Source organism: Saccharothrix coeruleofusca, from assembly GCF_017876325.1.
Classification (GTDB): domain Bacteria; phylum Actinomycetota; class Actinomycetes; order Mycobacteriales; family Pseudonocardiaceae; genus Actinosynnema; species Actinosynnema coeruleofuscum.
Genome location: NZ_JAGINV010000001.1, coordinates 565,065 through 677,611, shown reverse-complemented (window position 1 = coordinate 677,611; position 112,547 = coordinate 565,065). Strand labels below are relative to the sequence as shown.

The window sequence follows — 112,547 nt, the reverse complement described above, 5'->3', positions numbered from 1 at the left end:
GTCAGCAGGTCCGCGCCCCGGTCGTGCAGCCTGCGCACCACGTCGCGCTCGGACACGATGCCCGCGATCCCGTCCTGACCCAGCACGACCAGCGCCCCGACGTTGTGCTCGGCCAGCGCCGCGACCAGTTCGGCCACCGTCGCGTCGGCCCCGACCGTCGCGACGGCCGTGCCCTTGGTGCGCAACACGTCCGTGATCCTCATGTGGTGCCTCCCGATCTCCGGCCAGATCCGGCGGTACCCGACCACGCTAGTTCTCGGCGGCCCCTGCGCGGGAGGAGCCTGACCCGATGAGAGCAGCCCGCCCGACGAGGTCGGACGGGCTGCTCGGGGTGCCGCGCTCAGCCGCCGGTGCGGCGGAACACGCGCTTGCCGACGAAGTTCGACTGGTGCGGAACGCCCAGCGCCTTCTGCACACCGGCGTTCTTCTTGCCGTGACCGCGGCGTTCGCGGCGGTTGGGAACGACCTCGGGCTCCTGCTGGTCGTTGGCTTCGGGGGTGTTCTGGTCGGTCATCGGTGCCTCCTGGTGCTCTTCGACGGGTGCTCTTCAGCGGGGGTGCTCTTCAGCGGGGTGCGCTTCAGCGACGCCGCATGGCGTACTGGCGCGGGTTGACCACGACGCGCCCGCCGCCGAAGCGCGGCTGGACGGCGCCCGGCTTCCCGGCGCGGCGCTCGCGCCGGTTGCCGGGCTGGGGCTCGGACGGGTCGGAAAAGGGCGTGCGCATACGACCGCCTCCTCGTGTTCGAGGCGTGCAAAGGAGTGCGACCCGCGTGAGGGGTCGTCGACAGTGCCCGCGAGGGCATCCGGGAGAAGGCGCGCGGCTCAGCGAGGCCGTCGGCGCGGTGGAGGAAGAAGTCCTCAGTTGAAGAACATGGCCGAGACGTTAGCGTGCGCCCCGGTCGTTGCCAACTGATTTATCGAGGCCCTCGTCCGGGCCGGTGCGGCGCCGCTCGTGATCGACCGGCTGGACGTGGAGGCTCACCCGGAAGGCTGGTTTCAGCTCTCGATGACCTTGCCGTCGACCACCAGCGGCGGGTCGGCGCGGTCGGTGAAGAACCGCTGCGCGAACGCCCCCACCGCCCTGGTGGCGACCGCGTCGAAGCCGCCGCCGATGACCCCGCCCACGATCGGCACGCCCTTGGCCAGGGTGACCGTCGCCCGCGCGGTGCCGTGCTTGGCCAGCAGGGTGAACCCGACCCGCCGGTTGATCTCCCGGATCAGCTGCGCGGGGATGCGCTCGACCAGCCGCATGGTCAGCTTGGCGCCCACCTTCACCCCCGCCTTCTTCACCAGCTCGGCACCCGCGTTGCCCAGCAGGCACACCAGGATCGCCAGCTGCACCTCCTCGCTGTCCAGGTCGTAGCCCTGCACGGCGGCGATGGAGGCGATCAGGTGGGTCTGCACCAGGTAGGACGCGGTGATGTTGGCGGGCAGCGTCACCGGGAGGGTGACCAGGCCACCCAGGTTGGTGACGAAGCCCTGCGCGCCCGCCGCCGCCACGTGGTTGCGGATGAGCAGCTTGATCGCCTGCTCGCGGGTGCCCCCCTTGTCCACGGCGTCCTCGGCGGAGCGCCGCGCGCCCTTGAACGGTCCGAAACCGTCGATGCCGAGCCGGAGCAACTGGTCCACCATGCCCTGCTGGGCCTTGGCAAGGGTGCCGGGTTCCTCGACCATGCCCCGAGGTTACGCGGCGCGCGGGCGGGTAGCCGAGAGCTCATGGACATGTCCACTTTGGCGGGGCTGATCCGGGAACGCGGCCCGTTCGCGTCGCTGTACCTGGACGCCTCGCACGACACCGAGGACGCGGCCAAGGCGCTGGAGCTGCGCTGGCGCGGGCTGCGCGAAGACCTCCAGCGGCAGGGCGCGGACGCGGACACCCTGGCCGCCATCGACGAGCGGGTCACCCGACCGGCGGTCGGCAAGGCGGGCCGGGCGGTCATCGCCGCGCACGGCCGGGTGCTGCTGGACCTGGTGCTGCCCCGTCCGCCCGCCGCCGACAGCGCCCGCTGGTCGAACTTGCCGCACGTGCTGCCGCTGGCCAACTCGACCACCACCAACGTGCCGCACGTGGTGGTGCTGGTCGACCGCGCGGGCGCCGACCTGCACGGCTACAGCGGCCAGCGGCACGTGGAGCAGGAGGTGCAGGGCGCGCGGCACCCGCTGAACAAGGTCGGCGGGGGCGGCTACTCGCACCGCCGCCTGCAGAACAACGTCGAGGAGACCGCCCGGCGCAACGCGGCGCTGGTGGCCGAGGCGGCCGACGCGCTGGTGGGCGAGCTGAACGCCCGCCTGCTCGTGCTCGGCGGCGAGGTGCAGGCGCGCACCGGGGTCAAGGACCAGCTCAGCACCCGCTGCCGCGACGTGCTGATCGAGGTCGACAGCGGCGGCCTGGCCGCGGGCTCGGACGACGAGGCGTTCGACAGCGCCGTGCGCTCCCTGGTCGCCCAGTACCAGGCCGACCTGGAGAACGACGTGGTCGAGGAGTTCACCACCGAGCGGGACCGGCCGCGAGGTCGCGCGGTGCAGGGCCTGGAGCCGGTGGTGGCGGCGCTGCGCGAGGCCAACGTGGCCGCGCTGCTGGTGGCCGACCCCGCGCTGGGCGACCGCACGGTGTGGACCGGCGACGAGCCCGCCCAGCTGGCGCTGGCCGAGTCCGACCTGCGGGCGATGGGCGTGGAGCACGCGGGCGAGCACCGCGCCGACGAGGCGCTGCCCACCGCGGCCGCCGCGATCGGGGCCCAGGTGCTGGTCGTCGACGACACCCAGCTGGCCGAGGGTGTGGGGGCGCTGCTGCGGCACACGTAAGCGGCTCGCGTGAACGCCCCCGGACGCGCGAAGGGCCCGGCACGACGGCCGGGCCCCGCACGACGCGCGATCAGACGCCCGTCGCCGAGTTGGCCAGCACGACGTTCTCGGCGTCCTTGTTCTCCAGCTCGATGACCCTCTTGTTGCGCCGGTTGCGCTTCTCCAGGTAGGTCGCCAGCCAGGTCAGCAGCAGGCACATCGCGATGTAGATGCCCGCCACCACGATCGTCAGCGGCACCAGCGGCCTGCCGAACTGGGCCTGCGAGCCCAGGTAGCGGGCGTAGTAGAGCAGCTCCTCGTAGGTGATGATGAAGCCCAGCGCGGTGTCCTTGAGCAGCACCACGAGCTGGCTGATGATCGTCGGCAGCATCGCCCGCAGCGCCTGCGGCAGCAGCACCAGGACCATCACCTGCGTCTTGCGCATCCCCAGCGCGTAGGCCGCCTCGGCCTGGCCGCGCGGCAGCGACTTCACGCCCGCGCGGAAGATCTCCGCCAGCACCGAGCCGTTGTAGAGCATCAGCGCCAGCACCACAGCGGCGAACGGCGACATCTTGATGCCGACCGTCGGCAGGCCGTAGTAGAACAGGAACATCATGATCAGCAGCGGGATGGCGCGGAAGAACTCCACCACCACGTTGGAGGGTGCCCGCCAGAACGCGTGCTCGGAGAGCCTGCCCGCGGCGAACACCGCGCCGAACAGCAGGGCCAGCACCGCGCCCAGCGCGAACGCCCGCAGCGTGGCGCCGATCTTCTCCAGCAGCTGGATCTGGATCGTCTCGTACTGCAGCCACTCCCACATGCGCGGCTCGAACTGGCCGCTGTCGTAGAAGCGGTAGCCCACGTAGGCCAGCAGGGCGACGACGGCGGCGATGCCGACCACCGCGGCGATGCCGTGCCGGACCCGCGCCTTGGGACCGGGGACGTCGAACAGGACCGAGCTCATCGGGCCACGCTCCAGCGCTTCTCCAGGCCGCGCTGCACCAGCGTCAGCGGGATCACCAGCACCACGAAGAACACCGCCACCCAGGACAGGCCCGCCAGCATGTTGGCGCCCTCCTCGGACAGCCGGTAGGAGATCGCGCCCGCCTCGCCGACCGAGAAGCCCGCCGCCACGGTGGTGTTCTTCAGCAGCGCGATCAGCGTGCTCACCAGCGGCGGCACCACCGAGCGCATGGCCTGCGGCAGCACCACGTTGGCCAGCATCTGGCCGAAGGTCAGCCCCAGCGCGCGGGAGGCCTCGGCCTGGCCCACGGGCACCGTGTTGATGCCCGAGCGGACCACCTCGCAGATGAACGCCGAGGTGTAGAGGGTGAGCGCGGTCACCGCGCCCATGAACGGGTCCAGCTCCAGGATCTTCAGCAGCGGGTAGGCGAACGCGAAGAAGAAGAACACCAGGGTCAGCGGCGTGTTGCGCAGCAGCGTGACGTAGGTGGTGGCCGCCGCGCGCAGCACCGGGACCGGGCTGACCCGCAGCATGGCCAGGACCGTGCCCAGCACCAACGACCCGACCGCGGACAGCAGGAAGAGCTGGATCGTGGTGAGGAAGGCGCTCAGGAACAGGTCGGAGTAGTTGGTAAGGACGCTCATCGGGGTTCCTCGCCGGTGGTTTTCACGGAAGTGGCCGGTGACCCGCCGCGACGCGCGCGGATCACCGGCCACCGCTCACGGCATCAGTAGCGCTCGATCACCGGCTTCTGGGCGGACGAACCCGACTTGCCCAGGGTGGCGTCGTAGATCTCCTGCCACTTGCCGCCGCTGATGGCCTCGTCGAGGATGTCGTTGACCTTGTCGCGCAGCGCCTTGTCGTCCTTGGGCAGGCCGATGCCGTAGGGCTCGACCGAGAACGGCTTCTCGACGACCCTGAACTTGTCCGACTCCAGCGCGGCGTAGCCCTTGAGGATCGCGTCGTCGGTGGTCACCGCGTCCACGGCGCCCTCGGCGAGCTTGGCCACGCACTGCGAGTAGTTCTGGAACTCGATGATGTTCTCGGGCTCGGTGAGGTTCTCGTCCTTGATCCGCTTGATCGGCGTGGAGCCGGTGGCCGAGCAGACCTTCTTGCCCTTGAGGGTGTCCTTGCCGGTGATCGAGGTGTCGTCCTTGCGGACGAGCAGGTCCTGGCCCGCGGTGTAGTACGGGCCCGCGAAGCCGACCTTCTCCTTGCGGCCCGCGTTGATCGTGTAGGTGCCGACGTAGTAGTCCACGTCACCGTTGATCAGCGCCTGCTCGCGACCGGCGGAGGCGATGGCCTTGTACTCGATCTTGTCCTCGCCGAAGCCCAGCTTGGCCGCGACCAGGCGGGCGATCTCGACGTCGAAGCCGCTGTACTTGTTGGTCGTGGCGTCCTTGATGCCCAGGCCGGGCTGGTCCTCCTTGACGCCGATGACGACCTTGCCCCGGCTCTTCATCTTCTCGAACGTCGGCGAGCCGTCGACCTTCACGTCGGTCGCGACCGCCTGGCTGGGCACGGAGCCGGAGTCGCTGGGGCTCCCCTCCTTGCCGCAAGCGGTCAGGGCGAGGCCGCCTGCCAGCAGCGCCACCGCAAGGGTGCGAACCCTCATCGTCCTTCTCCTGCTCTCGTGGGGTCGAGCGGCGCCAGGCTCAGCGCCGCGTTCCGGGGACTTCAGTGGGTCAGGATCTTGCCAAGGAAGTCCTTCGCGCGGTTGGACTTCGGCGCGGAGAAGAAATCTTCCGGCGTCGAGTCCTCGACGACCTCGCCGTCGGCCATGAAGATCACGCGGTCGGCGGCCTTGCGGGCGAAGCCCATCTCGTGGGTCACCACGAGCATGGTCATGCCCTCCTTGGCCAGCGTGGTCATGACGTCGAGCACCTCCTGGACCATCTCCGGGTCCAGCGCGGAGGTCGGCTCGTCGAACAACATCACCTTGGGCCGCATCGCCAGCGCGCGGGCGATGGCCGCGCGCTGCTGCTGTCCGCCGGACAGCTGCGCCGGGAACTTCTCCGCCTGGTTCGCGATGCCGACCCGCTCCAGCAGCTCCATGGCGGTGCGGCGGGCCTCCGCCGCGGGCGTCTTGCGCACCTTCAGCGGGGCGAGCATCACGTTGTCGACGATGCTCTTGTGCGCGAACAGGTTGAACGACTGGAAGACCATGCCCACGTCGGCGCGCAGCCGGGCCAGCTCCTTGCCCTCGGCGGGCAGCGGCTGGCCGTCGACCTCGATGGTGCCCTGGTCGATGGGCTCCAAGCGGTTGATCGTGCGGCACAGCGTGGACTTGCCGGAGCCCGAGGGGCCCAGCACCACGACGACCTGGCCCTTCGGCACCTCCAGGTTGACGCCCTTGAGGACGTGCAGAGGACCGAAGAACTTGTCCACGCCCGTCATCCGGATCATCGGCGGAGCAGGGGTGGGGCCGGTCATCCGTTCCTCCAGAGGGGTTCTCGTGCGATGGCGGAAACCTAGGTGTGGAGCACCACACCAGTCCAGGCGGTTGAGCAAGACTTAGGGTCTCAACTCTGTCACAGGCTGACGACACTTGTTTCGGGAGGGACCGCGGTGCGGGTGCTGCTCGTCGAGGACGACGACCGCGTAGCGGAAGCGCTGGTCCCAGCGCTGACGCGACGCGGTTTCACGGTGGACCGGCAGGCCACCGGCAGGGGGACGCTGGACCGGTTGGCCGGGGTCGACGTGGTGCTGCTCGACCTGGGCCTGCCCGATGTGGACGGTGTGACCCTCTGTCGCAACATCCGTGCCGCCAGTGACGTGGCCATCATCGTGGTCTCCGCGCGCGGGGAGATCGACGACCGCATCCTCGGCCTGCACGCGGGCGCCGACGACTACCTGGTCAAACCGTACGACGTGGGTGAGCTGGTGGCCCGCGTGCACGCGGTGCGCCGCCGCCGCGGCGACCCGGTGGGGGCGGGTGGCACGGGCACCGAGGTGTTCGAGGCGGGCGACGTCCGGGTCGACCTGGGGCGGCACGAGGTGACCGTGGCGGGCGAGGTCGTGGCGCTGTCGCGCAAGGAGTTCCAGGTCCTCGCTCTGGTCATGGCCGCGGGCGGGGCGGTGTGCACCCGCGAGCGCATCCTGGCCGAGGTCTGGGGGCGCACCTGGGCGGGCGCGAACCGCACCCTGGACGTGCACGTGGCCACCCTGCGCACCAAGCTGGGCAGGCCCTCGCTGCTGGAGACGGTGCGCGGCGTCGGCTACCGGTTGGGCGCGGTCTAGGTGCGCTCGCGGCTGCTCGGGATCGTGCTGGCGCTGGTGGTCCTGGTGCTGGTGGGGATGGGGGTGCCGCTGGGGCGCGGGGTGGCCGCCACCGAGCAGCAGGAGATGTTCCTCGACCGGCTGACCGACACCAGCCGGTTCGCCTCGGTGGCCCAGCAGCCGATCATCCACGGCAGGCCGGACCTGCTGGAGCCCTCGCTGGAGCGCTACGAGCAGCTCTACGGCATCCAGGTCGGCCTGCTCGGACCGGACGGGCGGGTGCTGGTCGGCTCCTCCGAGCTGGACCTGTCCCCGGCGCCGGTGCGCGACGCGGTGGACCAGGCGCTGGCCGGGCGGCTGCCCGCGACGCCGGAGCTGTTCATGCCGTGGGAGGACGCCCTGCTGGTGCTGGCCGAGCCGGTGCTGGTCGACGGCGAGGTGCGCGGCGCCGTGGTGACCCTCTCCCCCACCGCCAAGACCAGGGCGGAAGTGGCCCTGTGGTGGCTGGTGATCACCCTGGGCGGGCTGTTCGCGCTGGTGCTGGCGGTGTTCGCGGCGCTGCCGCTGGTCCGCTGGACGCTGCGGCCGGTGCGCAGGCTCGACGACGCCACCGGGGCGCTGCTGGCCGCGGTGCAGTCCGGCCGCGCCGTGGAGCCGGTCGGCTCCTCCGACGGGCCGCCGGAGCTGCGCCAGCTGAGCCGGTCGTTCGACCAGATGGCCGCCAACGTCGGCGACGTGCTGGCCGCCCAGCGCGCGTTCGTGGCCGACGCCTCGCACCAGCTGCGCAACCCGCTGACCGCGCTCAAGCTCCGGTTGTCCAACCTGGAGGGGCACGTCTCCGGCGAGGCCAGGGAGCACCAGCTGGCCGCGCTGGCCGAGGCCGACCGGCTCAACCGCATCCTGGACGAGCTGCTGTCCATGGCGCGGGCGGAGTCCTCGTCGGTGGACCCGGTGCCGGTGGACCTGGACCGGGCGGTGGCCGGGCGGCTGTCGGCCTGGACCCCGGCCGCCGCCTCCCGCGACGTGCACCTGGTGCTCGACGGCGAGCCCGGCGGCCAGGTGCTGGCCCCGCCCAGGGGCGTCGAGGCGGTGCTGGACGCGCTGCTGGACAACGCGCTGAAGTTCACCGCCGAGGGGTCGCTGGTGCGCGTGGACGTGCGCAGGCTCGACGGGGTGGTGCGGCTGTCGGTGCGCGACGGCGGGCCGGGGCTGGCCGAGGACGAGCTGGAGCGGGCCACCGACCGGTTCTGGCGCAGCCCGCTGCACCAGAACGTGCCCGGCTCCGGGCTGGGGCTGTCGATCGTGCGGCGGATCGTGGAGCGGGTGGGCGGCGCGGTGCGGCTGGAGCTGCCCGAGGGCGGCGGGCTGCGGGTGGTGGTCGAGTTCCCCGCGCTCTGAGCGGAGGCGGTCAGACCTTCACGTCGCGGTAGTAGCGCACCGCGCCGGGGTGCAGCTCGACCGGGGTGGTCTCGATCGCCGAGCGGACCTCTATCGAACGGGCCACCGGGTTGGCCGCCACCAGCGCGGGCTGGGCCCGGAACAGCCCCCTGAGCAGCGCTTCCGCCACCTCGGCGGACATCTGGTCGGTGACCAGCAGGAAGTTGCGCACCACCAGCGTGGTGATCGGCCCACCGGGCAGCTGGTAGGCCGACGCGGGCAGGGTGGCCGAGCCGTAGATGGGGTAGCGGTCGCGCAGGTCGGGCAGCACGTCGCCGAGGTCGAGCATCCGCACCGGCACGGTCTCGGCCAGCTCGGTCACCGCGTGCGTGGGCACGCCCCCGGACCAGAAGAACGCGTCCAGCTCGCCCCGCCGCATCGCCTCGGCCGAGTCGTTGGGGTCCAGGTGCCGCGCCTGGAGGTCCCCGGTGGACAGGCCCGCGCTCTCCAGCAGGCGCTGCGCGATGAGGATCACACCGGAGTCCACCGCGCCGATCGAGACGCGCTTGCCCCGCAGGTCGGCCAGCTTGGTGGCCTGCACGTCGTCGCGCACGATCAGCTGCAGGTAGTCGTCATGCATCCTGGCCAGCGCGTACAGCCGGTGGCCGGGCCCGCTGCGGGCCAGCTCGTCGTCGGCGGCGTCGGCGGCGGAGAAGCCCACCTGGGCCTGCCCGGTGCGCAGCCGGGTCAGGTTGTCCACCGACCCGCGCGTCTCCGCCACCTGCGGGCGCTCGACGCCGGGATCGGCCGCCCACGCCTCCGCCAGAGCGGTGCTGAGCTGGTGGTACACCCCGCCGCGCACGCCCGCCGCCACGGTGAGCTTGACGTGGTCGAAGTCGTCCCCGCACGCGGTCAGCGACAGCGCGGCCACGGCCAGCGCGGCGCCGAGGGCGTGGACTCGCAGCAGCGTTCCCGACACCCGCGCATCGTCGCACGTCCAGCCTCTACCCTGGACCCGACGGAAGGATTAGGTGCAGTGACCCGCAGTTACCAGATCCGCACGTTCGGCTGCCAGATGAACGTGCACGACTCCGAGCGCCTGGCAGGAATGCTGGAGGACGCGGGCTACACGCCTGCCGACGGCGACACCGCCCCGGACGTGGTGGTGTTCAACACCTGCGCCGTCCGGGAGAACGCGGACAACAAGCTCTACGGCACGCTCGGCCACCTCGCGCCCGCCAAGGCCGCCAACCCGGACATGCAGATCGCCGTGGGCGGCTGCCTGGCGCAGAAGGACCAGGGCGAGATCGTCAAGCGCGCCCCGTGGGTGGACGTGGTGTTCGGCACCCACAACATCGGGTCGCTGCCGGTGCTGCTGGAACGCGCCCGGCACAACCGCGAGGCCCAGGTCGAGATCCTCGACGCGCTGGAGACCTTCCCGTCCACGCTGCCCGCGCGCCGCGACTCGGCCCACTCCGGCTGGGTGTCGGTGTCCGTCGGCTGCAACAACACCTGCACCTTCTGCATCGTGCCGTCGCTGCGCGGCAAGGAGAAGGACCGCCGCCCCGGCGAGGTGCTGGCCGAGGTCAAGGCGCTGGTGGCCGAGGGCGTGCTGGAGGTGACGCTGCTCGGGCAGAACGTCAACTCCTACGGCGTCGAGTTCGGCGACCGGCACGCCTTCGGCAAGCTGCTGCGCGCCTGCGGCGACATCGAGGGCCTGGAGCGGGTGCGCTTCACCTCGCCGCACCCCAAGGACTTCACCGACGACGTGATCGCCGCCATGGCCGAGACCCCGAACGTGTGCCACCAGCTGCACATGCCGCTGCAGTCGGGCTCCGACCGCGTGCTCAAGGCCATGCGCCGCTCGTACCGGTCGGCCAAGTTCCTGTCCATCCTGGACGACGTGCGCGCGGCCATGCCCGACGCGGCCATCACCACCGACATCATCGTCGGCTTCCCCGGCGAGACCGAGGAGGACTTCCAGGCCACCCTGGACGTGGTGCGGCAGGCCCGGTTCTCCAGCGCCTTCACCTTCCAGTACTCCAAGCGGCCGGGCACGCCCGCCGCCGAGCTGCCCGACCAGCTGCCCAAGCAGGTCGTGCAGGAGCGCTACGACCGGCTCGTCGCGCTGCAGAACGAGCTGTCGTGGGAGCAGAACAAGGCACTGGTCGGCCGCACCGTCGAGGTGCTGGTGGCCAGCGGCGAGGGCCGCAAGGACGCCGAGACGCACCGGCTGTCCGGCCGCGCCCGCGACGGCAGGCTGGTGCACTTCACCCCCGGTGACGCGGCCGTCCGGCCGGGTGACGTGGTGGAGACCGTGATCACCTACGCCGCGCCGCACAACCTGATCGCGGACGGCCCGCTGCTCAGCCACCGCCGCACCAAGGCGGGCGACCGGGCGGAAGCGGGCATCCGGCCGAAGACGCCCGGTGTCTCCCTGGGCCTGCCCGCGTTCGGCGCCCCCGCCCCGCAGCCGGCCGCCGTGGGCGGGTGCTCGGTCGGATGAGCGGCGACAACGACGACCTGGCGGGCCTGCGGCGGGAGATCGACCAGGTCGGCCGCGCGGCGGCCAAGCGCATCGACCCCGGCGCGGGCGCGATGGTGATCGCGGTGGCGGTGCTGGCGGTGCTGCTGTCGCTGGTGCTGCCCTGGGTGGGCCCGAGCACGGGCCTGGAGGTGCTGCTGGGCGACTCGCCCGTGCTGCCGAGGGTGTTCTCCTGGGTGGCCCTGGTCGGCGGCGTGCTGTGCTCCGCGCTGGCACTGGCGCTGCGGCGGTGGGCGCTGGCCTGGGTGTGCGCCCTGCTGTGCTTCGCCGGATCGGTCGCGGGCGTGCTGTCGATCTGGACCACCCAGACCACCACCGGCCACCACCCCGGCCCAGGTCCCGGCCTCGGCCTGGTCCTCGCCGTGGTCGCGGTGGTCGTCCTCCTGACCAAGTGGCTCCGCATAGCCATGAGCCGGATCTGACTGCCGCGCCGGTGGCGTCGCAGCCACCCGATCGCACGAACTGAGCGTTCGGACACCGCGAACCGAGCGTTCGGGAGCCAGTGCGGGGGAAGGGGCGTGCGCGGTGGTCGCGCACGCCCCTTCCCCGTTCCGGTGACTAGCGGCTGGCGACTGCCTGCTCCGCCGCGGCCAGCCACTCGCGCCACTGCTTGGCCTGCGCCTCGGCCTGCTCGGCTCGGCGCTTGTCGCCCGCCGCGCGAGCCTTGGCCGCCTGGGACTCGAACTGCTCGACCCGCTCCCGGAACTGCGCCACGCGGGCCTCGGCCTCCGGGTCGGACCGGCGCCACTGGGCGTCGACCGCGCCGCGGACCCTCTCCTCCACCGCGCGCAGCTTGCCCTCCAGCTCGCGGACCCGCTCCCTGGGGACCTTGCCGATGGCGTCCCACCGCTCCTGGATGCGGTACAGCTGCTGCCTGGCCGCCTCCAGGTCGTGCGACGGGTCGATCTGCTCGGCCTCGACCAGCAGCTCCTCCTTCAGCTTCGCGTTGGCGGCGAACTCCGCGTCACGCTCGCTGAAGGCCTCGGAGCGCCGGGCGAAGAACGCGTCCTGCGCGGCGCGGAAGCGCTGCCACAGGGCGTCGTCGGCCTCCTTGGGCGCGCGGCCCGCGGCCTTCCACTCGACCATCAGCTCCTTGTAGCGACCGGCCGTGGGGCCCCAGTCGTCGGAGTCGACGAGCTTCTCGGCCTCCTCGACCAGCTCCTGCTTGCGCTGCTTGGCCACCCCGCGCTGGCGGTCCAGGTCGGCGAAGTGCGACCCGCGCCGCCGGTTGAACGCGTCACGCGCCTTGGAGAACCGCCGCCACAGCTGCTCGTCGGTCTTGCGGTCGACGCCCCGGATGGTCTTCCACTCGTCCAGGATCGCCCGCAGCCGGTCGCCCGCGACCTTCCACTGGGTCGACTCGTTGGCCAGCGCCTCGGCCTCCTCGACCAGCTCCAGCTTGCGCGCGCCCGCCGCGGCCCTGGCCTCCTCCTTGGCGACCTTGGCCTGCTCCAGCGCCTCCTGGGCCTTGGCCAGGACGTGCTCGACCCTGGCGGCCAGCGCGGCGAGGTCGCCCACCACCGCGGCGTCGGCCAGGCTCTCCTGGATGTGCTTGGCGCTGGTCAGCGCGTGCTTGGGGTCACCGGCCCCGGAGGACAGCCGCGTGGCCAGCAGCTCGACCTCGGTGCGGATGTCGTCGAACCGGCGGGCGAAGTGCGCCAACCCCTCGACCGGCTCGCCCGCCTGCCAGGAGCCGACGACGCGCTCGCCGTCCGCGGTCTTGACGTAGACGGTGCCCTCCTCGTCCACGCGCCCCCAGCGCTCCGGGTGGTCCGACGCCGCGGGCACCGGCGGAGGCACCGAGGCTTGCGCTCCGGCTTGCGCTCCGGCCTGCGTCCCGGCCTGCGTCTCCTCGACCACCGCCCCCGCACCACTGTCGCCAGTGGTTCCCGGTGTCGTCTCGTGCTCCGTCATCGCCGGCTTCCTCCTCGCCTGCCCGCTTCATGGTGCCCGTGCCGACCACGGGCGCCCCGCCAGTGGCGGGGCCCAGCACCCGAGTACCGCGACCTTCGACCGGTCCCCAGTACCCCGCGCGCATTCAAACAGGTCAGGGCTCGAGCCGGTACTGGTGGTGGGAGATGAGTAACGTCCAGTCCATGATCTCCCGCGTCGCGGTCGTGCCGCACCCGCCCCTGCTGGTGCCCGAACTGGTCGCGGGAGCGGTCGCGGAGACCGAGCCGGTGCGGGCCGCCTGCCTGGCCGCGGCGGCGGACCTGGCCGCGTGCGCGGACGAGTGGGTGGCGGTCGGCGTGGCGCCGGGAGCGCCGCGCGAACTGTCCGACGTGGCCGGGACCTTCCGCGGTTTCGGGGTGGACGTGCCGGTGGCGCTGTCGGACGCGCCGTCCCGCGTGGTGGCGGACCTGCCGCTGCCCGCCCTGGTCGCGGGCTGGCTGCGGGAGCGGGTCGGGGCGCGTCGGGTGCGGGTGCACTTGGTGCCGCCGGACCTGCCGACCGCGCGGTGCGTGGCGCTGGGCGAGCGGTTGACCGCCTCGGGTGACGCCCTGCTGGTGCTGGGCGACGGCTCGCACCGGCACGGCGAGCTGGCGGTGGGACGAGCCGACGACCGGGCCGGTCCGTTCGACGATGCGGTCCACCGCGCGCTGGCGGCGGCGGACACCGCGGCGCTGCGCGCGGTCGACCCGGCGCTGGCGGCCGAGCTGGGCGCGCGGGGCCGGGCGGCCTGGCAGGTGCTGGCGGGCGTGCGGGGACCGTGGCGGTGCGCCAGGTCGCGGTTCCTGGCCCCGTTCGGCGTCGGCTACCACGTCGCCGTCTGGGAAACTGGGGCGTGACCGTTCCCGTCGCCGTCGTCGGCCCCACCGCGACCGGCAAGTCCGACCTGGCCGTGGAGCTGGCCCTGCGCCTTGGCGGGGAGGTGGTCAACGCCGACGCGATGCAGCTCTACCGGGGCATGGACATCGGCACGGCGAAGGTCACCGAGCGGGAGCGCCGAGGCGTGCCGCACCACCTGCTCGACGTGCTGGAGGTGACCGAGACCGCCTCGGTGGCCGCCTACCAGCGGCACGCCCGCGCGGTGGTCGAGCGGCTGCTCGACCAGGGCCGCACCCCCGTCCTGGTCGGCGGCTCCGGGCTGTACGTGCAGGCCGTGCTGGACGACCTGGTCTTCCCCGGCACCGACGAGGCCATCCGCGCCCGGCTGGAGGACGAGCTGGCCGTCGTGGGCGCCCCCGCGCTGCACCAGCGGCTGGCCGGGCTCGACCCGGCCGCGGCGCTGGCCATCCTGCCCAGCAACGGCAGGCGCGTGGTGCGGGCGCTGGAGGTCATCGAGCTGACCGGGCGGCCGTTCTCCGCGACCATGCCCAAGCCCGGTCCGGCCCGCTACGGCGCGGTGCTGGTCGGCCTGGACCGCGCGGTGTCCGAGCTGGACGAGCGGGTCGACCTGCGGGTGGACCGGATGTTCGAGGCGGGCCTGGTGGACGAGGTCCGCGCGCTGGAGGCGCGTGGCCTGCGCGAGGGCCGCACCGCGTCGCGGGCGCTGGGCTACCAGCAGGTGCTGGCCGCCTTCGACGGCGAGCTCACCCTGGCGGACGCGGCGGCGGAGACCGCGCGGGCGACCCGGCGGTTCGTCCGGCGGCAGCGCTCGTGGTTCCGCCGCGACCAGCGGGTGACCTGGTTCGACGCGGGTCGCGACGGCCTGGTCGGCGACGTGCTGGCGCTGCTGGGCAAGTAGCCTGGTGGGCATGGGCGTGGAGTTCCTCAAGGGCCACGGCACCGAGAACGACTTCGTGGTGCTGCCCGATCCCGACGGCGTGCTGGACCTGACCGAGGCGCGGGTGCGGGCGCTGTGCGACCGCAGGCGCGGCCTGGGCGCCGACGGCGTGCTGCGGGTCGTGCGGCCGGACATGGGGCCGTGGTTCATGGACTACCGCAACGCCGACGGCTCCATCGTCGAGATGTGCGGCAACGGCGTGCGCGTGTTCGCCCGCTACCTGGTCGAGGCCGGGTTGGTCCCGACCGGCGAGTTCGAGATCGGCACCCGCGCGGGCAGGCGGCAGGTCGTGGCGCACGAGGACGGCACGGTCACCGTCGACATGGGACCGGCCCGCGTCACCGGCGCGTCCACGGCCTCGGTGCGCGGCGCGGCGTTCACCGGTTTCGCGGTGGACGTGGGCAACCCGCACCTGGCGTGCGTCACCGACACGCCCGTGGCGGAGCTGGACCTGGACGACGCGCCGGGCCACGACCCGGCGGTGTTCCCGCGCGGGGTGAACGTGGAGTTCGTCAACGTCCTGGGCGACGGCGCGCTGCGGATGCGCGTGCACGAGCGCGGCGTGGGCGAGACGCGCTCCTGCGGCACGGGCACGGTCGCGGCGGTCGCGGCGTGGCTGCACGGGACGGGGCAGCGCACCGGCAAGGCCACTGTGGACGTCCTGGGTGGACAGCTCTCGGTGGTCGTCGAGGAGGAGACCGCCACCCTGACCGGCCCGGCCGTGCTGCTGGCCCGCGGCGAGCTGGACCAGTCCTGGTGGGACAGCCTGACCTGACCCTCCGAACGCCCCGTCGGCAAGTACCACCCGACGGGCCTCGAAGGGCCGGTGACCACTACCCGAAGTGCCCGAACGCTCGGTTCGCGGTGCCTGAACGCCCGGTTCGCGGTGTCCGGACGCGCGACTCACGCGTTCAGAGGTCGCAGACCTCCAGCCTGCCCAGGCGGGCCCCGGCCACCACCTCCGGTTGCGAGGTGGGCGCGGTGCAGCAGACCAGGCGCGAGCCGAGCACGGCGACGGCGAAGCAGGTCTGGGTGGTCTCGACCCGCTGGACGACCTCGCCCGCCACCACCCGCACCGCGCACGGCTGCAGCGCGGCGGCGACCCAGACGCCGCCCTCGGCGTCCACCGCGATCCCGTCCGGGGCGACGGAGTGCTCGCGCAGGGCCGCCCAGGGCCGCCGGTTGGTCAGCGCGCCGTCCTCCGCCACGTCGAACGCGGTGAGCCCGAACGCCAGCGTCTCGGCGACCACGAGGGTGCCGTCGGGCAGGAACGCCATCCCGTTGGGGAACTTCAGGTCGTCGGCGGCCACCTCGGCGGTCCCGTCCGGCCGCACGAGCGCCAGCGGTGTCCCCGGCGGCACCCACTCCGGGTCCAGCAGCGCCTCCTCGCCGCCCTGCGCGATCGCCGCGTGCAGGTCGAAGCCGAAGTTGCCGACGTAGGCGCGCCCCCGGTCGTCGACCAGCATGTCGTTGGCGTGGAAGGTGGCGATACCGCTCAGGTCGGCGTGCGGCGCCAGCGTGCCGTCCGGCTCCAGCCTGAGCACGGCCCGGTCGCGCATGGAGACCACGAGCAGCCGCCCGTCGGGCAGCCAGCCCAGGCCGGACGGCTGCTCGGGCACCTCGCAGACGACCTCCTGCTCACCGGTGGCCAGGTCGAGCGCGCGCACCTGGTGGTCGTAGAAGTCGGAGTAGAACAACCTGCCGTCGGGGCCGTGGCGTGGCCCCTCGCCGAACCGGAGATCGTCGCGCAGCACGGTGGTGTCAGCCATGCCCCTCGACCGTAGTGATCGACGGCACATCGCGCATACGCCGCAGGGGTGAGCCGAGCACCCAGAGGACACCGCTGCTGAGCCCCGCGGCGGCGACCCACAGCGCGCCGCGCACGCCCAGCGATTCGGCCAGCAGGCCCCCGGTCAGGGCACCCAGCGGCATGGCGCCCCAGACGATGCAGCGCACGCTGGCGTTCATCCGACCCAGCAGGTGGTCCGGGCACAGCGCCTGGCGCAGGCTGACCTGGGCGACGTTGTAGAGCACGGTGCCCACCGAGGTCACGAGCAGGCCCACCACCAGCAGTGACAGCTTCCACCCCGGTTCGGCCAGCGGCACCAGCAGCCACGCGGGCTGGGTGCACAGCATGGACACCCAGATCAGCCGCACCTGGCCGATCCGCACGAACCAGCCGGAGGTGGCCCCGGCCAGCGCCCCGCCCGCCCCGCCCACGGCCAGCAGCAGGCCCACCGCGCCCTCGGGCAGCGCCAGGTCGCGGACCATGAACAGCACGCTGACCGCGCTGTACGCGCCGTGGAAGAAGTTGCACGTGGCCGTGCACAGGACGGTGGGCAGCACCAGCCGGTGCCGCAGCACGAACCGCAGGCCCTCGCCGATCTCGGTCCACAGCCTGCGCCCGCTGCGCTCGGGAACCCGCTCCTGCGGATCGACCGCGCGCAGCAGCAGCGCCGAGGAAGCGTACGCGGCCACCACGCCGAGCACGGCGTTCGCGCTGCCCGCGGCCTGCGCCAGGACACCGCTGCCCGGCCTGCCCAGCAGACGAGCCACCTGCTGCACCGAGGTGAGCCTGCCGTTGGCGGCGGGCAGCTCCGCGCGCGGCACCAGCGCGGGCAGGAAGGACTGGGACGCCACGTCGAAGAACACCGTCAGCACGCCCGCGCCCAGCGCCACCAGCACCAGGTGGGTGAAGGTGAGCGCGTCCAGCCACCACGCCACCGGCACGGTGAGCAGCAGCGCCGCCCGCGCGGTCGTCGTCCAGGCCATCAGGGGGCGCTTGCGGACCCGGTCCACCAGCGCCCCGGCCGGTAACCCGACCACCAGGAACGCGGCCGTGCCCGCCGCGGCGAGCAGGCCCATCCGGGCGGGTGAGGCGGCCAGCGCGGTGGCCGCCACCAGCGGCAGCGCCACGTCCTGGACCGCGCTGCCGAACTGGTTGGCCGCGTCGCCCGCCCAGAACAGCCGGAAGGCGCGGTGTGACCGCTGGGACATCCCCGAAGTGTCCGAGGGTGATGGGGGGTGTCGACCGCATCGGGGTCGTGTCGCGGGAACTTAATCGGCCCGCTCGAGCGTTGTTCCTCGTGCAGGCCGCCGACCCACCGGGGGATTAACCACTCGGTCGCAGAGGCGGGACGTGGGACGATGAAGGGCAAATGACGGAAAACACGTACAGCACCAACGACTGGCTCGACCACGACGCCGAGCTGTCCACCGGCGAGCTGGCCCTCGCCGACCGCGCGGCGCTGCGGCGCGTCGCCGGGTTGTCCACCGAGCTCCAGGACGTCACCGAGGTCGAGTACCGGAAGCTCCGCCTGGAGCGGGTGGTGCTGGTCGGCGTGTGGACCGAGGGCACGGCGGCCGACTCGGAGGCCTCGCTGGCCGAACTGGCCCTGCTGGCCGAGACCGCGGGCTCCGAGGTCCTCGAAGGGCTCGTGCAGCGGCGCGACCGGCCCGACCCGGCCACCTACATCGGCTCCGGCAAGGTCGGCGAGCTGCGCGACATCGTGATCTCGACCGGCGCGGACACCGTGATCGCCGACGGCGAGCTCTCCCCCGGCCAGCTGCGGCAGCTGGAGGAGAAGCTCAAGGTCAAGGTGATCGACCGGACCGCGCTGATCCTGGACATCTTCGCCCAGCACGCCAGCTCCAAGGAGGGCAAGGCCCAGGTCGAGCTGGCCCAGCTGCAGTACCTGATGCCGCGGCTGCGCGGCTGGGGCGAGTCGCTGTCCCGGCAGGCCGGTGGCCGGGCGGGCGGCGGCAACGGCGGCGTGGGTCTGCGCGGCCCCGGTGAGACGAAGCTGGAGACCGACCGCAGGCGCATCCGCGCGCGCATCGCGAAGCTGCGCCGGGAGATCGCCGCGATGGGCGTCATCCGGGAGACCAAGCGCGGTCGCCGGGTCGCCAACGCGGTGCCCAGCGTGGCCATCGCGGGCTACACCAACGCGGGCAAGTCCAGCCTGCTCAACGCGCTGACCGGCGCGGGCGTGCTGGTGGAGGACGCGCTGTTCGCCACCCTCGACCCGACGACCCGGCGCACGACCACCCCGGACGGCCTGCCCTACACGCTGACCGACACGGTCGGCTTCGTCCGGCACCTGCCGCACCAGCTGGTCGAGGCGTTCCGGTCCACCCTGGAGGAGGTCGCCGACGCGGACCTGCTGGTCCACGTGGTGGACGGCTCCGACGGGATGCCCGAGAAGCAGGTCACGGCGGTGCGCGAGGTGATCGCGGAGATCAGCGAGCGCCGCGACGAGCCGATGCCGCAGGAGCTGCTGGTGGTGAACAAGGTCGACGCGGTGGGCGAGCTGACGCTGGCCCGGCTGCGCCACCTGTTCCCGACCGCGCAGTTCGTGTCCGCGCACAGCGGCGAGGGCATCGCCGAGCTGCGCGAGCGCATCGCGGGCATGATCCCCCGGCCGCAGGTCGTGGTGGACGCGCTGGTGCCCTACGCCCGCGGCGAGCTGGTGGCGCGAGTGCACCGCGAGGGCGAGGTGCTCAAGGAGCGCCACACCGAGGAGGGCACCGAGCTCAGCGCCCGCGTCCGCCCGGACCTGGCGGGCGCGCTGGAGCGGTACGCGGTGAACGGAAGCCGCGCCTGAGCGTGCGCGCCCTGCTGGTCACCACGGCCCTGGTCCTGACGGCGGGCTCCGCTGCGGCGGAGCCCGCCGTCGTCGACGTGTGCCGGGTGACCGGCAGCAGCCTGGCCGAGCTGTCCGGCTTGGCGTCCAACGGCGCCGAGTGGTTCGCGGTGAACGACAGCGACGACGGGCGGGTGGAGATCCGGGTGCTGTCGCGGACATGCGCGGTCACCCGCACGATCACCGCGCCCGCCAACCCGTTCGACGTCGAGGACCTGGCGCTGACCCCGGACGGCACGCTGTGGCTGGCCGACACCGGCGACAACGGCAGGACGCGGGACACCGTGGCGCTGCACGCCGTGTCGCCCGGCGGCGCGGCGAAGCTGTACCGGTTGACCTACCCGGACGGCAGGCACGACGCGGAAGCCGTGCTCTTCGACGGCCGCGGGGTGCCGCACGTGGTGACGAAGGAGACCATCGGCCGCGCACTGGTCTACCGGCCGACCGGCGAGCTGTCCGAGACCGCGCCGACACCGATGGAGCAGGTCGCCGCGGTGTCCCTGGACACCACCGACACCCCCGGCGGCCCGCTCCAGAGCACGGTGGTGACCCGCCTGGTGACCGGGGGCGCGGTGTCCGCGGACGGCCGGGTCGCCGCGCTGCGGACCTACACCGACGCCTACCTCTACCAGGTGCCGGACGGGGACCTGGTGGCGGCGCTGGAGGGCGACCCGGTGCGCGTGCCACTGCCGAACGAGCCGCAGGGCGAGGCCATCGCGTTCGAGCCGGACGGCACGCTGCTGTCCGCCTCGGAGTTCGGCGACGCGGGCAGCAGCTCGGTGATCCGGGCGGTCGCGGGCGCCGCTGGGCTGGCCGCGTCGTCGGGAGCGACGACCGCGGAGCCGACCACAGAGCCGAGCGCGGAGCCGACCGCGACGCAGCAGTCCGCGCCCGCGGACACCACCGCGAGCCCGTCACCGCCCCTGTCCGACGGACCTCCGGCCTGGCTGGTGGTGGGCGGCGGAGCCTTCGCGCTGGCGCTGGTCGCGGCCCTCGTGCGGCGGTCGCGCCGGTCGCGCTGACCAGCCGCCCCGGACCTGGTCAGAGCCTGCGCAGCACCGCGACGACCTTGCCCAGGATGGACGCCTCGTCGCCGAGGATCGGCTGGTAGGCGGGGTTGTGCGGCATCAGCCACACGTGGTCGTCCTTGCGCTTGAACGTCTTGACCGTCGCCTCGCCGTCGATCATCGCGGCCACCACGTCGCCGTTGTCGGCGGTGGGCTGCTGCCGCACCACGACCCAGTCACCGTCGGTGATCGCGGCGTCCACCATGGAGTCGCCGACCACCTTGAGCAGGAAGACCTCGCCCTCGCCGACCAGGTCGCGCGGCAGCGGGAACACGTCCTCGATGGCCTCCTCGGCCAGGATCGGCCCACCGGCGGCGATCCGGCCCAGCATCGGCACGTAGGCCGGGGTGGGCTTGGCGGCCGGGTCGAGGCCCGAGACGATCTCGGTGGGCAGCACGCCCACCGCGCGCGGCCGGTTCGGGTCGCGCCGCAGGAAGCCCTTGCGCTCCAGGGCGCGCAGCTGGTGCGCGACGGAGGAGGTGGAGGTCAGCCCGACCGCCTCGCCGATCTCCCGGACGCTGGGCGGGTAGCCGAAGCGGTCCAGCCAGTCCCGGATCACGTCGAGCACCTTGCGCTGGCGCAGGGTCAGCCCGGCGTTGCCCGCGATCTCCGCGGGCGCGGAGGCGGCCTCCGGCGCGGGAGGCGCGGCGGCGGGCGCAGCGGAGGGCACATCGGCGATGCGCAGGTCGTCGTTGGTCTTGCGTGCCACGGTGCTTCCTCCTCACCGGTCCCGATCGCCCAGGCCGGCTCTCCGTCGATCTTCAACTGCCGAAGGTAGTCGCAGTCGGTGTCCATATCAAACACCTGTTCGAAGTAAACACCGGCGTGTCGCTCCACTTTCGCGCGGGGAGGTGGTAGACATTCGCACAGCAGTTCGATCGAACTCCTGTTCGATCATGACCCGTTGACCTGCGGTGGAGGGAACGTCATGGCAGTGGTCATCGGCACGCGGGACGGTTTCGCACTGGTCGACGGCGCGGGCGCCGACGACGTCGCGCTGGGCCGGGGGCCGCACCCCGGCCCGCGGGTGCTGCGCCGGTTCGACGTCGCCGACCACCGCCGACCAGCGGGCAGGCGGCGGCCCGTCGCGGTGACCACGGTCCCGGAAGTCGCGGCGTGCGAGGTGCGCCCCCGACAGCACCCCGCGCTGCGCCTGCTGGCCTCCGCGCTGGCGACCGCGGCGGTGGCGGTGGGCCTGGCGGCGCTCTACCTGCACGCCTCGGGCGGGACGAGCGTGCCCGAGCGCGTCGACACCGCGCACGTCCAGGTCGGCGAGACGCTGCGGGACGTGGCCCGTCGCGCCGCGCCGAACAGCGACCCGGACGCCGTGGTGGCCCGCATCCGCGAGCTGAACGGGCTGACCGACACCGCGGTCGTCCCCGGCCAGTCCCTCCTCGTCCCCGACGGCAACACCGCCGACTGACAACACCGACCGACACCGCCGACTGCCGACAGCACCCGCGAGCCGAGGTCGCCGAGTGGTGGGGTGGCGGCGGCGACAGTAGCCTCTCCCGGACCGCGCGGCACGGCTCACCACCGCCGTCGCGCCGCGCCCCGCCCGCTCGGCCGGGTCGCCCGCGCGACACGCCGTTCAAGATTTGCGCGCGGTAGGCATCCGGCATAGGTTGACCCCCACATCTAGTGGTTACACCGTCGAGTTGGCCCACAGATTGGGGATTTCCCCGTCAGGTGGGTTGACGCGATGAGTGCTGCGCCGGGGAGGGGTGAGCAGGCGTGCGGTGTCCTTTTTGCCGGAATTCGGACTCGCGTGTGGTCGACTCGCGCGAAGTCGACGAGGGCCAGGTGATCCGCCGCAGGCGGTCCTGCTCCAACTGCGGCAGGCGGTTCACCACGGTCGAGGAAGCGGTGCTGGCGGTGGTCAAGCGCTCCGGCGTCACCGAGCCCTTCAGCCGCGACAAGGTCGTCAACGGCGTGCGCCGCGCGTGCCAGGGCAGGCCGGTCGACGAGGACGCCTTCCAGCAGCTGGCCCAGCGCGTCGAGGAGTCCATCCGGTCGACCGGCTGCGCCGAGATCCCCAGCCACGAGGTGGGACTGGCGATCCTCGGGCCGCTGCGCGAGCTCGACGAGGTGGCCTACCTGCGCTTCGCCAGCGTGTACCGGTCCTTCTCCTCGGTCGAGGACTTCGAGAAGGAGATCGCCGACCTGCGCTCCGCGCAGACCCGCGACTAGGGACCAGCAGATTTCCGCGACCGCCTCGGACGGGGACCCGGACGTGGTCGTGCCACAACATCCAGACATCAGGGAGAGGGACCGGTTCATGACGGAGACCGTTGGCGGCTCCAGCAAGAAGACGGCGGCTGCCCGCGACGGTGCGGGGGACAAGCGGACTGGCCTGGTGGTCGAGCGCGTCTACACCACCGAGGGCAAGCACCCCTACGACGAGGTGACCTGGGAGCGCCGCGACGTCGTGATGACGAACTGGCGCGACGGCTCGGTCAACTTCGAGCAGCGGGGCGTCGAGTTCCCCGACTTCTGGTCGGTCAACGCGACGAACATCGTCACCAGCAAGTACTTCCGCGGCGCGGTGGGCACCCCGCAGCGCGAGCACAGCCTGCGCCAGCTGATCGACCGGGTGGTGCGCACCTACGTCGAGGCGGGCGTCAAGCACGGCTACTTCGCCACCGAGGCCGACTCCGTCGTCTTCGAGCACGAGCTGACCTGGATGCTGCTGCACCAGGTGTTCAGCTTCAACTCCCCGGTCTGGTTCAACGTCGGCACCAGCTCCCCGCAGCAGGTCAGCGCCTGCTTCATCCTGTCGGTCGACGACACGATGGAATCGATCCTGAACTGGTACCGGGAGGAGGGCCTGATCTTCAAGGGCGGCTCCGGCGCGGGTCTGAACCTCTCCCGCATCCGCTCCTCCAAGGAGCTGCTGTCCTCCGGTGGCACCGCCTCCGGCCCGGTGTCGTTCATGCGCGGCGCGGACGCCTCCGCGGGCACCATCAAGTCCGGCGGCGCGACCCGCCGCGCGGCCAAGATGGTCGTGCTGGACGTGGACCACCCCGACATCGAGGAGTTCATCGAGACCAAGGCGCGCGAGGAGGACAAGGTCCGCGCGCTGCGCGACGCCGGGTTCGACATGGACCTGGGCGGCAAGGACATCGTGTCCGTGCAGTACCAGAACGCGAACAACTCGGTGCGCGTGTCGGACGAGTTCATGCACGCCTACGAGAACGGCGCCCAGTTCGGCCTGCGCGCCCGGCAGACCGGCGAGGTCATCGAGCAGGTCGACGCCAGGGAACTGTTCCGCAAGCTGGCCAAGGCTGCGTGGGAGTGCGCCGACCCCGGCATCCAGTACGACGGCACCATCAACGACTGGCACACCACGCCGGAGTCGGGCCGGATCACCGCGTCCAACCCGTGCTCGGAGTACATGCACCTGGACAACTCCAGCTGCAACCTGGCGTCGCTGAACCTGATGAAGTTCCTCTCTGACGACGGCACCTTCAACGCGGAGCTGTTCGCCAAGTCGGTCGAGCTGGTCATCACCGCGATGGAGATCTCGATCAGCTTCGCGGACTTCCCGACCGAGCCGATCGCGGAGACCACCCGCAAGTTCCGCCAGCTGGGCATCGGCTACGCCAACCTGGGCGCGCTGCTGATGGCCACCGGCCACGCCTACGACTCCGAGGGCGGTCGGGCGCTGGCCGCGGCGATCACCTCGCTGATGCAGGCGGTGGCCTACCGGCGCTCCGCCGAGCTGGCGGGCGTGGTCGGCCCGTACGAGGGCTACGCCCGCAACGCCGAGGCGCACCAGCGGGTCATCCGCAAGCACTCGGCCGCGAACGACCTGCTGCGCACCTACCACGCCAACGACGCCGCGGTGGTCAAGCTGGCCACCAGGGAGTGGCAGGAGTGCCAGCGCGTCGGCGCGGTCAACGGCTGGCGCAACGCGCAGGCCAGCGTGCTCGCCCCCACCGGCACCATCGGCCTGATGATGGACTGCGACACCACCGGCATCGAGCCGGACCTGGCGCTGGTGAAGTTCAAGAAGCTGGTCGGCGGCGGCTCCATGCAGATCGTCAACCAGACCGTGCCGCGCGCGCTCAAGGCCCTGGGCTACCAGCAGGAGCAGATCGAGGCCATCGTCGAGTACATCTCCGAGCACGGCCACGTGGTCGACGCGCCGGGGCTGCGCCCCGAGCACTACGAGGTGTTCGACTGCGCGATGGGCGAGCGCTCGATCGCGCCGATGGGCCACGTGCGGATGATGGCGGCGGTGCAGCCGTTCCTGTCCGGCGCGATCTCCAAGACGGTCAACATGCCGGAGACGGCGACCGTCGAGGAGGTCGAGGAGATCTACTACCAGGGCTGGAAGCTGGGCCTGAAGGCGCTGGCGATCTACCGCGACAACTGCAAGGTCGGCCAGCCGCTGTCGGCGGGCAAGGGCGCCAAGGCGTCGGCCTCGGCGGAGACCAAGCCCGAGACGGTGGTCGAGTACCGCCCGGTACGCAAGCGCCTGCCGAAGAAGCGCCCCTCGCAGACCGTGTCGTTCACGGTCGGCGGCGCCGAGGGCTACCTGCACGCGGGCTCCTACCCCGACGACGGCCTCGGCGAGATCTTCGTCAAGCTGGGCAAGCAGGGCTCGACCCTGGCCGGTGTCATGGACGCCTTCTCGATGTCGATCTCGGTGGGCCTGCAGTACGGCATCCCGCTGGAGTTCTACGTCTCGAAGTTCCAGAACCTGCGCTTCGAGCCCGCGGGCATGACCGACGACCCGGACGTGCGGATCGCCACCAGCGTGCTGGACTACCTGTTCCGCAGGCTGGCCCTGGACTACCTGCCGTTCGAGAAGCGGGCCCAGCTGGGCATCTTCACCGCCGACGAGCGCACCGCCCAGGTGGCCGACAACTACGGCGGCGGCGACGTGGACCTGGAGGGCCTGCGCACCTCGGTGGAGGCGACGCCGGAGAAGGCCGTCGAGAAGTCCGCGAAGTCGGCGGCCGAGGACAAGCCCAAGCCGCAGGACGTCAAGGTGGGCAGCTCCACCGAGCTGCTGGAACTGCACCTGGGCACGACCGCCGACGCGCCGCTGTGCATGACCTGCGGCACCAAGATGCGGCCCGCAGGCTCCTGCTACCTGTGCGAGGGCTGCGGCTCGACCTCCGGTTGCAGCTGACCCTGAGCGCTTTTAGCAGGTGAATCACCTGGCCAGAGCCGGGGCAACGGGTTGCCCCGGCTCTGGCACGCCCCTGGGAGGACGGCATGTCCGCTGTTCACTACGACAGCTACACCGAGGCTCGCGCACATCTGAAGGACTTGCTGGACGCCGCGGAGAAGGGGCGAGTCGCCACGGTTCGACGTGGCTCAGCTACGACAGCCGTCGTGGATGTCAAGCGGTTGCGCCACCTCCTCACATCGATCGTTCCGTCGCGCGCCCAGGTCGTCCCGGAGGCAGGCGGCTGGTCGGTGTTCATCCCAGGGCTGCCAGTGGCGGCTGATGGCGCGTCGTTCGACGAAGCGATCACCGAGATGACCGACGCTCTGCGCGAGTACGCACAAGACTGGCAGCAACGCCTGCTCGACGCTCCGAACCACCGTGACAACTGGGGATTGGTGCAGCTGATCAGCTTCAGCGACGACGAGCGGCTACGCGACTGGCTTGTCGGTGCCGCGCGGTGACTTCCCGGCCGGGGCCGAACCGGACCCTCTCACGGGACACCTGAGCCGCCTGCGGCAGCCCTGCCCGCCGACCTCGTGGACGTGCTGATCACGCGCGTCGGCCTCGACGGGTCCGAGGTGGCCGTGATGAGCAGGGACGAGGCGATCGATCACAGCTCAGTGCGCGGGTAGGACCGCGGTCCGACTCCCGAATTCGGATCGTGGTCCGATCCCACGGGGAGCGGACCACCGGAAGATCCTCGGCGTGCTGATCCGAACGCTCGTCCTGCCCGGCGTCGCCGCCCTCTTCGGGCTGTCCGCGCCCGACGCAGCGCCCACCCCAGCGGCCATCGACGCCGTGGTCCAGCAGTACCGCGACGCGACCGGGCTGCCCGGCGCGGCGGTGGCCGTGACGCGGGGGACCGAGGTGGTGCGCGCGGCCGGGTACGGCCACACCCCGGCGGGTGACCCGGTCACCGAGCACACCGCGATGGCGGTGGCCTCGGTGAGCAAGTCGTTCACCGCGCTCGCTGTGGTGCAACTGGTCGAGGCCGGCCGGGTGGACCTCGACGACCCGGTGCGCGAGCACCTGCCGGAGTTCACCATGGCCGACCCGCGCGCCGACCGGATCACCGTGCGCCAACTGCTCGACCAGACCTCCGGGATGTCCGACACGACCTTCCCGGCCTTCAGCAGGCCGCAGCCGGACTCGCTGGCCGAGGCGGTGGCGGGGATGCGCGCGGCCCGCCTGGCCGCCGACCCCGGCGCCCGGCACGAGTACCACAACCCGAACTACCAGGTGGCCGCCCGGCTGGTCGAAGTGGTCAGCGGCCTGCCGTTCGACGACTACCTGCGGCGGCACGTCTTCGGCCCGCTCGGCATGGTCGACAGCCGCACCGCCGACACCGAGCGCGACCTGCCGCCGAGCGCGCGGGGCCACCTCGTGGTGCTCGGCGTGCCGATCGCGGTGCCGGAGCCGCCCGCCTTCGGCAACGGCTCCGGCGGGGTGCTCAGCTCGGCGCACGACATGGCCGCGTGGCTGATCGCGCAGAACAACTCCGGCCGCGGCCCGAACGGTGGGCAGGTCGCCTCCGCGTCGAGCATCGCCCGGACGCACACCCCCTCGGCCAACTCGGGCTCCTACGCCCTGGGGTGGTCGGTCGGGACGACCGCGTCCGGAGCGCCCGTCATCGAGCACAGCGGTGACCTGTTCACCTCCACCGCCCACCAGGCGCTGCTGCCAGGGTCGGGCTACGGGGTCGCGGTCATGGCCAACACCGGGCTGGCCCACGGCGACGCCCAGGCCATCGCCGAACGGCTCATCGCGCTGCTGGAGAACACCGCTGTGCCGCCGCCGAGTTCGCCCCTCCTCCTCGTCGACGCGGTGTTGCTGGTGCTCACCCTCGGAACCGTCGTGCTCGCCGTACGCGGCGTGCTGCGTTCCCGCCGCTGGGCCGCCGCTCGGACTTCGCCCCTGCGCACCGCGGTCCGCTTGCTCCCGCTTCTGATCGCGCCGGTGCTGTGCGCGACGATCGACCAGGTGGTCGGCTTCCTCTACCGGGGGCGTGACGTCGCCTGGGTGCAGGTGGTCTACCTCTACCCGACGTTCATGGTGCTGCTCGTCACCGCCACGTGCGGGTGCGTCGCGGTGTCCTTGGCACGACTCGTGCGCTTGCGGTGGGCTCAGGAACGGCGGAAGAGCTTGTTGCCCAACCACACGATCGGGTCGTAGCGCCGGTCGGCCACCCGCTCCTTCATCGGGATCAGCGCGTTGTCGGTGATCTTGATGTGCTCGGGGCAGACCTCCGTGCAGCACTTGGTGATGTTGCACAGGCCAAGGCCGTGCGCGGACTGGGCCGCGCCCACCCGGTCCCCCTCGTCCAGCGGGTGCATCTCCAGCTCCGCCACGCGCATCAGGAACCGCGGCCCGGCGAACGCCTCCTTGTTCTCCTCGTGGTCGCGGATCACGTGGCAGGTGTTCTGGCACAGGAAGCACTCGATGCACTTGCGGAACTCCTGCGACCGCTCGACGTCCACCTGAGACATCCGGTACTCCCCCGGCGGCACGCCCTCGGGCGGCTGGAACGCCGGGATCTCCCGCGCCTTGGTGTAGTTGTACGACACGTCGGTCACCAGATCGCGGATCACCGGGAAGGTGCGCATCGGCGTCACCGTGACCGTCTCGTCCTCCGCGAACACCGACATCCGCGTCATGCACAGCAGCCGGGGCCTGCCGTTGACCTCCGCCGAGCAGGAGCCGCACTTGCCCGCCTTGCAGTTCCACCGCACCGCCAGGTCCGCGGCCTGGGTGGCCTGCAGGCGGTGGATCACGTCGAGCACCACCTCGCCCTCGTTGACCTCGACGGTGAAGTCCTCCAGCCCGCCGCCGGAGGAGTCGCCGCGCCACACCCGGAAGTGCCCCCGGTACCCCATGTCAGCCCTCCAGCTCGTCCGCGGTCAGGTACTTCTGCAGCTCGCCGAACTCGAACAGCTCCAGCAGGTCCGGGCGGATGGGCCGCTGCGGCTCCTCGACGACCTCGACGCCGTCCCCGGCGGCCCGGCACACCAGCAGCTTGCGCCGCCACTCGGCCTCCATGCGGGGGTAGTCGTCGCGGGTGTGCCCGCCTCGGCTCTCGGTGCGCAGCAGCGCCGCGCGCGCGACGCACTCGCTGACCAGCAGCATGTTCCGCAGGTCCAGCGCGAGGTGCCAGCCGGGGTTGAACTGGCGGTGCCCCTCCACGGTCAGCGCCGCCGCGCGCCGCTTGAGGTCCTCCAGCCGCTTGACCGCCTGGTCCATCTCGTCGGCCTTGCGGATGATGCCCACGAGGTCGTTCATCACCTGCTGCAACTCCATGTGCAGCGTGTACGGGTTCTCCCCGCCTTCGCGCTCGAACGGCGCGAGCGCCACGCGCTCGGCCCGCGCGACCGCCTCGGCCGAGCAGGCGGGCCGCGTCGCCAGGCCCGCCACGTAGTCCGCCGCGCCCGTCCCGGCGCGGCGGCCGAACACCAGCAGGTCCGACAGCGAGTTGCCGCCCAGCCGGTTGGAGCCGTGCATCCCGCCGGAGACCTCGCCCGCCGCGAACAGCCCCGGCACCGACGACGCGCCGGTGTCCGGGTCGACCCGCACCCCGCCCATCACGTAGTGGCAGGTCGGCCCGACCTCCATCGGCTGGGCGGTGATGTCGACGTCGGCCAGTTCCTTGAACTGGTGGTGCATCGACGGCAGTCTGCGTCGGATCTCCTCGGCGGGCAGCCTGCTCGACACGTCCAGGAACACGCCGCCGTGCTCGGACCCGCGCCCCGCCTTGACCTCGGAGTTGATCGCGCGGGCCACCTCGTCGCGCGGCAGCAGCTCCGGGGGTCTGCGGTTGTTGTCGGGGTCGGTGTACCAGCGGTCGGCCTCGGCCTCGTTGTCGGCGTACTTGTCCTTGAACACCTCGGGGATGTAGTCGAACATGAACCGCTTGCCCTCGGAGTTGCGCAGCACCCCGCCGTCGCCGCGCACCGACTCGGTGACCAGGATGCCCTTCACGCTGGGCGGCCAGACCATGCCGGTGGGGTGGAACTGGACGAACTCCATGTTGATCAGCGACGCGCCCGCCCGCAGCGCCAGCGCGTGCCCGTCGCCGGTGTACTCCCAGGAGTTCGAGGTCACCTTGAACGACTTGCCGATGCCTCCGGTGGCCAGCACCACGGCGGGCGCCTCGAACAGGGCGAACCGGCCGGTCTCGCGCCAGTAGCCGAACGCCCCGGCCACCGCGCCGCCGTCGAGCACCAGGTCGGTGACGGTGAACTCCTGGAACACCCGCAGCCGGGACTCGTAGTCGCCGCTGCGCGCGTGGTCCTCCTGCTGCAGGGACACGACCTTCTGCTGGAGGCTGCGGATCAGCTCCAGCCCGGTGCGGTCGCCGACGTGGGCCAGCCGTGGGTACTCGTGACCACCGAAGTTGCGCTGGCTGATCCGGCCGTCCTCGGTGCGGTCGAACAGCGCGCCGTAGGTCTCCAGCTCCCACACCCGCTGCGGCGCCTCCTTGGCGTGCAGCTCGGCCATCCGCCAGTCGTTGAGGAACTTGCCGCCGCGCATGGTGTCGCGGAAGTGCACCTGCCAGTTGTCCTTGGGGTTGGCGTTGCCCATGGCCGCGGCGATGCCGCCCTCGGCCATCACCGTGTGCGCCTTGCCGAACAGCGACTTGCACAGCACCGCCGTGCGCATCCCGTGCTCCCTGGCCTCGATCGCGGCGCGCAGGCCCGCGCCGCCCGCGCCGATCACGAGGACGTCGAACGAATGCCGTTCCAGCTCGGGCAAGACCCGCTCCTTAGTCGATGAACCGGAGGTCCCCGATGACCCCGGCGGAGACCAGTGCCACGTACAGGTCCGTCACGCACACGAAGATCAGCGAGGCCCACGCCAGCTGCATGTGCCGGGCGTTGAGCTTGGAGATCCGGGTCCACATCCAGTAGCGGACCGGGTGCCGGGAGAAGTGCTTGAGCCTGCCCCCGGCGATGTGCCTGCACGAGTGGCACGACAGCGTGTACGCGCCCAGCAGCGCCACGTTGACCAGCAGCACGACGTTGCCCAGCCCGAAGCCGGCGGTCAGCGCGTAGAAGGCGTCGTAGGTGTTGATCAGCAGCAGGATCGAGGCCGCGTAGAAGAAGTAGCGGTGCAGGTTCTGCGCGATCAGCGGGAAGCGGGTCTCGCCGGTGTAGCGGGCGTGCGGCTCGGCCACCGCGCACGCGGGCGGGGACAGCCACGCCGCCCGGTAGTAGGCCTTGCGGTAGTAGTAGCAGGTCACCCGGAAGCCGAGCAGGAACGGCAGGATCACCACCGGCGGGGTGAGCACCCCCGGCAGCGCGGGCAGCGGCCTGCCGAAGTGCGCCGCCCCCGGCAGGCACTCCTGGCTCAGGCAGGGCGAGTACATGGGCGTGAGGTAGCGGTGCTCGTCCACCCAGTAGTAGTCACCCATGAAGGTGCGCACGGCCGCGTAGACCGAGATCAGCAGCAGTCCCGTGAACGTCGCCAGCGGCGGCAGCCACCAGCGGTCGGTGCGCAGCGTGCGGTGGGCGATCTGGGCCCTCATGCCTCACCTCGGGTTCCACGTCGTCGTGGCGGATGCGCGGGGAAAACCGAACCGGCCCCCGCGCGGTGCGCGGGGGCCGGTCGTGGTCGGTCAGGTGCGGTGGCGGTAGCCGCCGAGACCTTCGTCGTCGGCGTCCTGCCAGAACGAGGCGTCGTAGGGCGTGTCGGGCACGACCACCACCTCCCGCTCCACCCGCGGCGCCTGCCGGGGCCTGGGCGGACCGTCCAGTTCGACGAGCTCGCTCGCGTCGATGTCCATCCGCTCCACGTCGTTGGCGAGCCGCAGCACCGCGGGCACGTCCCCGTAGCGGGTGCGCAGCGAGCCGACGCACTGGCGGAGCTGGCCGAGCGCACGCCTGAGCTCCACGATCTCGGAGGACGTCATGGCAGCACCTCCCTGGGTTCCGTCAGCCGACTCTGCCCGCTCGCGGCCGCTGTGACAAGGACCACACGGCGTGTGTTCGCGTTCCAGACACTGAATCGTTTTTGTGATCCTGAGGGGTCATCACTTACTGTGTGGGCAGTCACGTCCGTACGTGCGACGTCAGCGCTGCCGTCCACTTGGGCCATCACAGCCCGTGATCACCACCGGAGACAGCCGCCATGAGCGACCTGCACCCCGTCGTCGCAGAGGTGACGGCACGCATCGCCGCCCGCAGTGCCGCAAGCCGGACCGCCTACCTCGACCGCGTGAACGCCGCCGCCCAAGAGGGCCCCGTGCGCGGTGACCTGGCGTGCAGCAACCTCGCCCACGGCTTCGCGGGCATCACCGGCGGTGACAAGGCCGCGCTGCGGGCGCTGCGCAGGCCCAACGTCGCGATCGTGTCCGCCTACAACGACATGCTCTCGGCGCACCAGCCGATGCACGAGTACCCGGCGTGGATCAAGGCGGCCGCGCGGGAAGCGGGCGGGATCAGCCAGTTCGCGGGCGGCGTCCCCGCCATGTGCGACGGCATCACCCAGGGCCGCGCGGGCATGGAGCTGTCGCTGTTCAGCCGCGACGTGATCGCGATGTCCACCGCCATCGCGCTGTCCCACGACATGTTCGACGCCGCGCTGCTGCTGGGCGTGTGCGACAAGATCGTGCCGGGCCTGCTCATCGGCGCGCTGTCCTTCGGCCACCTGCCCGCCATCCTGGTGCCCGCGGGCCCGATGAGCTCGGGCCTGCCGAACTCGGAGAAGGCCCGCGTGCGGCAGCTGTTCGCCGAGGGCAAGGCCACCCGCGAAGACCTGCTGGAAGCCGAGGCCGCCTCCTACCACAGCCCCGGCACCTGCACGTTCTACGGCACCGCCAACTCCAACCAGCTCGTGGTGGAGGTGATGGGCCTGCACCTGCCCGGCGCGAGCTTCGTGCCGCCGGGCACCCCGCTGCGCAAGGCGCTGACCGAGGAGGCCGCGCGCCGGGCCGTCGCCATCAGCCGCGGCGAGCAGTTCACCCCCATCGGCCACGTGGTCGACGAGAAGGCCGTGGTCAACGGCGTGATCGCGCTGCTGGCCACCGGCGGGTCCACCAACCACACCATGCACCTGGTGGCCGTCGCCTCGGCCGCGGGCATCGAGCTGAGCTGGGACGACTTCGCCGACCTGTCCTCGGTGGTGCCGCTGCTGGCCCGCGTCTACCCCAACGGCGGCGCGGACATCAACCACTTCCAGGCCGCGGGCGGCGTGCAGTTCCTGGTCGGCACGCTGCTGGACGCCGGGCTGCTGCACCGCGACGTGCGCACCGTGGCGGGCGACGGCCTCGACCGCTACCGCCAGGAGCCGGTGCTCGTCGACGGCGAGCTGACCTGGCGCGACGGCCCGGCGGTGAGCCTGGACACCGAGGTGCTGCGGCCCGTGGGCACCCCCTTCGCCGCCGACGGCGGCCTGCGCATGATCTCGGGCAACCTGGGCCGCGCGGTGATCAAGGTTTCGGCGGTCAAGCCGGAGCACCGCGTCGTGGAGGCGCCCGCGCGGGTGTTCACCTCGCAGGAGGCGTTCAGCGCGGCGTTCAAGGCGGGCGAGCTGGAGCGCGACGTGGTGGTCGTGGTGCGCAACCAGGGCCCGCAGGCCAACGGGATGCCCGAGCTGCACAAGCTCATCCCGGCGCTGGGCGTGCTCATGGACCGCGGCTTCCGGGTGGCGCTGGTGACCGACGGCCGGATGTCCGGCGCGTCGGGCAAGGTCCCGGCCGCCATCCAGCTCACCCCCGAGGCGGCCGTGGGCGGCCCGCTGGCCCGCGTGCGCGACGGCGACGTGCTGCGCGTGGACGCCGAGACGGGGACGCTGGAGGCGCTGGTGGACCCGGCGGAGCTGGCCGCGCGCGACCTGGTGGACTTCCCGCCGGACGCGCAGGCGTGGTCCGGCACCGGGCGTGAGCTGTTCGCCGCGCTGCGCCGGTCGGTCGGCCCCGCCGACCGGGGCGCCAGCGTGTTCGGCCCGATCGCCGCCTCGCACTTCGCGGGGCAGAGGAACCAGGAGGTGAGCCGGTGACCACCAGCGCGGATCTGCTGGCGCTGTCCCCCGTCATCCCGGTCGTCGTCGTGGACGACGCCGCCCACGCCGTGCCGCTGGCGCGGGCGCTGCTGCGCGGGGGCATCGGCGTCATCGAGCTGACCCTGCGCACGCCCGCCGCGCTCGCCGCGATCGAGCGGGTGGCCGCCGAGGTGCCCGAGATCGTCATCGGCGCGGGCACGGTGACCGCGCCCGAGCACGCCGAGCAGGCCGCCAAGGCGGGTGCCGCGTTCCTGGTCACCCCCGGCTCGACCGACCGGGTGCTCGACGCCGCGGAGGACACCGGGCTGCCGTTCCTGCCCGGCGCGGCGACCGTGTCCGAGGCGATGCGGCTGGCCGAGCGCGGCCTGACCGCGCTGAAGTTCTTCCCGGCCGAGGCCGCGGGCGGCGTGGACTACCTCAAGTCCATCGGCGGCCCGCTGCCCGGTCTGCGGTTCTGCCCGACCGGCGGGATCACCGCCGAGTCGGCCCCGCGCTACCTGGCGCTGCCCAACGTGGGCTGCGTCGGCGGCTCGTGGCTGACGCCGAAGGACGCGCTGGCGGCGGGCGACTTCGACCGCGTCGAGGCGCTGGCCCGCGCCGCCGCGGCCCTGTAGCCCGCGCCGCGGCGCTCGCGGGTCACGCGTTCGGGCAGCGTTCGCCGAGTCGGGTGGTAGATAACGACCCACTGGCGGGCGCCGGGTAGTACTTGCAGGTGTGATGGGGGCGGCCGGGGAAGCCGGCCGCCCCCTTTCGCTCACGACACGGAGAGCTGGAACCAGCCCGCCCAGCCGCTGGCGGCGTTCCACCACGTGCTGTAGACGCGGTTGTCCGTGCCCACCGTGAACAGGTCCAGGTGGTCCGGTCTGCGGGTGATCGCGGCGACGTGCCCGCCCGCGCGGCCCACGCCGCCGGAGACCTGGAACCAGCCCGCCCAGCCGCTGGCGGCGTCCCACCACGTGCTGTAGACGCGGTTGTCCGTGCCGAGGGTGAACAGGTCCAGGTGGTCGGGGTTGCGCGCCACCGCGCTCACCGAGGACCCCGGCGAGGCCACACCGCCGGACACGTGGAACCAGTCGGCCCACCCGCTGGCGGCGTCCCACCACGCGGACATCACCCGGCCGTTGGACGCCGTGGTGAACAGGTCCAGGTGGTTCGGGTTGCGCGCCACCACGGTCACCGCCGAGTCCGGGCGACAGGTCAGGGTGCCGAGCCGGAACCAGCCCGCCCACCCCGTCGCGGCGTCCCACCAGGTGCTGTAGACGCGGTTGTCCGTGCCGACGGTGAACAGGTCCAGGTGGTTGGGGTTGCGCGCGATGGCGGTGACCGGCGCGCCCGCCGCTGCCACGCCGCCGGACACGTGGAACCAGCCCGCCCACCCGGTCGCGGCGTCCCACCACGTCGACATGGTGCGGCCGTCCGAGGCGGTGGTGAACAGGTCCAGGTGGTTGGGGTTGCGCGCCACCACCGTCACCGTGGAACCGGGCCTGCACACCAGGCCGCCCACCTGGAACCACCCCGACCAGCCCGACGCGGCGTCCCACCAGGCGCTCCACACCCGGTTGTCGGTGCCGACGGTGAACAGGTCCAGGTGGTCGGGGTTGCGCGCGATGGAGGTCACCGGCGCACCCGCCCCACCCGGCGAGGCGAGGCCCCCGGAGACGTGGAACCAGCCCGCCCAGCCCGTGCCGGGGCTCCACCAGTCGCTCATCGTGCGGCCGTCGTCCGCCACCGCGAACACGTCCAGGTGCTCGGGGAAGCGCGCCACCACGCTGATCGGCGTCCGGGCCCGCGCGGACAACGTGGTCAGCGGACCGATCCGGTTCCAGATCACCTGGCGGCAGACCCGGCAGAACGGCACGCCCAGGTCCCGCATCTTGCAGCCGTGCTCCGGCCGGTACGCGCCGCAGTGGTAGTAGTGCGCCCCCTCGAACGCGCCCACCGTGCCCGCGGGCACCGGGCTCGGCCGGGTGTCCACCTTGGAGCAGTCCGGGTTGGACATCGTGGGGATCGCGGTGGCGGCGTTGACCGCCCAGCGCCACTTCAGCGTGGCGCGGTCGCGGTTGATCGTGACGTTGGGCTCGGACGGTTCGGTGGCCGGGTGGTGGTCGTGCCCGGTCTCGTTGCCGCCCGCGTAGTAGGCGTACTCGTCGGCCAGGCCGAACGCGGTGTGCCCGGCCTCGTGGATGGCGATCTCGGTGGCGCCGCCCGCCAGCGAGTACGTGCCCACCGAGCCGCCCGCGCCGCCGTAGACCGTCGAGTTGACCACCACCAGCACCAGGCTGAACTCCGGCACCTGCGCGGTCGCCACCTGCAGCGCCGTGGTCTGGTTGACCAGCAGCAGCCTGCGGATGCCGTTGCCGCCGAAGGTGGCGTCGAAGTAGGTGCGCACGCTCGCGCCCGTGCCGCCCGCCGAGGCCGGGTCGTCGGCGCCGGAGTCGGTGGAGCGGACGTTGACCCGGAAGACGTTGATCGCCGGGCTGAGGTCCCCGAACGGCGGGGTGCCCAGCAGCGCGGTGACGAACGAGGCCGCGGCGGTGTTGAAGGCGCCCTGCTGCGCGGCGGTGAAGCCCTCGGCGAGCAGCACGATGTTGAACGCCCGGTTGCGCGGGGCCGAGCCGAAGATCTGCGTGGTGCCGATGACCGCGCCGTCGGAGGTGGTCATCGCCCCTCCAGCGGGAAGCTGGCCAGCTCGGTCACCGACTGGACACCCACGTCGCCCGCCGGGACGCGCAGGACCGTGACGTGGTCGGCGACCTCGTCCACCGGCACGACCACCGTGAAGGCACCCTGGGCCCTGGGCAGGTCGGTGCGGGTGATCGGCTCGCCGGGGTGCTCGGGGAACACCTCGGCGCTGGCGGACAGACCCACCCGGATCGGGACGCGGCTGAGCGCGTTGCCCTCGGCGTCGCGGACCTCGACGTGGTCGCCCGGCGTGGCCTCGCGGGGCAGGTCGAAGCCGGTCACGGCCAGGTCGACGGGCTGTTGCAGGACCAGGCGGACCTGGTCGTCCTCGTAGGTGAAGACCAGCCGGACCGATCTCGGTCCGGGGGGCGGTGTGGGTTGGCTCATGGTGTGCGACTCCTGGAGTAGGCGGCGTACGCCCCTCAGGAGTGACTCGGGTCACGCCAGATACCGCAGTGCGCCCGGAATCCGGTCAACCACCGGAACGGTCGCTACACGGAGGGGTGGTCTCCCGCGCGACGGCCGTCGTGGATCATGGTCGGGCAGTGGTCCGGTGCCGCACGGGAGGGGAGCGATGGAAGCACGGCGCACGACGGTGACCCAGTCGAAGCAGACCACCACCCTGGTGTGGGTCGGCTTCCCGGTGCTGGGTGCTTTCCTGCTGTGGCTGGTCGTGCTGGTGGCGGACTGGGTGGCAGCCCTGCCGTGGGCGCCGATGCGCGGGCCCTTCCAGCTGGTCGCCTCGATCCCCGAACCGCACGCCACGGTCGGCGCGCTGGTGGTGGGGGCGCTGGGCGGCCTGGTGCTCTCCGTCCTCGCCGCGCTCGAACGGCTCGCCGTCGAGGTGGCCGACGACCGCGTGGTGTTCACCAGGGGGAACGGCACCACCCGCGAGTTCGACCGGACGCGGATCGCGGGCGTGTTCCTCGACGGCCGCAAGCTCGTCCTGCTCGGGCTCGACGGCGGCGAGCTGACCAGGGAGGACGCGGAGCTGGACGCCGACGAGCTGGCGGACGCCTTCCAGTCCCACGGCTACCCGTGGCTGCCCGACGGCGACCCGCACCGCGACGAGTACCGGCGCTGGGTCGAGGGCGTGCCCGGCCTGCCGCCGGGCGCGGACGCCCTGCTCCGGGTGCGCGCCGAAGCGCTGCGCAAGCGCGACGCGGAGGACGCGGCCCAGCTGCGCGAGGAGCTGGGCAGGCTCGGAGTCGTGGTGCGCGAGGACCGCAAGCGCCAGTTCTGGCGGTTGCGCGAGCACTGACCGCGAGCACTGACCGCGAGCACGGGCGAGGTCAGTCCGGCAGCAGGCCGTCCAACTCGTCGGCCTCCTCGCCCGCCCGGCGCAGCTCCTCGCGGACCACGCGGTAGGCCATGCCCTCGGCGTAGCCCTTGCGGGCCAGCGCGGCGACCAAGCGGCGGATCTTGGTCGTGTCGTCCACCCCGCCGAGGGTCCGCAGCTTCTTGCGCACCAGCTCGCGCGCCCGCTCCTGCTCGGCCTCGTCGTCCACCGCCGCCACGGCCTCGGCCGCGACCTCGTCCGCCACGCCCTTGCGGCGCAGCTCCAGGGCCAGCGCCCGCCTGCCCAGGCCCTGGTGCGTGTGCCGCGACCTGACCCACACCTCGGCGAACGCCGCGTCGTCGATCAGGCCCGCACGGTCGAACTTGGCCAGCACCAGCTCCGCGGTGGACTCGCTGATGCCCTTGCGCAGCAGGGCGTCCCGCAGCTCCACCCTGGTGCGCGCCCTGGCTGTGAGCAGCGCGTAGCACAGGTCGGTCGCCCTGCGCTGCTCCTTGACCGGGTCGACCTCGACCTCGGCTGCGATCTCGGGGTCGCGGGGTGCCCCGCGACCCCGACCGCCTCGTCCCGCCACCGCGGGCTAGAAGTCGACCGGAGCGGGCGCGGTGTCGTCGGCGTCGAGGGTCGCCCCGATGCCGAGCTTGTCCTTGATCCGCTTCTCGATCTCGTTGGCCACGTCCGGGTTCTCGCGCAGGAACTTGCGCGCGTTCTCCTTGCCCTGGCCGAGCTGGTCGCCCTCGTAGGTGTACCAGGCGCCGGACTTGCGCAGGATGCCCTGGTCGACGCCCATGTCGATGAGCGAGCCCTCGCGGCTGATGCCCACGCCGTAGAGGATGTCGAACTCGGCCTGCTTGAACGGCGGGGCCACCTTGTTCTTGACGACCTTGACCCTGGTGCGGTTGCCGACCGGCTCGCCGCCGTCCTTCAGGGTCTCGATGCGCCGCACGTCCAGCCGGACCGAGGCGTAGAACTTCAGCGCCTTGCCGCCCGTCGTGGTCTCCGGCGAGCCGAACATCACGCCGATCTTCTCGCGCAGCTGGTTGATGAAGATCGCCGTGGTGTTGGACGCGTTGAGCGCGCCGGTGATCTTGCGCAGCGCCTGGCTCATCAGGCGCGCCTGGAGGCCGACGTGGTTGTCGCCCATCTCGCCCTCGATCTCGGCGCGCGGCACCAGCGCCGCCACCGAGTCCACGACCAGGATGTCCAGCGCGCCGGAGCGGACCAGCATGTCCGCGATCTCCAGCGCCTGCTCGCCGGTGTCGGGCTGGGAGACCAGCAGGGCGTCGGTGTCCACGCCCAGCTTGCGGGCGTAGTCCGGGTCCAGCGCGTGCTCGGCGTCGATGAACGCCGCGATGCCGCCGTTGCGCTGGGCGTTGGCGACCGCGTGCAGGGCCACCGTCGTCTTGCCGGAGGACTCCGGGCCGTAGATCTCGACCACGCGGCCGCGCGGGAGGCCGCCGATGCCCAGCGCCACGTCGAGCGCGATGGCGCCGGTGGGGATCACCTCGATCGGGGCGCGGCCCTCCTCGCCGAGCCGCATGACCGAGCCCTTGCCGAACTGCTTGTCGATCTGGGCCAGGGCCAGTTCGAGGGCCTTGTCCCGGTCGGGTGCCTGGGGTGCCATCTTCGAGTCCACCTCGGTTTGTCTCTGGGTCGCTGTGGTGTCGGGGCCGACGGTACGGGCGGGGTACGACAATTTCCGGCGGCGACCCGGTGACCAGCGGGCTGTTCTCACCCGGTGGTGGTCAACGAGTGTAGCCGAACAGGTGTTCGATCGCGTCTTCGACACGTCTGCCCTCACCGGCGGTGTTCGGGCACCTCGAACGCGTCGCAGACCGCGAGCCAGACCTCCTTGGCGGGCACACCTGCTTCCAGCGCTTCGTCGGCAGTGCGCCCGCCGAGCGCCGACATCACGTGGTCCCTTGCCACCATCTCCGCCCTGACCTGGCCGAACTCGTTCGCCATCAGCTTGCGGAACACCGTGTTGCGCATCGGACCCAGGCTAGCGCGCGCGGGCGGCCTTCCAGACCGGGCTGTCGACGTAGTGGTTGTCGAAGCGGTCCTGGGAGGCGGCGATCTCCTCGGCGTTCGCCTGACCGCGTTGCACCCGATCGAGAAGGCGGTAGTAGTCGAACCGCCCCATCCCCGGCGTGAACACGAACAGCACGTCGGCGTCCGCGCCGCCCGCCGCGCCGAAGGCGTGCGGCACCCCCGGCGGCACGACCAGGAAGTCGCCCCGCTCCAGCACCACCACCTCCTGCCCCAGCAGCACCTCCAGCGAGCCGTCGAGCACGAAGAACAACTCCGAGGCGCGGGTGTGGAAGTGCGGCGGCGCGCCGTCGGCCCCCTGGCGGAAGGTGGACCGGTTGCAAGTCAGGCCGTCGAGGTCGGCCAGCAGGGTCACCACGGCGGCGGGGTCGGCGTCGAGCGCTTCAGCGGCCGCGGCGCGGACCAGGAGGGTGTTGTCCATGCGCTTCACGATCGTCGTCCGGCCGGGCCCGAACAACGACGAAGATCGAATGGAACGATAACCTGGGCGTTATGGAACGGCGCGACCTGGAGGTCTTCCTCACCCTGGCCGAGGAGCTGCACTTCAGCCGCACCGCCGAGCGGCTGCGGGTCTCCCAGGCCAGGGTCAGCCAGACGGTCAAGCGGCTGGAGCGGCGGATCGGCGCCCCGCTGTTCGAGCGGACCAGCCGGCGGGTCGCGCTGACCCCCATCGGGCAGCGGCTGCGCGACGACCTCGCGCCCGCCTACCGGCAGATCGTGGCGGGCGTCGCGCGGGCGGTGGCCGCGGCGCGGGGCACCGGCGGGCTGCGCGTCGGCTTCCAGGCACCGGCCGTCGCGGACCTGGTCGCGGACGTGATCGACCGGTTCCGCGCCGAGCACCCCGGCGAGGTGCTGATCCGGGAGGCGGACTTCGCCGACCCGCTCGCGCTGCTGCGCGCGGACGAGGTGGACGCGCTGGTGGCCCTGTTCCCGGTCGACGAACCCGACCTGACCACCGGGCCGGTCCTGTGGCGGGAGCCGCTGGTGCTGGCCGTGGCCGCGACCCACCCGTTCGCCAAGCTGGCCTCGGTGTCCCTGGAGGACCTGGCGCGCGCGCCGGTGTTCCGCGCCGCCTTCTGGCTGGATCGCACGCCCGGCGGCCTGCCGGTCCGGGCGGCCAGGTCGCCCGCGACGTTCCAGGAGCTGCTGACCGCCATCGCGGCCGACGAGGGCGTGTGCCCGCTGGGCGCGCACGCCGCCGAGCACTTCGCCCGCCCCAGGGTCGCTTTCGTGCCCTTCCGCGACGCCCCGGCGCTGCGGTGGGGCCTGGTCTGGCGCACTTCGGCGGAAACCGCGCGCGTGCGCGAGTTCGCCGCGGCGGCGCGCTAGCCTCGAAGCATGCTGCTGCTCCAGCAAGATCCGACCGGCCTGTCGTCGCCGCTGGGCACCGTGCTGGTCATCGCGGGCCTGGTCGCGGCGATCGTGGTCGGCCTGCGCGCCCTCTGGTACAACCGCAAGCGCTGATCAGCTGGTGAAGCCGGGGTCGGCGGGGTGCGGGGCGGCCAGCCCGCCCTTCGGCTCCTCCCACTCCTCGCTGCGCCCAGCGCGGTGATGTCCAGCAGCCGGTAGGCGTGCATCATCACCTCGACGCCCCGGCCGTAGGCGGCGTAGGTGTGGAAGACCTCGTCCCCGTCGCGCAGGAAGGCGCTGACCCCCGGCTGCTCGCCGACGTAGTCGATCAGCCAGCCCTGCCCGGCGGCGGTCAGCTCGTCGCCGCTCCGGAAGTTGTACTCATTGGGCGCGACCGCCGGGTCCAGCGAGACGTGGAAGTCGTAGTTGAAGTCGCTGCCGTGCGAGGAGTACCAGGGGAAGGTCCACCCCTTGGCCTGCCGGTAGGCGGCCAGCTTCGGGTACGGCGCGCGCGAGACGGCGGCGAACGCGGTGTCGCGGGCGGCCAGGTGGGCACGCGCGCCCTCGCTGAGGTCGTCGGCCATCGCGCTGCAGCTGCGGCAGCCCTGGTCCCAGGACGGGTCGAACATGAAGTGCTGCAGCACCAGCTGGCGCCGCCCGTCGAACAGGTCCAGCAGCCCGACCTCGCCGTCCGGGCCGGTGAACCGGTAGTCCTTCGCCACCCGCACCACCGGCAGCCGCCGCCGGTCGGCGTTGAGCGCGTCCTGCGCCCGCGTCAGCTCCTTCTCCCTGGCCAGCAGCTCCCGGCGGGCGACCAGCCATTCGTCCCTGGTCACCACCTGCGGTCGGTCCACGACGGCCTCCCGGTCCTTGAACTTGTGTGATGCAAGTAAGCTAAGGGGTCTACTTGCATCACACAAGCGGATCACGGACCATCGGCCCCGTGCTTGGTCGGACGTACGAACGCGAGAACTGCTCGGCTGCCCGCGCGCTGGAACTGGTCGGCGAGCGCTGGAGCCTGCTGATCATCCGCAACGCGGTGTTCGCGGGCATGACCCGGTTCTCCGACTTCGAGCGCGGGCTCGGGGTCGCGCCGAACGTCCTGGCCAAGCGCCTGGACGGGTTCGTGGCCGACGGGTTGATGCAGCGCCGCGAAGGCCGGGAGTACGTGCTCACCCGGAAAGGTCGCGAACTCGGCACGGTCATCGTCGCGCTGACCGAGTGGGGCGACCGGTGGGCGGCGCCGCAGGGGCCACCGGTCCTGTACGAGCACGAGGGCTGCGGCGGGCCGGTCCACGTGCACGCCCGCTGCGACGACTGCGGCCAGGAGCCCGCCGCGACCGACGTGGTCGCCGTCGCCGGTCCGGGGGCCGATCCGCGACGCCGCCCGCCCCGCGACCCCAGCCGCCCCCGCACCGCCTGAGCGGGCGCCGATCAGCCCGCCCGCTGCGCCGAGGTGTAGAGGCAGATCACCAGCAGGGGCAGGGCGGCGAACCCCACCAGCAGGCCCAGCGCGGCGTAGGACCACGCCGTGATCACCACGCCCGCCACCACCCCGCCCACCGCGCCGCCGACGTTCATGCACAGGTCGGACAGGCCCTGCGCGGCGGGCCGGTCCGCCACCGCGACCGACTCGGTGAGCAGCGCCGAACCCGCCACCAGGCCCGCCGACCAGCCGAACCCGAGCAGGGCCAGCCCGGCGGCCAGCTGCGGTGCCCCGTGCGAGGGCGCCATCCCGGCCACGCCCGCGGCGGCCACCACCAGCGCGGTCCCGATCGCCAGCACCGGCACCCGTCCCCACCGGTCGGCCACCCACCCGAACAGCGGGCTGGCCACGTACATCGACGCCACGTGCAGGCTGATCACCAGGCCGACCACGCGCAGCGACGAGCCGCCGTGGTCCATGTGCACCGGGGTCATCGACATAAGGCCGACCATCGCGGTGTGGCACAGGGTGACCCCGCCCAGCGCGAGCCTGCCCGCGGCGGGCAGCGACCGCCACACCTCAGCGCTGCCGCGCGTGCCCACCACACCCCCGCCCGCGCAGTGCGCGGGCGCCACCGGCGCGGACCGGGCCACCACCAGCGGATCAGGCCGCAGGAACCCCAGCACCACGACCGCGGCCGTGGCGAACACGACCGCCGACAGCAGGTACGGCCCCGCGCCGACGGGCAGCCCCAGCAGCACCGCCCACCGGCCGGCGGGCTCGGCCAGGTTCGGCCCGAGGACCGCCCCGAACGTCGCCGCCCACACCACCAGCGCAAGCGACCGGGCCCGCTGCCGGGGCGGTGCCAGGTCGGCCCCGGCGTACCTGGCGGCCAGGTTGGCGCTGCCCGCCGCGCCGAACAGCACCAGCGCGGGCAGCAGCAGCTGCCAGGAACCCAGCACCACCGCGCACGCGGCCACCAGCGCCCCCGCCGCGCCGATGCCGTAGCCCGCGACCAGCGCCGGGCGACGCCCGTACCGGTTCGCCACGCGCGCCGCGGGCAGGGCGAACAGCGCCGCGCCCAGCACCGCGCCGGTCTGCGCCAGGCCGCCCACCACGTCGGAGTGCGCCAGCGCCGCCGCGACCAGCGTGCTCAGGGTCAAGCCGATGGTGATCCCCGCGGACCCCAGCACCTGGGAGACCGCCAGCACCCGCAGCACGCGGCGCTGCACGACTTCGACGACGACAACCATGATCACTGATCGTGGCACGCCGGACCGGGCCGTCCAAGCGCCCATCCAGGGAGTCAGGTGCCCGGCTGGAGGGTGTTCTCGAAGAAGTCGGCGATGGCGTCGGCGGTCAGCTCCTCCTCGCCGCTCTTGGTCACGATGCCCAGCAGCGGGCGCTCGTCCGCGGTGAACACCAGCAGCCCCAACCCGCCGTCGGCCGAAGCGCGGTACTTGCCCACCAGGCCGTTGCCCGCCCACTGCGCCTCGACCACGTCGGCCTTGAGCGAGCGGACCACCGCGTCCGCGCCCTGCTGCGCACCGGTGACCGTCTCGGTGAGGATGTACTGCACCGAGTAGTCGTCCTTGACCGCGCAGCTGACCACGGTGCCCTTGATGGCGCTGATGCCGGACACGCCCTGGTCGCTCCCCGCCTTGCAGTCGGCGGTGTCGGCCACCGCCCCCGCGAGCTGGCGCAGGCAGGTGGTGAAGCCCTTGTCGTCCTGCGCCACGTCGGTCTTGCAGTCCTGCGCGCTGGGCACGTCCGGCCCGGAGAAGGCGATGAATCCGCCCACCAGTGCCGCCACCAGCACCACGGCCGCGCCCGCCGCGAGCAGCACGGTGCGGTTGGGCCACTCGCGCCGCCGCCGCTGCTGGGCGCGCGGGGTGACGCTGGGGAAGTTGAACTGCTGCGGCGCCGGGGAACCGACCTGGTACGGGCCGCTCACCGCCGGGTTGACCTGGTAGGACCCGCTGGTGGTCGGGTTGACCTGGTACGGGCCGCTGGCCGCCGGGTTGACCTGGTGCGCGCCGCTGACCGCCGGATTCACCTGGTGGGGGCCGCTGACCGCCGGATTCACCTGGTGGGGGCCGCTGACGGCCGGGCTCACCTGGTGGGAGCCGACCGGGTGCGGCCCGCTGACCGTCGGGCCGACCGGCCGGGTGACCACGGTCGGCTGCTCGCTGACCGGCAGCGGCCCGGCGACCGACACGCCGTCCTTGGGCACGTGGTGCGCGCCCAGCGCCACCGCGGTCTCCGGCTGGTCCAGGCTGGTCGGCACGACCCGCACCTGCTCGGCGATCATCGTGGCCACCAGCGGGATGCGGCTGGAGCCGCCGACCAGGTAGATGCCCGCCAGCTGCTCGGGGGTCAACCCGGTCGCGCGGATGGTCGCGGCCAGCAGCTCCACGCTGCGCAGCATGCTCGGCCGGACCAGCGCCTCCAGGTCGTTGCGGGTGACCAGCACGTCCTCGAACGGCTCCGGCATCGGCACCTCGGTGTGCGGGTGCCGGGACAGCGACTCCTTGGCCGCCCGCACGTCCTCCTGCAACGCGCGCCGGGCCCGCCGGTCGGCGGTGGACTCCGGGCGCAGCAGCCGCTGCCAGCGGGCCGGGTCGCGGTGCGCCACCTGGCGGCCGACGTGCTCCAGCAGCGCCTGGTCCACGTCCAGCCCGCCCAGGTCCGGCAGGCCGTCGGCGGCCAGCACGGTGAAGCCCTGCTTGGTCGCGCCGACGATGGCCACGTCGAACGTGCCCGCGCCCAGGTCGTACACGGCCAGCGCCTGGCCGACCGACAGCGAGGCGTAGTGCGATGCCGCCGCGACCGGCTCCGGCACCAGCACGATCTCGCCGTCCACCCCCGCCAGCCGGGCCGCGGACATCAGCACGTTGCGCCGGGGCTGCCCCCACTCGGCGGGGTGGGTGAGGCGGAACTCGTCGATCCGCTCGCCGCCCAGCTGGCGGGTGGTCTCCTCCAGCACGCGGCGCAGCACCGCGGCCAGCGCGTCGGTGACGGCCACGACGTTGTCGCCCAGCAGCAGCGCGCCCTCGTCCACGCGGCGCTTGGGGTTGGGCTCGAAGCGGGACGGGTCGAGCCGGGCGCGGCGCTCGGCGTCGCGACCCACCACCAGCGTGCCGTCCTCCTCGCAGTAGACGGCCGAGGGCATGGTCGCGGAGCCGTCCACCTCCACCACCCTGGGTGGCCGGCCGTGTGCGGCCAGCACCGCCACGGTGTTGGAAGTGCCCAGGTCAACCGACAGGACGCGCATGTCCACCTCTCCCGTCCACGAGCCGGGTGATCGTCCCACACCCGCCAACACGCCTCGGCCGCCTAGTTCGGTTCGCACCGGTCCCCCGGTTCACTCCTTGAGGCGACTCCGGGGCTTCCGGGTACTCCCGACGGGCCGGAACTGTCGGTGGTCCGGGTCAGGATGGTGCCGTGGATGTGATGGAGCAGTTCTCCCCCGCCACCCGGCAGTGGTTCGCCGGGGCCTTCGCCGCGCCCACCGCCGCCCAGGTCGGGGCGTGGGAGGCGGCCGCGGCGGGCGAGCACGCGCTGGTCATCGCGCCCACCGGCTCGGGCAAGACGCTGGCCGCGTTCCTGTGGGCGCTGGACCGGCTGGCCTCGGCCCCGCCGCCCGACGAGCCGAAGCGGCGCTGCCGGGTGCTCTACGTCTCACCGCTCAAGGCGCTGGCCGTGGACGTGGAGCGCAACCTGCGGGCGCCGCTGGCGGGCATCCGGCAGGCGGCGCACCGGCTGTCCCTGCCGGAGCCGTCGACCACGGTGGGGATGCGCACCGGCGACACGCCCGCGGACGCGCGCCGGGCGTTCGCCAGGACCCCGCCGGACGTGCTGGTGACCACCCCCGAGTCGCTGTTCCTGCTGCTCACCTCGGCCGCCCGCGACTCGCTGCGCGGGGTGGAGACGGTGATCCTGGACGAGGTGCACGCGGTGGCGGGCACCAAGCGCGGCGCGCACCTGGCGCTGTCGCTGGAGCGGCTGGACGCGCTGCTGGAGCGGCCCGCCCAGCGGATCGGCCTGTCCGCCACGGTCCGGCCGGTGGAGGAGGTCGCCTCGTTCCTGGCGGGCGGCCGACCGGTGCGGGTGGTGCGGCCCGAAGCCGCCAAGACCATCGAGGTGCGCGTCGAGGTCCCGGTGGAGGACATGTCGGTGCTGGGCGAGCCGACCGGCGAGGTGTCCGGCTCGGCGGCGGGCGCGCAGCAGCGGGCGTCGATCTGGCCCGCCGTCGAGCGGCGGGTGCTGGAGCTGGTCCGGCGGCACCGGTCCACCATCGTGTTCGCCAACTCGCGCAGGCTGGCCGAGCGGCTCACCGCCCGGCTCAACGAGCTGGCGGAGGAGAGCGCGCAGGAGAGCGGGCAGGCGGACCGGTTCCCGGCCGAGGCGGTCGGCCAGTCGGGGGTCACCACCCAGTCGGGTCCGGTCGTCGCCCGCGCGCACCACGGCTCGATGTCGCGCGAGCAGCGGACCGCCGTCGAGGAGGAGCTGAAGTCCGGGCGGCTGCCGTGCGTGGTGGCCACCTCCTCGCTGGAGCTGGGCATCGACATGGGCGCGGTCGACCTGGTGGTGCAGGTCGAGGCGCCGCCCACGGTCGCGTCCGGGCTGCAGCGGGTGGGCCGCGCCGGGCACCAGGTGGGCGCGGTCTCGCGCGGGGTGGTGTTCCCCAAGTTCCGCGGCGACCTGGTGTCGTGCGCGGTGGTGGCGGAGCGGATGCGCGACGGCGCGATCGAGGCCGTGCGGTACCCGCGCAACCCGCTGGACGTGCTGGCCCAGCACGTCGTGGCGATGGTGGCGCTGGAGCCGTGGCCGGTCGAGGAGCTGGCCGGGCTGGTGCGCCGGGCCGCCCCGTTCGCGGCGCTGCCGGAGTCGGCGCTGCGGGCGGTGCTGGACATGCTGGCGGGCCGCTATCCCAGCGAGGAGTTCGGGGAGCTGCGGCCCCGGATCACCTGGGACCGGGTCACCGGCGAGCTGCGCGGGCGCCCCGGCGCGCAGCGGCTGGCGGTGACCTCCGGCGGCACCATCCCCGACCGGGGGCTGTTCGCGGTGATGACCCCGGCGGCGGAGGACCGGCCCGGCTCGCGGGTGGGCGAGCTGGACGAGGAGATGGTCTACGAGTCGCGGGTGGGCGACACGTTCCTGCTGGGCACCTCGTCCTGGCGGGTCGAGGACATCACCCACGACCGGGTGATCGTGGTGCCCGCGCCGGGTCAGCCCGCGCGGATGCCGTTCTGGAAGGGCGACGCGCCGGGCCGCCCGCTGGAGCTGGGACGGGCGCTGGGGAAGTTCTTGCGCGAGGTGTCCGCGCTGGACGACGCCGCGGCCGCCGAGCGCGCCGCCGGTGCCGGGCTGGACGCGTGGGCGAGCTCGAACCTGCTGGCCTACCTGCGCGAGCAGCGCGAGGCGACCCGGCACGTGCCCAGCGACCGCACCGTCCTGGTCGAGCGGTTCCGCGACGAGCTGGGCGACTGGCGGTTGGTGGTGCACTCCCCGTTCGGGGCCCAGGTCAACGCGCCGTGGGCGCTGGCGATCGCGGCCCGGCTGCGGGAGCGGCGCGGCGTCGAGGCGCAGGCGGCGCACTCCGACGACGGGATCGTGGTGCGGCTGCCGGACGCGGTCGACCAGGACGGCGCGCCGGTCGTGGTCGGGGCCGAGGACGTGCTGCTGGACCCGGAGGAGGTCGAGCAGGTCGTGGTGGCCGAGGTGGGCGGCTCGGCGCTGTTCGCGGCCCGGTTCCGGGAGTGCGCGGCCCGGTCGCTGCTGCTGCCCCGGCGCGACCCGAGGCGGCGCACCCCGCTGTGGCAGCAGCGGCAGCGGGCGGCGCAGCTGCTGTCGGTGGCGGCGAAGTACGAGAGCTTCCCGGTGGTCCTGGAGGCGATGCGCGAGTGCCTCCAGGACGTCTACGACGTGCCCGGTCTCAAGGAGCTGATGACCGACGTGCGGGCGCGGCGGGTGCGCGTGGTGGAGGTGGAGACGCCGTCACCGTCGCCGTTCGCGCGCAGCCTGCTGTTCGGCTACGTCGGCATGTTCCTCTACGACGCGGACGCGCCGCTGGCCGAGCGGCGGGCGGCGGCGCTGTCGCTGGACTCGGCGCTGCTGGCCGAGCTGCTGGGCTCCGAGGCGATCCGGGAGCTGCTGGACCCCGAGGTGGTCGAGGAGGTGGAGCTGGCGCTGCAGCGGTTGGCGCCGGACCGGCACGCGCGCGACGCGGAGGGCGCGGCGGACCTGCTGCGGCTGCTGGGCGACCTGTCCGAGGAGGAAGGGCTGGCGCGCGGCATCCGGCCGGAGTGGCTGGCCGACCTGGTGGCGCAGCGGCGGGCGATCCGGGTGCGCATCGCGGGGCAGGAGCGGGTCATCGCCATCGAGGACGCGGGGCGGGTGCGCGACGCGCTGGGCGTGGCGCTGCCGGTGGGCGTGCCGGAGGTGTTCACCGAGCCGGTGGCCGACCCGCTGGGCGACCTGCTGTCCCGCTACGCCCGCACGCACGGCCCGTTCCCGGCGGCGCGGGCGGCCGAGCGGTTCGGGCTGGGCGTGGCGGTGGTGACCGGTGTGCTGGAGCGGATGGCGGGCACCGGGCGGCTGGTGCGCGGCGAGCTGCGGCCCGGCGGCACGCACACCGAGTACTGCGACGCGGAGGTGCTGCGCAGGCTGCGGCGGGCGTCGCTGGCCAGGCTGCGGGCCGAGGTCGAACCGGTGGAGCCCGCCGCGCTGGGCCGGTTCCTGCCCGGCTGGCACGGCATCGGGCGGCGGCTGCGCGCGGCCCCGACGGTGGACGACGTGTACTCGGTGGTCGAACAGCTGGCGGGCGCGCCGCTGCCCGCCAGCGCGGTGGAGTCGCTGGTGCTGCCCGCCCGGCTGCCCGGCTACACCCCGGCGCTGCTGGACGAGCTGACCGCGTCCGGCGAGGTCACCTGGACCGGGTGCGGCGCGCTGGCCGGGGGCGACGGCTGGATCGCGCTGGCCCCCTCGGACGTGGCCGACCTGCTGCTGCCGGACCTGGTGCCGGAGGCCGCGCCGGACTCGTCGCTGCACACCGCCGTGGTGGAGGCGCTGGCGGGCGGCGCGCTGTTCTTCCGGCAGGTGGTCGACCGGGTGTCGCTGCACGGCCCGACCACCGACGCCGAGGTGGTGGGCGCGCTGTGGGACCTGGTGTGGGCGGGTGTGGTCACCAACGACACGCTGGCCCCACTGCGGGCGCTGGTCGCGGGCGGCGGCACGGCGCACAAACCGCGCCGGTCGGCCCCGCGCGGCCGGTACGCGCGGATGCGGGCGGGCAGGCCGGACCTGCCCAGCCGCACCGGGCCCGCGACCGCGGCAGGCCGGTGGTCGCTGGCCGTGGTGCCCGCGACCGACCCGACCCGGCGGGCGCACGCGCGGGCCGAGGCGTTCCTGGAGCGGCACGGCGTGCTGACCAGGGGCGCGCTGGACACCGAGCGGGTGACCGGCGGGTTCAGCGGGGTGTACCGGGTGCTGCGCGCGATGGAGGAGTCCGGGCAGGTCGTGCGGGGGTACGTGGTCGAGGGCCTGGGTGCCGCGCAGTTCGCCGCGCGCGGGGCCGTCGACCGGCTGCGCGCGCTGTCCCGGCCGCCGGGGCAGGACCACGCGAACGCGCCGGAGGCGGTGGTGCTGGCCGCCGCAGACCCGGCCCAGCCCTACGGCGCGGCGCTGGCCTGGCCGGACCCGGTCGGCGAGGGCAAGCACCGGCCGGGGCGCAAGTCGGGCGCGCTGACCGTGCTGGTGGACGGCGTGGCGGCGCTGTACGTCGAGCGCGGTGGCCGGTCGCTGGTGTCGTTCACCGAGGACGAGCAGGCGCTGCGGGCCGCCGCCCACGCGCTGGGCCAAGCGGTGCGCGACGGTTGGCTGGGGCAGTTGGCCGTGCAGCGGGCGGACGGGGAGGTGGCGCTGGGCACGAGGCTGGCGGGCATCCTCCAGGAGGCGGGTTTCCGCGCGACCCCCAAGGGCCTGCGCCTCCGAGCCTGAGCCACGGGGTCGGGACGCGTCCACATGCTGAACCGAGCGTTCAGGTCGTGTGAGTTGAGCGTTCGGACACCGCGAACCGAGCGTTCAGAACTGAAAGCGGCGCTCGCGGGCGGTCCGCTGCGCGCTCCGCGCGCCCCTCTGGTGCGTGGGCAAGTACTACCCGACGGGGTTGGCAGGGCCGGTAACTACTGCCCGAGGGGCGTGGAAGCGCCGGTCAGGGCGCGAGAGTGCGGGTCGGGTGCGCGAATGTTGAGTTCAGGGTGTCTGAGCGTTCGACTCGCGGGGGCGACACGCCCAACACACCCATAGGTGGGTGACGCTGGGGGCGGGCGTGGTGGTCCTGAGCGTTGAACTCGGAGGTTCTGGGAGTTCGACTCGCGGGGCGTGGTCAGGTGAACAGGCTGCTGTAGGCGTTGAGGGCGGGCTGGCCGCCGAGGTGGGCGTAGAGGACGGTGGCGTCGCGGGGGATCTCCCCGGACGACACCAGCTCCACCAGTCCGGCCAGCGACTTCCCCTCGTACACCGGGTCGGTGATCATGCCCTCCAGGCGGGCGCCGAGCTCCATCGCCTCCACGGTGGACTCGCCGGGGACGCCGTAGACGCCCTCGTGGAAGCGGTCGTCGAGGACCACGTCGGAGTCGGCGATCTCGACGCCGAGCAGGGCCGCGGTGTTCTCGGCGATGCGGGTGACCTGCGCGCGGGTCTCGGCGGGCTTGGCGGAGGCGTCGATGCCGATGATCCGGCGGCCGCTGCCCGCGAAGCCGGCGACCATGCCCGCCTGGGTGCTGCCGGTGACCGAGCAGACCACGATGGTGTCGAAGAGGACGCCCAGTTCCCGCTCCTGCCGCTGGACCTCGGCCGCCCACCCGGCGAAGCCCAGGCCGCCCAGCGGGTGGTCGGAGGCGCCCGCCGGGATGGCGTAGGGCTTGCCGCCCTCGGCGCGGACCTGCTCGACCGCCTGCTCCCACGCGGGTTTCACGCCGATGCCGAAGCCCGCTTCGACCAGCCGCACCTCGGCGCCCATGAGCCTGCTGAGCAGGATGTTGCCGACCCGGTCGTACACCGGGTCGGACCAGTCCACCCAGCTCTCCTGCACCAGCACGCACCGCAGCCCGGCGCGGGCCGCCGCGGCGGCGACCTGGCGGGTGTGGTTGGACTGCACGCCGCCGATGGAGACGAGGGTGTCGCAGCCGGTGGCCAGCGCGTCGGCGACGAGGTACTCCAGCTTGCGGGTCTTGTTGCCGCCGTAGGCCAGGCCGGAGTTGCAGTCCTCCCGCTTGGCCCACACCCGCGCGCCGCCCAGGTGCGCGGTCAGCCGCTCCAGCGGGTGCACCGGCGAGGGGCCGAAGGTCAGCGGGAAGCGGGCGAAGTCGTCCAGCGCCATGTCAGTTCTCCTCCAGCAGCTCGGCCAAGGTCGCCCAGTTGCGCTCGACCAGCGCCGCGGCCAGGTCGGCGTCCTCGGCGGCGCAGGCGGCGACGATCTCCTCGTGCATGGCCACCGAGTGGCGGCCGGGTGGGGTGCCGAAGCGCAGCCGCTCCAGGCGGCGCACCAGCGGGGTGTAGCGCTCGATGGTGGCGATCACCGCGAAGTTGCCGCTGCGCCGCACGGCCACCTCGTGGAACTCGTCGTCGGCGGCGAGCGCGGCGGGCACGTCCTGGTCGGCCAGCGCGGTGGCGAACCGGGCGTTGGCCGCGCGCATGGCCGCCAGGTCCGCCGGGGTCATCTTCGGCACGGCCAGCCGGGCGGCCAGCGCGTGCATGGCCTGCACGACGGCGTGGGCGTCGCGCACGGCGGCGGTGTCCAGCGGGGTGACCCTGGTGTAGCTGTGCGGCTTGGACTCCACCAGCCCCTCGTCGGCCAGTCGGGCCAGCGCTTCGCGGACCGGGGTGCGGGACAGCCCCAGCCGCTCGGCCAGCTCCACGTCCTTGATCGGGGAGCCGGGGGCGAGCGCGCCGACCATGATCGCCTCGCGGATGGCGGTCAGGGCCTGGTCCCGGTAGAGCGCCCGACTGATATATTGCATATCAGCACTGTAGACAGTGGTGCTGCTGGAGCACCAGGGTCGTTTGTCAGCGGGGCGTCAACACGCAGAACTCGTTGCCCTCGATGTCGGCCAGCACCACCCACGGCACGTCGCCCTGCCCGAGGTCCACGCGCCGCGCGCCCAGCGCCTCCAAGCGCCTCATCTCGTCCTCGGTGCGCCCGTCCGCGTGCGGCGCCACGTCCAGGTGCACGCGGTTCTTCACCGTCTTGGCGTCGGGCACCTTGACCAGTTCCAGGTACGGCCCGGAGGTCGGGCGCAGCGAGGCGAACTCCTCGTGCGCGCGCACGACGGGCATCCCGGTCGCCTCGGCCCAGAACGCGGCCAGGCCGCGCGGGTCGGCCGCGTCGAGCACCACCGCGGCCACGGGGCCGGTGGCGGCGTACTCCTCCCTCGGCTCCAGCACGCAGAACTCGTTGCCCTCCGGGTCGGCCAGCACCACCCACGGCATCTCGCCCTGGCCAATGTCGACCGGCCGCGCGCCCAGCTCCCGCGCCCGCGCCACGATGGCCGCCTGGTCCTGCGGCGAGGCGCTGGCCAGGTCCAGGTGCACGCGGTTCTTCACCGCTTTCGGCTCGGACACCGGCACGAAGACCACGTCCAGCTCGGGGGTGACGGTGAGGTCGACCTCGCCGCTGTCCGCCGGAACGGCGGGCAGGGCGAGCAGCGCCGACCAGAAGCCGCTCAGCGCGGTGACGTCGGCCGAGTCCACGACGATGTTGCACAACCTGGTCCCCATGCGGCAAAGGTAACGTCTGCGGCATGGCGCAACTGGTCCTCGGTCCTGTGCTGAGACATGTCAACGGCACGACGGCCACCGTGTGGGTTGAGACCGACACCTCGTGCGAGGTGGTCGTGGCGGGCCACGCGGCGCGCACGTTCCAGGTCGGCGACCAGCACTTCGCGCTGGTCGTGGTGGAGGGCTTGGCGCCGGGCACCTCCACGCCCTACGACGTGCGGCTGGACGGCGAGGTGGTGTGGCCCGAGCCGGACTCGCCGTTCCCGCCGTGCCGCATCCGCACCAAGGCCGAGGACGACCTGTCGCACCGGCTGGTGTTCGGCTCGTGCCGGGCGGCCAAGCACGGCGGTCCGGGGCCGGACAAGCTGGGCCCCGACGCGCTGGACGCCTTCGCGCTGCGCATGAAGGACCAGCCCGAGGAGCAGTGGCCGGACGCGTTGCTGCTGCTGGGCGACCAGGTCTACGCCGACGAGCCGACGCCGCGCGTGAAGCGGTGGCTGGCCGAGCGGCGCGACGGCCGCGAACCGGTGGGCGAGGTGGTGGAGTTCCGCGAGTACGCCGAGCTGTACCACGAGTCGTGGAGCGATCCCGAGATCCGCTGGCTGATGTCCACCGTGCCGACGTCGATGATCTTCGACGACCACGACGTGCGCGACGACTGGAACACCTCCCGCGCGTGGCGCGAGAAGATGGCGGCCCGGCCGTGGTGGCGGCAGCGCATCCGCGCCGGGCTGGCGTCGTACTGGGTGTACCAGCACATCGGCAACCTGGGGCCGGAGCAGCTGGCGGGCGACGAGCTGTACGGCAAGGTGGTGGCGGCGGGCGGGGACGTGCGGCCGCTGCTGGAGGACTTCGCCGAGCGCGCCGACGCCGAGCTGGACGGGCGCAAGTCGACGTGGTGGAGCTACCGCCGCGACTTCGGCCGGGTGCGGCTGCTGGTGATCGACACCCGCAACGGCCGCATCCTGGACGGCCCGGAGCGGCTGATGGTCAGCCACGACGAGTTCGCCTGGATCGAGCGCAACGCCACCGAGGGCGACTTCGACCACCTGCTGATCGGTTCGTCGCTGCCGTGGCTGATGCCGCACGGGCTGAGCCACTTCCAGTCGCTCAACGAGAACGCGGCGGCCAAGCCCGGCCTGCGCGGCAAGCTGGCCGAGACCGTGCGGCAGGTCGCGGACCTGGAGCACTGGCCCGCCTTCCGCGCGTCGTTCGAGCGGCTGGCGCGGATGATCCTGCGCATCGGCAGCCGCCCCGACGCGCCGAGCACGATCTGCGTGCTGTCCGGGGACGTGCACCACAGCTACGCCGCCCGCGCGCACTACACCGCGCCGCTGCGGTCCGCGGTGCTGCAGCTGGTGTGCTCGCCGGTGCACAACGATCCACCGTGGATCTTCCGCCCGGCGTTCCGCCTGTCGTGGTCGCGCCCGATCGCGCGGCTGCTGCGGCGGCTCGCCGACCGGGCGGGCATCTCACCCGACCCGATCGGCTGGACCAAGCTCAGCGGCCCGCACTTCGGCAACTCGGTGGCCCTGCTGGAGGTCGACGGCCGCGCGGCGCGCTTCCGACTGGAGACCGCGCGGGCGGACAACGGCCTGGAGGAGGTCGCGGACCTGGCGCTGCAGGAGCCGGCGCTGCAGGAGCCGGCGCCGTAGGACTCGGCGCCGTAGAACTCGGCGCCGTAGCGCTACTTGGTGGCCAGCCGCAGCAGCGCCCACAGCTGGGCGATCGCGTCGTGGTCGCCGGAGGTCTCCACCTCGCGGTCCGGGATGCGCCCCCACAGCCAGCGGTAGACCAGCACGGGCGAGCCCGCCACCTCGCCGTCGGCCGGTTCCCCCGGCGCGGACAGGCGCGCGGTGGCCGGTTCCGGTCCGGTGCGGACGGTCCACACGCGACCGCCCGCGCGGATCGCCACCGCGCTCCGCTTGGTGCCGCGCACGCCCAGCACGTCCAGGCGGTGCCCCAGCCACAGCGACAGCACCTCGTCGATGCCGTCCTCGGCGACGGCGTCGGCCACCGGGTCCAGGGTCAGCCCGGCCGCGGACTGCACGTCCATCCGGTGCACAGTGGACTCGTGGGCCAGCCTGCGCGCCCAGAAGCCGTGGTTGCGCTCCTCGGGCCACCAGGTGTCGCACGGGTCGTCCGCCCGCTGCGCGGCGAGCCGCTCGACCAGCGGCGCCACGCCCTCCCGGACGTAGTCGGCCAAATCCTGCCCCGGTCGGGGTTCCCGCTGCCACACCCGTGGCCGCGCACCGTCGCGCAGCCACGCGCGGACCATGCGGTAGGTGCTGCCCACGTGCCGGGCGGTCTCGCCCAGGTTCAGGCCGGGACAGGCGGGGACCTGGCGCTCCGGGCGCTGCCCCTCGGTGGCGCGCGCCAACCGCTCGGCCTCCGACGCGATCACCTCGACGAGGGTGTCGTACTCGACCAGTCCCCGGCTCACTGCCCACCCTCGTGCGTCGGCCTGTCCGGCTGGGGGGAGTCGGTCGGAGTTGACATCGGCGGCCTCCTCGCGGCGTCGGAACGTCGACGACCGCCGCGGGGAGACGGCGGCTCCTGGTGGTGGGGTGCTTCCCCCACCCCACCACCAGGGCATAGCTCGAACAGCTGTTCGAGCAACATCAGCCTATCCCGTCGGCCCGGCAGTCCTCAACCCGATCGCGCGTGGTCTCATGAACGGGTGAGCGCACCCGACCACCCCGGTATCCGCAAAGTCGCCGCGGCCCTGTCCGAAGCGGGTCACCACGAGGCGGCCGAAGGCATCCGCGTGCTGGCCGACGCCGTCCGAACCGCCGCCGAGGCGGCCGCCGCGGTGGGCGTCCCGGTCGGCGCCATCGCCAACAGCCTGGTCTTCGCCGCCGTCACCGGCGGCGTGGCCGCGCCCCTGCTGGTGCTGACCTCCGGCGCGCACCGCGCGGACACCGGCCTGCTGGCCGAGCTGGCCGGCGTCGACTCGGTCGAGCGCGCCACCCCCGCGTTCGTGCGCGAGCACACCGGCCAGGTCATCGGCGGCGTCTCGCCGCTGGGCCACCCCGCGCCGATCCGCACCTTCGTGGACCGGGACCTGGCGCGGTACGAGGTGGTCTGGGCCGCGGCGGGCCACCCGCACGCGGTCTTCCCCACCACCTGCGCTGGCCTGGTCGAGCTGACCGGCGGCACCCCCGCCGAGGTGGCCCGGTGACCGCCGCGCCGTCGCGGCGGCTGGTGGAGCTGACGCCGCAGGAGCTGAACCCGCGCCTGGACGAGGCGCTGGCGCTGTACGTCAGCGCGATGAACTACCCGCCCGGCACGGCCGAGCAGCGCGCCCCGATGTGGCTGGCGCACATGACGCGCCCCGGCTGGCGCTGCGTGGTGGCCCTGGGCGAGCGGGACGAGCTGGTCGGCATCGGCTACGGCTACCGGGGCGCCAGCGGCCAGTGGTGGCACGAGCAGGTGCGCCACGGCCTGACCATGGTGGCCGGGCCGGGCGCGGTCGAGGAGTGGATGCGCGACTACTTCGAGCTGACCGAGCTGCACGTGCTGCCGGGGGCGCAGGGCCGGGGCATCGGCGAGGCGCTGCTGCGCGGTCTGCTGGGCGGCGTCACCACCTCGCGGGTGCTGCTGTCCACTCCGGAGGGACCGAGCCGGGCATGGCGGCTGTACCGGCGGGTGGGCTTCGAGGACGTGCTGCGCCACTACCAGTTCACCGGCGACCCGCGCCCGTTCGCGGTGCTGGGCCGCACGCTGCCGCTGTCCCCGGTCGGGAGGGCGTGAGGTCCGGCCGCGCGCCGGACCCCACGCGCCCGCTCACAGCTCGGCCAGTCGCTCCCGCAGGGTGTCCAGGCCCATGGCGCCCATCTCCAGCGCCTGCTTGTGGAACACCTTGAGGTCGAACGCGCTGCCGTGCCGGGCGCGGGCCTCGTCCCGCGCGGCCAGCCACAGCCGCTCGCCCAGCTTGTACGAGGGGGCCTGGCCGGGCCACCCCAGGTACCGGTCGATCTCGTCGCGCACGTGCGCCTGCTCGGTGATCGTCCGGGTCAGCATGAACTCCAGGCCCAGCTCGGGCGTCCACCGCTCGCCCTCGTGGAACCCGGTCCCGCGCGGGATCTCCAGCCGCAGGTGCATGCCGATGTCGACGATCACCCGCGCGGCGCGGAAGAGGTGCGCGTCCAGCATCCCCAGCAGGTCGCCGTCGTCGTCGAGGTAGCCCAGCTCGCGCATGAGCCGCTCGGCGTACAGCGCCCAGCCCTCGCCGTACCCGGACACCCAGCACATCAGCCGCTGGAAGGCGTTGAGCTTGTCCGCCTGGTACACGGCGGTGGCGATCTGCAGGTGGTGGCCCGGCACGCCCTCGTGGTAGACGGTGGTCACCTCGCGCCAGGTGGAGAACTCCTGCTTGTCCGCGGGCACCGACCACCACATCCGCCCCGGACGCGAGAAGTCCGGCGTCGGGCTGGTGTAGTAGGCGCCGACGCCGCCGCCGGGCGGAGCGATCCGGCACTCCAGCCGCATCAGCTCGTCGGGCAGCTCGAAGTGCACCCCGCGCACGTCGCGCAGGGCCTTGTCGGACAGCTCCTGCATCCACGCCTGCAGCCCGTCCTGGCCGTGCACCAGGTAGCGCGGGTCGGCGTCCAGCGCCGCGGCGGCCTCGGCCAGCGAGGCTCCCGGCTTGATCCGCCCGGCGACCTGCTTCATCTCGGCCTCGATGCGGGTGAACTCGGCCCAGCCCCACTCGTAGGCCTCGGCCAGGTCCAGCCGGGAGCCGGTGAAGTAGCGGGAGGACAGCCGGTAGATCTCCTCGCCGACGGCGTCCTCGCGGGGCGCCTTGGGAGCGAGGTCGTCGCGCAGGAACGCGGCCAGGTCGGCGTAGGCCTCGGCGGCGGCCTTGGCGCCCGCCTCCAGGTCGGTGCGCAGCGCCCCGTCACCCGGTGCGCCTGCGATCAGGCCCGCGAAGTACGAGCCGCCGCCGGACAGCCCCGCCCAGGTGTCGCACTGCTCGGCGACCCGGCTGACCTGGCGCAGCGCCGAGACGTGGCCGCGGTCCGCGGCGTGCGCCAGACCCGCCCGCAGGTTGGCCACCGCGTCCGGCATCGCGGCCAGCCGCTTGGCCACCAGCGCCCACTGCTCGGGGGTGTCGGTCTGCATCTGGTCGAACGTCTCGCGCATGCTCTGCACGGGGCTGGCGATCACGTTGAGCGAGGACTCGGCGAGCCCCGCCTCGTACAGCTCGACGTCGAGCCCGACGCGCTCCAGGAACACCGCCTTGGCGTCGGCCTCGGAGCGGTCGGCGGGTTCGGTCGCCGCCATCTCGCGCAGCGCCCGGCGGGACAGCTCGACGCGGGCGGCGTGTCCCTCCGGTGAGTAGTCGGTCAGCCGGTCCTCGTGACCGGGGACGCCCATGAAGGTCGCGGCCACCGGGTCGACCGCCGCGTAGTCGGCTACGTACTGGTCGCTGATGCCGTGCACGCCGGCCGGAGTAGTGCCCATGCACCGCACGCTACCGGCCCGGCTCCGGTCGTCGACAGCTCTTTAGCGAGGCTCACGACAGGCTTCACCGGGTCAACTTTTGACCCTGCCGGCAGGATTGCTCCCGTGCCCAGGGCCTCCGCGCTCCTCCTGCCCGTGCTCCTGCTCGCCGCGTTCGCGCTGACGGGCTGCGTCCGCCTGCACGCGGCCATGGCGCTGTCCCCGGACGACCGGGTCTCCGGCGAGATCGTGGCGGCCACCCCGCCCACCCAGGACAACGACCCCGGACCCCAGCTCAAGGTGCCCGAGGAGCTGGCGGGACGGGTCACCACGCAGCCCTACCGGGTGGACGACTACACCGGCACGCAGCTGTTCTTCAACGGGCTGACCTTCGACGAGGTGCGCGCGCTGTCCGTGGCCACCAGCGCGTCCAACAGCCGCTACCAGCTCAACTTCCGCCGCTCCGGCGACCTGGTCACGCTGTCGGGCTCGGTGGACCTGACCGCCGTGCCCGGCCAGCGGGCCGACGTGCAGGTCAAGATCGGCTTCCCCGGTGAGGTGATCAACACCAACGGCCGCGAGGAGGACGACTCGGTCGTCGCGTGGGCGCCCAAGCCGGGGCAGGCGTCGATGCTCACCGCGACGGTCCGCTACGCCGGGGCGAACTCCCAGTCCTGGTTCCCGTGGGCGATGCTGGTGGCGTGCCTGACCGGCGGCGCGGCGCTGATCGTCGTGGTGCTCGCGGCCGTGTCGCACCGCCGCAGCGCGGTCGCCTGAGGTCTGTCACACCTCCCGGCCCGGTCTCGTCCCCAGTGCATGAGGATGAACTTCGCCGAAGTGGCCCCGGACGCCTACCGACTGCTGATCCAGCTCGACGCCTACGCCTCCCGGCACGTCGACCGCACGCTGCTGGAACTGGTGAAGCTGCGCGCGTCGATGCTCAACGGCTGCGCGTTCTGCGTCGATATGCACTCCGCGGACGCGCTCAAGGCCGGTGAGAACGCGCAGCGGCTGTTCGCGGTGTCGGTGTGGCGGGAGTCGCGCTTCTTCACCGACACCGAGCGGCTGGCGCTGGAGCTGACCGACGCCGTCACCCGGCTCGGCGAGCACGGGGTGCCCGACGAGTTGTGGCGGCGTGCGAGCGCGACGTGGTCGGAGAAGGAGCTCGCCGACCTGGTGGCCCTGATCATCTCCATCAACGCGCTCAACCGACTCGGCGTGACCCTGGACATGGGCACCGAACGTGCCCTGGCCAAGGACCTCTGACCGCAACGCCCGCCCTCGGTGTCACCCACCTATGGGCGCGTTGGGCGTGTCGCCCCCGCGAGTCGAACGCTCAGACACCCTGAACTCAACATTCGCGCACCCGACCCGCACTCTCGCGCCCTGACCGGCGCTTCCGCGCCCCCCTGGCAGTAGTTACCGGCCCTGCCAACCCCGTTGGGTAGTACTTGCCCACGCACCAGGGGGGCGCGCGCGAAGCGCGCGCAGCGGACCGCCCGCGAGCGCCGTCCCCGTATGACCTGGGCTCGTCCCGACCACGCGTGTCAAGGGGCCCTGAACGCACTCCCGGCCCACCACCGGGCCGGGGCCCCTTGACGCGTGTGGTTCGCCTCCGGCAGGTCATGCGGGGACGGCGCGACCCGCCATCCTCGGCGACCTGCCGCGCGGCGAGCGCACCCTTTGCTGGATAACCCAACCCCAACGACGAACTCGCGGTACCTGAGCGTTCGACTCGCGAGGGCGTCAGGCGCGGGCGGGGACCAGGCCCAGCCTGCCCACGACCTCCCTGGTGGCCTTGGAGCGGTTGAACGTGTAGAAGTGCAGCCCCGGCACGCCTTCGTCGAGCAGCCGCTGCCCCATCTCCGTCACCAGGTCCACGCCCGCGCGCCGGAACGCCACCGGGTCGTCGGCCCACGGTTCGAGCCTGCGCGCCACCGCCGGGGGCACCGGGGCGCCGGACAGCTCCACCGTCTTGGCCAGCGTGCGCGGCGTGGTCAGCGGCATCAGACCGGGCAGCAGCGGCACGTCGCAGCCCAGCGCGGCGACCCGGTCGCGCAGCCGCAGGAAGTCCTCCGCCTCCAGGAACAGCTGCGCGATGGCGAAGTCCGCGCCCGCGCGCAGCTTGCGCACCAGGTACCGGGTGTCCGTGTCCAGGTCGGCCGACCTGGGGTGGCCGTACGGGAACGCCGCCACGCCCACGCAGAAGTCGCCCAGCTCCCGGCACAGCCGGACCAGCTCCTCGGCGTAGGTCAGGCCCTGCGGGTGGGCCACCCACTCGCCGTGCGGGTCGCCGGGCGGGTCGCCGCGCACCGCCAGGATGTTGCGCACGCCCACCGCCGCGTACCAGCCGATCACGTTGCGCAGCTCGGCCACCGAGTGGTCCACCGCGGTCAGGTGCGCCATGGGCACCAGCGTGGTCTCCTGCACCACCCGGCCGGTGGTGCGGATGGTCCGGTCCCGGCTGGAGCCGCCCGCGCCGTAGGTGATCGACACGAACGCCGGGTCCAACGCTTCCAGTTCGCGGATCGCCCGCCACAGCACCAGTTCGTCTGCCTCGTCGCGGGGCGGGAAGAACTCGACGGAGAACGCGGGAGCCCGCCCGCTCAACCGCTCGACCACCGACGTCATGCTTCCTAGGGTAGAGGTCGGTCCGTTGCGTGGGAGAACTCTTTCACTTGATGGAACCAGGCCCCCGGTTGGCACCTCCGCCGCGGCAGAGGTGACGATAGGCGGGTGCCGCTCCACCCGTTGGACCTCGAACTGCCCAAGCACGTCGACGCCGCACTGGCGGGCTACCTGGCCGAACGGCGGGCGCTCGGCGAGCGGATGGAGCAGAGCTTCACCGGCGCGGTCGACGCGCTGGCCGACTTCGTCCTCGGCGGCGGCAAGCGCGTCCGCCCCACCTTCGCCTGGTGGGGGTGGCGCGCGGCGGGCGGCGACCCGGACGGCGAGCTGGCCCACCGGGTGCTGACCGCGGTCAGCTCGCTGGAGCTGATCCAGGCGTGCGCGCTGGTGCACGACGACCTGATGGACGCTTCGGAGACCCGCCGCGGGATGCCGACGGTGCACGTGCGCTTCGCCGAGGAGCACCGGCGGCGGGGCTGGCTGGGCGCGTCCGAGCGGTTCGGCCTGGCCGCCGCGGTGCTGATCGGCGACGTGGCGCTGGCCTGGGCCGACGACATGCTCTTCGCCGCGGGCCTGCCCACCGACGCGCTGCAGCGGCTGAGCCTGCCGTGGCGCGACATGCGCACCGAGATGCTGGCGGGCCAGTACCTGGACGTGCTGACCCAGGCGCGCGGCGACAGCTCGCCGGGCGCGGCGCTGAGCATCGACCGGCTCAAGACCGCCGCCTACACCGTGGAGCGCCCGCTGCACATGGGCGCGGCCATCGGCGGCGGCTCGCCGGAGCTGGTGGCGGGGCTGCGCGCGTTCGGCGCGGACATCGGCGTGGCCTTCCAGCTGCGCGACGACCTGCTCGGCGTGTTCGGCGACCCGGCGGTGACCGGCAAGCCCGCGGGCGACGACCTGCGCGAGGGCAAGCGCACCCTGCTGGTGGCGCTGGGCGTGGAATTCGGCGCGGACGTGCTGCACGACGCGCTTGGCCGCCCGGACCTGGACGCGGCCACCGTGGACGCCTGCCGGGCCCGGCTGGTCGAGGTCGGCGCGGTGCGGGCGGTCGAGGAGCGCATCTCGGCGCTGACCCGGTCCGCGCTGGAGGCGCTGGAGCGCACCCCGATGGCCGATCCGGTCGCCGCCGAGCGGTTGGCCGAGCTGGCGGTCAGCGCGACGAAGCGGACGCGCTGACGTGCGGCGGGTCTCCGGTCCCAGTGACCACGTCCTGGTGGTGGGTGCGGGTCTGGCGGGGTTGTCCGCCGCGCTGCACCTGCTCGGCGCGGGCCGCCGGGTGACCGTGGTGGAGCGCGAAGCCGTGCCCGGCGGCCGGGCCGGGCGGCTGGAGCTGGGCGGCTACCGGGTGGACACCGGGCCGACCGTGCTGACCATGCCGGAGCTGGTGGACGAGGCGCTGGGCGCGGTGGGCGAGTCGCTGGCCGACCGGCTGGAGCTGGCCCCGGTCGAGCCCGCCTACCGGGCGCGCTTCGCCGACGGCAGCGTGCTCGACGTGCACGCCGACGCCGAGGCGATGGAGGCGGAGGTGCGCCGGTTCGCCGGTCCCGCGCAGGCCGAGGGCTACCGGGCGCTGCGGGCGTGGCTGACCGAGCTGCACGAGGTGGAGCGGGACGCGTTCATCGGCGCGAACTTCGACTCGCCGCTGGACCTGCTCACCCCTCGGCTGGCCAAGCTGGCCGCGCTGCGCGGGTTCGCCCGGCTGGCCCCCTCGGTGGCCCGGTTCGTCACCGACGAGCGGCTGCAGCGGGTGTTCTCCTTCCAGTCGCTGTACGCCGGGGTGGCGCCGCGCCGGGCGCTGGCGGCGTACGCGGTGATCGCCTACATGGACACCATCGCGGGTGTGCACTACCCGCGCGGCGGGATGCGCGCGCTGCCGGACGCGCTGGCCTCGGCGGCGGTCGACGCGGGCGCGGACATCCGCTACGGCACCCAGGTCGCCTGGCTGGAGCGCATCGGCGAGCGGGTCACCGCGGTGCGCACCACGCAGGGCGAGCGCATCCCGTGCGACGCGGTGGTGCTCACCCCCGACCTGCCGGTGTCCTACCGGCTGCTGGGCCACCGCCCGCGCAGGCCGCTGCCGGTGCGCTGGGCGCCCTCGGCGGTGGTGCTGCAGGTGGGCACCCGGCGCCGGTGGCCGGAGCTGGCCCACCACACGCTGCTGTTCGGCCGGGCCTGGGACCGCACCTTCGACGAGCTGACCCGCACCGGTGAGCTGATGAGCGACCCGTCGCTGCTGGTGACCCGCCCGCCCGAGGACGACCAGGCGATGGTGGTGCTGGCCCCGTGCCCGAACCTGCGCACCGGCCCGATCGACTGGGAGCGGGTGGGCCCGGCCTACCGGGACGAGCTGGTGGGCGTGCTGGAGCGGCGCGGGCTGACCGGGTTCGACGCGGCGGTGGAGGTGGAGCGGCTGGTCACGCCCAGGGACTGGGCGGCGATGGGGCTGGCGGCCGGCACGCCGTTCTCCGCCGCGCACACGTTCACCCAGACCGGCCCGTTCCGCCCGCGCAACCTGGTCTCCGGGGTGGCGAACGCGGTGCTGGCGGGTTGCGGCACCACGCCGGGCGTCGGCGTGCCGCCGGTGCTGGTCTCCGGGAAGCTGGCCGCCCAGCGGATCACCGGGGCCGCGGGCGCGCGGCCGCCGCGCCGGGCGGCCAGGCCCTCGGCGCGCACCCCGCGGCCGTGAGCGCCGGAACCCGCCACACGGGTGAAACGGCCCGTGTGGCGGACACCCTGAGCTGTCGCCCCACCCGTTCGCCGGCCTCCTGAGGGCACGGTCGCGGCTCGCCCCGCACCGGACACGCCACGCGATCACTCACCCGAGTGATCTCCGACGTGCGAGGACTTCCTCGGCTGTTACGAGCCTGTGACGCGTGGCCACCGTGGCGTGCCGACAGCCGTCCGCGCTGTGCGACGATGTTGGCGCGATGGCCGCGACACCGTCCCTTCCCCGATCGAGCGCCGCCCCTGTCGAGCCGGTGCGGTCCGCCGCTACCCGCACACCGGGCGCGGCCGATCAGCCGGACCCCGGTGGCATCCCGGTGCGCACCATCCTGCTCGGCGTGGCGGGCGTCATGCTCATCGCGCTCGGCGGCACCGGCGCGGGCGCCATCCTCAAGCGCGACCCGCTGCTGGCCGACACCTCGCTGAGCTGGATCCGCTACGGCCACGGGCACGACCTGGCCACCGCCGTGCTGTACCTGGGCCTGGGCCTGGTCATCTGGGCGTGGACGCGGCTGGGCCGGATGGTGCGCGACCGGCACGTGGGCAGCACCGCCGTGCTGACCGCCGTGGTCGTCTGGACCCTGCCGCTGCTGTTCGCGCCGCCGCTGTTCAGCAAGGACATCTACAGCTACCTGGCGCAGGGCCAGCTGGCGCTCAACGGCCTCGACCCGTACACGGTCGGCCCGGCGGTGCTGCAGAGCCCGCTGTCGGACAACGTCAGCTGGGTGTGGCAGAACACGCCCGCCCCCTACGGACCGCTGTTCATGGTGCTGGCCGAGGGCGTGGTGTGGGCCACCGGCGGCGGCGTCATCGGCGGCGTGGTGCTGATGCGGCTGGTGCTGGCCGTGGGCCTGGCCCTGGTGTGCTGGTCGCTGCCGGGCCTGGCGCGGCACCTGGGCGGGCGGCCCGCGGTGGCGCTGTGGCTGGCCGCGGCGAACCCGCTGGTGCTGGTGCACCTCATCGGCGGCGCGCACAACGACCTGCTGATGGTCGGCCTGATGGCGGTGGGCGTGCTGTTCGTGCTGGACGGCAAGCACGTGCTGGGCGTGGCGGTGGTCACCCTGGCGTTCGCGGTCAAGGCCACCGCGGCGGTGGCGCTGCCGTTCCTGGTGCTGGTCTGGGCGGCCCGGCTGCCCGGTCCCCGGCGCGCCGCGCTGGGCAAGGCGATGGGCGCCTCGGTGGCCGTGTTCCTCGCGGTGTTCACCGCGACCACCCTGCTCGCGGGGCGCGACCTCGGCTGGATACCGGCGCTGCGCACCTCGTCGATGATCGTGAACTGGCTGTCGCTGCCCAGCGCGGTGGGTGACTTCGCGCACACTGCGGTGAACCTGTTCGTCCGGGTGGAGCCGGGTGTGTTCATGACCGTGGCCAGGGGCCTGGGCTCGGTGCTGCTGGTCTACATCGCCTGGCGGCAGTGGCGGGTGGCCGAGGACGGCGGGCCGGAGGCGGTGCGCCGGGCGGCGATCACCATGCTGGCCGTGGCGCTGCTCTCCCCCGCCACGCTGCCCTGGTACTTCAGCTGGCCGCTGCTGCTGGGCGCCGGGCTGGCCTGGACGGCCACCGGGCTGCGGGCCATGGCCTTCTTCTCCGTGTGGCTGCTGCTGGTGACCTTCCCCAACGGCGACACGGCGCTGTACTCGTGGGGCTACCTGGCGCTGACCGTGCTGGTCTCGGCGCTGGCCTCGGTGTCGCTGGTCAAGCCGGACCCGCTCAAGCTGTCCGGCCGCTACAGCTGAGGCCGAGCCGGGTGGCCCCGCGCGGGGCCACCCGGACGTCCGGTGTCGTCGGTGGTCTGCGGCTGGTCGTCGGAGAACCCGAGTCAGAAGCCCATGGCCTGCGCGCGCCGCTTGACCTCGCGGCCGCGGTCGCCGCGCAGCGCCTCGATGGGCGTGCCGGGCAGCGTGTCGTCCTCGGTGAACAGCCAGCGCAGGATCTCGTCGGTGGAGAAGCCGGAGTCGCGCAGCACCGTGATGGTGCCGGGGAGTCCCTTGACCACGCCTCCGGCGGCGAGGAACTGGGCGGGGACCACGAGGACGCCGTTCCGGCGCTCCGCCAGCAGCTGACCGTCGCGCAGCAGCTGGTGGACGCGGTTGATCGGCAGGCCAAGTCGCTCGGCGACCTCGGGCAGGTTCAGGACCTCCAGGTCGGGAGCCAGCACATCCGCAGCGGCAGGAATCGCACTCACGTGGGTCACGATGCCACAACGCCGGGAGGGACGCCCTGCGCCAACCGGGTGGTGGCGGGTACACCGGTCGGCCGGTTGCGCGGCACCCCCTCTTCTCTCCCGGTTCAGCGCGGCTTTGACGTCAATCCCACGTGCCGGGGACGATGCTCGGCGCACGGGGCGGTCCGGTTCCAGCCCCACCGTACGATCCACGGCTGTGGAAAGGTCGGCGACTAATGTGATCGGCGGGCTGCTCGAACAGCGCTACCGGGTTGGCGCCCTGGTCGCCCGAGGCGGCATGTCCACCGTCTACCGGGGCGTGGACACGCGCCTGGACCGGCCCGTGGCCATCAAGGTCATGGACCCGCAGCTCTCCGCCGACCCGGCCTTCGTGGCCCGGTTCGAGGGCGAGGCGCGGGCCGCGGCCAAGCTGCACCACCCCGGTGTCGTTGCGGTGCACGACCAGGGCGTGGACGAGGACCGGGTGTTCCTGGTCATGGAGCTGGTCGAGGGCGGCACCCTGCGCGACCTGCTGGCCGAGCGCGGCACGCTGGGCGTGCCGTTGGCGCTGACGGTCCTGGAGCGGGTGCTCGCGGCGCTGGCCGCCGCCCACCGGGCCGACCTGGTGCACCGCGACGTCAAGCCGGAGAACGTGCTCATCGGCCGGGGCGGTGTGGTCAAGGTCGCCGACTTCGGGTTGGCGCGGGCGATGTCCGGCCCCGGCATCACCACCGACGGCACGATCCTGGGCACCGTGTCCTACCTGTCGCCGGAGCAGGTCACCACCGGCGCGGCGGACGCCCGCAGCGACGTCTACGCGGCCGGGGTGCTGCTCTACGAGATGCTGACCGGCACCCCGCCCTACACCGGCGACAACGCCGTCTCCGTGGCCTACCGGCACGTGAACGACGACGTGCCCGCGGTGCCCGACGTGCCGCCGCAGGTGGCCGAGCTGGTGCGCCGGGCGACCCGCCGCGAGCCGTTCCTACGGCCCGCCGACGCCGAGGCGTTCCTGTCCGAGGTGGAGGCCGCCCGCGCGGAGCTGGGCATCACCCGCGAGGACGTGCCGGTGCCCGCGTCGGGGCTGGAGGCCAGGACCGTGCGGGTGCAGCCGGTGCGGGTGGACCCGGCACCGCCAGCCGCCCCCGCAGCCACCCCGACGGCCGTTCCCCCGGCTCCGGCCGGGAGCACCACCGGGGGCACCACCGGGGGCGCGACCGAGGCCACCGTCCGGGTCCAGCGGCCAACGCCGCCGGTCGGGGCGGGACCGATGGGCACCATGGCGATGCCGCGCACGGCACTCGCGCCGCCGCCGGTGGAGCAGGTGGTGCCCGCCGCCCCACCGGTCAAGCCGCGCCCCCGCCCGAAGAAGCCGCGCAAGACGCCCGAGCAGCTGCTGGAGGAGCAGCGCAAGCGCGCCAGGCGCAGGCTGGTCACCTGGGGTTCCGTGGCGGCCGCCGCGGTGCTGCTGGTGGGGATGGGCACCTGGTGGCTGGGAGCCGGGCAGTACACCACGGTGCCCAGCCTGGTGGGCCAGGACGAGGAGGTCGCGCTGGCGCTGCTGGAGGACGCCTCGCTGAAGAACCTGGTCAGCCTGGAGGCCAGCGACACCGCGCCCGTCGGGCAGGTGCTGCGCACCGATCCGGCCGCGGGCGCCGAGGCGCGGCGCGGCGACCTGGTGCGCCTGGTGGTCTCGCGCGGCAAGCCGGTGGTGCCGCAGATCCAGGCGGGCATCGAGGTGGACGCGGCGCGCGAGGAGATCGAGTCCGTCGGGCTCAGCGCCCGGCTGGACGAGCAGAAGGACGCCTTCAGCGACCGGGTGCCCAAGGGCAAGGTGGTCACCCTGGACCCGCCGCCGGGATCGCAGGTCTCGGTCGGCGCGACGGTGACGATCGTGGTCAGCAAGGGCTCCCAGCCCAAGCCGGTGCCCGACCTGACCGGCAGGACCAAGGACGAGGCGTTCGCCGAGCTGACCTCGCTGGGCTTCGAGCCGGTGGAGGGCCCGGCGGAGTTCTCCCCCACCGTCGACAACGGGCGGGTGGTGCGCACCGATCCGGGGGTGGGCACGAACCTGCCCCCCGGCCAGCGGCGGGTCACCGTGATCGTGTCCAACGCGGTGACCGTGCCCGACGTGGAGCGCAAGCGGGTCCGGGACGCCCGCAAGGAGCTGGAGGAAGCCGGGTTGGAGGTCGACGTGCAGTTCAACAACCGCGACCGGGCGACCGTGTTCAACCAGTCCATCCGCGGCGGGACGCGGGTGCCCGAGAAGACCCGCGTCGTGCTCATCGCGGTGTAGCACCGCGCCGCGCGCGTCGAACCCCGGGGTCCTGGGCGTTCGGCTCGCGCGTCCACGGGGGTGGACGCGCGAGCCGAACGAGGTCAGGAGCGGAGCATCTCCGCGACCAGGAACGCCAGCTCCAGCGACTGCTGGGTGTTCAGGCGCGGGTCGCAGGCGGTCTCGTAGCGGCCCGCCAGGTCGGTGTCGGAGATCTCCTGGGCGCCGCCCAGGCACTCGGTGACGTCCTCGCCGGTCAGCTCGATGTGGATGCCGCCGGGGTGGGTGCCCAGCCTGCGGTGCACCTCGAAGAAGCCCTGCACCTCGTCCACGATCCGGTCGAAGTGCCGGGTCTTGTAGCCGGTGGAGGACTCGTGGGTGTTGCCGTGCATCGGGTCGCACTGCCAGATCACCTGGTGCCCGGAGGCGGTGACCTTCTCCACGATCGGCGGCAGCACGTCGCGCACCTTGCCGTTGCCCATCCGGCTGATCAGCGTCAGCCTGCCGGGCTGGTTGTGCGGGTCGAGCCGCTCGACGTACTCCACCGCCATCTCCGGCGTGGTGGTCGGGCCGATCTTGAGGCCGATCGGGTTGGCCAGCAGCTCGGCGAACGCGATGTGCGCGCCGTCCAGCTGCCGGGTCCGCTCGCCGATCCACAGGAAGTGCGAGGACAGGTCGTAGAGCTTGGGCTGCTCGCCGCTGGTGTCCAGGCGCAGCAGGGCGCGCTCGTAGTCCAGCAGCAGCGCCTCGTGCGAGGCGAAGATCTCCGTGGTGTGCAGGGAGGTGTCGTTGACCCCGCAGGCGGACATGAACCGCAGGCCGCGGTCGATCTCGCCCGCCAGCGCCTCGTACCGCTCGCCCGCGGGCGACTGGCGCACGAAGTCCTTGTTCCAGTCGTGCAGCCGGTGCAGGTCGGCCATGCCCGCGGTGGTCATCGCGCGCAGCAGGTTCATCGCCGCGCCCGCGTTGGCGTAGGCGCGGATCATCCGCGACGGGTCCGGCACGCGCGCCTCGGGCGTGGCCACCAGCGAGTTCACGATGTCGCCCCGGTAGGACGGCAGGCCCAGCGCGTCGATGCCCGACGAGCGCGGCTTGGCGTACTGGCCCGCGATGCGGCCGATCTTGACCACCGGCAGGCTCGCGCCGTAGGTCAGCACGACCGCCATCTGCAGCAGGGTCCGGACGTTGGCGCGGATGTGCGGCTCGGTGTTGTCCGCGAACGTCTCCGCGCAGTCGCCGCCCTGCAGCAGGAACGCCTCGCCGCGGGCCACCTCGGCGAGGTTCTCGCGCAGCCGGTCGATCTCGGCGGGCACGGTGATCGGCGGCACGCTCTCCAGCACCGCGCGCACCCGGCGCACCTGCTCGGCGTCCGGCCACTCCGGCTGCTGGGCGGCGGGCCTGCCCAGCGCGTCGTCGAGGCGGGAGCGGAGCTCGGGCGGAAGGGGCGGGAGCTCGGGAAGCGTGTCAACGGGCACGTCCACGGTCCAGTTCACGTGTTAAAGAGTAGGCCGTCCACACTCAGAGACGGCTTCGGGTCTGCCCGGGCATGATGTGGCCCATGGTCGAGACCGGATGGGATGACGGCACGGCGGCGCGGCTGCTGGCGACCGCGGTGGACAACGTCCAGCGGAACTACCCCGTGCACTGGACGCACGTGATCCCCGACGACGCCGCGCTGGTGCCGCAGCGGGTGCTGCACCCGGTGTTCGCGGGCTCGCTGGACTGGCACTCGTGCGTGCACCAGGCGTGGCTGGCGGTGCGGCTGCTGCGGCTGCGGCCGGACCTGCCCGGCGCGGACGCGGCCCGCGCCGCGCTGGAGGCGCTGATCACCCCCGAGGGCTGCGAGGTCGAGGCGGAGTTCTTCCGGGGTCCGCAGGGCGGCTACTGGGAGCGCCCCTACGGCTGGGCGTGGCTGCTCGTGCTGGACGCGGAGCTGCGCACGTGGGGTTCCCCGCTGGCCGCGCCCCTGCGGCCGCTGGCGGAGGTGCTGCGCGAGCGGTTCCTGGCCTGGCTGGGCTCCGCCCGGCTGCCGGTGCGCACCGGCACGCACGGCAACACCGCGTTCGCGCTGGGCCTGGTGCTCGACGCGGCCCGCGCGGTGGGCGACGAGGAGCTGGCCGCGGCCTGCGCGGCGGCCGCGCTGCGGTGGCACCGCGAGGACGTGGGCTACGGCGGGTTCGAGCCCAGCGCGGGCGACTTCCTGTCCCCCGCGCTGACCGAGGCCGACCTGGTGCGCCGGGTGCTGCCGCCCGCGGAGTTCACCCGGTGGTTCGAGGCGTTCCTGCCCGCGCTGGAGGAGGCGCGCTGGAAGGTGCTGCGCGAGCCGGTGCCGGTGGACCAGCCCGACGACCCGTACGGCTCGCACCTGGTGGGGCTGGCGCTCTCGCGCGCCTGGCAGTGGCAGGCCATCGCCGCGGCGCTGCCCGCCGGGCACCGCTACGCGGAACTGGCCGCCGTCGCGGCCGGGGCGCACCGGGAAGCGGGCTGGCGGTACGTGTTCGGGCACGGCTACTTCGCCGAGCACTGGCTCGGCACGTTCGCCGCCTACCTGCACCTCGGGGCGTGCTGAGCGCGGCGTGGTGAGGGGGCGGGCCGCCCCCTCACCACGGGCGCGTCAGCCGAAGAAGACCTCGGCCTCGGCGTAGCGCTCCAGCGGCACCGTCTTCAGCTCCGCGGTCGCCTCGGACAGCTTCACGCGCACGATGTCCGTGCCGCGCAGCGCCACCATGACGCCGAAGTCGCCCTCGGCCACCGCGTCCACCGCGTGCAGGCCGAAGCGGGTGGCCAGCACCCGGTCGTAGGCGGTGGGGATGCCGCCGCGCTGGACGTGGCCCAGCACGACCGCGCGCGACTCCTTGCCGGTGCGCTGGGCGATCTCCTCCGCCAGCCAGGTGCCGATGCCGCCCAGCCGGACGTGGCCGAACGCGTCCTTCTCACCGGAGTGCAGCACCTCGCCGCCGCCCTCGGGGATGGCGCCCTCGGCGACCACGATGATCGGCGCGTACTGCTTCTCGAAGCGGCTCTTGACCCACTCGACGACCTTGTCGACGCTGAACTTGCGCTCCGGCACCAGGATGACGTTCGCGCCGCCCGCCAGGCCCGAGTGCAGCGCGATCCAGCCCGCGTGGCGGCCCATGACCTCCACGACCAGCGCGCGGTGGTGGGACTCCGCGGTGGTGCGCAGCCGGTCGATGGCCTCGGTCGCGATGTGCACCGCGGTGTCGAAGCCGAAGGTGTAGTCGGTCGCGCCCAGGTCGTTGTCGATGGTCTTGGGCACGCCCACGACGCCGATGCCGTCGTCGGTCAGCCGCTTGGCCACCCCCAGGGTGTCCTCGCCGCCGATCGCGATCAGCGCGTCGACGCCCTTGTCCGCGAGCACCGCGCGGATCTTGTCGACACCGCCCTCGACCTTGTACGGGTTGGTGCGCGACGAGCCGAGGATGGTGCCACCCCTGGTCAGGATGTCCTCGACGTCATCGAGCCCGACCGGCCGGGTCAGCCCCTCGATCGGTCCCTGCCACCCGTTGCGGAACCCCACGACCTCCCAGCCGTGGACCTCGATGCCCTTGCGGACCACCGCGCGGATCACCGCGTTCAGCCCTGGGCAGTCACCACCGCCGGTGAGCACACCGATGCGCATCTGCTTAGCCCAATCTCTCTAGTGGCGTTGGTCACCCAAGACTGTCACGGCCTGGATCGGTGCAGCAACAGGGGGTCCCGCTCAGCGGACGGCGAACCCCCGGCGCAGCCGCTCCTGCTCGATCACCTTCCAGCGCGCCAGGTTGTGCCGCGCGTCGGCCAGCGCGTCGTGCGCGTCGGCGGGCGGGGCGGGCAGCCGGGGCTTGCCCACGTCCTCCCAGCGCTGCCTCAGGTCGCGGGTGAACCGGGGCAGGCTGCGCGGCAGCGCGGGCATCGCGCCCCACAGCTGCGCCAGCGCCACGTGGTCGTAGGCGGCGAACCAGGCCCACAGCTCGATGTCGTCCCGGTTGGCCTTGGCGCCGCCGAGGAACTCCAGCAGGTCCTCGCGGATGCGCTTGCGGCTGCGCCAGGCCGGGTCGGCGGGCGGCGGGAGCTGGTTGAGCACGTTGGCGCGCACCCAGGGACCGGCCTTCTCCGGGTCGAACTCGGTGGAGACGGCGTAGAACTCGCGGCCCTCCTCGTCCACCACGCCGATGGACACGAGGTCGATGGTCACCCCGTCCTCGATGAACTCACAGTCGTAGAAGAACCGCACCACTCCAGCCTAGGGGTGCCGGTCAGCCCGCTTTCGACTCGGGCAGCCGATCCGCCGCCCGCGCCTGCTCCGGACCGCCCGCCTCCTTGGCCTTGGCCGCGTAGACGTCGACGTACTCCTGACCGGACAGCTCCATCAGCGCGTACATGATCTCGTCGGTGATGGAGCGCAGCACGAACCGGTCGCCGGACAGCCCGGCGTAGCGGGAGAAGTCCAGCGGCTTGCCGATCTTGATGCGGATCGGGTACGGGCGCCACATCTTCGAGCCGATGGGGTTGGCCTTGTCGGTGCCGAACATGGCGACCGGGATGACCGGGGCGCCGGACTCCAGCGCGATCCAGGCCACGCCGACCTTGCCCTTGTACAGCCGCCCGTCCGGCGAGCGGGTGCCCTCGGGGTAGATGCCCAGCAGCTTGCCCTCGCGGACGATGCGCACGCCGGTGTCCAGCGCGCCCTGCGCGGCCGAGGCGCTGGACCGGTCGATGGGCACCTGGCCGACGCCGGAGAAGAACCAGCGCTGCAGCGCGCCCTTGACGCCCTTGCCGGTGAAGTACTCGATCTTGGCGGGGAAGGTCACCCGCCGGGACAGCTTGAGCGGCAGGAAGAAGGAGTCGGACACGGCGAGGTGGTTGCTCGCCAGGATCGCGCCGCCCTCCTTCGGGATGTTCTCCGCGCCCTCGATGATGCGCGGGCGGAAGAACAGGTTCAGCAACGGCCCGAGAAAGATGTGTTTCAACAACCAGTAGAGCACCGCTGGAAGCGCCTCCTCGACAACCGTGATCCCCGCGCCAGCCTACGGAGCCGGAGGCGTGGGGCACAACGAAGCCCCGTCCTTGCCCGCCGGAGTGGTCCGCAACACGCGGGTCCCGTGCGACGATGGACGGCGGCAGGGATTTCGCCTTCACGACCGGAGGGCTTGGGCACGCCGATGAACTCCCGACGCGACTCGACCGACGGTCCGGAGGACGTGGACGCTGCCTTCGCCGAGATCGCGGCGGGGCTGGCCCGCGAGGGCGTGGGCCGCGACTGGCCCGACGAGCCGGACGAGGACGAGGCCGAGCCCGCCCCGATCCGCCCCGAGGGTCAGCCCGCGGTGGCCACCGCCGAGGTCGACCCCGACGAGGTCCCCGACGACCCGGACGACCACTACGTGCCGCCGGAGCCGCCCCCGCTGCCCGCGCTGCGGCCGGGGACGATCGCGGCGCTGGCGGTGGTCCTGCTCGGCGTGGCGCTGCTGATCGTGCCGGGGCTGTTCGGGGTGCCCGCGCGGATCAGCGCGCCGCTGGCGCTGGTGGTGCTGTGCTCGGGCGTGGCGTGGCTGATCCTGCGCATCCGCAACGGCCCGCCGCCGGATTCCGGCTGGGACGACGGCGCCCAGCTCTGACCTGACCCCACCGCGTCGGCAAGTACTACCCGACGCCCGCGATCGGGCCCGTTGCCACTACCCGTGCGCTCGATCGGGGGTTAGAGAACGCCCGCGGTGAAGCGGATGGTGTAGCCCTCTTCGTCGTGGGTCATGGCCACGTCGCGGCAGGTGCGGTGGGCGATCCACAGGCCCAGGCCGCCCGACGCGCTGTCCTCGGTGGGCACCAGGCCCACCAGCGGGTCTTCGGGACCGGGTCCGCCGTCGGTCACCGCGACCACCACGCGCGCCGCGTCGGCCCACACCCGCAGCCGCACCGGCGGCTTGCCGTGGCACAGGCCGTTGGTCACCGCCTCGCTGGCCGCGTAGACGATGTCGTCGCGCTCGTCCTCGCCCAGCGCCACGCCGTCGCACACCCGCTCCACCGCCCGCCGGGCCTCGGCCGGGCTCGGGTCCAGCAGCTCCACCCTCGGTGGCCGGGACTGCAGCGGGTGCGGTCGCCAGGCTGGCCAGCGGCCGAACGGGTCGAAGCCGGGGTTGGCCAGGTGCTGCCCGTCGGGCCGCGCCACGTGCGGGTGGGTGCGCAGGACGTCGTCCACCACCTCGGCGGGCGTGGTCCGCAGGTCGTACGGGCACAGGCCCCACAGCGGGAACTCGCCGAACACCCGGTTGGCCGCCGCCTCGTAGCGCGCCCACCAGTCCCACGGCGCGCCCGTGCCGGGGTGCGGGACGTCGCCGATCACCCGGATCTGCGCCACGCCCGCGGCCGCGTGGTCGGCGAACATCCGCCGGTAGTTCAGGATCGCCTCGGTGGGCCGCGCGTACTGGTCCGCGCCCGGCAGGAAGGTGATCCCCCGCACGTCCGACAGGGCGGCGCGCAGCAGCCGCTCGTTGGCCGCGCCGCAGGCCACCAGGGTGGGCTCGCCCGCGCGCAGGCCCTCCTCCAGGAAGGGCACCACCAGGCCGAGGAAGTCTTCGTCGTCGCGGTAGAACGCGGTTTCGTGGAAGTAGCCCACGTGATCGCGGGCCGCACCCGTTCGCATCAGGCCGCCTCCACCCGGACTCCGGGCACCCCCAGCAGCTCCACCAGCCGAGCCGCCGACGACAGGGCGGTGCGCAGCACCACCTCGGAACCGGTGCGCAGCCCCTCCCCCGCCAGCGCGAACAGCGCGCGGTGGTCGATGAAGTCCAGCTCGCGCGCGTCCAGCACCAGCTCCCCGCCGACCGGGCGCAGCCCGGCCCGGCGCAGCGCGGCGGGGAAGCGCTCCCGGCTGTCCAGGTCCAGCTCCCCGGCCAGCGCCACCTCCGACGCCGAGGTCGCGTACAGCCGGAACGGCGGCGCGTCCGGGCCGCTGGCCGGGTGCATGCAGGCGAGGTTCCCTATGGCTTCCTCGGACAGCTCATGCCGGTCGTAGGCGCACATCGCCGCGAACGGCCTGCCCGCCATGTACCGGTCGACCTGGTGCTCGTAGCGGCAGAACGCTTCCAGGCTCGCTTCGGTGCGCACCATCGGCGTGGCCTCCGCGGCCACCCGCAGGCCGGTGTAGCCGTCGGCCAGCGCCTGATCGGTGGCGGCGGCGTAGGCGGCGACCTGGTCGGCGGGGGTGACCACTTGACCGGACCGGTAGGTCTCGCCGATGGGGTGCAGCTGCAGCGCGCCGCGCTCCAGCGCTTCCGCCGCGCCGGGCAGTTCGTCGAGGTGACCGCGCATGACCTCGTCGTCGGAGTCCGCCACGTACCAGGCGCGCTGGCCCAGCGCCAGGCCGTCCGCGAGGAACTCGACGGCCCGGCGGCGGAAGTCCGCGGGGTCGTCGTAGGGCCAGCAGACGTGGTCGTGCAGGCCAAGTCCTCGAACGGCGTCCAGGACGCCAGCCGTGCGCATTGCACCGATCTTACTCGCGCGTAGTACCGGATCAACGGGCGCGGGCGTCGCGCGCGGGCCTGCCCGCCACGTCGCGGGCCAGCGTGGCGGCGCCGACGATGCCCGCGTCGTCGCCGAGCTGGGCGGTGCGGATGCGCGCCAGCGGGCGGTGCCCGGCGCCGGTCACCACCGCCGCGTACCGCTCCCGCGCGTCGTCCAGGAACAGCGGCGCGGACTCCGAGACCCCGCCGCCGATCACCACGACCTCCGGGTCGTACACGTCGGCCACCAGCGCCAACCCGTCGCCCAGCCACCGGGCCAGGTCGGCCATCGCGCGCTGGGCCAGCGGGTCGCCGTCGCGGGCCGCGCCCGCCACCCGGCGGCCGGTGATGGCGCGGTAGTCGCCCAGCGCCTCGCGCGCCATGACGGTGGACATGCCGGGGTGGCGGGCCAGCAGCTCCACCGCGGTGGAGCTGAGCGCGGTGCCGCTGCAGTACCGCTCCCAGCAGCCGTTCTTGCCGCACGGGCAGGGCCTGCCGCCGGGCACCAGGCGCAGGTGGCCCAGCTCGGGGGCCACGCCGTGGGCGCCGCGGAAGACCTCGCCGTCGACCAGCAGCGCCCCGCCGATGCCGGTGCCCAGCGCGACCAGCACGGCCACCCCCGCGCCGCGCGCCGCGCCGAACCGGTGCTCGGCCAGCGCCGCGGCGTTGGCGTCGTGCTCCAGCACCACGGGCATCCCGACCCGCCGGGAGATCCGCTCGGCCACCGGGGCCTGCCGCCACGCCAGGTGCGGGGCGAACCGGACGGTGCGCCGGTCGGAGGCGACGAACCCGGCCACCGCCAGGCCCACCGCGCTGACCCGGTGCCGCCCGGCCAGCTCGGCCACGGCCGCGCCGATGGCCTCCTCCAGCGCTTCCTCGCCGCTGGGGGTGGCGGCGCGGGCGGTGTCCAGCACTGCGCCGTCGCCGTCCACGACGCCCGCCCGCACGCTGGTCCCACCGACGTCGATGCCGATGGTCAGCACCGGCCGCCCCCGGCGCGCGCGGTCCGGACCACCGGGATGTGCTGCACCCTGGGCCGCCGCGACTGGGCGGCCTCGGACTCGGGACCGGCGGGGTCGGGCGCGGGTTCGGCGAGCGCCGCGCGCAGCACCGCGATCAGCCCCGACAGGTGCTCGGCGGCCTTGGCGGCCAGCTCCGAGCGGTCGCCTCGGACCAGCGCCACGGCGTTGCACAGCGGGCACCACCCGCAGGCGCGGGGGTCGTGCCCGCCCTCGGCCACCCGGTGCAGCCACGGCTGCGCCCGCTCGGCGGCGGCGTCCAGCAGCAGCCGCAGCTCCTCCACCAGCTTGGCATCGGCCACGGGGCTCACCGCATCCACAGCTCTGGGTCGGGGGCGAAGCGCACCGCCAACCCGGTCTCGTCCAGTTCCGCGCCGGTGACCAGGCACCGCCGCAGCAGCGGGGGCAGCGCGATCAGCTTGCGCCTGCCGTCCAGGGTGATGGCCAGGTCGTCGCCGACGCGGGCCAGGTCCAGCTCCGAGTCGCCCACCGCCAGCGCGACCCTGAGCACGTAGTCGTCGTCCTCGCGGACCAGCTCGACCAGCGGGGTGCGCGGACCGCCGCCCTCCAGCGGGTCGTCGTCGCCGTAGAGGCCCCTGGCGATCTCCAGCAGCGCGGGCAGGCCCACCGGCTCGGCCGCGCGGTGCTCGACCGTGCGCACCCGGCCGGTGCCCAGGTCGGCCAGCTCCGCGAGCACGGCGTGCTGCTCGGCGCGCCGGGTGCGCAGCCAGTCCGCCGCCGGGCCCGCGCCGGTCCCCGGATCGGGCACCAGCCGGTTGGCCACCACGCCGTCGACCCGGATGCCCTGCAGCGCCAGCGCGGTGACCGTGCGGCGGGTCTCCGCGGCCACCACCCGCTCCGGGGTCAGCACCAGCCGCACCGCCGTGGTCGGGTCGGTGAGCAGGTCGCGCAGCCGCTCCAGGTTCTCCGCCAGCCTGCCCAGCGCGTCCGCCGTGGCGTCCCAGCGCTCGGCGGTGCCGCTGCCCGCGACCCCGGCCAGCAGCCCGCGCACCACCCGCCGGTGGGTCGGGAACAGCCGCTCCAGGTAGCCCGCGAACGCCTCGGGCAGGGCCAGCAGGCGCAGGGTCTCGGCGGTCGGGCCGCAGTCGACGACCACCGCCTCCCACGGCCCGGTTTCGGCCAGGCGCCGCACCTCGGCCAGCGCCAGCAGCTCCTCCACGCCGGGCAGCACGGTCAGCTCCTCGGCGTCCAGCTCGTCCACGCCCGCGCCCGCGAGCACGGTGCGCAGGTGCCCGCGCAGCTCCCGCCAGGCGCCGTCGACCAGCGCGCGGGGGTCGACCAGCGCGGCGTGCAGGCCGTGGTCGACCTCGGTGGGCTCGGGTCCCAGCGGCACGTCCAGCGCGTCACCCAGCGAGTGCGCCGGGTCGGTGGACACCACCAGCGCCTTGCGCCCGCCCGCGGCGAGCCGGGCGGCGGTGGCGGCGGCCAGGGTCGTCTTGCCGACCCCGCCCTTGCCGGTGAACAGCAGCAGACGCGCGCTCATCCAGCGTTTTCCACCCGGCGCTTGAGCTCCTTGAGCGCCGTGTCCATGATCATCTTCTCGGCCTTGCGCCGGAACAGCCCGATCATCGGCACCACCAGCTGCACCGACAGCGTGTAGGTCACCTCGGTCGCCCCGCCCCGAGCGGTGAGCCGGTAGCTGCCCTGCTGCGACTTCTGCATGGTGCCCCGGACCAGCTCCCAGGACACGCCGTCGTCGGCCCACCGGTAGGCCAGCACGTACTCGTCCTTGATCGGCCCCTGGTCGATGTTGAACCTCACCTGCGCGGGGCGGCCGTCCGGCCCGGTCTCCAGCACCTCGGTGCGCTTGATCCCGTTGGCCCACTCCGGGTACGCGGCGAAGTCGGCGATCACCGCCAGCACCTGCTCCGGCGCCGCGTCGATGACGATGGACTGGGTGGACTCGTCGGCCATGCCGGGCAGGCTACCCGGTGCGGCGGGATCACCAGCGCAGCACGTGGGGCGTGCCGCGGCGCTGGAAGTGGCCGACGTTGACGCACTCGGTCCAGCCGATCCGCACCCGCCGCGCCATCGGCTGGTGCACGTGGCCGAACACCGACCAGCGGGGCCGGTCGCGCTCGATGACCTTGAGCAGCGAGGTGGACCCCAGCTCGGCCCGGCGGGCCACCACGTCGTAGGTCAGCTCGGCCACCGCGGGCGGGACGTGCGTGCACAGCACGTCCACCTCGCCCAGCCCGGCCAGCGCCGCGCCGAACTCCTCCTCGGTGCGCAGGTAGGGGTGCCACGGGCCGCCGCGGCGGCGCACGTAGCCGGACGCCAGGATCGCGCCGCCCGCGAACCCGAACCGCAGCCCGCCGATCTCGGCGGTCTCCCCGTCGAGCATGTGCAGCCCCTCGCGGGCGAACAGCGGCCACAGCTCGGGGTTGTCGACGTTGCCCGGCGTGGCGTAGGTGGGGGCGCTCATGGCCGCGAACAGCTCGGTGTACTGCTCCAGCACGGCCTCGCGGACCACCTCGGCGGCGTTGTCCAAGCCCGCCCACAGCGACCGGATGTAGTGCGAGGCCTCGCCCATCCGGCCGCGCCGCAGCCGGGCGAACACCTCGACCTTCTCCGCGCCGAAGACCCGGCCCAGGATGCCGCCGCCGTGGTCGTGGTAGTCGACGAAGTCGACCAGGTCTCCCAGCACGACCAGCGCGTCGGCCCCGTCGCCCGCGCGGGCGAGGGCCTCGGCGTTGCCGTGGACATCGGACACGACGTGAACCCGCACCCCCGCGAATCTACGGCAGCGCGGGCGGCACACCGGGCTCGCGACCCCGTTCCAAGGTCATCTTCAACCCCAGCGAGACGCCCTTCGCGGCCAGCTGACGGCGGCGCACCTCCCGCCGGACCCGCCGCGGCGAGGCCTCCCCCGGCAGGTCCGCGCGCAGGAAGTAGTGCAGCAGGGTGCCGTCCAGCACCGGCTCCAGCCACACCTCCATGGTGCCCACCAGCGCGCCCCCCACCGTCCAGCGCAACCCCTGGCTGCCCCGGTCGAGGTAGACGTCCAGAATGAGGTCCGGCCACAGCCGCGTCCACGCCTCCGGTGGGGCGAACGCGGCCGCGACCGCCTCCGGAGGCACCGCGAGAAAGGTCTCGTCCACCACGTCCACGCTCGGCACAGCTGGCAAGAGTGCCACGACACGGTCACGGAACAGGGCCCCGGCCTGGTGTATCGCCGGAATCACAAGCTAAGTTTCCCCACCGGTAACAAACGACACCCGGAGGTCGACGTGCGCGAGTTCAGCGTCCCCGCCACCGCCACTGTGGCTCCCGAGGAGAACCTCACCGACATGGTGTGGGCGAACGCGGAGCGCTTCGGCAACGCCGTCAGCTTCCGCCGCCGCGTGGACGGGACCTGGGTCGACGTCACCGCCCGAGACTTCGCCGCGCAGGTGATGGCGGTGGCCAAGGGGCTGCTCGCGGCGGGCCTGGAACCGGGTGACCGGATCGGCCTGATGTCCAAGACCCGCTACGAGTGGACGCTGCTGGACCTGGCGATCTGGCACGCGGGCGGCGTGGTCGTGCCGATCTACGAGACCTCCTCGGCCGAGCAGGTCGAGTGGATCCTGTCCGACTCCGGGGCCAAGGCCGTGTTCGTGGAGACCGCCGCGCACCGCGACACCGTGGACTCGGTGGTCGCCGGGCTGCCCGAGGTGCGGCACGTGTGGCAGGTCGAGGGCCCGGCCGCCGGTGCGTCGGGCGCGGTCGACGAGCTGACCGCGCTGGGCGCGGACGTCTCCGACGAGGACGTGCACACCCGGCGCAGGCTGGCGGGCGCGGACGACACCGCCACCCTGGTCTACACCTCCGGCACCACCGGCAGGCCCAAGGGCTGCGAGCTGACCCACCGCAACCTGCTCGCCGAGATCCGCTCCGACATCGCCGCGTTCCCGCAGCTGATGCAGGCGGGCAACTCGCTGCTGGTGTTCCTGCCGCTGGCGCACATCCTGGCCCGCGTGATCGCGCTGTGCGGCGTCTACACCCGCGTCACCCTCGGCCACACCCCCGACGTGAAGAACCTGGTCGAGGACCTGGGCACGTTCCGCCCCACGTTCGTGGTGGCCGTGCCGCGGGTGTTCGAGAAGGTCTACAACGGCGCGAAGCAGAAGGCGCACGCCTCGGGCAAGGGCAAGATCTTCGACGCCGCCGAGGCGACCGCGGTGCAGTACAGCGAAGCGCTCTCGGCGGGCGGCCCCGGCCTGGGCCTCAAGCTCAAGCACGCGCTGTTCGGCAAGCTGGTCTACAGCAAGCTGCAGGCCGCGCTGGGCGGCCGGTGCATCGCCGCGGTCTCCGGCGGCGCCCCGCTGGGCGAGCGGCTGGCGCACTTCTTCCGCGGCGTGGGCGTGCCGGTGCTGGAGGGCTACGGCCTGACCGAGACCACCGCGGCGGCGTGCGTGAACACCAAGTCCGCGTTCCGGGTCGGCACGGTCGGCAAGCCGGTGGGCGGCACGTCGGTCCGCATCGCCGACGACGGCGAGGTGCTGATCAAGGGTGACGTGGTCTTCCGCGGCTACTGGAACAACGAGGCCGCCACCAAGGAGTCGCTGGAGGACGGCTGGTTCCACACCGGCGACCTCGGCAAGCTCGACGACGAGGGCTTCCTGAGCATCACCGGCCGCAAGAAGGAGATCATCGTCACCGCGGGCGGCAAGAACGTCTCCCCGGCCGTGCTGGAGGACCGGCTGCGGGCGCACCCGCTGATCAGCCAGTGCATGGTCGTCGGCGACGCGCAGCCGTTCATCGGCGCGCTGATCACCATCGACCCGGAGTTCTTCCCGGCGTGGAAGGAGCAGAACGGCAAGCCGGAGTCGGCGACCGTGGCCGACCTGGTCGACGACGAGGCGCTGCGCGCCGAGATCCAGGCCGCCGTGGACGAGGCCAACCAGGCCGTCTCCAAGGCCGAGGCGATCAAGAAGTTCCGCATCCTGCCGGTGGACTTCACCGAGGCGGGCGGCGAGATGACCCCCAGCCTGAAGCTGCGCCGCTCCGTGGTGGCCAGCACCTACAAGCAGGACATCGAGGCCATCTACACCAGGTGAGCGTCGAGTGAGGAACGGCCGCCGGAATATCCGGCGGCCGTTTTTCACGTGATGGGGGACCTGGGCGCTTCCAGCACTCGGTGCAGGTAGTAATTGCGCTCCTGGTGGTCGACCAACACTCGGAAACCAGCCTCCTCGAGCACGCCGAACATCGCCCTGATGATGACTTCAGCGGCGACGCTCACGTAGCTGATCAGACCCTCGGGCTCCTGGTTGAGCACTTTCTCGGTAAAGCTCCGACTATCTTGCACGGGGGCGTGCCAGTCCAGGGCGACGCCGTACGGCTCTATCTCGTGCACCAACACGTGGCCACCAACCGGCTCCGATTCCAGTATCTCAGCGGACAGGACGGTCACCGGAAACCCCATACGGGCCAGTTCCACACGAACCTGCTCCGCCAATTCACGCCATGATTCGATCGCATCCACCGGAGCTCGATAAACGAGCACCGAATCGTCCGCGAGGTGAGCCTCTTTGTAGAAGCGGAACGGGTCGGTCATAGGTTCGAACCCTACCCAAGTCGTCGCACTATGACAACAAATTAAAACGGATCACTCGCGCAACTCGCCTCTGGCGAGCCTGGATTCCACCGAAGTGTGCCAGCGCAGTTCTACCCCAACGGGTTAAACCCGCGTGAGCGTGGATTCGGGGAACGGCCGCCGAGATTCCAGGAGGGTGTTTTTCATGTGATGGGGAACTTGGGCGCTTCCAACACTCGGTGCAGGTAGTAATCGCGTTCCTGGTGGTCGACCAAAACTCGGAAACCCGCCTCCTCGAGCACGCCGAACATCGCCCTGATGATGACCCCAGCGGCGGCGCTCACATACATGATCAGACCGTCGTAATCCTGACGGATCACTTTCTCGATGTAGCTCCGACTATTCCGTATGGGGGCGCGCCAGCCCAGGGCGACGCCGAACGGCTCCATCTGGTGCACCAACACGTGGCCACCAACCGGCTCCGATTCCGGCATCTCAGCGGAGAGGACGGTCGCCGAGAACCCCATACGGGCCAGTTCCGCACGAACCTGCTCCGCCAATTCACGCCACGAATCGACGGCGTCCTGCGGCGCCCGATAGGCCGGATCGTCCGCGAGGTGAAGCTCCCGATAAAAGCGAAACGGATCAGTCACGAGCCCCTATCAAAGCAACTTCAGTTCCAGAACAGCCACCGAAATTTCCGTCGAGCATCCCTCACACCATAGGGAACCGAGGCGGCTCCAGCACTCGGCACAGGTACGAGTGGTGCTCCCGGTGGTCGATCAACACTCGAAAACCCGCCTCTTTGAGCACGCCGAGCATCGCCCTGATGATGACTTCGGTGGCGAGGCTCACATACATGATCAGGCCATATTGCTCCTGGTTGAGCACTTTCTCGATGTAACTCCGACCATCCCGCACGGGGGCGTGCCAGTCCAGGGTGACACCGAACGGCTCCATCTGGTGCACCAACACGTGGCCACCAACCGGCTTCGATTCCGGCATCTCAGCGGAGAGGACGGTCGCCGGGAACCCCATACGGGCCAGTTCCGCACGAACCTGCTCCGCCAATTCACGCCACGAATCGACGGCGTCCCGCGGCGCCCGATAGGCCGGATCGTCCGCGAGGTGAAGCTCCCGATAAAAGCGAAACGGATCAGTCACGAGCCCCCCATCAAAGCAACTTCAACTCCAGAACAGCCACCGAAATTCCGGCGAGCATCCCTCACACCATAGGGAACCGAGGAGGTTCCAGCACCCGGTACAAATATTTGCCGCGCTCCTGATAATCAATCAGAACTCGAAAGTGCGCCTCTTTCAGAACATCGAACAACAACCTTGTGATAATTCTATTGGCGTTGCCCACATAGCCGACCAGGCCATCGAGATCCTGGTTGGCGATCTTCTGGATAAAGCTTTCGCTGTTCTCCACCGGGGTATGCCAGTCCACCGTCACCCCGAAAGGCTGCGTCTCGTGCACGAGCACGTGCGCGCCCACCGGTTTCGATTCTGACGCCTCAGCGGAGAGCACAGTCACCGGAAGTCCGATGCGTGCCAGTTCTGCACGAACTTGCTCGGCCAGGTTACGCCACGATGCAACGGCGTCCTGCGGTGCCCGATAAGTCGGATCACCGGCAGCATGGGCCTCTTTGTAGAAGAGAAACGGATGGGTCACAGGCTCGAATCCTACTCAAGTCGCCCCACTATGGCAATAGATCAGGGCGGGTCACTCGTGCGATCCGCCCACTCAACACCGACACCACCAGCCACGAGGAGAGCCCGATCTCCGAGCACAATCGAACTGTTTGCACTCAATTTTCATACCCACTTCCCGTAGGGCATGTTTTCCGAAATGTTCGAGTGTGGCGAGCAAGCACGAGGCAGCTGGTGTGACGGCAGGGCGTGGCCAGTCGCTCGCCTTCGACACGGCCCTGGTTGAGGTAGCGGACCGATAGGTTCGCACTGCCGGTGGAGGTAGCCCAGCTCTCGGATTTCCGCGAGCAAGTGCGTGATGGGAACACGGGGTCGGCCACACATCGGGCGAGCGGATGATCGCGGTAGGGGGTCAGGAGGGTTGGGCGGTAGGTGGGGGCGATGCGCAGGACCTGGGGATCGGGCATGCGGGCATAGCGTGTTCTGAGGCAGGGCGGGTTGACGGTGACCTGGCACCCGGCATGCGCGGGCCTCGAGCAGGACCTTGTCGTAGAAATCTCGCCACAATGCCAGGCTGACCTGAATCGCGTCGGGCAGGGTGGGACGGACGGACGGCCTCGGCGTAGGTGACCAAACCATCCCGGCACACGACCACGACCTCGGGTGCCGCGATGTTCGCGCAGCCAGGACCACAGGGTGGCCGCGTCGCGGCCTGGCGGAACCGCGACACGTCGACAAGTCTCGGCATCGATGCTGACCGTGGCGTAGCAGCGGCGTCGGCGCAGAACGAAATCGTCCACGCCGATCACTCGTGGAACCGACTGTTCGGGCAGCGGCAGACGGCGCAACGCGGTGCTGCGGGACACCGGCACGGCCAACAGACCGGTCAGGCGTGCGGCCGCCCGACCGCACAACTCCCGCGTCATCCGCGATATCCGCCGAACGAGCCGCACCGTGCGGCGCTGGTGGCGTTCCAGGAGATCCGGAATCTGTTCTCGGAAGGTCTGGCCGCAGACAGCTCCAAACCGGGCAGACCAGCCGTCGTACGCACAGGTGCACGACGACCTGGCGACCGTCGACCGGCACGTCTTTCACCGTCCGGTGGTGATACCCGTGCACCTTCACCGTGGCGGTCCTGCAGATCGGACACGGCACGGCCCCGTCCCGACTGCGGTCCGTGAGCATAACCATGCCGCCGCTGTCCTTTACGTCCTCGACGAGCAACGCCGACAACCCAACAGATACCGTCCCCTCCAAGGGAATCGACATCCACCACAAGATCATGGTGACGGTTGATTACTTCACGTCACCACCGACTACGGACCAGAGCCCCGGTCGGCGTGATCGCAGGTATGGACGGCCCGATCGCGTCCGACACGGTGGCAGACCGGCTCAAGAGACCTGCCACTGCTGGTTGCGTCCGCCGTTGCACTGCCAGCTGGCCACGATGTGCGTGGCTGGTCCGTTGGTTCCCTGCGGGTACTCCTGGTCCAGGCACCAGCCGCTCTGCTTGTTCACCAGCAGGACCCTGCGTCCCGAGGCGGTGGGTTCGATCCGCCACTGCTGGTTGCCGCCCCCGTTGCACTGCCAGGCTGCCACTTTGTTCGTGGCAGGCCCGTCGGTTCCCTGCGGGTACTCCTGGTCCAGGCACCACCCGCTGAGAGCGTTGACCAAGCGGACGGTGTCGGGCGAGGCCCATTCCCATCGCCACTGCTGGTTGTCCCCTGAGTTGCACTGCCAGGCTCCCACCGTATTCGTGGCGGGCCCGTCGGTTCCCTGCGGGTATTCCTGGTCCAGGCACCACCCGCTCAGGTCGTTGACCAACCGTGAGGGTTCGTCGGTCGTCCGGGTGATCCAATCGGTGATGTCGTCCAGCCTGGCCTCGGTGCTGCCCTGGCGGGTTTCGTTCACGGCCAGGCATCCGTGCTGCCAGGAGGTGCTGTTGATCGCGACCAGGGACACCACTCCGTCCGTCTCGCGGAACGCCGGACCGCCTGCGTCGCCCTTACAGATGTCCACGCCGTCGACGCCGGTGATCGCGGCGGTGGTGGCGGTCACCGCGTCGACCGAGAACAGGGCCGTGCGCGGGCGATCGGGAACCCATTCGGCTGCTGTGCGGCCGAATCCCGCGGCGCGCAGCACCTCGCCGGGTGTAGGAGCCAAAGATGAGATCCGAACCGGTGCGACGTCGATGACCGGGATATCCAGCTTGGCCAGCATCACATCGCGGTCGGTGCGGCGCACCAAGGTCGACACGCGGGCCACCCGGCCGGTGCCGGTTCCGACGTTGACATCTCCCACCGCGACTGTCGTCTCGCTGGTCGGGATTCCGCCGGTGGGGTTGCCGGGGAAACAAGAGGCTGCGGTCACCACCCACTGTGGGGAAATCAGGGCTCCCGAGCAGCCGGTGACGGCGGAGTTCACCTTGGCAATGAATCGATACGTTCCCAGGGGGACCGTCGTACCGCTGGACAGCGCCGAGGCCGAGATGCCGAATTGCGCCGCCATTACGGCGGCAGAGGCGGCGACAACAACCGCTTTTCTCATATTTCCACGCCTTTCCAAGGTTAAGCCCGCATTAGCGCAGATTCAGAGAACGGTCGCCGGAATTCCCGGCGACCGTTCTTCACTTGATAGGAAACCTGGGCGCTTCCAGCACTCGGTACAGGTAGTAATCACGCTCCTGATGGTCGATTAACACTCGAAAACTTGCCTCATCGAGCACGTCGAACATCGCCTTGGTGATGATTTCGGTGGCGGCGCTCACGTACCTGATCAGCCCCTCGCGCTCCTGGGCGATCGCTTTCTCGATGTAGCTCCGACTATTCCGTACGGGGGCGCGCCAGTCCAGGGCGACGCCGAACGGCTCCATCTCGTGCACCAGCACGTAGCCACCAACCGGCTGCAATTCCGACATTTCATAGGAGAAGACGGTCACCGGAAACCCCATGCGGGCCAGTTCCGCGCGAGCCTGCTCCGCCAATTCACGCCACGAATCGACGGCATCCCGCGGCGCCCGGTAAGTCGGATCGCCCGCAAGGTGCAACTCTCGATAAAAGAGAAAAGGGTCAGTCACGAATTCGATCCTATCAGACACACGAAGCGTGAAAACAAAGGCGTGCGGACCGCCCGCGCGACTCTCCTGCCCGATCTCAAAACCCGCCACCCGCCATGATGGATAGCAGTTCATTGAGCATTTGGGCTTCCTCTTTGGAATTGCCGCCCACGTACTGGACGACATAGTAGATCTTCGCCTCGGGCGACAGTTCTGTCCGCAGCAACGGCTGGCACGGGTCCGAACAGGGCGAGCGCTCGGTGAAAAACTCGGTAATCTCCTTCGGGTCGAATCGCTGCCCCTCCGGCAACCCCTCGTTCCGCTTCTTGATGGTATCGATGATCCGCTGCTCTGAGTGCATGCGCTCACCGCTGAGGGCGCGAATGTAGTCATCCTTGAACACCGGGTCGTTCCAGCCTGGCAATTTGGCCACGGCCACGTTGATCCCTGGGCTCGGCGCGGGGACTACGCGACGGAAGTCATACGCGACCCTGGCAATATCACTGGCCCAGTACTGGACCGCGATGAGACACAGCGACGTGGCGATCGCCACCCGGCTCGTGACGCACGAGCCGGCCGCCTGCCTGATCACGTTCAGGTCGAGGTGGACCAGCGCGCCGCGAACCGCTACTCCACCGAGGAAGTTGACCTCGGCGAGCGCGCCCAGCCGGGAGGCCAGGAACGAGTCCGCGACGACGCCGGTGAGGAACTCCGCGCCGATGGCCACTTCGATGCCCGCGCCCGCCGCTGTCGCGAGGAACCCCGCCTCGGCGCCGATGAGCGCACCCGCCAGCGGAGCGGTGCAGACCTGCGCGCAGAACATGCCCGCGCCGATGACGACGGCGCCCGCCACCACGAAACCCGCGATGGTCCACCAGCGTTCGGCCTCGGCCTCGCTCTCGGCGTCGGCGATCGCCTTGTTGATGATGTAGGTCAGCGCGGGGTTGTAGGCGCCCTTCAGGCACTCGTTGAACGCCTGCTCGCTGCCCTGCTTGAGCTGGTTGCAGATCGCGACGTTGCGCTCGGACTCGCCCTTGGGGTCGGCGATCATCCGCTGCGCGCGGGTGACGCAGTCGTCCCGCTCCGGTCCTGGGGGCACGTTGTTGCACGCGTTGTTGACCTGTTCGGCGAACCGGGCCTTCTCCGCGGCGATCTCCCGGTTGGCCTTGTCGATCGCCTTCGAACGCGCCTCGTTCGCGGCGTTGACGGCCGCCTCCGCATCCGCGCCCGCGTCAACGGCGTCCTGGTACGCCTGGTGCGCGGCTTGCATGGCGCTGGTCGCGTGGCCTGCGGCGATGTTGGCCGAACTCCTGGCGGACACCGCCGACCGGGCCGCCCGCACGGCGGACTGCGAGGCCCGCGCCGCGGCCTGGACCGCAGTCTCCGCCGACCGCGCCGCGCGCTCGGCGGACGCCTTGGCCTCCTCGGCGGAGGCCAAGGCCTCGTTCGCGGACCTGGCCGCGGCATCGGCGTGACCTGCCGCCTGCCGGGCGTAACCGGCGGCTTCCTCGGCTGCCTTGCGCGCGGTGGCGGCCACGGACTGAGCGGTGGCGGCGTTCTGCAACGCGGTGGACGCCACCGAGGCGGCCTCGGCGACCATCGCGGCGACGACCGCGTTGTGCGCGGCGGCCTCCCGATCGTGCCGGATGGCGATGTGCTGGCCGCCGTGCCGGTACTGCCGGATCAGCTCCGGCGGTCCCTCCAGCGCGGCCTGCCCGAGCAGCCGGGCCTCCGGACCGGTGTTCGGGTTGGCGATGAGCTGGTTGATGGCGATGCGGTCGTCGTGCTCACGGGCGCTGTTCTGGCCGGTGTCCAGGAACTCCGAGTACGCCGCGACGGTGCCGGAGTCCAGCGCCCGTTGGGCTGCGGCAGCGACCGTGGCGTCGCCCGCGTCGCGGGCGGCGGCCAGCACCTGGTTGACCTCGATGCGCAGATCGGTGCCGCGCTCCGGGTAGTCGGGGGACTCCAGGAACCGCCGGACATCGGCGTCACTGCCCGCGAGGGCGGCGTTTCCCGCGTTCTTCTTGCTCTGGGGGGCATCGGCGATCAGCTGCTGCACCGTCTCGCGGTCGTCCAGAGCCGCTGCCTGGGCGATGCCCGTCCGGACGTACTCCCGGACCTCCGGGTCCGCCCCCGAAAGGGCGCTCGCGGCGGCGGCTTTGCTCCAGGGACCGCTCGTGGCCACCAGCTTCAGCGCGATCTTGCGGCCGTTGGCCGCGACCAGGGCCGGGTCGGCGCCGGGCGCGGTCGCTTCCGCCAGCCACTGGTTGGTCTGCGCGTCGCGCTGCGCCTGCTGCGGGGCGCTCCAGCGGCGGACGAGCCCGAGGTGGTCGCTCACCTGGTTGGCCTGGCGAGCGGCGAGGGCAGCCTGCTCCGCCTGGATGGTCAGGCGCTCGCTGTCGGCCTGCCGGGCCGCGTTGTAGAGTCGCGCGGCCTGTGCGGCGGAGTCGACGGCGATCTGCGCCGCGTTGCTGGCCGCGTTGGCGTGTTCCGTGGCCAACCGGGCCGCGTTCTCGGCCTCACCCGCGCGCCGGGCCGCCTCATCCGCCGCTGCCGAGGCCAGCAGCGCGTCGATCACGGCCTTGGCCGCCAGTTCCCGTGCCCGGCTTGCCGCGTCCGCGGCTTCGACCGCGTAGGCGCGTGCGGACGCCGCCGCGCGGTTGGCCAGACCGGCCTGCGCGCGAGATCTGGCTGCGGCGGCCTCGGCCGCGCTGGCGTCCGCACCGGCCGACCGCGCCCACCGCACGGCCTCCTGCGCCGCCTCCGCCGACTGGTTCGCGTTCGAACCAGCCGAGTTGGCCGCGTTGACGGCTTCTTGCGCCCGGCTCAGCGCGTTCTGGGCCAAGTCGATGGCCTGCACGGCCTGCTGGGCCTCGTTGGAAGCGTTCGAGGCGCCGATCGCGGCCCGCGCCGCGTCTCCGGCCCGACCTCGGTCCACCCGTGCGGCAGCCGCGAAGTTCCACGCGGTGCTGGACGCCTGCCCTGCCTTGGTCGCCGCAGCGGCGGCGCGGGTGGCGGCGTTGGCGGCGATTCGCGCGGCGGTGGTGGCGGCGTTGGCCGCGCCGATCGCGGTCGTGGCCGCGCTCGCCGCCCGGTTCGCGGCGGTCGCGGCCTGGTTGGCCGCCTCGGCCGCGCCTGCTGCGTTGTTCTTGGCCGCCTCGGCTGCTTCGGCGGCCAGTTCGGCCGCTTGCCGAGCCAGGTCAGCTTCCCTCAGCGCCTTGTCCGCGCTGTCCTTGGCGGCCTGGGTCTCCTGGGCGGCCTGCTCGCCCGCGAGCTTCGCAGCGGCGACCAGCTGCGCGATGCTCGCGGTTTCCTGGTCCCGTGCTTCGGCGACCTCCCACTCCCGGCTGATGAACAGCCGCAGCGCTTCGGGTGTCTCGGCGTCCAGCGCGGTTTGTGCCGCCGCGCGGACCGCGGGACCACCCGCCGCGTAGATCTGGTTGACCCTGATGCGCAGATCGGTGTTCGCCGCTTGAACCGAGGTGACTTCCAGGAAGTTCCGCAGTGCTTCGGGTGAGCCATCGTCCAGCGCGGCCTGCGCGGCCCTCTGGACCTGCGCGCCCCCAGCCGCGTAGATCTGGTTGACCCGGATGCGCAGATCGGTGTTGGAGGCATTGCTCCACCCCGTGATCAGGAAGTCCCGCAGCACGTCCGGGTCGGTGTCCCCGGCGTCCAACGCGGCCTGCGCCGCGCTTCTGGTCGCAGGTCCGCCCGCCGCGAGGATTCGGTTGACCGCAATCCGATCGTCCAGCTCGACCAGGCGGTCCAATTTCTGGTTCAGGAACGCCTCGACCTCGGCGTCGGAGCCGAGCAGCGCCTTCTCCGCCGCAGCCTTGACCTGGTCGCCGCCGCTCCGCCAGAGGATCAGCGCTTTGGCGCGAGGAGTCAGCGGGCGGTCCGCGGAAGTCTCCACGCCGGAGGCGGTCCGCTCGACCGGTCCAGCGGTGGCCTGGTTGGTGCCGACCTGGGCCAGCAAGGCGGAGGTCAGCACCGCCACTAAGCCGACGCGCAGCAGCCGGTGCTCTCTTCTCACCGATTTCATCGGTTGTCTTCCCCCTCTGAGGGCGCCGTCCAGCGGCACCCGACGTGACAAGGAGCACGCCCTCGGTCGGAGGACGTGCTTCAACGCAGTGGAGCGTTCGCTTCCGGGCGGAGCCGGATCAGGAGCTGGCGGTCAGCTGGAGCAGCGTGGTGGGCGGGTTGCCAGGACTGATGCCCACACCGACCGGCGTGCTGGCGCGAGGGTTGACGTCTACGGTGGTCTGCGTCCCCGAGTCGGTGGTCAGCAGCGCCTTCACGACGTGCCCCGCGTCCGGCGCGTATCCGTCGCCGCGAATTTCGTAGACGGCAGGCAGCCGGAGTTGCAGCACTCCTGGTGTGCCGGTGATCCTGAAGCAGACTCGGCCATCCCGATTGACGCCGACGGATTCGGACGACCGCACCCGCATCACACCGATGCCGTTGACGGGCTGGGTCGAGCAGTCAGCGAGGAGGATGTGGCCATCACCGGAGATGAGTCGGACCCCGGTCTCGGTGAAGATCCGGTCGGCGTCGGGGTAGGCGAAGTCCTCCACCGCTGGGACCTGCCCGTCATCGGTAGCGGCGGTGGTCGGTTCAGCTTGCGCCATCACGGTGCCCGCGGTCGCAATCGCGGTGACGGCGGTGGCTGCTAACAGCACAACAACAGGTGACCTCATGCTTCCCCCCTGGGTCGGCCACTTCAAGACACGTTCGCGTTACTCTGCGTAGCGCCAAGGGGAAGCTAGCAGTCAGCTCGGGGCGCACCAGCCCCAAAAGATCACGCGACAGCACTTCTATTCGTGCGAAGCGAGCCCGCCGTGCCGGAGGCGGGGCCGTCCAGTGCAGACGGGTGGCCCGCACCCGATCCGGATGCGGGCCACCCGACCCCCAGTGGTCGTTCCGCGTGACGCGGACGAGAAGTCCGGTACCCAGACTGCCCCACGCCGCTGACGTATCGCTGACGCGGCGATGACTCGTGCGGTGTCGGGTAGTGGTTACCGGCCTCGACGGGCGGGGCGGGTGGTACTTGCTGGCGGGTTAGGTGAGCAGGTGGGTGAGGCGGGTGGCGAGGGTGTCCCAGCGCCACTGGGTGGAGACCCACTCGCGGCCCGCCCGACCCATCTTGGTGGCGGTCCCAGGGTCGGCCAGCAGACCGGCGACGGCGTCGGCGACCTCGGCCACCTCGCGGCCGTCGACCACGTGGCCGGTGACGCCGTCGCGGACCGTCTCCGGCGCGCCGCCGGAGCGCCCGGCGACCACCGGCAGGCCGGTCGCCGAGGCTTCCAGGTAGACGATGCCCAGCCCTTCCACGTCCAGTCCGCGCCCGCGCGTCCGGCACGGCATAGCGAACACGTCGCCCGCGTTGTAGTGCGCGGGCAGCTCGGCCCACGGCACCGACCCGGTCAGCACCACGTCGTCGGCCACCCCGACCGACTCGGCCAAGGCGCGCAGCCGGTCGCGGTACGGACCGCCGCCGACCAGCAGCAGCGCCGCGCCCGGCACCCGGCGACGGATCTCGGGCAGCGCGCGCACCAGCACGTCCTGCCCCTTGCGCGGCACCAGCCGGGACACGCACACCACCACCGGCCGGTCCCCCAGGCCGTACCGGGCGCGGATCTCCTCCCGCGCGCCCGCGTCGGGGGCGAACACGTCGACGTCCACACCGGACGGCAGATGCTCCAGCGCGGCCATCGGGCCGAACGCCGCGGCGAACCGCGACCGCGTGTACCGGCTCACGTAGGTGACCACGTCCACTGTGGAGCCGATGCGCCGCAGCGCCTGCCGCGCGCCGGGCAGCATCGACCAGCCGACCTCGTGCCCGTGGGTGGAGGCGACCACCCGCTGCGCGCCCGCTTGGCGCAGTCGGGGGGCCAGCAGCGCCAGCGGGGCCGCCGCGCCGAACCACACCGCTTCGCAGCGCTCGGCCCGCATCACGTCCTCGGCCCGCCGCAGCACGTCCGGCGTGGGCAGCATCAGGGTGCCTGGGTGGCGCACCACCGGGAACGGCTGCTCGGCGTCGAACTCGGGGTGCGACCCGGCGGGCGAGTGCCACGACGGCGCGTAGACCACCAGGTCCGGCAGCCGGGTGGCCAGAGCGTGCAGGTACGCCTGGATGCCACCGGGGCGGGGCGGGAAGTCGTTGGTCACCAGCAGGGTCCGACGCACCCGCCGAGGTTAGCCGACCCCCACCCACCCGCGTCTGCAAGTACTACCCGCACAGCCCCACCGAGCGCGTAACCACTACCCGTGCCCGGTGGGGCGCGGGCCGGGTAGTAGTCAACGGCTCGTTGTGGTGGGTCGGGTAGTACTTGCGGGTGGTCAGGGGGTGAACTCCTGGGCCAGGAACTCCCGCCAGCCCGCCAGCAGCTCCACCCGGCTCTCCCCCATGGTCTCCAGCAGCACCCCGTCCACTTCGGACTCGGGTGCGCGACCCATGCCCGCCAGCCGCCGGTACAGCGCGACCAGTCCCGGCTCGCCCAGCCGCCGCGCCAGGTACCGGTTGAGCGACCAGGACTGCTGGTAGGCCAGCTCCATGCGGTCGCCGCGGAAGTCCGCGTCGGCGGGCAGCGCGGTGGGCAGGCCTGCGCGCACCTGGGCAGCCAGCGCGGGCGCCGCGCGGGTGACCGGCACGCCGCTGCCGCGGTAGCCCACGTAATCGGCGAAGCCCTCCAGCAGCCACATCGGCGCCCCGTCCACGGTCGAAGCGCGGGTGGCCACGTGGGTGATCTCGTGGCGCAGCAGCACCCGCAGCGGTTCGGCGGGCAGCGCCCCGGCGGCGGTCGGGTTGAGCACCACCCGCTGTCCGAGCGCGGTGCGGGTGACCGGGTCCACCCGGTCAGCCACGGCCACGCCCGCGATGCCGCCGGTGGCGAAGCCGTCGCCGACCAGCGCCCGCATCTCCTCCACGCCCGTGGGCACGAGCACCGCCACCTGGCGCGGCCACGCCTCGCCCCACACGTCGGTCACCGCCGCGACCGCGCCGTCCAGCTCGGCCAGCACGCGGGCGGCCAGCGCCTCGCCGCCGGGGTGGCTGAGCACGAACCCGCCGGTGCCCGCGAGCACCCGGCAGGGGCCGAAGTCCCAGGGGCCGCGCCAGGTGCGCTTGCCCAGCGGTTCCAGCGCGGTGTCCGAGGACAGGTACCAGCGCTCGCCTCGGCGGCTGAACAGGTAGCCCATCGGCTGGCTGCTGGGTGCGACGTCCACGCCGCGCAGCCGGTAGGCCAGCCGCACGCCGGGGGCGCGGTGCTCGTCGGCGGCGGGCAGGTCCAGCGAGTCCAGCGGGGTCGCCTCGGAGACCCGGTAGGTCCACTCGGCCAGCGGCACGGCGGCCAGGTTGCGGAACAGGTCCAGCTGCCGCCGCCGGAACTCCGGGTCGGCGCGCGGGTCCAGGTCGGCGGTGAAGGCGGCCTCGTCGCGCTCCAGCACGGCGCGGGCGCGGCGGTCCAGCAGCTCGCGCAGGGCCTGGTCGGCCGCCGGGGCGGCGGTGGGGGCCGCGGTCGCGGGAGTGGGCTGGTCCGAGGGGGCCACGGCCAGGCCGAGCCCGGTGAGGAAGGTCAGGGCCACGGCCACGGCCAGCGGCACCCGGTAGCGGCTCACGGGTCTCCGGGAAGTCGTCGGCGGGGCCACCCCGCCAGGATGGCGCACGAGGTGGCCCCGCCGCGCGGGGTCAGCCCGCGATGCGCCGCATCGCGTAGATCGTGCCGGGGTTCTCCAGCGGGACGATCTTCACCGGCACGCCGTCGGTGGACGCGTGGACGACACGCGCGTTGTCCACGGCCATGCCGACGTGGTTGCCGCCGTTGTAGATGATCAGGTCGCCCGCGGTGACCTGGGCGCGGGTGACCGCCCTGCCCGCGGTGGCCTGGCCGTTGCTGGTGCGCGGGATGCTGACGCCCGCCGCCGCGTAGGACTTCATGGTCAGGCCGGAGCAGTCCCACAGGTCCGGGCCGGTGGCGCCGTACTGGTACATGTCGCCGCGCTGCGCCAGCGCGAACGCCAGCGCCTCGCCCGCCTTGCTGGCGGGGACCGAGATCTGCGAGGTGTCGCCGGGGTTGGTCAGCGCGCTCTTCTCGCTGGCGGTCAGCCGGTTGAGCTGGGTCCTGACCTCGGTCATCTGCTTCTCGAGGTCGCCCTTGCGCTTCCGGACGTCCTCGGCGATCTTGGCGGCCTCCTCGGTGGCGGTCCGCGCCTTGTTCTGGGCGTCCGCGGCCTTGGTGCGCGCGGCCTCGGCCGCGTCGACCGCCCCGGACAGCTTGTCCAGCGCCTCGCCGTTGTCCGCGGCCAGGATGCCCAGCGCGGACATGCGGTCCAGGAAGTCCTGCTGCGAGTCGCTGACCAGCAGCGCGGAGAGCTGGTTGAACCGCGCGCCCTCGAACGAGGCCTCGGTGAGCAGGTCGACCTGGCCGCGGAACTGCTCCTCGTCGGCCTTGGCCTGGTCGCCCGCCTGGCTGGCCTGGGCCAGCTCGGCGGTGGCCTTGTCCAGCTCGGCCTGGTTGGCCTTGTGCTTCTCCTCCGCCTGGAGGAGCTCCTCGTTGAGCTTGGTGGCCTGCTCGGCCAGCTCGTTGTACTTCTTCAGCGCATCGGAAGCTGTGTTCGGCTGAGCACCGGCAGGTACGGGCGCTACGCCCACCGCCGCAGCGGCCACCGCCGTGGCCGCGAGCGCTCCGCGCACACCGCGCTTGAGTCGTTGCGACGCCACAGTCGCGCGTTTCTCCGTTCGTGTGAACCGCCTACCGAGGAAGACGCTGGGCGCGGTGCGCCGCCACTGCCCGAAGTGCAGGTCCGCGTGTTCCGGCTCGGCTCCCCCGAAGCGCCGATTCGGCGGTGAACTCGCGTCGCCGCCCAGGGTGGGCGACGGCCCGCCGCGAGATCTCGGTCAGGTTACGAGGAGTGGCCGCTGACGTCTACCGGCTGACCCCCGAAAAGCTCTCAGGTTCATCACAATCCCCGCGCTCCGGCAGGCGTGACCTCGGGGTGTGATCAACAGTGTTGCCAAGAACACGCACGGTGGCGACTTCGGGTCAGACCCGGCCCAGCCGGGCGAGCAGCACCGCGGAGGGCACCGGGTGCGCCCCCCGGCGGCGCACCGAGTCGGCCACCGCGCGGTCGGAGGTCACCACCACCACCGGCCGCCCCTCCGGTTCGGCGGTCACCAGCGCCCGGATCACGTCGTCGGCCAGCACACCGGGGTCGCTGAACAGCACCCGCACCCCGCGCGGGGCCGCCGCGGGCACCGCCACCACGCCCGCCCCGTCGAACACCAGCGTCACCTCCGCGCCGGTGCGCGCGGCCAGCACGGCGAGCTGGTGCACCAGCCGGTCGCGCTGGTCGGACAGCGACAGCTCGGGGTAGCCGGTCTTGGTGACGTTGTAGCCGTCCACGATCAGGTGCACGGCGGGCAGCGCGAGCAGCCGGTCCAGCGCCGCAGGGGCCTCCACCCGCCCCACCGCGCCCTGCGCCGCGCTCGCGCCGCGCACCAGGTCGGCGGGCCGGGGCCCGGCGCCGCCCAGCGCCAGCTCGCGGCGCAGCCCGTTGACCGCGCCGTCGAGGGTGTCCACCAGCAGCGCCAGCCGCACCTCGTCGGCCTGCCTGGCCTCCTTGGCCGACTGGCGCGCGACTTCGGCGTCGGCTTCGGCCCGCTGCGCCTTGGCGCGCTCGGTCTCGGCCCGCTCGCGCTCCCGGTCGCGCTCGGCGGTGAGCCTGCGCACCTCGGCCTCGGCCTCCGCGCGCACCCGCGCCACCTCGGCCGCCGCCGACTCCGCGCGGTCCTTGGCCTCGCGCACCCGCACGCCCTGCTCGCGCAACCGCTTGCGCAGCCGCTCCAGCTCGACCTCGGCCTCCGCGCGGATGCGGTCCGCCACGCCGGTGGACTCCGCGCGCTCGGCGCGCAGCCGCTCCAGCTCCAGCTCCAGCCGCTCGGCCCGCTGCACCGCGGCGTCCCGCTCGGCGCGCAGCGCCGCGTCGGCGGCGCGCCGGGCGACCAGCTCGGCGAAGTGCGCCGCGACCTCCTCGCCCTGCAGGATCGCCGCCGCGCCCGCGGCCACCGGGTCCGGCGCGGTGACCTCCAGGGCGGCGGGTCGGTTGCGGCGCAGCCACTCGACCACGGCGGCGCGGAAGTTCGACGAGCTCTTCAGGCACGCCAGCAGCACCGCGCTGCCCAGCCGGGCGCGCTTGGTCGGGGCGAACCGGGCCACCGCGCGCAGCTGCTGCGGCACGTCCACCTTGGCCATGTCGCCCAGCGCGTCCGCGCTGAGCTCGGCCAGCCGGGCGCGCAGCGGCTCCGGCAGCGCACCCCAGTCCACAGTGGACTCGGCGACCGGGTCGGGCTCCTCGGCCACCGGGTCGGCTGCCTCGTCGGCGGGCGCGATCGGGTCCTGCACCCGTACAGGCTACGGCCAGGTGGTCCGGTTACCGAAAATGTCGGGGGCAGCGGTTACGGTGCCCGCGATGACGACCCCGGCGACCGGCGCGGCCCCGGCCCAGCTCTCCTTCGACGAGCTGGGCACCCCGCTGCGCGAGACCACCTTCGTGGTGGTCGACCTGGAGACCACCGGCGCCCGCGCGGCCGAGGACGCGATCACCGAGATCGGCGCGGTCAAGGTGCGCGGCGGGCGGGTGCTGGGCGAGTTCGGCACCCTGGTCGACCCCGAGCGCGGCATCCCGCCGCAGGTCGCCGCGCTGACCGGGATCACCGAGCGGATGGTCGCCGACGCGCCCAAGCTGGCCGCGGTGCTGCCCGCGTTCCTGGAGTTCGCCGCGGGCGCGGTGCTGGTGGCGCACAACTCCGGGTTCGACGTGGGCTTCCTCAAGGCCGCCTGCGAGCGGCACGGCTACCCCTGGCCCAAGCCCCCGGTGGTGTGCACGGTCCGGCTGGCCCGGCGGGTGCTCAGCCGCGAGGAGGCCCCCAGCTGCAAGCTGTCCGCGCTGGCCGAGCTGTTCCGGGTGCCGGTGACGCCCAACCACCGGGCGCTGACCGACGCCCGCGCCACCGTCGAGGTGCTGCACCGCCTGCTGGAGCGGGTCGGCTCGGTAGGCGTGCACTCGGTCGAGGAGCTGCTGGCCTATCTGCCGGAGGTGACGCCGCAGCAGCGCCGCAAGCGCGAACTGGCCGCGCACCTGCCCAACGCGCCCGGCGTGTACCTGTTCCGCGGCCCCAACGAGGAGGTGCTCTACGTCGGCACGGCGTCGGACCTGCGCCGCCGGGTGCGCCAGTACTTCACCGCCAGCGAGGGCAGGCAGCGGCTGCGCGAGATGGTCGCGCTGGCCGTCCGGGTCGACGCGGTGCCGTGCGCGCACCCGCTGGAAGCCGAGGTGCGCGAGCTGCGGCTGATCACCGCGCACAAGCCCGCCTACAACCGCAGGTCCAAGAACCAGGGTGCGTGGTGGCTGGCGCTGACCGACGAGGCGTTCCCACGGCTGTCCCTGGTCCGCACGCCGCGCGACGGGGCGGTGGGGCCGTTCCGCACCCGGCGCGCCGCCGAGGAGGCCATGGAGGCGCTCCTGGAGGCCGTTCCGCTGCGGGCGTGCGCGCAGCGCATCCCGGCGCGCGCCCCGTCCGGCAGCCCGTGCGCCCTGTTCGAGCTGGGCCGCTGCAAAGCCCCCTGCGCGGGGCGGCAGAGCGCGGAGGACTACGCCCCGGCCGTGCGGGCGCTGCGGGACCTGGTGGCCGGGGTGAGCACCGCCCCGCTGCGCGACGCGGCCGAGCAGCTGGCGGAACTGGCGCTGGCGCACCGGTTCGAGGAGGCCGCGACGCGCCGCGACCGCCTGGCCCGGCTGGTGCGCGCGCTGGACCGGGGGCAGCGCCTGGCGGGCCTGGCCGCGCTGCCCGAGCTGGTGGCCGCCCGACCCGACGACGCGGGCGGCTGGGAGTTCGCCGTGGTGCGGCACGGCAGGCTGGCCGGCGCCGGGGTGGCCCGGCGCGGCACGCCGCCGATGCCGGTGGTGGAGGCGCTGGTGGCGGCGGCGGAGACGGTGGTGCCGTCGGCCGGGCCGCTGCGCGGCGCGCCCGCCGAGGAGGTCGGCGTGGTGCTGCGCTGGCTGGAGCGGCCGGGCACCCGGCTGGTCCGCTGCGACACGCCGTGGTCATCGCCCGCCGGGGCGGCGGGCAGCTGGCGGCCGTGGGCGGAACTCGCCGACGCGGGCCGCGACCAGTACCGGTTCACCGGCCACTAGCATGTGAGCAGGTCGAACCCGACGACGATGGAGGACCGCTGTGATCACCGCGATCGTGCTGATCCAGGCCGCCGCAGACACCATCCCGGACGCGGCGCAGGCGATCGCCGACATCGAGGGCGTCACGGAGGTCTACTCCTGCGCGGGTGACGTCGACCTGATCGCCCTGGTGAAGGTGGCCCGGCACGAGGACCTGGCCGACCTGGTGCCCGGCCGGATCAGCAAGGTGGCGGGCGTGCTCAACACCGACACCCACATCTCGTTCCGCTCGTACTCCAAGCGCGACACCGAAGCCGCCTTCTCCATCGGCCTCGACGACGCCTGACCGGCGGCCGCACAGCAGAGGGGCCCCGCACCGATCGGTGCGGGGCCCCTCTCGTGTCGCGCTCAGGCCTCAGGCTGGGCGGGCTTGCCCGCGGGCAGCTCCTCGGCGGGCTTGTTCTCCCCGGTCAGCGCGTCGGCCGACACGCCCCGGCTGGCGCGGGCGCGGGCCAGCGCCGCGGTCTCCTCGGGGGCGTCCGGCGTCAGGAAGCTGCCGGGCACCGGGTGACCCGCCGAACCCAGCTTGTTCATCTTCTTCGGCACCGGCGCCGCCTGGTACTCCAGCGGCAGCGGGTGGCCGTGCTCGTCCACCGGGCCCAGCGGCTGGTGGACCTCGATGAACTCGCCGTGCGGCAGGCGCTTGATGATGCCGGTCTCCACGCCGTGCTCCAGCACCTCGCGGTCGGCGCGCTGCAGGCCGATGCAGATCCGGTAGGTGATGAAGTAGGTGATCGGCGGGACCAGCAGCATCCCGATGCGACCCGCCCAGGTCATCGCGTTGAGCGAGATGTCGAACTTCATCGCGATGATGTCGTTGCCGCCGGAGATCAGCAGCACCATGAAGTACGCGATCGCCATCATGCCCAGCGAGGTCCGCACCGGCACGTCGCGGGGCCGCTGGAGCAGGTTGTGGTGCGCGTGGTCCTTGGTCATCCTGCGCTCGATCCACGGGTACACCGCGGCCAGGCCGGTCAGCAGCGGCAGACCCAGGATGAACGGCAGGAACGGCTCGGGCACCGTGTAGTTGCCCAGGTACAGCTCCCACGCGGGCCACAGCCGGATCAGGCCGTCGGTCCAGCCCATGTACCAGTCCGGCTGCACGCCCGCGGACACCTGGCCCGCGTTGTACGGGCCGAAGTTCCAGATCGGGTTGATCTGGAACACGCCGCCCATGATCGCGGTGACGCCGACGACGATGGCGAAGAAGCCGCCGCCCTTGGCCGCGAACACCGGCATGATGCGCACGCCGACGACGTTGCTCTCCTTGCGGCCCACACCGGGGAACTGGGTGTGCTTCTGGTACCACACCAGGCCCAGGTGCACCGCGACCAGCGCCAGGATGACCGCCGGGATGACCAGGATGTGCAGCGTGTAGAGCCGGGGGATGATCTCGGTGCCGGGGAACTCGCCGCCGAACAGCGTCCAGTTCAGCCAGGTGCCGATCACCGGGAACGAGATCAGCAGGCCCGCCATCACCCGCAGGCCGGTGCCGGAGAGCAGGTCGTCGGGCAGCGAGTAGCCGAGGAAGCCCTCGATCGCGCCGAGCATGAACAGCAGGATGCCGATGACCCAGTTGATCTCGCGCGGGCGCCGGAACGCGCCGGTGAAGAACACCCGGAACATGTGCACCACGATCGCGCCCATGAACAGCAGCGCCGCCCAGTGGTGCACCTGGCGCACGAACAGGCCGCCGCGCACGTCGAAGGAGATCTCCAGCGACGACTCGTAGGCCCGCGACATCGGGATGCCCAGCAGGTTCTGGAAGCTGCCGTCGTAGATGACCTCCTCCATGGAGGGGTCGAAGAACAGCGCCAGGTAGGTGCCCGACAGCAGCAGCACGATGAAGCTGTAGAGCGCGACCTCACCGAGCAGGAACGACCAGTGGGTCGGGAAGACCTTGTTCAACTGCCTGCGCAGACCGCTGGCCATGCTCAGCCGGTCGTCGGCCCACTTGGCGGCGCCACCCGCCGCGCGGGCCCCCAGGCCCTGCCGCCTCGTCGGCGTGGTGATGCCGCTCATGACTTACGCTCCCAGAACGCCGGACCCACAGCCTCGATGAAGTCGCTGCGGGCGATCAGATAACCGTCTTCGTCGACCGTGATCGGCAGCTGCGGCAGGGCGCGGGTGGCCGGGCCGAACCGCGGCTTGCCGTAGTGGAAGACGTCGAACTGCGACTGGTGGCACGGGCACAGCAGCAACCCGGTCTGCTGCTCGTACAGCGAGGCCGGGCACCCGAGGTGGGTGCACACCTTGGAGTAGGCGTAGATGTCGCCGTAGTTGAAGTCCTCCTGGCCCGCGCGCTTGACGATCTGCTGACCGGGGCGGAAGCGCAGCAGCATGACCGGGTTGTCGGCCCGCTTGGTCGCCATGATCAGCGCGTGCTCGTCGTTGCGCTCGGACTCCCGGAACGGGAAGACGGTCAGGAAGCCGCCCGCCTCGATGTCCTCCGGGCGCAGCAGCTGCACCTCGTGCGGGTCGCCGGTGTAGTTGCGCAGGTAGACCTTCTCGCCGTTCTCCGACTTCCAGCCGGTGTGCCACAGCGAGTCCTTCGAGTCGCTGTCCGCCCACGGGTTGCGCACCAGGCCGCCCAGCGGCAGCACCAGCACGCCCAGGCCGAACACGCCCGCGCCCAGGCCCGCGGTGCGCTTGATCAGCGACCGGCGGCCGAGGCCGCTGCGCTCGCCCGCGTCGGCCAGCTCGGCGACCACGGTGGCCTTGTCCACCTCGGAGGAGCCGCCCTCGTGGCGCTGCTGGACGGCCAGCTCCTCGGGCAGGAACTTCTTCGTGTACAGCAGCGCGCCCACGCCCAGGGCGGTGATGGACAGACCGAGGGTCAGGCCGATGATCGGGGTGTAGAGGCTGAACAGGAAGTGCGCGTCGGTGTTGGGCGTCTCGTACTTCCACGGCCAGAACAGGAACGCGGCCAGGAACGCCAGACCCGACAGCGCGGCGATGAGGAACCACAGGGCGACCGAGCGCTCGGCGCGCTTCTCGGCCCTGGTGCCCTTGACCGGCCACCGCTCCTCGTAGTGGACCAGTTCGACGTCGTCGAGCTTGGTCCCGAGCCGGACCAGCTCGTCCCGGCTCATGTCCGCGAGTTCCGCCTCGCTGGGCAGGTTGTCCGGCTTCTCGCCGCTCATGCCTTGGCTCCGATCCAGAGGGTCACGCCGACCAGGGCGGCGATCCCCACGATGAACGCGATCAGACCCTCCGATACCGGCCCGAGGCCGCCGAGGGGGGCGCCGCCGGGGTTGTTGTTCCCGTCGGTCACCGACTTGATGTAAGCGATGATGTCCTCCTTCTCCTCCGGCGTGAGCTGCCGGTCGGAGAACTTGGGCATGTTCTGCGGGCCCGTGAGCATCGCGGTGTAGATCTGCTCCTCGGTCACGCCGTCCAGCTGGGGTGCGAACTTGCCGGACGACAGCGCCCCGCCGCGGCCGGTGAAGTTGTGGCACGAGCTGCAGTTGAGGCGGAAGAGCTCACCGCCGCGGGCCGGGTCGTCGCCGCGCAGCGCCTGGCCGCCCTCGTCGGGGCTGACCGGGCCGCCGCCGCGGGACTGGATGAACGCGCCGAGCGCGTCGATCTGCTCCGGGGTGAACTTGGTGGGCTTGCGCTGCCCCTGGGCCTCCTGCCTGGCCAGCGGCATGCGGCCGGAGGAGACCTGGAAGTACACGGCCGCGTCGCCCACGCCGATCAGGCTGGGGCCGCGCCCCTCCACGCCGTCGAGGTTCTTGCCGTGGCAGGAGATGCAGGTGTTGTTGTAGAGCTGCTCGCCCAGCCGCACCTGGGCCGGGTCTTCCTGCGCCTGCGCGGTCTGCGGCTGCGGCGCCAGTGCGCTGAACAGGAACCCGGCGCTCAGCAGCGCGAAGCCCAGCGCGAGCAGGCCGGAGATCCGCCGCCGCAGCTTGGTGCCGCGCTTCCGGGCCCTTGTGGTGTTGGTGGTGGTCATGTGTGCGGCAACCCTTGCTAGTGAGTTCGGGGTTCGGCTGGTCAGGGCACGATGTAGATGACGGCGAACAAGCCGATCCAGACGACGTCGACGAAGTGCCAGTAGTAGGACACGACGATCGCGGAGGTCGCCTGGGCCGGGGTGAACTTGCTCAGCTTCGTGCGCACCAGCAGGTACCCGAACGCGATCAGACCGCCGATCACGTGCAGGCCGTGGAAGCCGGTGGTCAGGTAGAAGACCGTGCCGAACGCCGAGCCGGCGATGGTGGTGCCCTCGTGGACGAGGTTGACGTACTCCCCCGCCTGGCCCGCGACGAAGATCGCACCCATGACGAGCGTCGCGACGTACCAGCGGCGCAGGCCGAACACGTCACCGCGCTCGGCGGCGAACACGCCGAACTGGCAGGTGAACGACGAGGCCACCAGGATGATCGTGAAGAACAGCGCGTAGGGCACGTTCAGGTGGGTCGGCTCTGGTGGCCAGTGCCCTTCGTTCTGGGCCTTCACCGTGAAGAACATGGCGAAGAGCCCGGCGAAGAACATGAGCTCACTGGACAACCAGACGATCGTGCCGACGCTGACCATGTTCGGGCGGTTCAGCGAGTGCACGCGCTGGCCGATGGAGGGCGCTGCCGTGGTCACACGACGCATTATTGCTTGGGCGTTTTCGCTCCGCCCATCGGGTCGGGGGCAGGTGGGCGTCGTTGTCCAGGTCACAGGGAGGTGAGGGCGCGGTGGGATGGCTGGCCCGGTGGAGGCAGCGGCGCGCCGAGCGCCGGGTTCCCGCGCTGCGGGTCGACTCGCCGGGGCTGGAGGTGGTGGTCGAGGCGTTCGACCTCGCCGAGGCCGACTCCGCCGCGCTGGCGCGCTCGCCGCGCTGGCGCGGCGACCGGCCCGCGGTGCTGCGCCACCACCTCGAACTGCCCCCTGACCAGGTGGAACAGGCCCGCAGGCTGCTCGCTCCGGACGGCTGGGAGCTGCGCGGCGAGCGGCCGGTGCACGCGCTGCGGGTGCAGCGGCTGGACGCGCTGCACTGCGCCCAGGAGCGGGCCAGGATGGCCGGGCTGGCCCAGCGGCTGGGCGGCGACTGGATCGGGTGGGACGCACTGCAGGTCCCGCCCGCTTAGCCCGATAGCATCACCGGCACCTGGCACCCGACCCGTCGGAGGACCGCGCAGATGAGCACGCAGACGACCAGGATCCTGGTGTTCAGCCACCGCCCGGAGGTGCGTGAGACGATCATCACGGCGGTGGGGCGCAGGCCCGCCCCGGACCTGGGCCGCGTCGACTACGTCGAGGCGGGTGCGATCGCCGACGTGCTCTACGAGATGGACAAGGGCGGCGTCGACCTGGCCATCCTGGACGGCGAGGCGCAGCCGACCGGCGGCATGGGGCTGTGCCGCCAGCTCAAGAACGAGATCGCGGACTGCCCGCCGATCGTCGTGGCGGTGCGCCGCAAGGACGACCGCTGGCTGGCCACCTGGTCGCAGGCGGACGCGGTGCTGGTGCACCCGCTGGACCCGCTGGCCGCCGCCGAGACCGTGGCCGAGGTGCTGCGCTCCGCGGTGCTGCCCGCCACGCGCGGCTGAGCGCGCGATGGCCGAGCAGACCTGGCCGCTGCTGCTGAACCGGCTCATCGACGGTGTCGACCTCAGCGAGGCCGACACCGGCTGGGCGATGGACCAGATCATGTCCGGCGCGGCGACGCCCGCCCAGATCGGCGCGTTCGCGGTGGCGCTGCGCGCCAAGGGCGAGACGCCCGAGGAGGTCGACGGCCTGGCCAGGGCGATGCTGCGGCACGCGCGCCTGTTCACCGTGGCCGGGCGGGCGGCGGACATCGTCGGCACCGGCGGCGACAACTCCGGGTCGGTGAACATCTCCACGATGGCGACCCTGGTGGCGGCCGCGGCGGGCGTGCCGGTGGTCAAGCACGGCAACCGGGCGGCCTCGTCCAAGTGCGGCACGGCGGACGTGCTGGAGGCGCTGGGGGTGGCCATCGACCTGCCCCCCGACGGCGTCGCGGCCACCGTGGCCGAACTGGGCGTCGGCTTCTGCTTCGCGCCGGTGTTCCACCCCTCGTTCCGGCACACCGCCGCGCCCCGGCGGGAGATCGGCATCCCGACCTCGTTCAACCTGCTGGGCCCGCTGACCAACCCGGCCCAGCCCGCGGTGGGGCTGATCGGCTGCGCCCGCGCCGCGGCGGCCCCGCTGATCGCGGGCGTGTTCGCCCGGCGCGGCAGCACGGCGCTGGTGGTGCGCGGCGACGACGGCCTGGACGAGATCACCACGACCACCACCACGTCGGTGTGGGTGGTCGACGGCGGCCGGGTGCGCACCGACCGCGTCGACCCGGCCGAGCTGGGCATCGCCCCGGCCCGACCGGAGGACCTGCGCGGCGGTGACGCGGCGGTCAACGCCGAGGTGGTGCGGGAGCTGGTGGGCGGCAAGCCGGGTCCGGTGCGCGACGCGGTGCTGCTCAACGCGGCGGGCGCCATCGCGGTCCACGGCGGCCTGTCCGGCGACCTGCGCGCCGACCTGGCGGCCGGGATGGAGCGCGCGGCCACCGCGGTGGACTCGGGCGCCGCAGCGGAGCTGCTGCGCCGCTGGGCGACCCGCTCGACGCGGCTGAAGGCCGAGCTGGCCGGGAAGTGACCCCTCGAAAGCCCCCGGACCACACGTCCGGGGTGCTTCCGGCCGACGGCTCGGGGTACCCCTGAAATGCCCCCTGAGGTGTGAACCACCTTTTCACCACGGGGCAACAACGGGAGGTCATGCTGTTCCCATGCTCTACACGGTGATGAAGCGGCTGGTTGCCCCCACGGCGCGGCTGGTGTACCGGCCCACCGTCGAAGGGCTGGAGAACGTGCCCACGACCGGCCCGGTGATCCTGGCCCCCAACCACCTGTCGTTCATCGACAGCGTCGTCCTGCCGATGGTGGTGCCGCGCCGGGTGTCGTTCCTGGCCAAGGCCGAGTACTTCGAGGGGCGCGGGGTCAAGGGCGCGCTGTCGCGGTACTTCTTCTCCTCGCTCGGGCACGTCCCGGTGCGCCGCGGGCTGGGCCGGGCCGCGCGGGCGTCGCTGGACACCGCCGCGGCCGTGCTGGCGGCGGGGCAGGCGTTCGCGATCTACCCCGAGGGCACCCGGTCGCTGGACGGCAGGCTGCACCGCGGGCGCACCGGTGTGGCGCGCATCGCGCTGGAGTCCGGGGCACCGGTGGTCCCGGTCGGCATCATCGGCACCGACAAGGTGCAGCCGGTCGGCTCGAGGATCCCCCGGATCTGCCCGGTGACCATCCGGTTCGGCGAGCCGCTGGACTTCTCCCGCTACGCGGGGATGCAGGACTCGCTGCCGGTGCTGCGGTCGGTCACCGACGAGATCGTCTACCGCATCCTGGAGCTGTCCGGGCAGGACTACGTGGATTCCTACCAGGCTTCCTCCGGCCAGGAAGCGGCCTGATCGACCGGGGTCGGGCGACTTCGTAGGCTTGCTCCCGGTGCCCGCCAGGCCACCCGGCCGGGTCGCCCATGGGTCACACTGAAGCGGAGCGCCCTTCCGCGAGCGACGGGAACCGCGCTCCGCTTGGTCGGTCGTCGCCGCGGGAGGAGAGCGCGTGTCCACTGGGAGCCGGTCCGCCGATGTGCCCGTCCGCGGCAAGCGGGCCGACGCGCTGCGCAACCAGCAGGCGCTGGTGGCCGCGGCCGCCGCGGTGTTCGTCACCTCCGGCGTGGACGCGCCGATCCGGGAGATCGCGGCCAGGGCGGGCGTCGGCATCGGGACGATCTACCGCCACTTCCCGACCAGGGCCGACCTCGTCGTCGCCGTGTACCGCCACCAGGTCGAGGCGTGCGCCGAGGCAGGCGCGGCCCTGCTGGCCGAGGCGGGTTCGCCCTTCGCGGCGCTGCGCCGGTGGGTCGACCTGTTCGTCGAGTTCCTGGTCACCAAGCACGGGCTCGCCAAGGCGCTGCAGTCCGACGACAGCGGCTTCGAGTCGCTGCACGCGTACTTCCTCGACCGCTTGGTGCCCGTCTGCGCGCGCCTGCTCGACGCCGCGGTCGACGCGGGCGAGATCGAGCCCGGCACGCGCGCCTACGAGCTGATGCGCGGCGTGGGCAACCTGTGCGTCGGGCACGAGAGCAACCCGGACTACGACCCGAACAGGCTGGTGGAGCTGCTCCTGCGGGGTCTGCGGCGGCCCCAGTCGTCCTGAGAGGACGCGAAACGGCGGAGGGGCGCTACCCGGACCGGGTAGCGCCCCTCCGCCGTTGAGCAGGTCACTCGTGGTTGGGACCGGTGTGGTACTCGAACACCAGGCCGCCCACGGCGATCAGGATCAGCACGACCGCGATCACCAGCAGCCACACGTGCCAGAACGCCAGGCCGACGCCCGCCACGGCGGCGGCCGCCGCCAGGCCCAGCGGCCAGTAGCTGCCGGGGCTGAAGAAGCCCAGCTCACCGGCGCCGTCGCTGATCTCCGCGTCCGGGTTGTCCTCCGGCCGCACCTCGATGCGGCGGGCGACGAACCGGAAGTAGGTGCCGACGATGAGCGCCAGGCCACCGGTCAGCGCCAGCGCCACCACGCCCACCGGCTCCACGTGGTCGGTGTCGGCCCAGGTCCAGTAGCCGTAGACCACGGCCACCAGGAACGAGAACACGGTCACCAAGTCAAAAATGCGTGCTTCGACCTTCATGGTGGGCGCTCTCCTACCTGCTGCCGTCGCCGGACGCCTCGCGGACGGTCCGGTCGGTCTCGAAGGGCTTGGTGGTCACGGCGTGCGGCGTGCACAGCTCGCCGCAGTCCAGTTCGGTCAGCGCCTCCGCGGCGGTGTAGGGCGCCCCGGTCTTGTCGTTGGTCTGCTGCCGCAGCTGGATGTAGCGGTCGAACAGGGCGGGCTCCAGCGCGCGGACCTCGAAGTTCATCACCGCGTGGTAGGTGCCGCACAGCTCGGCGCAGCGGCCGACGAACGAACCGGGCCGGTCGATCCGGTCGATCTGGAACGAGTTGTCCTGGTTGTTCTTCTCCGGGCTCGGGAAGACGTCCCGCTTGAAGTGGAACTCCGGCACGTAGAACGAGTGGATGACGTCGGTGGAGCGCAGCGTGAAGCGGATGCGCTTGTCCGAGGGCAGCACCAGCAGCGGGATCTCGTTGGAGGTGCCGACCGTGGTGACCGGCAGGTCGCTCTCCTCGGTCTTGTAGCCGGGGTACTGGAACTCCCAGTTCCACTGGAACCCGATCACGTCGACGGTCACGTCCGGCTGCTCGGACTTGTCGGTGACGTAGTTCTGGGTGACCGCGGTGAAGTAGAACAGCACCGCGACGATGATCGTCGGCACGACCAGCAGGACCAGCTCCAGCGGCAGGTTGTAGGCCACCTGGCGGGGCAGGTCCTCGCTCTTCTTGCGGTGGAACGCGACGGACCAGAGGATCAGGCCCCACACGATCACGCCGACCACCAGCGCGGCGATGACCGACCAGGTCCACAGCTCGCGCATCCGGTCCGCCTGCGGCGTCACGCCCACCGGCCAGCCGAAGCGCAGCACCTCATCCGTGGAGCAACCCGTGGCCCCGATGCCGACCAGGCCGACCAGCCCGGTGACCTTCGCCAGCCGAGCTGCCCTGGTGCCCTCCTTCAGGCCCACTGCTCGCCGCCTCCTCGCTGCTGAAAGCTCGCAGGCAAGGGTGGAACTCGCCCTTGCCGGATCATGCGGGAGCGTAGCTCAGCGCGGCGCGTGCCACCCCTCGGGGGCAGCGGGGTGCGGTGCAGTTTCGGTCACAGGACGGGCCCCCGGCATACTGGGGACTTATCTACACGACACGGAGGGTGTTGCGCCTTGTGCGGCCTGGTGGGACTGGTTTGCCCTAGCGAGAACGACGCCGTGCACGCGCGGCAGGCGGTGGCGGGGGCCCTGCGCTGCATGCGGCACCGCGGCCCCGACGAGAGCGGTACCTGGCAGGGCGATGAGGTCGTGTTCGGCTTCAACCGGCTGTCGATCATCGACATCGAGCACTCGCACCAGCCCCTGCACTGGGGCCCGCCCGAGCAGCCCGGCCGGTACACGATCCTGTTCAACGGCGAGATCTACAACTACCTGGAGCTGCGCGCCGAGCTGGCGGAGCGGCACGGGGCGGTGTTCGGCACCGACGGCGACACCGAGACCATCGTGGCCGCCTACCACTACCTGGGCCCGGCCTCGGTGGCCAAGCTGCGCGGCATGTTCGCGTTCCTGATCTGGGACTCGCACCGCAAGGTGGTCTTCGGGGCGCGCGACCCGTTCGGCATCAAGCCGCTGTACTACGCCACCGGCCCGCGCGGCGTGGCGTTCTCCAGCGAGAAGAAGAGCGTGCTGGAGCTGGCCCCGGCGCTGGGCATCCAGCCGAAGCTGGACCGCAAGGCGCTCCAGCACTACCTGATCCTGCAGTACGTGCCGGAACCGGAGTCGATGCACGGTGAGATTCACCGCATCGAGTCCGGCACCTCGTTCACCGTGGCGCCCGGCGGGCGGCCCGTGGTCGAGCGGTACTTCCCGGCCACCTTCCGGCCGCGCGTGGTGCACGGCGAGGCCGACGCCAACCGGCTCTACGACGAGATCACCGAGGCGCTGCGCGACTCGGTGGCCAAGCACATGCGCGCGGACGTGACGGTCGGCTCGTTCCTGTCCGGCGGCATCGACTCGACCGTGGTCGCGGCGCTGGCCAAGGAGCACAACCCGGACCTGGTCACGTTCACCACCGGGTTCGAGCGCCAGGGGTACTCGGAGATCGACGTGGCCGCCGAGTCGGCCGCGGCGATCGGGGTCAAGCACGTGGTGCGGGCGGTGACGGCGCAGGAGATGATGGAGTCCCTGCCGCTGATCACCTGGTACCTGGACGACCCGGTGGCCGACCCGGCGCTGGTGCCGCTGTGGTTCATCGCCCGCGAGGCGCGCAAGCACGTCAAGGTGGTGCTCTCCGGCGAGGGCGCGGACGAGCTGTTCGGCGGCTACACGATCTACCGCGAGCCGCTGTCGCTGGCGCCGTTCGACAAGGTGCCGGGCGCGCTGCGCAAGGCCATGGGCAAGGTCTCCACCAAGATCCCGCAGGGCGTGCGCGGCAAGGACCTGCTGCGGCGCGGCGCGCTGACGCTGGAGGAGCGCTACTACGGCAACGCGCGCATCTTCCTGGACGACCAGCTGCGGCAGGTGCTGCGCACCTACGACCCGGCGGTGTCGCACATGGACGTCACCGCGCAGCCCTACCGCGAGTCCGAGCAGTGGGACCCGGTGACCCGGATGCAGCACGTGGACCTGTTCACCTGGCTGCGCGGCGACATCCTGGTCAAGGCCGACAAGATGACCATGGCCAACTCGCTGGAGCTGCGGGTGCCGTTCCTGGACCCGGAGGTCTTCCGGGTCGCCTCGCAGGTCCCCTCGGAGCTGAAGCTGACCAGGGAGACCACCAAGTACGCGCTGCGCAGGGCGATCCGCGACATCGTGCCCGCGCACGTGCTCAACCGGCGCAAGCTGGGCTTCCCGGTACCGATCCGGCACTGGCTGCGCGAGGAGATGCACGACTGGGCCATCGACCACGTGCGCCAGTCGCAGACCGACCAGTACATCGACAAGGCGGGTGTGCTGCGGCTGATCGAGGAGCACCGGGCGGGCACGGCCGACCACAGCCGCCGCATCTGGGCGCTGCTGGTGTTCATGATCTGGCACGGGATCTTCGTCGAGGGCCGCATCCGGCCCGCGGTGCCCGAGCCGCACTACCCGGTCAAGCTCTGACCTGCGGAAACGCCACCAAGAAGCCCTACCGGGCGGTAGTACCGTCCGGTAGGGCTTTTGTCAAGCGTTTTCACCGCATACGGTCAATGGCGTGACGAACCAGGAGCCGGACACGCTGGCCGAGCTGATCGAGGACTGCACCGAACTGCCCGCGGAGCTGCGCCCCGCGCCGGCGTCGCTGCCCGAGGGGCGCACGGCGGCCCCGTGGGAGGTCGACGAGGGCTGCTACCAGCAGGTGGCCGACCTGGAGGTCTACGTCTGAGACCCGAGCACCCGAGGACCCCCGTCGAGCGGACGGGGGTCCTCCGCTTTTCGGCCCGTGGACGCGAAAAGGCCCCCGGTGCGCGCACCGGGGGCCTTTCTCGCGCTCGATCAGTGGAACGAGTCGCCGCAGGCGCACGAACCGCCCGCGTTCGGGTTGTCGATCGTGAAGCCCTGCTTCTCGATCGTGTCCACGAAGTCGATCACCGCGCCGTCGACGTACGGCGCGCTCATCCGGTCGACCGCCACCTTGAGACCGTTGAAGTCCCGCAGCGCGTCGCCGTCGAGCGTGCGCTCGTCGAAGAACAGCTGGTAGCGCAGGCCCGCGCAACCACCGGGCTGGACGGCGATGCGCAGGTGCATGTCGTCGCGACCCTCCTGGTCGAGCAGCGCCTTGGCCTTCACAGCCGCCGCGTCGGTCAACGTCACGCCGTGGGTGGGCGGCGCGTCAGGGGTCGAGGTGGCTGCATCCTGAGCGGTCGTCATGGCTCTCCCTCAGAGGTCCTTTGCGGGCAACTATCCCTAGCGAACACGGGCTGCACCCGCTTTGTTCCTCCCACCATGGTCGCACAACCTCGCGGTAGCGGGGTGTGACCGCCACTACCGCCGGGACCACCCCTTCGCGACGTGCGCGGCCAGGTCGGCCAGCGTGCCCGCCGGGTCGGCCAGCGACGCCGCCACCGACCCGGCGTGCTCGGCCACCGCGTAGGACTCCTGCACGCCCGCCGCCGCGGCCTCCCGGCGCCCCGCGGTGACCTGGCCCGCCAGCACCAGGCACGGCAGGCCGCGCTCGGCCGCGCCCGCCGCGACGGCGGTGACCAGCTTGCCGCGCAGCGACTGCCAGTCGAAGCTGCCCTCCCCGGTGACCGCCAGGTCGGCTCCGTCCAGCGCGGCGTCCAGGCCGGTCAGCCGCCGCACCAGGCCCGCGCCGGAGGTCACCTCCGCGCCCAGCGCCATCAGCGCCGCGCCCAGACCGCCCGCCGCGCCCGCGCCCGGCCGGTCGCGCACCCCGGCCAGCTCCTCCATCGCCGCCAGGCGGGCCTCCAGCCGTTCCACGGCCTGCGGCGAGGCCCCCTTCTGCGGGCCGAACACCCGCGCCGCGCCGTGCGGCCCCAGCAGCGGGTTCTCCACGTCGGAGGCGGCCACCAGTGCGGCGTCCACCGGGCCCACGGTGGCCAGCATCCCCGCGCCACCGTCGGTGGTGCCCGACCCGCCCAGACCCACGACGACGGTGTGCACCCCCTTCGCGGCGGC

The 112,547-nt window shown here is 72.5% G+C and carries 108 protein-coding genes (2 of these 108 cut by a window edge); 42 read left to right on the top strand and 66 right to left on the bottom strand.

All coding sequences use genetic code 11. The features are described from left to right. The 4 genes from JOF41_RS03350 to JOF41_RS03335 all read right to left on the bottom strand — a co-directional run. Positions 1–203: the 5' end (the start) of a CBS domain-containing protein gene (locus JOF41_RS03350; protein ID WP_189221859.1), read on the bottom strand. The gene continues 226 nt to the left of window position 1, outside the view; the window shows 203 of its 429 coding nt (coding positions 1–203); its start codon is at positions 201–203; its stop codon lies off the left edge, out of view. A gap of 137 nt (positions 204–340) precedes the next feature. Beyond that, positions 341–514 (bottom strand): hypothetical protein, encoded by a 174-nt coding sequence (locus JOF41_RS03345; RefSeq protein ID WP_189221860.1) that lies wholly within the window; start codon positions 512–514, stop codon positions 341–343. A gap of 64 nt (positions 515–578) precedes the next feature. Next, a complete protein-coding gene (locus JOF41_RS03340) occupies positions 579–725 on the bottom strand; it encodes a hypothetical protein (RefSeq protein WP_189221861.1) in 147 nt (48 codons plus the stop codon). A 272-nt stretch (positions 726–997) separates the two neighbouring features. Beyond that, positions 998–1,675: an EcsC family protein gene (locus JOF41_RS03335; RefSeq protein WP_209616052.1), complete on the bottom strand. Its 678-nt coding sequence runs from the start codon at positions 1,673–1,675 to the stop codon at positions 998–1,000. 48 nt (positions 1,676–1,723) lie between these two features. Here JOF41_RS03335 and JOF41_RS03330 point away from each other — a divergent pair, with 48 nt between their 5' ends. Beyond that, positions 1,724–2,806 carry an Rv2629 family ribosome hibernation factor gene (locus JOF41_RS03330; protein ID WP_189221863.1) on the top strand — a complete coding sequence of 361 codons (1,083 nt, stop codon included), beginning with the start codon at positions 1,724–1,726 and terminating at the stop codon, positions 2,804–2,806. A 70-nt stretch (positions 2,807–2,876) separates the two neighbouring features. Here the strand turns inward: JOF41_RS03330 and JOF41_RS03325 are convergent, their stop codons facing one another. The 4 genes from JOF41_RS03325 to JOF41_RS03310 all read right to left on the bottom strand — a co-directional run bounded on the left by JOF41_RS03325 (position 2,877) and on the right by JOF41_RS03310 (position 6,155). After that, positions 2,877–3,749, bottom strand: coding sequence for an amino acid ABC transporter permease (locus JOF41_RS03325; RefSeq protein ID WP_189221864.1), 873 nt, complete (start codon positions 3,747–3,749; stop codon positions 2,877–2,879). Further along, a complete protein-coding gene (locus JOF41_RS03320) occupies positions 3,746–4,393 on the bottom strand; it encodes an amino acid ABC transporter permease (RefSeq protein WP_189221865.1) in 648 nt (215 codons plus the stop codon). The genes JOF41_RS03325 and JOF41_RS03320 overlap by 4 nt, the downstream gene beginning before the upstream one ends. An 83-nt stretch (positions 4,394–4,476) precedes the next feature. Further along, positions 4,477–5,364, bottom strand: a complete 888-nt coding sequence (locus tag JOF41_RS03315; RefSeq protein ID WP_189221866.1) for a glutamate ABC transporter substrate-binding protein — start codon at positions 5,362–5,364, stop codon at positions 4,477–4,479. 62 nt (positions 5,365–5,426) lie between these two features. Then, on the bottom strand, positions 5,427–6,155 hold the full coding sequence (locus tag JOF41_RS03310; RefSeq protein WP_189221867.1) for an amino acid ABC transporter ATP-binding protein: 729 nt from the start codon (positions 6,153–6,155) through the stop codon (positions 5,427–5,429). A gap of 162 nt (positions 6,156–6,317) precedes the next feature. On the opposite strand from JOF41_RS03310, the gene JOF41_RS03305 reads away from it, so the two are divergent. Further along, positions 6,318–6,989 carry a response regulator transcription factor gene (locus JOF41_RS03305; protein WP_189221868.1) on the top strand — a complete coding sequence of 224 codons (672 nt, stop codon included), beginning with the start codon at positions 6,318–6,320 and terminating at the stop codon, positions 6,987–6,989. Beyond that, positions 6,990–8,366 carry a sensor histidine kinase gene (locus JOF41_RS03300; RefSeq protein ID WP_189221869.1) on the top strand — a complete coding sequence of 459 codons (1,377 nt, stop codon included), beginning with the start codon at positions 6,990–6,992 and terminating at the stop codon, positions 8,364–8,366. A 10-nt stretch (positions 8,367–8,376) separates the two neighbouring features. Here the strand turns inward: JOF41_RS03300 and JOF41_RS03295 are convergent, their stop codons facing one another. Beyond that, positions 8,377–9,324 (bottom strand): TAXI family TRAP transporter solute-binding subunit, encoded by a 948-nt coding sequence (locus tag JOF41_RS03295; RefSeq protein ID WP_229795096.1) that lies wholly within the window; start codon positions 9,322–9,324, stop codon positions 8,377–8,379. 57 nt (positions 9,325–9,381) lie between these two features. On the opposite strand from JOF41_RS03295, the gene miaB reads away from it, so the two are divergent. Then, positions 9,382–10,851, top strand: coding sequence for a tRNA (N6-isopentenyl adenosine(37)-C2)-methylthiotransferase MiaB (gene miaB / locus JOF41_RS03290; protein ID WP_189221870.1), 1,470 nt, complete (start codon positions 9,382–9,384; stop codon positions 10,849–10,851). Further along, positions 10,848–11,312, top strand: coding sequence for an Rv2732c family membrane protein (locus JOF41_RS03285; RefSeq protein WP_189221871.1), 465 nt, complete (start codon positions 10,848–10,850; stop codon positions 11,310–11,312). Before miaB ends, JOF41_RS03285 begins: the two co-directional genes overlap by 4 nt. A gap of 136 nt (positions 11,313–11,448) precedes the next feature. Here the strand turns inward: JOF41_RS03285 and JOF41_RS03280 are convergent, their stop codons facing one another. Then, complete coding sequence (locus JOF41_RS03280; RefSeq protein ID WP_189221872.1) at positions 11,449–12,804, bottom strand: DUF349 domain-containing protein; 1,356 nt, start codon at positions 12,802–12,804, stop codon at positions 11,449–11,451. 182 nt (positions 12,805–12,986) lie between these two features. Here JOF41_RS03280 and JOF41_RS03275 point away from each other — a divergent pair, with 182 nt between their 5' ends. Genes JOF41_RS03275 through dapF form a run of 3 tightly spaced genes read left to right on the top strand, consistent with a single transcriptional unit; the run spans position 12,987 to position 15,392 of the window. Beyond that, positions 12,987–13,679, top strand: a complete 693-nt coding sequence (locus JOF41_RS03275) for a class III extradiol ring-cleavage dioxygenase family protein (protein WP_189221873.1) — start codon at positions 12,987–12,989, stop codon at positions 13,677–13,679. After that, entirely contained in the window at positions 13,676–14,578 is a 903-nt protein-coding gene (miaA, locus tag JOF41_RS03270; RefSeq protein WP_189221874.1) for a tRNA (adenosine(37)-N6)-dimethylallyltransferase MiaA, read from the top strand. The genes JOF41_RS03275 and miaA overlap by 4 nt, the downstream gene beginning before the upstream one ends. A 10-nt stretch (positions 14,579–14,588) precedes the next feature. Continuing rightward, positions 14,589–15,392, top strand: a complete 804-nt coding sequence (gene dapF / locus JOF41_RS03265; protein WP_244989494.1) for a diaminopimelate epimerase — start codon at positions 14,589–14,591, stop codon at positions 15,390–15,392. A 136-nt stretch (positions 15,393–15,528) separates the two neighbouring features. Here the strand turns inward: dapF and JOF41_RS03260 are convergent, their stop codons facing one another. Both JOF41_RS03260 and JOF41_RS03255 read right to left on the bottom strand, forming a co-directional pair. After that, positions 15,529–16,386: an SMP-30/gluconolactonase/LRE family protein gene (locus tag JOF41_RS03260; RefSeq protein ID WP_189221876.1), complete on the bottom strand. Its 858-nt coding sequence runs from the start codon at positions 16,384–16,386 to the stop codon at positions 15,529–15,531. Beyond that, positions 16,379–17,614 carry an MFS transporter gene (locus tag JOF41_RS03255; RefSeq protein ID WP_209616049.1) on the bottom strand — a complete coding sequence of 412 codons (1,236 nt, stop codon included), beginning with the start codon at positions 17,612–17,614 and terminating at the stop codon, positions 16,379–16,381. Before JOF41_RS03255 ends, JOF41_RS03260 begins: the two co-directional genes overlap by 8 nt. 161 nt (positions 17,615–17,775) lie before the next feature. On the opposite strand from JOF41_RS03255, the gene hflX reads away from it, so the two are divergent. Beyond that, positions 17,776–19,221, top strand: coding sequence for a GTPase HflX (gene hflX, locus JOF41_RS03250; RefSeq protein WP_189221878.1), 1,446 nt, complete (start codon positions 17,776–17,778; stop codon positions 19,219–19,221). A gap of 2 nt (positions 19,222–19,223) precedes the next feature. Beyond that, a complete protein-coding gene (locus tag JOF41_RS03245) occupies positions 19,224–20,282 on the top strand; it encodes a WD40 repeat domain-containing protein (RefSeq protein ID WP_209616046.1) in 1,059 nt (352 codons plus the stop codon). 19 nt (positions 20,283–20,301) lie between these two features. On the opposite strand, the gene lexA is transcribed toward JOF41_RS03245, so the two are convergent. Next, entirely contained in the window at positions 20,302–21,036 is a 735-nt protein-coding gene (lexA, locus tag JOF41_RS03240; RefSeq protein ID WP_372448466.1) for a transcriptional repressor LexA, read from the bottom strand. Positions 21,037–21,255: 219 nt separating this feature from the next. Between lexA and JOF41_RS03235 the strand changes: the two genes are divergently transcribed. The 5 genes from JOF41_RS03235 to JOF41_RS03215 all read left to right on the top strand — a co-directional run bounded on the left by JOF41_RS03235 (position 21,256) and on the right by JOF41_RS03215 (position 27,681). Further along, complete coding sequence (locus tag JOF41_RS03235; protein ID WP_209616043.1) at positions 21,256–21,750, top strand: LysM peptidoglycan-binding domain-containing protein; 495 nt, start codon at positions 21,256–21,258, stop codon at positions 21,748–21,750. Between the two features lie 311 nt (positions 21,751–22,061). Further along, complete coding sequence (gene nrdR, locus JOF41_RS03230) at positions 22,062–22,517, top strand: transcriptional regulator NrdR (protein WP_189221881.1); 456 nt, start codon at positions 22,062–22,064, stop codon at positions 22,515–22,517. An 88-nt stretch (positions 22,518–22,605) separates the two neighbouring features. Next, on the top strand, positions 22,606–25,467 hold the full coding sequence (locus JOF41_RS03225; protein WP_189221882.1) for a vitamin B12-dependent ribonucleotide reductase: 2,862 nt from the start codon (positions 22,606–22,608) through the stop codon (positions 25,465–25,467). Positions 25,468–25,553: 86 nt separating this feature from the next. Further along, positions 25,554–25,970: a RelB antitoxin-like protein gene (locus JOF41_RS03220; protein WP_189221883.1), complete on the top strand. Its 417-nt coding sequence runs from the start codon at positions 25,554–25,556 to the stop codon at positions 25,968–25,970. Positions 25,971–26,214: 244 nt separating this feature from the next. Next, positions 26,215–27,681, top strand: coding sequence for a serine hydrolase domain-containing protein (locus tag JOF41_RS03215; RefSeq protein ID WP_307867207.1), 1,467 nt, complete (start codon positions 26,215–26,217; stop codon positions 27,679–27,681). Here JOF41_RS03215 and JOF41_RS03210 read toward each other — a convergent pair. From JOF41_RS03210 to JOF41_RS03195, 4 genes are all read right to left on the bottom strand, one after another. Next, a complete protein-coding gene (locus tag JOF41_RS03210) occupies positions 27,633–28,382 on the bottom strand; it encodes a succinate dehydrogenase/fumarate reductase iron-sulfur subunit (RefSeq protein WP_189221884.1) in 750 nt (249 codons plus the stop codon). The genes JOF41_RS03215 and JOF41_RS03210 overlap by 49 nt on opposite strands. 1 nt (position 28,383) lies before the next feature. Continuing rightward, positions 28,384–30,255 (bottom strand): fumarate reductase/succinate dehydrogenase flavoprotein subunit, encoded by a 1,872-nt coding sequence (locus JOF41_RS03205; RefSeq protein WP_209616039.1) that lies wholly within the window; start codon positions 30,253–30,255, stop codon positions 28,384–28,386. 10 nt (positions 30,256–30,265) lie between these two features. Beyond that, the gene (sdhC, locus tag JOF41_RS03200; RefSeq protein ID WP_189221886.1) at positions 30,266–31,027 is read right to left on the bottom strand and encodes a succinate dehydrogenase subunit SdhC; all 762 of its coding nucleotides are present in this window, start codon (positions 31,025–31,027) and stop codon (positions 30,266–30,268) included. Between the two features lie 90 nt (positions 31,028–31,117). After that, on the bottom strand, positions 31,118–31,411 hold the full coding sequence (locus JOF41_RS03195; RefSeq protein ID WP_189221887.1) for an Rv0250c family protein: 294 nt from the start codon (positions 31,409–31,411) through the stop codon (positions 31,118–31,120). Positions 31,412–31,629: 218 nt separating this feature from the next. On the opposite strand from JOF41_RS03195, the gene edd reads away from it, so the two are divergent. Further along, positions 31,630–33,498, top strand: a complete 1,869-nt coding sequence (gene edd, locus JOF41_RS03190) for a phosphogluconate dehydratase (RefSeq protein WP_209616036.1) — start codon at positions 31,630–31,632, stop codon at positions 33,496–33,498. Next, positions 33,495–34,115, top strand: coding sequence for a bifunctional 4-hydroxy-2-oxoglutarate aldolase/2-dehydro-3-deoxy-phosphogluconate aldolase (gene eda, locus JOF41_RS03185; RefSeq protein ID WP_209616033.1), 621 nt, complete (start codon positions 33,495–33,497; stop codon positions 34,113–34,115). Before edd ends, eda begins: the two co-directional genes overlap by 4 nt. A 140-nt stretch (positions 34,116–34,255) precedes the next feature. On the opposite strand, the gene JOF41_RS03180 is transcribed toward eda, so the two are convergent. Both JOF41_RS03180 and JOF41_RS03175 read right to left on the bottom strand, forming a co-directional pair. Beyond that, positions 34,256–36,163 (bottom strand): M64 family metallopeptidase, encoded by a 1,908-nt coding sequence (locus tag JOF41_RS03180; protein WP_209616030.1) that lies wholly within the window; start codon positions 36,161–36,163, stop codon positions 34,256–34,258. Continuing rightward, the gene (locus JOF41_RS03175) at positions 36,160–36,570 is read right to left on the bottom strand and encodes a hypothetical protein (protein WP_189221891.1); all 411 of its coding nucleotides are present in this window, start codon (positions 36,568–36,570) and stop codon (positions 36,160–36,162) included. The genes JOF41_RS03180 and JOF41_RS03175 overlap by 4 nt, the downstream gene beginning before the upstream one ends. Before the next feature lie 187 nt (positions 36,571–36,757). On the opposite strand from JOF41_RS03175, the gene JOF41_RS03170 reads away from it, so the two are divergent. After that, positions 36,758–37,444 carry a YqeB family protein gene (locus JOF41_RS03170; protein ID WP_209616027.1) on the top strand — a complete coding sequence of 229 codons (687 nt, stop codon included), beginning with the start codon at positions 36,758–36,760 and terminating at the stop codon, positions 37,442–37,444. Positions 37,445–37,475: 31 nt separating this feature from the next. Here the strand turns inward: JOF41_RS03170 and JOF41_RS03165 are convergent, their stop codons facing one another. The 4 genes from JOF41_RS03165 to JOF41_RS03150 all read right to left on the bottom strand — a co-directional run bounded on the left by JOF41_RS03165 (position 37,476) and on the right by JOF41_RS03150 (position 39,950). Further along, positions 37,476–38,006, bottom strand: a complete 531-nt coding sequence (locus JOF41_RS03165) for a regulatory protein RecX (protein WP_209624004.1) — start codon at positions 38,004–38,006, stop codon at positions 37,476–37,478. A gap of 54 nt (positions 38,007–38,060) precedes the next feature. Next, complete coding sequence (recA, locus tag JOF41_RS03160; RefSeq protein WP_189221894.1) at positions 38,061–39,104, bottom strand: recombinase RecA; 1,044 nt, start codon at positions 39,102–39,104, stop codon at positions 38,061–38,063. A gap of 173 nt (positions 39,105–39,277) precedes the next feature. Continuing rightward, positions 39,278–39,472: a DUF3046 domain-containing protein gene (locus JOF41_RS03155; protein ID WP_189221895.1), complete on the bottom strand. Its 195-nt coding sequence runs from the start codon at positions 39,470–39,472 to the stop codon at positions 39,278–39,280. A 10-nt stretch (positions 39,473–39,482) separates the two neighbouring features. Further along, complete coding sequence (locus JOF41_RS03150; RefSeq protein ID WP_189221896.1) at positions 39,483–39,950, bottom strand: cupin domain-containing protein; 468 nt, start codon at positions 39,948–39,950, stop codon at positions 39,483–39,485. 71 nt (positions 39,951–40,021) lie between these two features. Between JOF41_RS03150 and JOF41_RS03145 the strand changes: the two genes are divergently transcribed. Next, positions 40,022–40,858, top strand: coding sequence for a LysR family transcriptional regulator (locus JOF41_RS03145; protein ID WP_209616025.1), 837 nt, complete (start codon positions 40,022–40,024; stop codon positions 40,856–40,858). Here the strand turns inward: JOF41_RS03145 and JOF41_RS03140 are convergent. Beyond that, a complete protein-coding gene (locus tag JOF41_RS03140; protein WP_307867204.1) occupies positions 40,855–41,733 on the bottom strand; it encodes a DUF899 domain-containing protein in 879 nt (292 codons plus the stop codon). The two genes, JOF41_RS03145 and JOF41_RS03140, sit on opposite strands and share 4 nt — an antisense overlap. Positions 41,734–41,822: 89 nt before the next feature. Here JOF41_RS03140 and JOF41_RS03135 point away from each other — a divergent pair, with 89 nt between their 5' ends. Then, positions 41,823–42,302, top strand: coding sequence for a winged helix-turn-helix transcriptional regulator (locus JOF41_RS03135; RefSeq protein WP_189221899.1), 480 nt, complete (start codon positions 41,823–41,825; stop codon positions 42,300–42,302). 11 nt (positions 42,303–42,313) lie between these two features. Here JOF41_RS03135 and JOF41_RS03130 read toward each other — a convergent pair whose 3' ends face one another. Both JOF41_RS03130 and JOF41_RS03125 read right to left on the bottom strand, forming a co-directional pair. Continuing rightward, positions 42,314–43,558, bottom strand: a complete 1,245-nt coding sequence (locus JOF41_RS03130) for an MFS transporter (RefSeq protein WP_209616022.1) — start codon at positions 43,556–43,558, stop codon at positions 42,314–42,316. Between the two features lie 53 nt (positions 43,559–43,611). Further along, on the bottom strand, positions 43,612–45,579 hold the full coding sequence (locus JOF41_RS03125) for an Hsp70 family protein (RefSeq protein ID WP_209616017.1): 1,968 nt from the start codon (positions 45,577–45,579) through the stop codon (positions 43,612–43,614). A gap of 179 nt (positions 45,580–45,758) precedes the next feature. Here JOF41_RS03125 and JOF41_RS03120 point away from each other — a divergent pair, with 179 nt between their 5' ends. Beyond that, positions 45,759–50,306, top strand: a complete 4,548-nt coding sequence (locus JOF41_RS03120; protein ID WP_209624003.1) for an ATP-dependent helicase — start codon at positions 45,759–45,761, stop codon at positions 50,304–50,306. Positions 50,307–50,694: 388 nt separating this feature from the next. Here JOF41_RS03120 and JOF41_RS03115 read toward each other — a convergent pair whose 3' ends face one another. The 3 genes from JOF41_RS03115 to JOF41_RS03105 are packed head-to-tail and all read right to left on the bottom strand — an operon-like array spanning position 50,695 to position 53,087. Then, on the bottom strand, positions 50,695–51,690 hold the full coding sequence (locus tag JOF41_RS03115; protein WP_209616015.1) for a 1-aminocyclopropane-1-carboxylate deaminase: 996 nt from the start codon (positions 51,688–51,690) through the stop codon (positions 50,695–50,697). A 1-nt stretch (position 51,691) separates the two neighbouring features. Beyond that, a complete protein-coding gene (locus JOF41_RS03110) occupies positions 51,692–52,330 on the bottom strand; it encodes a GntR family transcriptional regulator (RefSeq protein ID WP_209616012.1) in 639 nt (212 codons plus the stop codon). A 46-nt stretch (positions 52,331–52,376) separates the two neighbouring features. Beyond that, positions 52,377–53,087, bottom strand: a complete 711-nt coding sequence (locus JOF41_RS03105; protein WP_209616009.1) for a VOC family protein — start codon at positions 53,085–53,087, stop codon at positions 52,377–52,379. Between the two features lie 23 nt (positions 53,088–53,110). On the opposite strand from JOF41_RS03105, the gene JOF41_RS03100 reads away from it, so the two are divergent. Further along, positions 53,111–54,742: an alkaline phosphatase D family protein gene (locus JOF41_RS03100; RefSeq protein WP_189221904.1), complete on the top strand. Its 1,632-nt coding sequence runs from the start codon at positions 53,111–53,113 to the stop codon at positions 54,740–54,742. A 32-nt stretch (positions 54,743–54,774) separates the two neighbouring features. Here the strand turns inward: JOF41_RS03100 and JOF41_RS03095 are convergent, their stop codons facing one another. Next, entirely contained in the window at positions 54,775–55,530 is a 756-nt protein-coding gene (locus tag JOF41_RS03095) for a maleylpyruvate isomerase family mycothiol-dependent enzyme (RefSeq protein WP_189221905.1), read from the bottom strand. Between the two features lie 237 nt (positions 55,531–55,767). On the opposite strand from JOF41_RS03095, the gene JOF41_RS03090 reads away from it, so the two are divergent. Then, positions 55,768–56,268, top strand: a complete 501-nt coding sequence (locus JOF41_RS03090; protein ID WP_189221906.1) for a YbaK/EbsC family protein — start codon at positions 55,768–55,770, stop codon at positions 56,266–56,268. After that, entirely contained in the window at positions 56,265–56,840 is a 576-nt protein-coding gene (locus JOF41_RS03085; protein ID WP_209616006.1) for a GNAT family N-acetyltransferase, read from the top strand. The genes JOF41_RS03090 and JOF41_RS03085 overlap by 4 nt, the downstream gene beginning before the upstream one ends. A 33-nt stretch (positions 56,841–56,873) precedes the next feature. On the opposite strand, the gene JOF41_RS03080 is transcribed toward JOF41_RS03085, so the two are convergent. Continuing rightward, complete coding sequence (locus JOF41_RS03080) at positions 56,874–58,553, bottom strand: DUF885 domain-containing protein (protein ID WP_209616003.1); 1,680 nt, start codon at positions 58,551–58,553, stop codon at positions 56,874–56,876. A gap of 105 nt (positions 58,554–58,658) precedes the next feature. Between JOF41_RS03080 and JOF41_RS03075 the strand changes: the two genes are divergently transcribed. After that, the gene (locus JOF41_RS03075; RefSeq protein WP_209616000.1) at positions 58,659–59,309 is read left to right on the top strand and encodes an LppM family (lipo)protein; all 651 of its coding nucleotides are present in this window, start codon (positions 58,659–58,661) and stop codon (positions 59,307–59,309) included. Positions 59,310–59,354: 45 nt separating this feature from the next. Next, on the top strand, positions 59,355–59,798 hold the full coding sequence (locus tag JOF41_RS03070) for a carboxymuconolactone decarboxylase family protein (RefSeq protein ID WP_307867202.1): 444 nt from the start codon (positions 59,355–59,357) through the stop codon (positions 59,796–59,798). 480 nt (positions 59,799–60,278) lie between these two features. Here JOF41_RS03070 and JOF41_RS03065 read toward each other — a convergent pair whose 3' ends face one another. Further along, positions 60,279–61,163, bottom strand: coding sequence for a methylenetetrahydrofolate reductase (locus JOF41_RS03065; RefSeq protein WP_189221911.1), 885 nt, complete (start codon positions 61,161–61,163; stop codon positions 60,279–60,281). Between the two features lie 105 nt (positions 61,164–61,268). Here JOF41_RS03065 and JOF41_RS03060 point away from each other — a divergent pair, with 105 nt between their 5' ends. From JOF41_RS03060 to mptB, 3 genes are all read left to right on the top strand, one after another. After that, positions 61,269–62,339 carry a polyprenyl synthetase family protein gene (locus tag JOF41_RS03060; RefSeq protein WP_209615994.1) on the top strand — a complete coding sequence of 357 codons (1,071 nt, stop codon included), beginning with the start codon at positions 61,269–61,271 and terminating at the stop codon, positions 62,337–62,339. A 1-nt stretch (position 62,340) separates the two neighbouring features. Continuing rightward, entirely contained in the window at positions 62,341–63,849 is a 1,509-nt protein-coding gene (gene crtI / locus JOF41_RS03055; protein WP_209615991.1) for a phytoene desaturase family protein, read from the top strand. 292 nt (positions 63,850–64,141) lie between these two features. Then, complete coding sequence (gene mptB / locus JOF41_RS03050) at positions 64,142–65,623, top strand: polyprenol phosphomannose-dependent alpha 1,6 mannosyltransferase MptB (protein ID WP_229795107.1); 1,482 nt, start codon at positions 64,142–64,144, stop codon at positions 65,621–65,623. 83 nt (positions 65,624–65,706) lie between these two features. Here mptB and JOF41_RS03045 read toward each other — a convergent pair whose 3' ends face one another. After that, positions 65,707–66,072, bottom strand: coding sequence for an Rv2175c family DNA-binding protein (locus tag JOF41_RS03045; protein ID WP_189221915.1), 366 nt, complete (start codon positions 66,070–66,072; stop codon positions 65,707–65,709). A 196-nt stretch (positions 66,073–66,268) separates the two neighbouring features. Between JOF41_RS03045 and JOF41_RS03040 the strand changes: the two genes are divergently transcribed. Next, entirely contained in the window at positions 66,269–68,347 is a 2,079-nt protein-coding gene (locus tag JOF41_RS03040; protein ID WP_443705456.1) for a Stk1 family PASTA domain-containing Ser/Thr kinase, read from the top strand. An 83-nt stretch (positions 68,348–68,430) separates the two neighbouring features. Here the strand turns inward: JOF41_RS03040 and JOF41_RS03035 are convergent, their stop codons facing one another. Further along, the gene (locus JOF41_RS03035) at positions 68,431–69,819 is read right to left on the bottom strand and encodes a class II 3-deoxy-7-phosphoheptulonate synthase (protein WP_209615986.1); all 1,389 of its coding nucleotides are present in this window, start codon (positions 69,817–69,819) and stop codon (positions 68,431–68,433) included. A gap of 65 nt (positions 69,820–69,884) precedes the next feature. Between JOF41_RS03035 and JOF41_RS03030 the strand changes: the two genes are divergently transcribed. After that, a complete protein-coding gene (locus tag JOF41_RS03030; RefSeq protein WP_209615983.1) occupies positions 69,885–70,895 on the top strand; it encodes a DUF2891 family protein in 1,011 nt (336 codons plus the stop codon). A 45-nt stretch (positions 70,896–70,940) separates the two neighbouring features. On the opposite strand, the gene JOF41_RS03025 is transcribed toward JOF41_RS03030, so the two are convergent. From JOF41_RS03025 to JOF41_RS03015, 3 genes are all read right to left on the bottom strand, one after another. Continuing rightward, positions 70,941–71,966, bottom strand: coding sequence for a 6-phosphofructokinase (locus tag JOF41_RS03025; protein WP_209615979.1), 1,026 nt, complete (start codon positions 71,964–71,966; stop codon positions 70,941–70,943). 81 nt (positions 71,967–72,047) lie between these two features. Next, on the bottom strand, positions 72,048–72,560 hold the full coding sequence (locus tag JOF41_RS03020) for a polyadenylate-specific 3'-exoribonuclease AS (protein WP_189221920.1): 513 nt from the start codon (positions 72,558–72,560) through the stop codon (positions 72,048–72,050). Between the two features lie 22 nt (positions 72,561–72,582). Next, positions 72,583–73,311 (bottom strand): lysophospholipid acyltransferase family protein, encoded by a 729-nt coding sequence (locus JOF41_RS03015; RefSeq protein ID WP_189221921.1) that lies wholly within the window; start codon positions 73,309–73,311, stop codon positions 72,583–72,585. Between the two features lie 177 nt (positions 73,312–73,488). Between JOF41_RS03015 and JOF41_RS03010 the strand changes: the two genes are divergently transcribed. After that, a complete protein-coding gene (locus JOF41_RS03010; protein WP_209615976.1) occupies positions 73,489–73,944 on the top strand; it encodes a hypothetical protein in 456 nt (151 codons plus the stop codon). A gap of 80 nt (positions 73,945–74,024) precedes the next feature. Here JOF41_RS03010 and JOF41_RS03005 read toward each other — a convergent pair whose 3' ends face one another. The 8 genes from JOF41_RS03005 to JOF41_RS02970 are packed head-to-tail and all read right to left on the bottom strand — an operon-like array spanning position 74,025 to position 79,993. Next, on the bottom strand, positions 74,025–74,966 hold the full coding sequence (locus JOF41_RS03005) for an anti-sigma factor RsbA family regulatory protein (RefSeq protein WP_209615974.1): 942 nt from the start codon (positions 74,964–74,966) through the stop codon (positions 74,025–74,027). Continuing rightward, entirely contained in the window at positions 74,966–75,805 is an 840-nt protein-coding gene (locus tag JOF41_RS03000; protein WP_209615971.1) for an MEDS and STAS domain-containing protein, read from the bottom strand. The genes JOF41_RS03005 and JOF41_RS03000 overlap by 1 nt, the downstream gene beginning before the upstream one ends. Positions 75,806–75,836: 31 nt before the next feature. Then, positions 75,837–76,793, bottom strand: a complete 957-nt coding sequence (locus tag JOF41_RS02995) for an ROK family protein (RefSeq protein ID WP_209624002.1) — start codon at positions 76,791–76,793, stop codon at positions 75,837–75,839. 8 nt (positions 76,794–76,801) lie between these two features. Then, positions 76,802–77,146 (bottom strand): hypothetical protein, encoded by a 345-nt coding sequence (locus tag JOF41_RS02990; RefSeq protein WP_372448465.1) that lies wholly within the window; start codon positions 77,144–77,146, stop codon positions 76,802–76,804. Between the two features lie 5 nt (positions 77,147–77,151). Then, positions 77,152–78,348: an ArsA family ATPase gene (locus tag JOF41_RS02985; protein ID WP_189221926.1), complete on the bottom strand. Its 1,197-nt coding sequence runs from the start codon at positions 78,346–78,348 to the stop codon at positions 77,152–77,154. Next, positions 78,345–78,779 (bottom strand): SRPBCC family protein, encoded by a 435-nt coding sequence (locus tag JOF41_RS02980; RefSeq protein WP_189221927.1) that lies wholly within the window; start codon positions 78,777–78,779, stop codon positions 78,345–78,347. The genes JOF41_RS02985 and JOF41_RS02980 overlap by 4 nt, the downstream gene beginning before the upstream one ends. Before the next feature lie 28 nt (positions 78,780–78,807). Beyond that, positions 78,808–79,593, bottom strand: coding sequence for a metallophosphoesterase family protein (locus JOF41_RS02975; protein ID WP_189221928.1), 786 nt, complete (start codon positions 79,591–79,593; stop codon positions 78,808–78,810). A 10-nt stretch (positions 79,594–79,603) separates the two neighbouring features. Beyond that, on the bottom strand, positions 79,604–79,993 hold the full coding sequence (locus JOF41_RS02970; RefSeq protein ID WP_209615965.1) for a polyketide cyclase / dehydrase and lipid transport: 390 nt from the start codon (positions 79,991–79,993) through the stop codon (positions 79,604–79,606). Positions 79,994–80,095: 102 nt separating this feature from the next. On the opposite strand from JOF41_RS02970, the gene JOF41_RS02965 reads away from it, so the two are divergent. After that, complete coding sequence (locus JOF41_RS02965; RefSeq protein WP_209615962.1) at positions 80,096–81,904, top strand: AMP-dependent synthetase/ligase; 1,809 nt, start codon at positions 80,096–80,098, stop codon at positions 81,902–81,904. A gap of 44 nt (positions 81,905–81,948) precedes the next feature. On the opposite strand, the gene JOF41_RS02960 is transcribed toward JOF41_RS02965, so the two are convergent. From JOF41_RS02960 to JOF41_RS02900, 13 genes are all read right to left on the bottom strand, one after another. Then, positions 81,949–82,404: a hypothetical protein gene (locus JOF41_RS02960; RefSeq protein ID WP_209615959.1), complete on the bottom strand. Its 456-nt coding sequence runs from the start codon at positions 82,402–82,404 to the stop codon at positions 81,949–81,951. Positions 82,405–82,586: 182 nt separating this feature from the next. After that, the gene (locus tag JOF41_RS02955; RefSeq protein ID WP_209615956.1) at positions 82,587–83,036 is read right to left on the bottom strand and encodes a hypothetical protein; all 450 of its coding nucleotides are present in this window, start codon (positions 83,034–83,036) and stop codon (positions 82,587–82,589) included. A gap of 61 nt (positions 83,037–83,097) precedes the next feature. Continuing rightward, on the bottom strand, positions 83,098–83,547 hold the full coding sequence (locus JOF41_RS02950) for a hypothetical protein (RefSeq protein ID WP_209615953.1): 450 nt from the start codon (positions 83,545–83,547) through the stop codon (positions 83,098–83,100). Between the two features lie 61 nt (positions 83,548–83,608). Then, positions 83,609–84,058: a hypothetical protein gene (locus JOF41_RS02945; protein WP_209615950.1), complete on the bottom strand. Its 450-nt coding sequence runs from the start codon at positions 84,056–84,058 to the stop codon at positions 83,609–83,611. A 143-nt stretch (positions 84,059–84,201) separates the two neighbouring features. Then, the gene (locus JOF41_RS38495) at positions 84,202–85,221 is read right to left on the bottom strand and encodes a transposase family protein (protein WP_372448517.1); all 1,020 of its coding nucleotides are present in this window, start codon (positions 85,219–85,221) and stop codon (positions 84,202–84,204) included. A 207-nt stretch (positions 85,222–85,428) separates the two neighbouring features. Beyond that, positions 85,429–86,583 carry an RICIN domain-containing protein gene (locus JOF41_RS02935; protein WP_209615944.1) on the bottom strand — a complete coding sequence of 385 codons (1,155 nt, stop codon included), beginning with the start codon at positions 86,581–86,583 and terminating at the stop codon, positions 85,429–85,431. Between the two features lie 79 nt (positions 86,584–86,662). Then, entirely contained in the window at positions 86,663–87,112 is a 450-nt protein-coding gene (locus tag JOF41_RS02930) for a hypothetical protein (protein WP_209615941.1), read from the bottom strand. Positions 87,113–87,188: 76 nt separating this feature from the next. Beyond that, complete coding sequence (locus JOF41_RS02925) at positions 87,189–91,133, bottom strand: hypothetical protein (protein WP_209615939.1); 3,945 nt, start codon at positions 91,131–91,133, stop codon at positions 87,189–87,191. Between the two features lie 118 nt (positions 91,134–91,251). Continuing rightward, positions 91,252–91,788, bottom strand: a complete 537-nt coding sequence (locus tag JOF41_RS02920) for a hypothetical protein (RefSeq protein ID WP_209615937.1) — start codon at positions 91,786–91,788, stop codon at positions 91,252–91,254. A gap of 361 nt (positions 91,789–92,149) precedes the next feature. Next, on the bottom strand, positions 92,150–93,277 hold the full coding sequence (locus JOF41_RS02915) for a glycosyltransferase family 4 protein (RefSeq protein WP_209615934.1): 1,128 nt from the start codon (positions 93,275–93,277) through the stop codon (positions 92,150–92,152). A 153-nt stretch (positions 93,278–93,430) separates the two neighbouring features. After that, positions 93,431–94,708, bottom strand: a complete 1,278-nt coding sequence (locus JOF41_RS02910) for a hypothetical protein (protein WP_209615932.1) — start codon at positions 94,706–94,708, stop codon at positions 93,431–93,433. 70 nt (positions 94,709–94,778) lie between these two features. Further along, positions 94,779–95,810 (bottom strand): C40 family peptidase, encoded by a 1,032-nt coding sequence (locus JOF41_RS02905; RefSeq protein ID WP_189221942.1) that lies wholly within the window; start codon positions 95,808–95,810, stop codon positions 94,779–94,781. Positions 95,811–96,132: 322 nt separating this feature from the next. Next, complete coding sequence (locus JOF41_RS02900) at positions 96,133–97,491, bottom strand: NYN domain-containing protein (RefSeq protein ID WP_372448464.1); 1,359 nt, start codon at positions 97,489–97,491, stop codon at positions 96,133–96,135. 67 nt (positions 97,492–97,558) lie between these two features. Here JOF41_RS02900 and JOF41_RS02895 point away from each other — a divergent pair, with 67 nt between their 5' ends. Together JOF41_RS02895 and JOF41_RS02890 are read left to right on the top strand one after the other, a co-directional pair. Continuing rightward, positions 97,559–99,283: a DEDD exonuclease domain-containing protein gene (locus tag JOF41_RS02895; protein ID WP_244989492.1), complete on the top strand. Its 1,725-nt coding sequence runs from the start codon at positions 97,559–97,561 to the stop codon at positions 99,281–99,283. A 40-nt stretch (positions 99,284–99,323) separates the two neighbouring features. Continuing rightward, positions 99,324–99,608 carry an Lrp/AsnC family transcriptional regulator gene (locus JOF41_RS02890; protein WP_189221944.1) on the top strand — a complete coding sequence of 95 codons (285 nt, stop codon included), beginning with the start codon at positions 99,324–99,326 and terminating at the stop codon, positions 99,606–99,608. 62 nt (positions 99,609–99,670) lie between these two features. Here JOF41_RS02890 and qcrB read toward each other — a convergent pair whose 3' ends face one another. From qcrB to ctaE, 4 genes are read right to left on the bottom strand one after another with little or no spacing between them, the layout of a single operon-like run. Continuing rightward, the gene (qcrB, locus tag JOF41_RS02885; protein WP_209615926.1) at positions 99,671–101,344 is read right to left on the bottom strand and encodes a cytochrome bc1 complex cytochrome b subunit; all 1,674 of its coding nucleotides are present in this window, start codon (positions 101,342–101,344) and stop codon (positions 99,671–99,673) included. Next, a complete protein-coding gene (gene qcrA, locus JOF41_RS02880; protein WP_189221945.1) occupies positions 101,341–102,465 on the bottom strand; it encodes a cytochrome bc1 complex Rieske iron-sulfur subunit in 1,125 nt (374 codons plus the stop codon). Before qcrA ends, qcrB begins: the two co-directional genes overlap by 4 nt. Further along, a complete protein-coding gene (qcrC, locus tag JOF41_RS02875) occupies positions 102,462–103,274 on the bottom strand; it encodes a cytochrome bc1 complex diheme cytochrome c subunit (RefSeq protein ID WP_189221946.1) in 813 nt (270 codons plus the stop codon). The genes qcrA and qcrC overlap by 4 nt, the downstream gene beginning before the upstream one ends. A 41-nt stretch (positions 103,275–103,315) precedes the next feature. Beyond that, positions 103,316–103,924 (bottom strand): aa3-type cytochrome oxidase subunit III, encoded by a 609-nt coding sequence (gene ctaE, locus JOF41_RS02870; RefSeq protein ID WP_189221947.1) that lies wholly within the window; start codon positions 103,922–103,924, stop codon positions 103,316–103,318. An 83-nt stretch (positions 103,925–104,007) separates the two neighbouring features. Here ctaE and JOF41_RS02865 point away from each other — a divergent pair, with 83 nt between their 5' ends. From JOF41_RS02865 to JOF41_RS02845, 5 genes are all read left to right on the top strand, one after another. Then, a complete protein-coding gene (locus tag JOF41_RS02865) occupies positions 104,008–104,400 on the top strand; it encodes a hypothetical protein (RefSeq protein ID WP_209624001.1) in 393 nt (130 codons plus the stop codon). 51 nt (positions 104,401–104,451) lie between these two features. Beyond that, complete coding sequence (locus JOF41_RS02860) at positions 104,452–104,862, top strand: hypothetical protein (protein ID WP_189221948.1); 411 nt, start codon at positions 104,452–104,454, stop codon at positions 104,860–104,862. Between the two features lie 7 nt (positions 104,863–104,869). Beyond that, positions 104,870–105,925 (top strand): anthranilate phosphoribosyltransferase, encoded by a 1,056-nt coding sequence (gene trpD, locus JOF41_RS02855; RefSeq protein WP_209615923.1) that lies wholly within the window; start codon positions 104,870–104,872, stop codon positions 105,923–105,925. Positions 105,926–106,055: 130 nt separating this feature from the next. Further along, a complete protein-coding gene (locus tag JOF41_RS02850; protein ID WP_209615920.1) occupies positions 106,056–106,730 on the top strand; it encodes a lysophospholipid acyltransferase family protein in 675 nt (224 codons plus the stop codon). 154 nt (positions 106,731–106,884) lie between these two features. Next, positions 106,885–107,481, top strand: a complete 597-nt coding sequence (locus tag JOF41_RS02845; protein WP_307867196.1) for a TetR/AcrR family transcriptional regulator — start codon at positions 106,885–106,887, stop codon at positions 107,479–107,481. 64 nt (positions 107,482–107,545) lie between these two features. Here the strand turns inward: JOF41_RS02845 and JOF41_RS02840 are convergent, their stop codons facing one another. Next, positions 107,546–107,962 carry a cytochrome c oxidase subunit 4 gene (locus tag JOF41_RS02840; RefSeq protein WP_189221952.1) on the bottom strand — a complete coding sequence of 139 codons (417 nt, stop codon included), beginning with the start codon at positions 107,960–107,962 and terminating at the stop codon, positions 107,546–107,548. Positions 107,963–107,975: 13 nt separating this feature from the next. Further along, entirely contained in the window at positions 107,976–108,911 is a 936-nt protein-coding gene (ctaC, locus tag JOF41_RS02835; protein WP_189221953.1) for an aa3-type cytochrome oxidase subunit II, read from the bottom strand. 192 nt (positions 108,912–109,103) lie between these two features. Between ctaC and asnB the strand changes: the two genes are divergently transcribed. Together asnB and JOF41_RS02825 are read left to right on the top strand one after the other, a co-directional pair. Next, positions 109,104–111,032, top strand: a complete 1,929-nt coding sequence (gene asnB, locus JOF41_RS02830) for an asparagine synthase (glutamine-hydrolyzing) (protein WP_189221954.1) — start codon at positions 109,104–109,106, stop codon at positions 111,030–111,032. A gap of 91 nt (positions 111,033–111,123) precedes the next feature. Next, complete coding sequence (locus JOF41_RS02825; RefSeq protein WP_189221955.1) at positions 111,124–111,294, top strand: hypothetical protein; 171 nt, start codon at positions 111,124–111,126, stop codon at positions 111,292–111,294. 110 nt (positions 111,295–111,404) lie between these two features. Here the strand turns inward: JOF41_RS02825 and JOF41_RS02820 are convergent, their stop codons facing one another. Both JOF41_RS02820 and JOF41_RS02815 read right to left on the bottom strand, forming a co-directional pair. Further along, positions 111,405–111,779 carry a HesB/IscA family protein gene (locus JOF41_RS02820; protein ID WP_189221956.1) on the bottom strand — a complete coding sequence of 125 codons (375 nt, stop codon included), beginning with the start codon at positions 111,777–111,779 and terminating at the stop codon, positions 111,405–111,407. Positions 111,780–111,893: 114 nt separating this feature from the next. Beyond that, on the bottom strand, positions 111,894–112,547 hold the 3' portion of the coding sequence (locus tag JOF41_RS02815) for a glycerate kinase family protein (protein ID WP_209615915.1). Its footprint extends 354 nt past the window's final position; only the last 654 of its 1,008 coding nucleotides appear in the window; its start codon lies beyond the right edge, outside the window — the gene reads right to left on this strand; it ends in the stop codon at positions 111,894–111,896.

Excerpts from the sequence above, each read along its gene's own strand:
- JOF41_RS03130 (WP_209616022.1), bottom strand. The coding sequence starts at position 43,558 with ATGGTTGTCGTCGTCGAAGTCGTGCAGCGCCGCGTGCTGCGGGTGCTG.
- JOF41_RS03145 (WP_209616025.1), top strand. The coding sequence starts at position 40,022 with ATGGAACGGCGCGACCTGGAGGTCTTCCTCACCCTGGCCGAGGAGCTG.
- JOF41_RS03340 (WP_189221861.1), bottom strand. The coding sequence starts at position 725 with ATGCGCACGCCCTTTTCCGACCCGTCCGAGCCCCAGCCCGGCAACCGG.
- JOF41_RS03345 (WP_189221860.1), bottom strand. The coding sequence starts at position 514 with ATGACCGACCAGAACACCCCCGAAGCCAACGACCAGCAGGAGCCCGAG.
- JOF41_RS03105 (WP_209616009.1), bottom strand. The coding sequence starts at position 53,087 with ATGGGGACCAGGTTGTGCAACATCGTCGTGGACTCGGCCGACGTCACC.
- JOF41_RS02860 (WP_189221948.1), top strand. The coding sequence starts at position 104,452 with ATGAGCACGCAGACGACCAGGATCCTGGTGTTCAGCCACCGCCCGGAG.
- JOF41_RS03155 (WP_189221895.1), bottom strand. The coding sequence starts at position 39,472 with ATGCGCAACACGGTGTTCCGCAAGCTGATGGCGAACGAGTTCGGCCAG.
- JOF41_RS03150 (WP_189221896.1), bottom strand. The coding sequence starts at position 39,950 with ATGGACAACACCCTCCTGGTCCGCGCCGCGGCCGCTGAAGCGCTCGAC.
- JOF41_RS03125 (WP_209616017.1), bottom strand. The coding sequence starts at position 45,579 with ATGCGCGTCCTGTCGGTTGACCTGGGCACTTCCAACACCGTGGCGGTG.
- sdhC (WP_189221886.1), bottom strand. The coding sequence starts at position 31,027 with ATGAGGGCCCAGATCGCCCACCGCACGCTGCGCACCGACCGCTGGTGG.
- hflX (WP_189221878.1), top strand. The coding sequence starts at position 17,776 with ATGACGGAAAACACGTACAGCACCAACGACTGGCTCGACCACGACGCC.
- qcrC (WP_189221946.1), bottom strand. The coding sequence starts at position 103,274 with ATGACCACCACCAACACCACAAGGGCCCGGAAGCGCGGCACCAAGCTG.
- JOF41_RS03275 (WP_189221873.1), top strand. The coding sequence starts at position 12,987 with ATGATCTCCCGCGTCGCGGTCGTGCCGCACCCGCCCCTGCTGGTGCCC.
- JOF41_RS02925 (WP_209615939.1), bottom strand. The coding sequence starts at position 91,133 with ATGAAATCGGTGAGAAGAGAGCACCGGCTGCTGCGCGTCGGCTTAGTG.
- JOF41_RS02980 (WP_189221927.1), bottom strand. The coding sequence starts at position 78,779 with ATGGCCGACGAGTCCACCCAGTCCATCGTCATCGACGCGGCGCCGGAG.
- JOF41_RS03220 (WP_189221883.1), top strand. The coding sequence starts at position 25,554 with ATGTCCGCTGTTCACTACGACAGCTACACCGAGGCTCGCGCACATCTG.
- recA (WP_189221894.1), bottom strand. The coding sequence starts at position 39,104 with ATGGCACCCCAGGCACCCGACCGGGACAAGGCCCTCGAACTGGCCCTG.
- qcrA (WP_189221945.1), bottom strand. The coding sequence starts at position 102,465 with ATGAGCGGCGAGAAGCCGGACAACCTGCCCAGCGAGGCGGAACTCGCG.
- JOF41_RS02850 (WP_209615920.1), top strand. The coding sequence starts at position 106,056 with ATGCTCTACACGGTGATGAAGCGGCTGGTTGCCCCCACGGCGCGGCTG.
- JOF41_RS03285 (WP_189221871.1), top strand. The coding sequence starts at position 10,848 with ATGAGCGGCGACAACGACGACCTGGCGGGCCTGCGGCGGGAGATCGAC.
- JOF41_RS03335 (WP_209616052.1), bottom strand. The coding sequence starts at position 1,675 with ATGGTCGAGGAACCCGGCACCCTTGCCAAGGCCCAGCAGGGCATGGTG.
- JOF41_RS03315 (WP_189221866.1), bottom strand. The coding sequence starts at position 5,364 with ATGAGGGTTCGCACCCTTGCGGTGGCGCTGCTGGCAGGCGGCCTCGCC.
- JOF41_RS02985 (WP_189221926.1), bottom strand. The coding sequence starts at position 78,348 with ATGAGCGCGCGTCTGCTGCTGTTCACCGGCAAGGGCGGGGTCGGCAAG.
- JOF41_RS03235 (WP_209616043.1), top strand. The coding sequence starts at position 21,256 with ATGGCAGTGGTCATCGGCACGCGGGACGGTTTCGCACTGGTCGACGGC.
- qcrB (WP_209615926.1), bottom strand. The coding sequence starts at position 101,344 with ATGAGCGGCATCACCACGCCGACGAGGCGGCAGGGCCTGGGGGCCCGC.
- JOF41_RS03260 (WP_189221876.1), bottom strand. The coding sequence starts at position 16,386 with ATGGCTGACACCACCGTGCTGCGCGACGATCTCCGGTTCGGCGAGGGG.
- JOF41_RS38495 (WP_372448517.1), bottom strand. The coding sequence starts at position 85,221 with ATGCTCACGGACCGCAGTCGGGACGGGGCCGTGCCGTGTCCGATCTGC.
- JOF41_RS02920 (WP_209615937.1), bottom strand. The coding sequence starts at position 91,788 with ATGAGGTCACCTGTTGTTGTGCTGTTAGCAGCCACCGCCGTCACCGCG.
- JOF41_RS03000 (WP_209615971.1), bottom strand. The coding sequence starts at position 75,805 with ATGCGCACGGCTGGCGTCCTGGACGCCGTTCGAGGACTTGGCCTGCAC.
- JOF41_RS02935 (WP_209615944.1), bottom strand. The coding sequence starts at position 86,583 with ATGAGAAAAGCGGTTGTTGTCGCCGCCTCTGCCGCCGTAATGGCGGCG.
- JOF41_RS03170 (WP_209616027.1), top strand. The coding sequence starts at position 36,758 with ATGGAAGCACGGCGCACGACGGTGACCCAGTCGAAGCAGACCACCACC.
- JOF41_RS03030 (WP_209615983.1), top strand. The coding sequence starts at position 69,885 with ATGGTCGAGACCGGATGGGATGACGGCACGGCGGCGCGGCTGCTGGCG.
- JOF41_RS03065 (WP_189221911.1), bottom strand. The coding sequence starts at position 61,163 with ATGACGTCGGTGGTCGAGCGGTTGAGCGGGCGGGCTCCCGCGTTCTCC.
- JOF41_RS02820 (WP_189221956.1), bottom strand. The coding sequence starts at position 111,779 with ATGACGACCGCTCAGGATGCAGCCACCTCGACCCCTGACGCGCCGCCC.
- JOF41_RS03100 (WP_189221904.1), top strand. The coding sequence starts at position 53,111 with ATGGCGCAACTGGTCCTCGGTCCTGTGCTGAGACATGTCAACGGCACG.
- JOF41_RS03330 (WP_189221863.1), top strand. The coding sequence starts at position 1,724 with ATGTCCACTTTGGCGGGGCTGATCCGGGAACGCGGCCCGTTCGCGTCG.
- JOF41_RS02895 (WP_244989492.1), top strand. The coding sequence starts at position 97,559 with ATGACGACCCCGGCGACCGGCGCGGCCCCGGCCCAGCTCTCCTTCGAC.
- JOF41_RS03115 (WP_209616015.1), bottom strand. The coding sequence starts at position 51,690 with ATGGCGCTGGACGACTTCGCCCGCTTCCCGCTGACCTTCGGCCCCTCG.
- ctaE (WP_189221947.1), bottom strand. The coding sequence starts at position 103,924 with ATGCGTCGTGTGACCACGGCAGCGCCCTCCATCGGCCAGCGCGTGCAC.
- JOF41_RS03110 (WP_209616012.1), bottom strand. The coding sequence starts at position 52,330 with ATGCAATATATCAGTCGGGCGCTCTACCGGGACCAGGCCCTGACCGCC.
- JOF41_RS03010 (WP_209615976.1), top strand. The coding sequence starts at position 73,489 with ATGAACTCCCGACGCGACTCGACCGACGGTCCGGAGGACGTGGACGCT.
- JOF41_RS03255 (WP_209616049.1), bottom strand. The coding sequence starts at position 17,614 with ATGTCCCAGCGGTCACACCGCGCCTTCCGGCTGTTCTGGGCGGGCGAC.
- JOF41_RS03280 (WP_189221872.1), bottom strand. The coding sequence starts at position 12,804 with ATGACGGAGCACGAGACGACACCGGGAACCACTGGCGACAGTGGTGCG.
- JOF41_RS03210 (WP_189221884.1), bottom strand. The coding sequence starts at position 28,382 with ATGGGGTACCGGGGGCACTTCCGGGTGTGGCGCGGCGACTCCTCCGGC.
- JOF41_RS03025 (WP_209615979.1), bottom strand. The coding sequence starts at position 71,966 with ATGCGCATCGGTGTGCTCACCGGCGGTGGTGACTGCCCAGGGCTGAAC.
- JOF41_RS03175 (WP_189221891.1), bottom strand. The coding sequence starts at position 36,570 with ATGAGCCAACCCACACCGCCCCCCGGACCGAGATCGGTCCGGCTGGTC.
- JOF41_RS02840 (WP_189221952.1), bottom strand. The coding sequence starts at position 107,962 with ATGAAGGTCGAAGCACGCATTTTTGACTTGGTGACCGTGTTCTCGTTC.
- edd (WP_209616036.1), top strand. The coding sequence starts at position 31,630 with ATGAGCGACCTGCACCCCGTCGTCGCAGAGGTGACGGCACGCATCGCC.
- JOF41_RS03320 (WP_189221865.1), bottom strand. The coding sequence starts at position 4,393 with ATGAGCGTCCTTACCAACTACTCCGACCTGTTCCTGAGCGCCTTCCTC.
- JOF41_RS03310 (WP_189221867.1), bottom strand. The coding sequence starts at position 6,155 with ATGATCCGGATGACGGGCGTGGACAAGTTCTTCGGTCCTCTGCACGTC.
- JOF41_RS03195 (WP_189221887.1), bottom strand. The coding sequence starts at position 31,411 with ATGACGTCCTCCGAGATCGTGGAGCTCAGGCGTGCGCTCGGCCAGCTC.
- JOF41_RS03180 (WP_209616030.1), bottom strand. The coding sequence starts at position 36,163 with ATGACCACCTCCGACGGCGCGGTCATCGGCACCACGCAGATCTTCGGC.
- JOF41_RS03070 (WP_307867202.1), top strand. The coding sequence starts at position 59,355 with ATGAACTTCGCCGAAGTGGCCCCGGACGCCTACCGACTGCTGATCCAG.
- JOF41_RS02960 (WP_209615959.1), bottom strand. The coding sequence starts at position 82,404 with ATGACCGACCCGTTCCGCTTCTACAAAGAGGCTCACCTCGCGGACGAT.
- JOF41_RS03120 (WP_209624003.1), top strand. The coding sequence starts at position 45,759 with ATGGAGCAGTTCTCCCCCGCCACCCGGCAGTGGTTCGCCGGGGCCTTC.
- JOF41_RS03005 (WP_209615974.1), bottom strand. The coding sequence starts at position 74,966 with ATGCGAACGGGTGCGGCCCGCGATCACGTGGGCTACTTCCACGAAACC.
- JOF41_RS03225 (WP_189221882.1), top strand. The coding sequence starts at position 22,606 with ATGACGGAGACCGTTGGCGGCTCCAGCAAGAAGACGGCGGCTGCCCGC.
- JOF41_RS03325 (WP_189221864.1), bottom strand. The coding sequence starts at position 3,749 with ATGAGCTCGGTCCTGTTCGACGTCCCCGGTCCCAAGGCGCGGGTCCGG.
- trpD (WP_209615923.1), top strand. The coding sequence starts at position 104,870 with ATGGCCGAGCAGACCTGGCCGCTGCTGCTGAACCGGCTCATCGACGGT.
- JOF41_RS03080 (WP_209616003.1), bottom strand. The coding sequence starts at position 58,553 with ATGGGCACTACTCCGGCCGGCGTGCACGGCATCAGCGACCAGTACGTA.
- dapF (WP_244989494.1), top strand. The coding sequence starts at position 14,589 with ATGGGCGTGGAGTTCCTCAAGGGCCACGGCACCGAGAACGACTTCGTG.